This is a genomic window from Mesorhizobium sp. B2-3-12 (assembly GCF_006442205.1).
In the GTDB taxonomy this organism is placed as follows: domain Bacteria; phylum Pseudomonadota; class Alphaproteobacteria; order Rhizobiales; family Rhizobiaceae; genus Mesorhizobium.
The window spans coordinates 111,546-224,428 of the sequence record NZ_VFVR01000002.1; the positions used below are offsets into that span (position 1 = coordinate 111,546).

Annotated in this window: 104 protein-coding genes and 1 tRNA gene (2 of these 105 cut by a window edge); 40 read left to right on the forward strand and 65 right to left on the reverse strand. The window is 64.3% G+C overall.

Annotated features, from left to right (window positions below):
• From FJ948_RS05800 to FJ948_RS05830, 7 genes are all read right to left on the reverse strand, one after another.
• Positions 1-304 carry the 5' portion of an ABC transporter ATP-binding protein gene (locus FJ948_RS05800; RefSeq protein WP_140702465.1) on the reverse strand. The gene continues 425 nt to the left of window position 1, outside the view, so only the first 304 of its 729 coding nucleotides appear in the window; the start codon lies at positions 302-304; its stop codon lies off the left edge, out of view.
• The gene (locus FJ948_RS05805) at positions 304-1,818 is read right to left on the reverse strand and encodes an ABC transporter ATP-binding protein (RefSeq protein ID WP_140702466.1); all 1,515 of its coding nucleotides are present in this window, start codon (positions 1,816-1,818) and stop codon (positions 304-306) included. The genes FJ948_RS05800 and FJ948_RS05805 overlap by 1 nt, the downstream gene beginning before the upstream one ends.
• Positions 1,818-3,413: a high-affinity branched-chain amino acid ABC transporter permease LivM gene (gene livM, locus FJ948_RS05810; RefSeq protein WP_140702468.1), complete on the reverse strand. Its 1,596-nt coding sequence runs from the start codon at positions 3,411-3,413 to the stop codon at positions 1,818-1,820. The genes FJ948_RS05805 and livM overlap by 1 nt, the downstream gene beginning before the upstream one ends.
• Before the next feature lie 4 nt (positions 3,414-3,417).
• The gene (locus FJ948_RS05815; protein ID WP_140702470.1) at positions 3,418-4,320 is read right to left on the reverse strand and encodes a branched-chain amino acid ABC transporter permease LivH; all 903 of its coding nucleotides are present in this window, start codon (positions 4,318-4,320) and stop codon (positions 3,418-3,420) included.
• A 336-nt stretch (positions 4,321-4,656) separates the two neighbouring features.
• Positions 4,657-5,658, reverse strand: coding sequence for a 4-hydroxyproline epimerase (locus FJ948_RS05820; protein ID WP_140702472.1), 1,002 nt, complete (start codon positions 5,656-5,658; stop codon positions 4,657-4,659).
• A gap of 31 nt (positions 5,659-5,689) precedes the next feature.
• Positions 5,690-6,997, reverse strand: coding sequence for an FAD-binding oxidoreductase (locus tag FJ948_RS05825; protein WP_246677461.1), 1,308 nt, complete (start codon positions 6,995-6,997; stop codon positions 5,690-5,692).
• Positions 6,998-7,087: 90 nt separating this feature from the next.
• Positions 7,088-7,981: a dihydrodipicolinate synthase family protein gene (locus tag FJ948_RS05830; protein ID WP_140702476.1), complete on the reverse strand. Its 894-nt coding sequence runs from the start codon at positions 7,979-7,981 to the stop codon at positions 7,088-7,090.
• A gap of 126 nt (positions 7,982-8,107) precedes the next feature.
• Between FJ948_RS05830 and FJ948_RS05835 the strand changes: the two genes are divergently transcribed.
• Positions 8,108-8,743: a GntR family transcriptional regulator gene (locus FJ948_RS05835; protein WP_181173620.1), complete on the forward strand. Its 636-nt coding sequence runs from the start codon at positions 8,108-8,110 to the stop codon at positions 8,741-8,743.
• A 431-nt stretch (positions 8,744-9,174) separates the two neighbouring features.
• On the opposite strand, the gene FJ948_RS05845 is transcribed toward FJ948_RS05835, so the two are convergent.
• On the reverse strand, positions 9,175-10,671 hold the full coding sequence (locus FJ948_RS05845; protein WP_140702480.1) for a CoA-acylating methylmalonate-semialdehyde dehydrogenase: 1,497 nt from the start codon (positions 10,669-10,671) through the stop codon (positions 9,175-9,177).
• Between the two features lie 153 nt (positions 10,672-10,824).
• Between FJ948_RS05845 and FJ948_RS05850 the strand changes: the two genes are divergently transcribed.
• A complete protein-coding gene (locus FJ948_RS05850) occupies positions 10,825-11,706 on the forward strand; it encodes a LysR family transcriptional regulator (RefSeq protein WP_140702482.1) in 882 nt (293 codons plus the stop codon).
• A gap of 30 nt (positions 11,707-11,736) precedes the next feature.
• Here FJ948_RS05850 and FJ948_RS05855 read toward each other — a convergent pair whose 3' ends face one another.
• Complete coding sequence (locus FJ948_RS05855) at positions 11,737-12,306, reverse strand: hypothetical protein (RefSeq protein WP_140702484.1); 570 nt, start codon at positions 12,304-12,306, stop codon at positions 11,737-11,739.
• A 185-nt stretch (positions 12,307-12,491) separates the two neighbouring features.
• On the opposite strand from FJ948_RS05855, the gene FJ948_RS05860 reads away from it, so the two are divergent.
• Both FJ948_RS05860 and FJ948_RS05865 read left to right on the forward strand, forming a co-directional pair.
• Positions 12,492-12,935: a hypothetical protein gene (locus FJ948_RS05860; RefSeq protein ID WP_140702486.1), complete on the forward strand. Its 444-nt coding sequence runs from the start codon at positions 12,492-12,494 to the stop codon at positions 12,933-12,935.
• 86 nt (positions 12,936-13,021) lie between these two features.
• Positions 13,022-15,088: a phosphatidylserine/phosphatidylglycerophosphate/cardiolipin synthase family protein gene (locus FJ948_RS05865; protein WP_140703869.1), complete on the forward strand. Its 2,067-nt coding sequence runs from the start codon at positions 13,022-13,024 to the stop codon at positions 15,086-15,088.
• Positions 15,089-15,121: 33 nt separating this feature from the next.
• Here FJ948_RS05865 and FJ948_RS05870 read toward each other — a convergent pair whose 3' ends face one another.
• The 10 genes from FJ948_RS05870 to rsfS form a co-directional block, all read right to left on the reverse strand.
• A complete protein-coding gene (locus FJ948_RS05870; RefSeq protein WP_140702488.1) occupies positions 15,122-16,378 on the reverse strand; it encodes a D-amino acid dehydrogenase in 1,257 nt (418 codons plus the stop codon).
• Positions 16,379-16,496: 118 nt separating this feature from the next.
• Entirely contained in the window at positions 16,497-17,015 is a 519-nt protein-coding gene (locus tag FJ948_RS05875) for a GreA/GreB family elongation factor (RefSeq protein ID WP_224537470.1), read from the reverse strand.
• A 26-nt stretch (positions 17,016-17,041) separates the two neighbouring features.
• Positions 17,042-17,473 (reverse strand): nucleoside diphosphate kinase regulator, encoded by a 432-nt coding sequence (gene rnk, locus FJ948_RS05880; protein ID WP_140702492.1) that lies wholly within the window; start codon positions 17,471-17,473, stop codon positions 17,042-17,044.
• A 274-nt stretch (positions 17,474-17,747) separates the two neighbouring features.
• Positions 17,748-18,887 (reverse strand): alanine racemase, encoded by a 1,140-nt coding sequence (gene alr / locus FJ948_RS05885; RefSeq protein ID WP_140702493.1) that lies wholly within the window; start codon positions 18,885-18,887, stop codon positions 17,748-17,750.
• Between the two features lie 68 nt (positions 18,888-18,955).
• On the reverse strand, positions 18,956-19,477 hold the full coding sequence (locus FJ948_RS05890; RefSeq protein ID WP_140703870.1) for an RNA pyrophosphohydrolase: 522 nt from the start codon (positions 19,475-19,477) through the stop codon (positions 18,956-18,958).
• A gap of 30 nt (positions 19,478-19,507) precedes the next feature.
• Positions 19,508-20,698, reverse strand: coding sequence for a divergent polysaccharide deacetylase family protein (locus FJ948_RS05895; protein WP_140702495.1), 1,191 nt, complete (start codon positions 20,696-20,698; stop codon positions 19,508-19,510).
• A 185-nt stretch (positions 20,699-20,883) separates the two neighbouring features.
• Entirely contained in the window at positions 20,884-22,215 is a 1,332-nt protein-coding gene (locus tag FJ948_RS05900; protein ID WP_181173571.1) for a S41 family peptidase, read from the reverse strand.
• 1 nt (position 22,216) lies between these two features.
• The gene (locus FJ948_RS05905; RefSeq protein ID WP_140702496.1) at positions 22,217-23,578 is read right to left on the reverse strand and encodes a murein hydrolase activator EnvC; all 1,362 of its coding nucleotides are present in this window, start codon (positions 23,576-23,578) and stop codon (positions 22,217-22,219) included.
• A gap of 153 nt (positions 23,579-23,731) precedes the next feature.
• Complete coding sequence (gene rlmH, locus FJ948_RS05910; RefSeq protein WP_140702497.1) at positions 23,732-24,214, reverse strand: 23S rRNA (pseudouridine(1915)-N(3))-methyltransferase RlmH; 483 nt, start codon at positions 24,212-24,214, stop codon at positions 23,732-23,734.
• A gap of 70 nt (positions 24,215-24,284) precedes the next feature.
• Positions 24,285-24,662: a ribosome silencing factor gene (rsfS, locus tag FJ948_RS05915; protein WP_140702499.1), complete on the reverse strand. Its 378-nt coding sequence runs from the start codon at positions 24,660-24,662 to the stop codon at positions 24,285-24,287.
• Positions 24,663-24,904: 242 nt separating this feature from the next.
• On the opposite strand from rsfS, the gene FJ948_RS05920 reads away from it, so the two are divergent.
• On the forward strand, positions 24,905-25,756 hold the full coding sequence (locus FJ948_RS05920; RefSeq protein ID WP_140702501.1) for a mechanosensitive ion channel domain-containing protein: 852 nt from the start codon (positions 24,905-24,907) through the stop codon (positions 25,754-25,756).
• Here FJ948_RS05920 and FJ948_RS05925 read toward each other — a convergent pair whose 3' ends face one another.
• From FJ948_RS05925 to FJ948_RS05935, 3 genes are all read right to left on the reverse strand, one after another.
• The gene (locus tag FJ948_RS05925; protein WP_140702503.1) at positions 25,757-27,055 is read right to left on the reverse strand and encodes an MFS transporter; all 1,299 of its coding nucleotides are present in this window, start codon (positions 27,053-27,055) and stop codon (positions 25,757-25,759) included. It lies immediately after the preceding gene.
• Between the two features lie 94 nt (positions 27,056-27,149).
• On the reverse strand, positions 27,150-27,782 hold the full coding sequence (locus tag FJ948_RS05930; protein WP_224537454.1) for a nicotinate-nucleotide adenylyltransferase: 633 nt from the start codon (positions 27,780-27,782) through the stop codon (positions 27,150-27,152).
• A 27-nt stretch (positions 27,783-27,809) separates the two neighbouring features.
• Positions 27,810-29,090, reverse strand: coding sequence for a glutamate-5-semialdehyde dehydrogenase (locus tag FJ948_RS05935; protein ID WP_140702505.1), 1,281 nt, complete (start codon positions 29,088-29,090; stop codon positions 27,810-27,812).
• Between the two features lie 77 nt (positions 29,091-29,167).
• Between FJ948_RS05935 and FJ948_RS05940 the strand changes: the two genes are divergently transcribed.
• On the forward strand, positions 29,168-29,653 hold the full coding sequence (locus FJ948_RS05940; RefSeq protein ID WP_140702507.1) for a hypothetical protein: 486 nt from the start codon (positions 29,168-29,170) through the stop codon (positions 29,651-29,653).
• A gap of 18 nt (positions 29,654-29,671) precedes the next feature.
• Here the strand turns inward: FJ948_RS05940 and proB are convergent, their stop codons facing one another.
• On the reverse strand, positions 29,672-30,793 hold the full coding sequence (gene proB / locus FJ948_RS05945) for a glutamate 5-kinase (RefSeq protein ID WP_140702509.1): 1,122 nt from the start codon (positions 30,791-30,793) through the stop codon (positions 29,672-29,674).
• A gap of 3 nt (positions 30,794-30,796) precedes the next feature.
• Positions 30,797-31,828, reverse strand: coding sequence for a GTPase ObgE (obgE, locus tag FJ948_RS05950; protein WP_140702511.1), 1,032 nt, complete (start codon positions 31,826-31,828; stop codon positions 30,797-30,799).
• A 131-nt stretch (positions 31,829-31,959) separates the two neighbouring features.
• Here obgE and FJ948_RS05955 point away from each other — a divergent pair, with 131 nt between their 5' ends.
• The gene (locus tag FJ948_RS05955) at positions 31,960-32,829 is read left to right on the forward strand and encodes an endonuclease/exonuclease/phosphatase family protein (protein ID WP_140702513.1); all 870 of its coding nucleotides are present in this window, start codon (positions 31,960-31,962) and stop codon (positions 32,827-32,829) included.
• Positions 32,830-33,015: 186 nt separating this feature from the next.
• On the opposite strand, the gene FJ948_RS05960 is transcribed toward FJ948_RS05955, so the two are convergent.
• From FJ948_RS05960 to FJ948_RS05970, 3 genes are all read right to left on the reverse strand, one after another.
• Positions 33,016-33,603: a GNAT family protein gene (locus tag FJ948_RS05960; protein WP_181173572.1), complete on the reverse strand. Its 588-nt coding sequence runs from the start codon at positions 33,601-33,603 to the stop codon at positions 33,016-33,018.
• Between the two features lie 135 nt (positions 33,604-33,738).
• Positions 33,739-34,008 (reverse strand): 50S ribosomal protein L27, encoded by a 270-nt coding sequence (gene rpmA / locus FJ948_RS05965; protein WP_095771984.1) that lies wholly within the window; start codon positions 34,006-34,008, stop codon positions 33,739-33,741.
• A 98-nt stretch (positions 34,009-34,106) separates the two neighbouring features.
• Positions 34,107-34,775 carry a 50S ribosomal protein L21 gene (locus FJ948_RS05970; protein WP_140702517.1) on the reverse strand — a complete coding sequence of 223 codons (669 nt, stop codon included), beginning with the start codon at positions 34,773-34,775 and terminating at the stop codon, positions 34,107-34,109.
• Positions 34,776-35,108: 333 nt separating this feature from the next.
• Between FJ948_RS05970 and FJ948_RS05975 the strand changes: the two genes are divergently transcribed.
• Positions 35,109-35,198 (forward strand) — tRNA-Ser (locus FJ948_RS05975).
• A 140-nt stretch (positions 35,199-35,338) separates the two neighbouring features.
• On the opposite strand, the gene FJ948_RS05985 is transcribed toward FJ948_RS05975, so the two are convergent.
• A complete protein-coding gene (locus tag FJ948_RS05985; protein WP_140702519.1) occupies positions 35,339-36,244 on the reverse strand; it encodes a LysR family transcriptional regulator in 906 nt (301 codons plus the stop codon).
• A gap of 109 nt (positions 36,245-36,353) precedes the next feature.
• Here FJ948_RS05985 and FJ948_RS05990 point away from each other — a divergent pair, with 109 nt between their 5' ends.
• The 6 genes from FJ948_RS05990 (at position 36,354) to FJ948_RS06015 (ending at position 40,489) form a co-directional block, all read left to right on the forward strand.
• Positions 36,354-37,082, forward strand: coding sequence for an SDR family oxidoreductase (locus FJ948_RS05990; protein WP_140702521.1), 729 nt, complete (start codon positions 36,354-36,356; stop codon positions 37,080-37,082).
• Positions 37,082-37,399: an Atu4866 domain-containing protein gene (locus tag FJ948_RS05995; RefSeq protein WP_140702523.1), complete on the forward strand. Its 318-nt coding sequence runs from the start codon at positions 37,082-37,084 to the stop codon at positions 37,397-37,399. The genes FJ948_RS05990 and FJ948_RS05995 overlap by 1 nt, the downstream gene beginning before the upstream one ends.
• 249 nt (positions 37,400-37,648) lie before the next feature.
• Positions 37,649-38,176 (forward strand): J domain-containing protein, encoded by a 528-nt coding sequence (locus tag FJ948_RS06000; RefSeq protein ID WP_140702525.1) that lies wholly within the window; start codon positions 37,649-37,651, stop codon positions 38,174-38,176.
• 83 nt (positions 38,177-38,259) lie between these two features.
• The gene (locus FJ948_RS06005; RefSeq protein WP_140702527.1) at positions 38,260-38,652 is read left to right on the forward strand and encodes a hypothetical protein; all 393 of its coding nucleotides are present in this window, start codon (positions 38,260-38,262) and stop codon (positions 38,650-38,652) included.
• Positions 38,653-38,817: 165 nt separating this feature from the next.
• Positions 38,818-39,144 (forward strand): low affinity iron permease family protein, encoded by a 327-nt coding sequence (locus tag FJ948_RS06010; protein ID WP_140702529.1) that lies wholly within the window; start codon positions 38,818-38,820, stop codon positions 39,142-39,144.
• A gap of 1 nt (position 39,145) precedes the next feature.
• Positions 39,146-40,489, forward strand: coding sequence for a phospholipase D-like domain-containing protein (locus tag FJ948_RS06015; RefSeq protein WP_210242265.1), 1,344 nt, complete (start codon positions 39,146-39,148; stop codon positions 40,487-40,489).
• Between the two features lie 74 nt (positions 40,490-40,563).
• On the opposite strand, the gene recQ is transcribed toward FJ948_RS06015, so the two are convergent.
• Entirely contained in the window at positions 40,564-42,399 is a 1,836-nt protein-coding gene (gene recQ / locus FJ948_RS06020; protein ID WP_140702531.1) for a DNA helicase RecQ, read from the reverse strand.
• A gap of 143 nt (positions 42,400-42,542) precedes the next feature.
• Entirely contained in the window at positions 42,543-42,986 is a 444-nt protein-coding gene (locus FJ948_RS06025) for a hypothetical protein (protein ID WP_140702533.1), read from the reverse strand.
• A 208-nt stretch (positions 42,987-43,194) separates the two neighbouring features.
• Between FJ948_RS06025 and FJ948_RS06030 the strand changes: the two genes are divergently transcribed.
• Entirely contained in the window at positions 43,195-44,616 is a 1,422-nt protein-coding gene (locus FJ948_RS06030; RefSeq protein WP_140702535.1) for a coniferyl aldehyde dehydrogenase, read from the forward strand.
• 184 nt (positions 44,617-44,800) lie between these two features.
• Complete coding sequence (locus tag FJ948_RS06035) at positions 44,801-45,823, forward strand: glycosyltransferase family 9 protein (protein ID WP_181173573.1); 1,023 nt, start codon at positions 44,801-44,803, stop codon at positions 45,821-45,823.
• Positions 45,824-45,996: 173 nt separating this feature from the next.
• On the opposite strand, the gene FJ948_RS06040 is transcribed toward FJ948_RS06035, so the two are convergent.
• From FJ948_RS06040 to uxaC, 8 genes are all read right to left on the reverse strand, one after another.
• The gene (locus FJ948_RS06040) at positions 45,997-46,335 is read right to left on the reverse strand and encodes a cupin domain-containing protein (protein WP_140702539.1); all 339 of its coding nucleotides are present in this window, start codon (positions 46,333-46,335) and stop codon (positions 45,997-45,999) included.
• Positions 46,336-46,345: 10 nt separating this feature from the next.
• Positions 46,346-47,110 (reverse strand): 2-dehydro-3-deoxy-D-gluconate 5-dehydrogenase KduD, encoded by a 765-nt coding sequence (gene kduD / locus FJ948_RS06045; RefSeq protein ID WP_140702541.1) that lies wholly within the window; start codon positions 47,108-47,110, stop codon positions 46,346-46,348.
• The gene (kduI, locus tag FJ948_RS06050; protein WP_140702543.1) at positions 47,107-47,958 is read right to left on the reverse strand and encodes a 5-dehydro-4-deoxy-D-glucuronate isomerase; all 852 of its coding nucleotides are present in this window, start codon (positions 47,956-47,958) and stop codon (positions 47,107-47,109) included. The genes kduD and kduI overlap by 4 nt, the downstream gene beginning before the upstream one ends.
• Before the next feature lie 23 nt (positions 47,959-47,981).
• On the reverse strand, positions 47,982-48,755 hold the full coding sequence (locus FJ948_RS06055; RefSeq protein ID WP_140702545.1) for a FadR/GntR family transcriptional regulator: 774 nt from the start codon (positions 48,753-48,755) through the stop codon (positions 47,982-47,984).
• 11 nt (positions 48,756-48,766) lie between these two features.
• Complete coding sequence (locus tag FJ948_RS06060; protein WP_140702547.1) at positions 48,767-50,047, reverse strand: TRAP transporter large permease; 1,281 nt, start codon at positions 50,045-50,047, stop codon at positions 48,767-48,769.
• Positions 50,048-50,050: 3 nt separating this feature from the next.
• A complete protein-coding gene (locus tag FJ948_RS06065; protein WP_140703877.1) occupies positions 50,051-50,575 on the reverse strand; it encodes a TRAP transporter small permease in 525 nt (174 codons plus the stop codon).
• A 62-nt stretch (positions 50,576-50,637) separates the two neighbouring features.
• A complete protein-coding gene (locus FJ948_RS06070; RefSeq protein WP_140702549.1) occupies positions 50,638-51,615 on the reverse strand; it encodes a TRAP transporter substrate-binding protein in 978 nt (325 codons plus the stop codon).
• Positions 51,616-51,648: 33 nt separating this feature from the next.
• The gene (gene uxaC / locus FJ948_RS06075; RefSeq protein WP_181173575.1) at positions 51,649-53,109 is read right to left on the reverse strand and encodes a glucuronate isomerase; all 1,461 of its coding nucleotides are present in this window, start codon (positions 53,107-53,109) and stop codon (positions 51,649-51,651) included.
• A gap of 131 nt (positions 53,110-53,240) precedes the next feature.
• Between uxaC and FJ948_RS06080 the strand changes: the two genes are divergently transcribed.
• Complete coding sequence (locus tag FJ948_RS06080; RefSeq protein WP_140702553.1) at positions 53,241-54,749, forward strand: mannitol dehydrogenase family protein; 1,509 nt, start codon at positions 53,241-53,243, stop codon at positions 54,747-54,749.
• Between the two features lie 100 nt (positions 54,750-54,849).
• Here FJ948_RS06080 and FJ948_RS06085 read toward each other — a convergent pair whose 3' ends face one another.
• The 7 genes from FJ948_RS06085 to FJ948_RS06115 form a co-directional block, all read right to left on the reverse strand.
• Positions 54,850-55,257: a F0F1 ATP synthase subunit epsilon gene (locus FJ948_RS06085; RefSeq protein ID WP_135883279.1), complete on the reverse strand. Its 408-nt coding sequence runs from the start codon at positions 55,255-55,257 to the stop codon at positions 54,850-54,852.
• A 111-nt stretch (positions 55,258-55,368) separates the two neighbouring features.
• Positions 55,369-56,964 (reverse strand): F0F1 ATP synthase subunit beta, encoded by a 1,596-nt coding sequence (gene atpD, locus FJ948_RS06090; RefSeq protein WP_181173576.1) that lies wholly within the window; start codon positions 56,962-56,964, stop codon positions 55,369-55,371.
• Positions 56,965-57,034: 70 nt separating this feature from the next.
• Positions 57,035-57,922: a F0F1 ATP synthase subunit gamma gene (locus FJ948_RS06095; RefSeq protein ID WP_140702555.1), complete on the reverse strand. Its 888-nt coding sequence runs from the start codon at positions 57,920-57,922 to the stop codon at positions 57,035-57,037.
• Positions 57,923-57,968: 46 nt separating this feature from the next.
• Entirely contained in the window at positions 57,969-59,498 is a 1,530-nt protein-coding gene (atpA, locus tag FJ948_RS06100) for a F0F1 ATP synthase subunit alpha (RefSeq protein WP_140702557.1), read from the reverse strand.
• Entirely contained in the window at positions 59,498-60,058 is a 561-nt protein-coding gene (locus tag FJ948_RS06105) for a F0F1 ATP synthase subunit delta (protein WP_140702559.1), read from the reverse strand. The genes atpA and FJ948_RS06105 overlap by 1 nt, the downstream gene beginning before the upstream one ends.
• A gap of 246 nt (positions 60,059-60,304) precedes the next feature.
• Positions 60,305-60,700 (reverse strand): DUF4345 family protein, encoded by a 396-nt coding sequence (locus FJ948_RS06110; protein ID WP_140702561.1) that lies wholly within the window; start codon positions 60,698-60,700, stop codon positions 60,305-60,307.
• 95 nt (positions 60,701-60,795) lie between these two features.
• A complete protein-coding gene (locus FJ948_RS06115) occupies positions 60,796-61,491 on the reverse strand; it encodes an aspartate/glutamate racemase family protein (protein WP_140702563.1) in 696 nt (231 codons plus the stop codon).
• Positions 61,492-61,559: 68 nt separating this feature from the next.
• Between FJ948_RS06115 and FJ948_RS06120 the strand changes: the two genes are divergently transcribed.
• Entirely contained in the window at positions 61,560-61,805 is a 246-nt protein-coding gene (locus FJ948_RS06120) for a type II toxin-antitoxin system Phd/YefM family antitoxin (protein ID WP_140702565.1), read from the forward strand.
• Positions 61,802-62,248: a type II toxin-antitoxin system VapC family toxin gene (locus FJ948_RS06125; RefSeq protein WP_140702567.1), complete on the forward strand. Its 447-nt coding sequence runs from the start codon at positions 61,802-61,804 to the stop codon at positions 62,246-62,248. Before FJ948_RS06120 ends, FJ948_RS06125 begins: the two co-directional genes overlap by 4 nt.
• Before the next feature lie 10 nt (positions 62,249-62,258).
• Here FJ948_RS06125 and FJ948_RS06130 read toward each other — a convergent pair whose 3' ends face one another.
• Positions 62,259-64,442, reverse strand: coding sequence for a primosomal protein N' (locus FJ948_RS06130; RefSeq protein ID WP_140702569.1), 2,184 nt, complete (start codon positions 64,440-64,442; stop codon positions 62,259-62,261).
• 91 nt (positions 64,443-64,533) lie between these two features.
• Between FJ948_RS06130 and fsa the strand changes: the two genes are divergently transcribed.
• Positions 64,534-65,190, forward strand: a complete 657-nt coding sequence (fsa, locus tag FJ948_RS06135; RefSeq protein ID WP_140702571.1) for a fructose-6-phosphate aldolase — start codon at positions 64,534-64,536, stop codon at positions 65,188-65,190.
• A gap of 69 nt (positions 65,191-65,259) precedes the next feature.
• Here the strand turns inward: fsa and FJ948_RS06140 are convergent, their stop codons facing one another.
• From FJ948_RS06140 to leuS, 3 genes are all read right to left on the reverse strand, one after another.
• Positions 65,260-67,722 carry a DNA translocase FtsK gene (locus FJ948_RS06140; protein WP_140702573.1) on the reverse strand — a complete coding sequence of 821 codons (2,463 nt, stop codon included), beginning with the start codon at positions 67,720-67,722 and terminating at the stop codon, positions 65,260-65,262.
• Between the two features lie 219 nt (positions 67,723-67,941).
• The gene (gene lptE / locus FJ948_RS06145) at positions 67,942-68,520 is read right to left on the reverse strand and encodes an LPS assembly lipoprotein LptE (RefSeq protein WP_140702575.1); all 579 of its coding nucleotides are present in this window, start codon (positions 68,518-68,520) and stop codon (positions 67,942-67,944) included.
• Positions 68,507-71,131 (reverse strand): leucine--tRNA ligase, encoded by a 2,625-nt coding sequence (leuS, locus tag FJ948_RS06150; RefSeq protein ID WP_140702577.1) that lies wholly within the window; start codon positions 71,129-71,131, stop codon positions 68,507-68,509. The genes lptE and leuS overlap by 14 nt, the downstream gene beginning before the upstream one ends.
• A gap of 156 nt (positions 71,132-71,287) precedes the next feature.
• On the opposite strand from leuS, the gene FJ948_RS06155 reads away from it, so the two are divergent.
• The 4 genes from FJ948_RS06155 (at position 71,288) to FJ948_RS06170 (ending at position 73,866) form a co-directional block, all read left to right on the forward strand.
• Positions 71,288-71,950, forward strand: a complete 663-nt coding sequence (locus FJ948_RS06155) for a YggS family pyridoxal phosphate-dependent enzyme (RefSeq protein ID WP_140702579.1) — start codon at positions 71,288-71,290, stop codon at positions 71,948-71,950.
• A gap of 83 nt (positions 71,951-72,033) precedes the next feature.
• Positions 72,034-72,288: a type II toxin-antitoxin system Phd/YefM family antitoxin gene (locus FJ948_RS06160; RefSeq protein WP_140702581.1), complete on the forward strand. Its 255-nt coding sequence runs from the start codon at positions 72,034-72,036 to the stop codon at positions 72,286-72,288.
• The gene (locus FJ948_RS06165; protein WP_140702583.1) at positions 72,288-72,689 is read left to right on the forward strand and encodes a type II toxin-antitoxin system VapC family toxin; all 402 of its coding nucleotides are present in this window, start codon (positions 72,288-72,290) and stop codon (positions 72,687-72,689) included. Before FJ948_RS06160 ends, FJ948_RS06165 begins: the two co-directional genes overlap by 1 nt.
• Before the next feature lie 127 nt (positions 72,690-72,816).
• Positions 72,817-73,866 carry an aldo/keto reductase gene (locus FJ948_RS06170; RefSeq protein WP_140702585.1) on the forward strand — a complete coding sequence of 350 codons (1,050 nt, stop codon included), beginning with the start codon at positions 72,817-72,819 and terminating at the stop codon, positions 73,864-73,866.
• Positions 73,867-73,927: 61 nt separating this feature from the next.
• Here FJ948_RS06170 and FJ948_RS06175 read toward each other — a convergent pair whose 3' ends face one another.
• Positions 73,928-74,833 (reverse strand): LysR family transcriptional regulator, encoded by a 906-nt coding sequence (locus FJ948_RS06175; RefSeq protein ID WP_140702586.1) that lies wholly within the window; start codon positions 74,831-74,833, stop codon positions 73,928-73,930.
• A 138-nt stretch (positions 74,834-74,971) separates the two neighbouring features.
• Here FJ948_RS06175 and FJ948_RS06180 point away from each other — a divergent pair, with 138 nt between their 5' ends.
• Together FJ948_RS06180 and FJ948_RS06185 are read left to right on the forward strand one after the other, a co-directional pair.
• Positions 74,972-76,153, forward strand: coding sequence for an MFS transporter (locus FJ948_RS06180; protein WP_140702588.1), 1,182 nt, complete (start codon positions 74,972-74,974; stop codon positions 76,151-76,153).
• 42 nt (positions 76,154-76,195) lie between these two features.
• Positions 76,196-77,230 carry an aldo/keto reductase gene (locus FJ948_RS06185; RefSeq protein ID WP_140702590.1) on the forward strand — a complete coding sequence of 345 codons (1,035 nt, stop codon included), beginning with the start codon at positions 76,196-76,198 and terminating at the stop codon, positions 77,228-77,230.
• A 245-nt stretch (positions 77,231-77,475) separates the two neighbouring features.
• On the opposite strand, the gene FJ948_RS06195 is transcribed toward FJ948_RS06185, so the two are convergent.
• On the reverse strand, positions 77,476-77,748 hold the full coding sequence (locus FJ948_RS06195; RefSeq protein ID WP_023784217.1) for an usg protein: 273 nt from the start codon (positions 77,746-77,748) through the stop codon (positions 77,476-77,478).
• 303 nt (positions 77,749-78,051) lie between these two features.
• Here FJ948_RS06195 and acs point away from each other — a divergent pair, with 303 nt between their 5' ends.
• The 3 genes from acs to FJ948_RS06210 all read left to right on the forward strand — a co-directional run bounded on the left by acs (position 78,052) and on the right by FJ948_RS06210 (position 81,680).
• Positions 78,052-80,007, forward strand: coding sequence for an acetate--CoA ligase (gene acs, locus FJ948_RS06200; protein WP_140702594.1), 1,956 nt, complete (start codon positions 78,052-78,054; stop codon positions 80,005-80,007).
• A complete protein-coding gene (locus FJ948_RS06205) occupies positions 80,007-80,756 on the forward strand; it encodes an MOSC domain-containing protein (protein WP_140702596.1) in 750 nt (249 codons plus the stop codon). The genes acs and FJ948_RS06205 overlap by 1 nt, the downstream gene beginning before the upstream one ends.
• Before the next feature lie 105 nt (positions 80,757-80,861).
• Positions 80,862-81,680 carry a sugar phosphate isomerase/epimerase family protein gene (locus FJ948_RS06210; RefSeq protein ID WP_140702598.1) on the forward strand — a complete coding sequence of 273 codons (819 nt, stop codon included), beginning with the start codon at positions 80,862-80,864 and terminating at the stop codon, positions 81,678-81,680.
• A 17-nt stretch (positions 81,681-81,697) separates the two neighbouring features.
• Here the strand turns inward: FJ948_RS06210 and FJ948_RS06215 are convergent, their stop codons facing one another.
• The 3 genes from FJ948_RS06215 to FJ948_RS06225 all read right to left on the reverse strand — a co-directional run bounded on the left by FJ948_RS06215 (position 81,698) and on the right by FJ948_RS06225 (position 85,974).
• Positions 81,698-82,960: a cyclopropane-fatty-acyl-phospholipid synthase family protein gene (locus FJ948_RS06215; RefSeq protein WP_140702600.1), complete on the reverse strand. Its 1,263-nt coding sequence runs from the start codon at positions 82,958-82,960 to the stop codon at positions 81,698-81,700.
• Positions 82,961-83,376: 416 nt separating this feature from the next.
• Positions 83,377-84,738, reverse strand: coding sequence for a pilus assembly protein (locus FJ948_RS06220; protein WP_140702602.1), 1,362 nt, complete (start codon positions 84,736-84,738; stop codon positions 83,377-83,379).
• A gap of 366 nt (positions 84,739-85,104) precedes the next feature.
• Positions 85,105-85,974 carry a transglutaminase family protein gene (locus FJ948_RS06225; RefSeq protein ID WP_140702604.1) on the reverse strand — a complete coding sequence of 290 codons (870 nt, stop codon included), beginning with the start codon at positions 85,972-85,974 and terminating at the stop codon, positions 85,105-85,107.
• 168 nt (positions 85,975-86,142) lie between these two features.
• On the opposite strand from FJ948_RS06225, the gene FJ948_RS06230 reads away from it, so the two are divergent.
• Positions 86,143-86,808: an HAD-IA family hydrolase gene (locus FJ948_RS06230; RefSeq protein ID WP_140702606.1), complete on the forward strand. Its 666-nt coding sequence runs from the start codon at positions 86,143-86,145 to the stop codon at positions 86,806-86,808.
• Positions 86,809-86,863: 55 nt separating this feature from the next.
• Here FJ948_RS06230 and FJ948_RS06235 read toward each other — a convergent pair whose 3' ends face one another.
• The gene (locus FJ948_RS06235; RefSeq protein WP_140702608.1) at positions 86,864-87,085 is read right to left on the reverse strand and encodes a DUF1674 domain-containing protein; all 222 of its coding nucleotides are present in this window, start codon (positions 87,083-87,085) and stop codon (positions 86,864-86,866) included.
• 105 nt (positions 87,086-87,190) lie between these two features.
• Between FJ948_RS06235 and htpX the strand changes: the two genes are divergently transcribed.
• From htpX to purH, 4 genes are all read left to right on the forward strand, one after another.
• Positions 87,191-88,228: a zinc metalloprotease HtpX gene (htpX, locus tag FJ948_RS06240; RefSeq protein ID WP_140702610.1), complete on the forward strand. Its 1,038-nt coding sequence runs from the start codon at positions 87,191-87,193 to the stop codon at positions 88,226-88,228.
• Positions 88,219-89,607 carry an RsmB/NOP family class I SAM-dependent RNA methyltransferase gene (locus FJ948_RS06245; protein WP_181173577.1) on the forward strand — a complete coding sequence of 463 codons (1,389 nt, stop codon included), beginning with the start codon at positions 88,219-88,221 and terminating at the stop codon, positions 89,605-89,607. The genes htpX and FJ948_RS06245 overlap by 10 nt, the downstream gene beginning before the upstream one ends.
• Before the next feature lie 146 nt (positions 89,608-89,753).
• The gene (locus FJ948_RS06250) at positions 89,754-91,478 is read left to right on the forward strand and encodes a heparinase II/III family protein (RefSeq protein WP_140702614.1); all 1,725 of its coding nucleotides are present in this window, start codon (positions 89,754-89,756) and stop codon (positions 91,476-91,478) included.
• Between the two features lie 104 nt (positions 91,479-91,582).
• Entirely contained in the window at positions 91,583-93,199 is a 1,617-nt protein-coding gene (gene purH / locus FJ948_RS06255; RefSeq protein WP_140702616.1) for a bifunctional phosphoribosylaminoimidazolecarboxamide formyltransferase/IMP cyclohydrolase, read from the forward strand.
• 172 nt (positions 93,200-93,371) lie between these two features.
• On the opposite strand, the gene FJ948_RS06260 is transcribed toward purH, so the two are convergent.
• Together FJ948_RS06260 and FJ948_RS06265 are read right to left on the reverse strand one after the other, a co-directional pair.
• Positions 93,372-94,748 (reverse strand): MFS transporter, encoded by a 1,377-nt coding sequence (locus FJ948_RS06260; protein WP_140702618.1) that lies wholly within the window; start codon positions 94,746-94,748, stop codon positions 93,372-93,374.
• Positions 94,749-94,833: 85 nt separating this feature from the next.
• A complete protein-coding gene (locus FJ948_RS06265) occupies positions 94,834-99,621 on the reverse strand; it encodes an NAD-glutamate dehydrogenase (RefSeq protein WP_140702620.1) in 4,788 nt (1,595 codons plus the stop codon).
• Between the two features lie 137 nt (positions 99,622-99,758).
• On the opposite strand from FJ948_RS06265, the gene FJ948_RS06270 reads away from it, so the two are divergent.
• A complete protein-coding gene (locus FJ948_RS06270) occupies positions 99,759-100,322 on the forward strand; it encodes a peroxidase-related enzyme (RefSeq protein WP_140702622.1) in 564 nt (187 codons plus the stop codon).
• 139 nt (positions 100,323-100,461) lie between these two features.
• Complete coding sequence (locus FJ948_RS06275) at positions 100,462-102,282, forward strand: aromatic amino acid ammonia-lyase (protein ID WP_140702624.1); 1,821 nt, start codon at positions 100,462-100,464, stop codon at positions 102,280-102,282.
• A 3-nt stretch (positions 102,283-102,285) separates the two neighbouring features.
• Here the strand turns inward: FJ948_RS06275 and FJ948_RS06280 are convergent, their stop codons facing one another.
• Positions 102,286-102,897, reverse strand: coding sequence for a LysE family translocator (locus FJ948_RS06280; RefSeq protein WP_140702625.1), 612 nt, complete (start codon positions 102,895-102,897; stop codon positions 102,286-102,288).
• Positions 102,898-103,295: 398 nt separating this feature from the next.
• Between FJ948_RS06280 and FJ948_RS06285 the strand changes: the two genes are divergently transcribed.
• Entirely contained in the window at positions 103,296-103,868 is a 573-nt protein-coding gene (locus FJ948_RS06285) for a DUF1062 domain-containing protein (RefSeq protein ID WP_140702626.1), read from the forward strand.
• A gap of 10 nt (positions 103,869-103,878) precedes the next feature.
• On the opposite strand, the gene typA is transcribed toward FJ948_RS06285, so the two are convergent.
• Positions 103,879-105,708 carry a translational GTPase TypA gene (gene typA, locus FJ948_RS06290; protein ID WP_027145159.1) on the reverse strand — a complete coding sequence of 610 codons (1,830 nt, stop codon included), beginning with the start codon at positions 105,706-105,708 and terminating at the stop codon, positions 103,879-103,881.
• Between the two features lie 197 nt (positions 105,709-105,905).
• On the opposite strand from typA, the gene FJ948_RS06295 reads away from it, so the two are divergent.
• A complete protein-coding gene (locus FJ948_RS06295; RefSeq protein ID WP_246677462.1) occupies positions 105,906-106,187 on the forward strand; it encodes a hypothetical protein in 282 nt (93 codons plus the stop codon).
• A 70-nt stretch (positions 106,188-106,257) separates the two neighbouring features.
• Here FJ948_RS06295 and FJ948_RS06300 read toward each other — a convergent pair whose 3' ends face one another.
• Positions 106,258-107,541: an MFS transporter gene (locus FJ948_RS06300; RefSeq protein WP_181173578.1), complete on the reverse strand. Its 1,284-nt coding sequence runs from the start codon at positions 107,539-107,541 to the stop codon at positions 106,258-106,260.
• 74 nt (positions 107,542-107,615) lie between these two features.
• On the opposite strand from FJ948_RS06300, the gene FJ948_RS06305 reads away from it, so the two are divergent.
• Positions 107,616-108,233, forward strand: coding sequence for a TetR/AcrR family transcriptional regulator (locus tag FJ948_RS06305; protein WP_140702631.1), 618 nt, complete (start codon positions 107,616-107,618; stop codon positions 108,231-108,233).
• A gap of 44 nt (positions 108,234-108,277) precedes the next feature.
• Positions 108,278-108,868: a hypothetical protein gene (locus FJ948_RS06310; protein ID WP_140702633.1), complete on the forward strand. Its 591-nt coding sequence runs from the start codon at positions 108,278-108,280 to the stop codon at positions 108,866-108,868.
• A gap of 212 nt (positions 108,869-109,080) precedes the next feature.
• Here FJ948_RS06310 and ppa read toward each other — a convergent pair whose 3' ends face one another.
• The 5 genes from ppa to FJ948_RS06335 all read right to left on the reverse strand — a co-directional run.
• A complete protein-coding gene (ppa, locus tag FJ948_RS06315) occupies positions 109,081-109,614 on the reverse strand; it encodes an inorganic diphosphatase (protein ID WP_140702635.1) in 534 nt (177 codons plus the stop codon).
• Between the two features lie 188 nt (positions 109,615-109,802).
• Entirely contained in the window at positions 109,803-110,309 is a 507-nt protein-coding gene (locus FJ948_RS06320; RefSeq protein ID WP_140702637.1) for a GNAT family N-acetyltransferase, read from the reverse strand.
• 267 nt (positions 110,310-110,576) lie between these two features.
• Complete coding sequence (locus tag FJ948_RS06325) at positions 110,577-111,215, reverse strand: TPM domain-containing protein (protein ID WP_140702638.1); 639 nt, start codon at positions 111,213-111,215, stop codon at positions 110,577-110,579.
• A gap of 9 nt (positions 111,216-111,224) precedes the next feature.
• On the reverse strand, positions 111,225-112,112 hold the full coding sequence (locus FJ948_RS06330) for a YgcG family protein (RefSeq protein WP_140702639.1): 888 nt from the start codon (positions 112,110-112,112) through the stop codon (positions 111,225-111,227).
• Positions 112,113-112,114: 2 nt separating this feature from the next.
• A protein-coding gene (locus FJ948_RS06335; RefSeq protein ID WP_140702641.1) for a YgcG family protein crosses the window boundary here: on the reverse strand, positions 112,115-112,883 show its 3' portion. The gene runs 80 nt beyond the window's last position; 769 of the gene's 849 nt are visible here — the last part of the coding sequence; its start codon lies off the right edge, out of view; the stop codon is at positions 112,115-112,117.

Below are 112,883 nucleotides of genomic sequence, written 5' to 3' on the forward strand. Positions count from 1 at the left end.
GGTTTTCCATCACCGTCATGCGCGGAAAGATGCGCCGGCCCTCGGGCGATTGCGCGATGCGAAGGCGCGCGATCTCGTGCGTCGGCAACTGGGTGATGTCGGTGCCGGCGAAGGTGATGGTACCCGTTCGGGCGCGTGGCGCTCCGAATATGGTCATCATCAGCGTCGATTTGCCGGCGCCGTTGGCGCCGATCAGCGCGACGATCTCACCCTCGTTGACGGAGACATCGACGCCGTTGAGCGCACGGATGTTGCCGTAATAGGTCTGCACGCCCTTGATATCGAGCAGCGTTTTCCCGGCCATCACTTGCCCCCTCCGCGCTTGCCCGTCGCAGGCTTGGCCGCGGCTTTCTCCGCTGCCGCGCCCGCAGTCTTTCCGGACGTATGGCTGGTCGCCACCTTGCCGGCGTCGACGCGGCGCGAGAACTCCGTATCCTTGCCCCGGTCGAGCAGCTTGGCTTGCTTGACCCATTCCTCGCGGCTGATGCGTCCGTCGAAGGCGAGATAGGCTTCGACCGCCTCGACGTCGGCTTTCTTCCAGGCGCCGATCTGGTCGAAGTGGAAAATGCCGTGTTCGTTGAGCTTCTTCTCGTTGACCGTGCCGATGCCCTTGATGCGGGTCAGATTGTCGGCCTTGCCCCCACGCGGGGCAGGGAGACGGTTCGAAACGCCTTCGGCCTTCGCCGCAGGCGCCTTGGCAGCCATTTTCCTTGGTGCCGCCTTCTTCGCGGCGGGCTTGGCCGGGGCCGGCGTTGTCGCAACAGGCCTGCTTGCCACGCTGACCGCACGGGCATCGACCTGCGCTGCCTTGGAGGCGCCTTTCGACACGGTTACGCGTTCACCTTGCCTATGGCCGACCGTGTCGCTCACGGGACCGGCCAGATACGACGACGATGTTCCCGGGCCATGCGCGGAGTCAGGACCGATGTCGAGCTGTTCGATGACGTCCTCGTCGCCGACTTCGGTGAGCACGGTCTCGACCTCCTCGTCGTCGACGCCGAGATAGGCGGCGATGACGCGCGGATCGGTGCGCACCGACTGCGGATTGCCGTCGGAGATCTTACGGCCATATTCCAGCACCACGACATGGTCGGAGATCTGCATGACCACCGACATGTCGTGCTCGATCAGGAGGATCGAGGTGCCTGTCGTGTGCTTGATCCCCATCAACAGTTCGTTGAGAGCCGCCGATTCCTTCGGGTTGAGACCGGCCGCCGGTTCGTCGAGGCACAGAAGCTCCGGGCCGGTGCACATGGCGCGCGCGATCTCGAGCCGCCGCTGCGCGCCGTAAGGCAGGTCGCCGGCCGGATCGTCGGCGCGATCGACGAGATCGGCCTTCTCCAGCCAGTGCTTGGCAAGCTCCACCGATTCGGCCGAGGCCTTTCGATAGCCGCTGAAGCCAAACAGCCCTAGGATCGTGTAGCCCGAAGCTTTCATCAGCTTGTTGTGCTGGGCGACCAGCAGGTTCTCCAGCAGCGTCATGCCCGAGAACAGGCGGATGTTCTGGAAGGTGCGCGCCACCTTGGCGCGCGCCGGGATCTCATGGTTGGGCAGTCGTTCCAGCAGGTAGCTGGAGCCATCGGCGCGGTTGAGCGTGATCATGCCTTCCGAAGGCTTGTAGAAGCCGGTGATGCAGTTGAACACGGTGGTCTTGCCGGCACCGTTGGGCCCGATCAGCGCCGTGATCTCGCCGCGCCGGGCTTCGAACGACAGGTCGCCGATGGCGACCAGGCCGCCGAACTTCATCGACAGGTGCTCGACCTGCAGAATGGCGTCTTTCATGCCCGGATTGGTCCTCTGAATTGCGCTTGCGTTCATCAGCCGTGTCCTTCCTTGGTGAAGGAACTCGAGACAGCCCTTCGCTCCTTGAGGAAGGCGGTCGGCTCACGACTGCCCACGAAGCCGCGCGGCTTCCACAGCATGACGATGACCATGGCCATGCCGAACAGCAGCATGCGGTAGAGTTCCGGCGTGAAATCGGGCCCAAAGACCTGCTTGAGGAAGTCGAGTTCGCGCAGCGCCTCGGTGCCGCCGATCATGACCAGCGCCGCGACGGCGATGCCGACCAGCGAGCCCATGCCGCCAAGCACGACGATGGCCAGGATGATGGCCGATTCCAGGAAGACGAAGGATTCCGGGCTGACGAAGCCTTGCCGCGCGGCGAAGAATGCGCCGGCGAAACCGCCGAACATGGCGCCGGTGGCAAAGGCGGTCAGCTTGGTCGTCGTCGTGTTGATGCCGAGCGAACGGCAGGCGATCTCGTCCTCGCGCAAGGCTTCCCAGGCGCGGCCGACAGGCATGCGCCTCAGCCTGATGGTGACGAAGGCGGTGAGCATGCAAAGCGCCAGGATCAGGTAGTAGAGGAAGATCTTGTAGTAGGCACTCGAGGTCGCGAGGTGCAGGACCTTGGCGATATAGTTGGGGTCCGAGACATTGAAGGTCATCAGGCCGAAGAAGGTGACTTTCGGGATGCCGGAGATACCGGCCGATCCGTTGGTCACGTCGCGCCAGTTGATCAGCACCAGGCGGATGATCTCGCCGAAGGCAAGGGTGACGATCGCCAGATAGTCGCCGCGCAGGCGTAGCACCGGAAAGCCGAGCAGCACGCCCCAGAAGGCGGCCATGGCACCGGCCGCCGGAAGCAGTATCCAGAACGACAGGCCATAGGTCGTGCCAAGCAGCGCATAGGCGTAGGCGCCGACCGCATAGAAGGCGACGTAGCCGAGATCGAGCAGTCCGGCGAGGCCGACGACGATGTTGAGGCCCCAGGCCAGCATCACATAGATCAGGATCTGGATGCCGAAATTGTCGACCCATTTCAGCGAGCCCTGCAGCCCGGTGGCGATAGACCACGACATCAACGACAGCACGACGACGACAAGGATCGGATAGAGCACCAACGCGGCAATGCCGAGTTTGGTGAAGTTGGCGTGGATGAACCCACGGAAGTAATAGATCACGCAGGCCAGCACGTAGATGACCGCCAGCGCGCGCAGGAACTGCAGATAGCCTGCCGGTTCCGCTCCGACCCATCCGGCGAGCGAGCTGTTGAACACGAACAACAGCACCGCAGCGACGATTGCCGCTATGAACCAGGGCAGTTGGAAGAAGCGCGATGCGACGCTGGCTGGCAACAGGCCGGTGGCGACATTGGTGATTTTCTGGTTGGCCATGAAAGGCTGGCCATAGGCGACGTAGAGGAAACGGCCGACGGCCGTGGCAATGACCACGGCGGCCAGCAGGCCCCAGCGCTGCACCAAGACCAGTTCGTTGGAGATGTTCTGGTCGGTCTTGAGGCCGATGAACAGCACGAACAGGCCAAGCGCGATGGCGCCGGCATAGAAGCCCTCGCGCAGCGCGCGCTGCATGGGACTGGCGACGGTGTCGCGCTCAGGAGATACGGTCACGGCCATGGTCTCAGACCTTTTCGACTTCTGGCCGGCCCAATATGCCGGAAGGCAGGAAGATCAGCACGATCGCCAGGATCGAAAACGCCGCGACGTCCTTGTAGTCGATGGAGAAGTAAGCCGACCACATGCTTTCGATGAAGCCGATCAGCAAGCCGCCCAGCACGGCACCAGGCAATGAGCCGATACCGCCAAGCACCGCCGCCGTGAATGCCTTCACACCCGGCGTAAAGCCGTCGGAGAAGGCGATGACGCCGTAGTACATCAGGAACAACGTGCCGGCGACGGCCGCGAGTGCTGCACCCATGATGAAGGTGATCGAGATGGTGCGGTCGACGTCGATGCCCAGCAGTGCCGCCATCTTGCGGTCCTGCTCGCAGGCGCGTTGCGCCCGGCCAAGCGAGGTCTTGTTGACCAGGTACCAGAACAGCGCCAGCAGCAAGGCCGTGACGATGACGATGATGATCTGCTTCAGCGACACGCTGACGCCGTTGATGTTGTAGACTTGGCTGACCATCGGCGGGATCGGCTTGTTGCGCGGCCCTTGCGTCACCTGGACGAAGTTCGACAGCGCGATCGACATCCCGATGGCGGTGATCAGCGGCGCCAGCCGGAACGAACCGCGCAGCGGCCGGTAGGCCACCTTCTCGATCGTCCAGTTGTAGAGGCTGGTGAGCAGCATCGCCACGACCATCATGATCAGCAGCGCGATGACCACGGGCACCGAATAAAACAGCGAAGTCAGGATCAGGAAAACGATCAGCGCCGCGAAGGCGCCCACCATGAAGATATCGCCATGGGCGAAATTGATCATGCCGATGATGCCGTAGACCATCGTGTAGCCGATCGCGATCAGCCCATAGATCGATCCCAGCGTCAGCCCATTGATAAGCTGCTGGACAAAGTACTGCATGTGTACATGGCTCCCCTGGAATGTCGCCCATGCAGACGCATTCCTTTTCGTATTTCCCCTAGTCGTAAAGTTTCGAGCCCGGATTGCAACGTGATTTTTCTGATCGCTCCGCGTGCTTCCACATCACGCCTTTCCGATCGCCCCTTTTTTGCACCCGACCCCTGGACTATCGCGGACCCTATCATTGGCATAACGCAATGTCTTTGACGATTGAGGCGCATCATGCGCCGCGTTTCGAAGAAATCACCGTCAAAATTAGGTGATGAGAGGAATCCTTGCGTTCCTGACACGGTTCGCTTTTTCGTCACACTCATTTCCGTTGGGTCAGGATTCTCCTTACCTGACCACAAAACCGTGCGCGAACGGATCGCGGTCGTCGATGAAGATGGTGTTCAGTCCAGTCATCCTCGCCCAGCCGCCGATCGATGGGATGATCGCCGATTTACCAGCCACGGTGACCTCCTTTTCGACCTTGCCCTTGAACAGCGAACCGATGATCGATTCATGGACGAAGGCGTCGCCGGCCTTGAGCTTGCCCTTGGCATGGAGCTGCGCCATGCGCGCCGAGGTGCCCGTGCCGCAGGGGGAGCGGTCGATCGCCTTGTCGCCGTAGAAGACGGCATTGCGCGCGTCCGCGCCCTCGACCGTCGGCTTCCCGGTCCACAGCATGTGCGACAGTCCGGCGATGCCGGGATTTTCCGGATGGACGAAGGTGTACTTCTCATTGAGCCGCTGCCGCACCACCGGGCTCCAGGCGATGAAGTCCCCGGCGGAATGATCGGCCATGTCACGGTAGTTCGCCTGCGGCTCGACGATGGCGTAGAAATTGCCGCCATAGGCGACGTCGACTGAGATCTCGCCGAGCCCCGGACATTCGACCGTCAGCCCTTCGGCATGGAGGAAGGACGGCACGTTGGTGATGCGCACCTCCTCGACATACTCGCCGACCTGTTTGTATTCGGCGATGACAAGGCCGGCCGGCGTGTCGAGCCTGAGCACGCCGGGCGTCTTTGGCTTGATCAAGCCGTGCTCGATGGCCATCGTCACCGTGCCGATGGTGCCGTGGCCGCACATGGGCAGGCAGCCGGAGGTCTCGATGAACAGGATGGCGATGTCGCAATCCTCGCGCGTCGGTGGGTAGAGGATCGAGCCGGACATCACGTCGTGCCCGCGCGGCTCGAACATCAGGCCGGTGCGGATCCAGTCATATTCGGCGAGGAAATGCGCGCGCCGCTCCATCATCGTCGAGCCCTGCAGCAGCGGGCCGCCGCCGGCGACCAGCCGCACCGGGTTGCCGCAGGTGTGGCCGTCGATGCAGAAGAAGGATTTCTTGGCCATGTCGCTCCTCGAAAATCAAAACTCGAAAAAATCAAAATCGTTGTGGGCTGAAGGGGGCCGGATCAACGGACGAAGTCTGCCCCAGAACGAATTCCAGGATCAACCGTCCGGTTGCCGCGGCCTGGGTCAGGCCGAGATGGCCGTGGCCGAAGGCATAGATAACCTGACGGCTTCGCGTCGCCCTGCCAATGACGGGTACCGAATCCGGCAGCGAGGGCCGGAACCCCATCCATTCGCGCCCGCCGGAGGGATCGAGCCCCGGCAGGAATTTCCGCGCCTTTTGCAGGAGCGCTTTCGACCTATCGAAATTGGGCGGCCGATCGATGCCGCCGAGCTCCACGGCACCGCCGACACGTAGGCCGGTTTCGAGCGGGGTGATGACGAAGCCATGGCCGGAGAAGATCAGCTGCCGCTTCACGTCGAAGGCGCTCTTCGGCAAGGTCGTGTTGTAGCCGCGTTCGGTCTCCAGCGGAATGCGATCGCCGAGTTGTCGCGCCAGCAGGTGCGACCACGCGCCCGCGGCTATGACGAGTTGCCTGGCTTGCCTCGTCGAGCCGTCGGCCAGCGTCAACACGGCGCCTTCCTGGTTTGCGGCGACCCGCTCGACGCGGGCTATCTCGAAGCGGGCACCCCTGGACTGCGCGTAAGCCCACACCGCCTTGCCGAGCAGTTTTGGGTCGGCGACCGTCTTCCATCCCGGCACGAAGGTGCCCTTGACGAAACGCGGCGACAGCCCCGGCTGCAAGCCCGCCAGTGCCTCGCCCTCGACATGCCGGAAGCCGATGCCGAAACGCTCGCGCGCCGCCCAGCCCGACAGCGAGGCGCGGAATTCCGCCTCGCTTTCGTAGAGTTCGAGCGAACCGTCCTCGCGCAGCATCGGCCGCGTTCCGGAACGATCCAGCAGATCCATCCATTCGGCCTCGGCAAGCTTCATCATGCCGGCCTGAGCCGTCAGGCTCGCCTCGTATTTCCCTGGCGCGCCGGCGCGCCAGAACCGGATCAACCAGGGCAGAAGCTTCGGCAGGTAGGCAGGCGGAATGCTGAGCGGGCCGAGTGGATCGGCGAGCCATTTCGGCAGCTGCCGGATCATGCCCTTGTGGGCCAGCGGCAGCACGTCGGAGAAGGCAAAGGCGGCGGCGTTGCCGGAGCTCGTCTCCTCGCAGATGCCGGTGCGGTCGAAAACCGTGACATCCAGCCCCGCCTCGGCCAGGAAGGCCGCCGCGCAGATGCCGATGATGCCGCCGCCGATGATGGCGATGTCTGCCCGAAGGGCGGATGAGGGGCTGTGCCCCTCGTTTGCCAATTTGGAATCATCCTGCACGTGGGCGCTGCCCCTCATCTGACTGCCCGTCCTTCGCGGCAGCTGCGCTGCGGCTACGGAGGGTGAACCGCCGTCTTCTCCCCGTGAACGGGGAGAAGAAACTTCTCCTCAGAACCGCGGCAGCGTCGGCCGCACCGCGAGCGCGTCCTTGACGATCTTCTCGACCGCCTTGCGGCGCTCGCCCGACAGCGGCTGGCGCGGCATGCGCACGCGGTCATTGGTGTTGATGGCGAACACTTCGGCGAGCTTGATGTTCTGCACCAGATAGGTCGAGACGTCGAGATCGAGCAGCGGCCGGAACCAACGGTAGATGGCGAGCGCTTCCTCGCGGCGGCCCTGCTTCATCAACTGGTAGATGGCGACGGTCTCGCGCGGGAAAGCGGTGACCAGGCCGGCCACCCAGCCGATGGCGCCGACCGACAGCGCCTCGAAGGCGAGGTTGTCGACACCGGTGAACAGGTCGTAGCGGCTGCCCAGGCGATTGATGATCTCGGTCGAACGCCTGATATCGTCGGAGGACTCCTTGATGGCGACGAAGCGCTTGTCCGACGCCAGTTCCTCCATCTGGTCGACGCTGACGTCGACGCGATAGGCGAGCCTGTTGGAGTAGATCATCACCGGCAGGTCACCGGCTTCGGCGACGGCGCGGAGAGCCGCGACGGTCTCTTCAGCATTGGTATGGTAGATCGGGCTCGGCACCACCATCAGGCCGTTGGCGCCTTCCTTGGCGGCACGCCTGGCGATGCTGGCCGCCTCGCGGGTGCCAGCCTCGTTGACCGTCAGCAGCACCGGCTTCTTGCCGGCGACCTTCTGCGCGGTCTTCAGCACCTCGATCTTCTCGTCCGCCGACAACATCGGCCCTTCGCCGAGCGAGCCGCAGACGATGATGCCGTCACAGCCGGCATCCATCTGCAGGCCGAAGCAGCGCTCCATCTCGGCATGGTCAAGCCGGTCGTCGGCGGTGAATTTGGTCGTGACGGCGGGGAAAACTCCGGTCCACATGGCTATCTCTCCATCTGATATATCAGCCGTATATCTGTTAGGAAAGCCGCTGTCAATGCGGATTCCGTTATGATATATTCTAGATATATCAGGAGACCGCCTTTGATATCCATCGAAGCAAGCACCATGCCCGAGCCCGCGGCGGCCAGGGCCTACCGTGTCCTAGAACACATGATCGTCACGCTCGAACTGGCGCCGGCGAGCTTTGTCACCGAGGGCTCCCTGATCGATCGGCTGGCGCTTGGCCGCACGCCGGTGCGCGAGGCGATCCAGCGGCTGGCCTGGGAGGGACTGCTCGATGTCAGGCCACGTGCCGGCATCGCCATCGCACCGCTGCATCCCGGCGACTGGCTGCGCGTGCTCGACGCAAGGCGCGGCGTCGAGGTGGTGCTCGCACGATCGGCCGCCCGCTTCGTCACCCGCGAGGCCGCCGACCTGTTTCACGAGGCCGCACTTGCCATGCAGAAGGCGGTCATCTCGGGCAACGTGCTTGCCTTTATCCAGGCCGACAAGGCGCTCGACGACGCGCTGGCGCTGGCCGCCGACAACCCGTTCGCCGCGAGGCTGGCCGCCCCGTTGCAGACCCACAGCCGCCGCTTCTGGTTCCGCTACAAGGCCGACACCGGCCTGGCCGAATCCGCCGAGCACCATGTCGCGTTGATCCGGTCGATCCTGGACGGCGACGAGGAAGGCGCCGCCAAGGACGCCAAGAAGCTGATGGCGCTGCTGCGCGGCCATGCCGAGGTGGCTGCGACCCGATAGCTGCGAGAGCGAGAAGGCTAATAGCTCAGGCGCCCGGCAAGGCCGCCTTGATCGTTGGGCTGTCCCAGCCCTCGCCGACCGACAGGATGCAACTCTGGCCCTTCGTGTCGGAAGCCAGAACCGTCCAGTGCCGTGATCGGAAACGAACACTTCGAGGACCACATTGGGATTGATCAGGCCGCGCCCGGCTTCGCTTTCGTGGAAGTTCTCCCGAGCGCTTTCACGATATCGGCGCGTGCCGCGCCGGTTCCATCACATTAGCGTTTGCAAAAACAAAAGGCCTAAGTCGGGGACTTAGGCCTTGAGCAAAATCGCGTCTTCTCGTTCGGCTTTAGTTCATCGTCGGGATGACGAACTAGGCACCGTCCTTGATGCCAGCCCGCGCGCCCGCGGCCGAAGGCGAGGACGCGCAGACCAAGAAAACGTCCGGCTTAGTTCATCGTTGGGATGACGAACTCGGCACCGTCCTTAATGCCGGACGGCCAGCGCGACGTCACCGTCTTGGTCTTGGTGTAGAAGCGGAAGGCGTCCGGGCCATGCTGGTTGAGGTCGCCGAAGGAAGATGCTTTCCAGCCGCCGAACGTGTAGTAGGCAATCGGCACCGGGATCGGCACGTTGACGCCGACCATGCCGACCTGGACCCTGGAAGCAAAGTCACGCGCGGCATCGCCGTCGCGGGTGAAGATGGCGACGCCATTGCCCATTTCGTGGTCGTTGGCGAGCTTGATCGCATCCTCGTAACGCGGCGCCCGCACCACCGAGAGCACCGGTCCGAAGATTTCTTCCTTGTATATGCGCATGTCCGCGGTCACGTTGTCGAACAGGCAGCCGCCCATATAGTAGCCGTCCTCATAGCCCTGCATCTTGAAGCCGCGGCCGTCGACGACGAGCTTGGCGCCTTCCTTGACGCCGGTGTCGACGTAACCCTTGACGCGCTCCAGCGCCTGCGCCGTCACCAGCGGGCCGAAATCGGCGGCCGAATCCGTCGAGGGACCGACCTTCAGGCTCTCGACGCGCGGGATCAGCTTTTCCATCAGCCGGTCGGCGGTATCGTTGCCGACCGGGACGGCGACCGAGATCGCCATGCAGCGCTCGCCAGCCGAACCGTAGCCGGCGCCGATCAGTGCGTCGACGGTCTGGTCCATGTCGGCGTCGGGCATGATGATCATGTGGTTCTTGGCGCCGCCGAAGCACTGCACGCGCTTGCCCGCCGCAGTACCGCGCGAATAGATGTAATGGGCGATCGGCGTCGAGCCGACAAAGCCGACGGCCTTGATATCGGGATCGTCGAGGATGGCGTCGACCACTTCCTTGTCGCCGTTGACGACATTGAGGATGCCGGCGGGCAGCCCGGCTTCGAGGAACAGTTCGGCGATGCGCATCGGCACGCCCGGATCACGCTCGGACGGCTTGAGGATGAAGGCGTTGCCGCAGGCGATGGCCGGTGCGATCTTCCACAGCGGGATCATGGCCGGAAAATTGAACGGCGTGATGCCGGCGACGACGCCGAGCGGCTGGCGCATCGAATAGACGTCGATGCCGGGGCCGGCGCCGTCGGTGAACTCGCCCTTCATCATGTGCGGCGCGCCGATGCAGACCTCGACCACTTCGAGGCCGCGCTGGATGTCGCCCTTGGCGTCGGCGATGGTCTTGCCATGTTCGCGCGCCAGGATGTCGGCCAGTTCGTCATAGTCGCGGGCGACCAGTTCGAGAAACTTCATCAGCACGCGCACGCGGCGCTGCGGGTTGGTGGCCGCCCATTTCGGCTGCGCCGCCTTGGCGTTCTCGACCGCCGCGCGCAGTTCCGCCTGCGAGGCCAGCGCCACCGTGCCGCGCACCGTGCCGTCCATCGGCTGCATCACGTCCTGCTTGCGGCCGCTGGTGCCGGCGACATGCTTGCCGCCGATGTAATGACCGTACTCGATCATGATTTCTCTCCCTGGGTTTGATGATGATGCATTGTCCGCCTTTGCGCGGGCGATGGCAACGCGAGGGAGATCGCAACCGTTGTGCGAAAAATAGACAGCGGCAGTTGATTGTGCATTAATTGCCGCAAATGACGCTTATCGTCGGGAGGGTAGATGAACTGGGATGACGTCCGCATCTTTCTCGCCGTGGCGCGTGCCGGCCAGATCCTGGGTGCGGCCAAACGCCTGGAGCTCAACCACGCCACCGTCTCGCGCCGCATCGCGGCCCTTGAAGAGGCGCTCAGGACAAAACTCTTCCGCCGGCTGACCACCGGCAGCGAACTGACGCCGGCCGGCGAGCGCTTCCTGGACATCGCCGAGCGCATGGAAGGCGACATGATCGCCGCGCGCTCGACCATATCGGGCGAGGGCGACGATGTTTCAGGAACCGTGCGCATCGGCGCGCCCGACGGCTTCGGCGTCGCCTTCCTGGCCAAGCGCCTGGGCGAGCTCACCGCCCTTCACCGCGAACTCACCATCCAGCTCGTGCCGGTGCCGCGCTCCTTCTCGCTGTCGCGGCGCGAGGCCGATATCGCGATCACCGTCGAGCGGCCGACCGAAGGGCGGCTGGTCGCGAGCAAGCTGGTCGACTATACCCTCGGGCTGTTCGCCGCGCGCGCCTATGCCGAAGCCAATGGCTTGCCCAAAACCGCCGCCGATCTTGGCCAGCACACTCTCATCGGTTATGTGCCGGACCTCATCGTCAGCCCCTCGCTCGATTATGCCGCCGAGTTCAGCGCCGACTGGCATACCAGCTTTGCCATATCCTCGGCGCTCGGCCAGGCCGAGGCCGTGCGTTCGGGCGCCGGCATCGGCATCCTGCACACCTTCGTCGCCCGCTCGATGCCGGAACTGGTGCCGGTCGACATCGTCGCGCCTATCCGCCGCGCCTACTGGCTGGTCTATCACGAATCGGTGAGGCCGCTGCGCCGCGTCCAGATCGTCGCCAGCTTCATCACCAAGGCGGTGGAGCGGGAACGGGGCCTGTTCCTGTGAACCCAAAAATCTGGAAGCACTGCGCGCAGGTCAGGGCGGGTCCAGGATGAACGAATTGACCACACGCTCTGCTTTGTCCGCGAGCGGCGTCCACATCTGCGCCACTTGCTCGGCACTTTGGCCCATCACGGAGCAGTTCACATAGCCGTAACTCGCGCCCCGAACCGAAAACGCGAATCTGGAATGGCCATGGATGGTCGTGTCCTGGCTGAGAACCGTGAACTTCGCGTCCGCAAGGCGCACAGGGTAGCCATCGGGGAACGTCGAGAGCCTGTCATTGCTGAAATCGGCCGTGTTGAATGAGGGCCCGAATGTCTTCTTCCAATTGTCCATCGACCAGCCTTCGATGTATTCGCGCGTACTGGATTGCGAGTTCGCTGCCGAACGATCGTAAATTGAGGCCGATACCATGCAGGTCAGATCGGCGGACACCACGCTCAGCTTTATCTCTTCATCGGAAGGCGATTGGATGGTCCAGTCCGAGGGAAAGGTCAGCGAGAACCCGTTCTTCTGATCATGAAAGGTCTTGTCTTCCGCATTGGCTGCAAAAGTACAGGACAGAGTTGCAAGAGTGGTAATCGCAAAGCTTAAACGTATCATCGGTGCTTTCGAATGCCTGGCCGGAATGTCCGTATGGGAGATGTCACCTTAGCATATCACGATCAGGCGACATCCGCCGCCTTTTCCTTGCCACAAAACCGGCCTGTGTGGCATCAGGCGTGCGGTCGTCAGCCATCGGCAGGGCCACCGGGTGGGAATCTTTCAGAAAGCTGGCGCGGATAGACATGCGAGCCCATCTTGCCATCCTGCCGCTGCTTCTCGTCTCCGCATGCGCCAATCCATGGACGAAAGTACCGGAAGCCGAATTGCCCAAGCCGATCCGCTACGCCATGGCCCGTCCCTCGCCTTTCGTCATCGGCAATTATTGCGGTCCCGGCACCCGCACCGGCGATCTGTCGGCCCGACCCGTCGATCGCCTCGACGCGGTCTGCCGAACCCATGACGCCTGCTACATCGCCCAACACGACCATTGCGCCTGTGACGGCGCCCTCGTCGCCTCGGCGCGGGCCATCCGCGACGACAAGACGGCATCCCGCAAGATGCGCGACGAGGCAGAATTACTGATCGCCACTTTTGCCATTCCGGTGTGCAAAGTCTTCCCACATGGTTTCATGCCGCCGCGCGACCCGGCGCAGCTGAGTGCCATGAAGGCCGGAGCCGCCGGGTGAACAGCCGCCCGTCGATCCTCCCCGCTTTGTTGGCGCTCGCGGTCCTCGCCGGCTGTGCCGGCGCGGGCCGCAATGGCTGCGCCCTAATGCCGGGACAGGAGGGCTGCGCGCGGCCCTCGCTGTCGGCCGGCACATCCGGCCCCCAGGTGGCGGCCGCGCAGTTTTTTGGGGATGCCGCTACCAGCGATTACGAGAAGCGGTTCCTGGCGCTGCTCGCCAACAACGAGCTCGGCGCCATGGACCGTGCCAACGGCACCGGTCCGTTCGGGCGCAACCGGCGCGATGTCCAGAACCGCGACTTCCAGGCAACATATTCGACGCTGCGGCAACTGGCCGGACCGGTTGCCAAGGCGCATCTGCCGCCGGCCAGTGAAGGCAGCGGCGACGGCCGGTTCGATGCCCGCTGGCGGGCGTCGCGGCAGACGCTCTACATCGACGCGGCGGCGCGGCCCTCGGCCCCCAAGACGTTCGATTTTTCCGGCCTGCAGGCACGCAGCACCGAGATCGTTGTGCGCCAGGCGGGCAAGCAGCCGGCCGACATCGAGGGCACCTGCGACGGCGCCTTGGCGATCCGTGCCGCCGGAGCCTCGCGCACCATTACCGCTGGCGCGGCATTCCGCTTTCGCCTGTCCGGCGAGGATGACACGGTCAGCCTGTTCCCAAGCGACAGCCTGAACCGGTGCACGGCAAAGGTCCGCTCCAGCCTTGCACCCACGGGCGCGCCGCTCACCATCCGCCGCGAAGAGACCGCCGATCCGGCGCTCGCCGCCCTGGACAGCCGCTACCAGCGCTGCCCGATTCCCAGCGGTGCCGGCCTCGACGCGCTCGAGCGCGCCTTCTATGCCAGCCGCTGGCTGTCGCAGACCTGCGCGCTACCGTTGGGGGACCCCAAACTGCTGCGCAAGTCGCGCGACGGCTTCAACGCCAAGGTCGAGGCGCTGATGGGCGCGCCGTTATCCGACGCAGCCATAGACAAGGGCGATCCGGAACTGCCGCTCGATTTCTCGCACGCGCCAAGGCTGAAGCTGATCTATCTGTCCTCGCTCGAATTCAAGGCCGACTTTACCGGGCGCATCATCGAGCGGCTGATCCGCCACCACGCCGCGCTCGGCACCAAGGTGCGCATCATGGTCACCGATGTGCTGGAGCGCGACAAGGATGACGCCATGCTGCACCGGCTGGCGGCGGAATTCCCCAATGTCGAGCTGCAGGAATATCGCTGGCGGGCCGATCATGGCGCGCCGATCGACGAGCAGATTTCACAATTGCACAAGGTCCTTCATATCAAGATGCTGGCGACGCTGGCGCGGGATCCCGCGCGTTCGCGCGTCATCATCGGCGGCCGCAACATCCATGACGGTTTTCTGTTCCACCAACCGATCGACCTGTCCCGCTATCCGGACCTCGAGCAATACGGCAAGACCGACGGCCTTTCGCTGAACTACTATTCGAACTGGAGCGACTTCGACATCGAGTTCGCCAACCAGGCGACGGTCGAGACGCTCGCCGCGCATCTGTCGACCATGTGGTTGCGCGATGCCGACACCAACCTGGCGCGCCCCTTCTCCATCCCGGTCCGCGCCGATGGCCGCCGCCCGTCAGGTACCGCCCGGCATTTCATTTCCGTGCCCTACGAGGACGGCCATGCGCTCGAAGCCTATTTCGTCGAGTTGGTCGACGCCGCCCAGCGCCATATCCAGATCGTCAACCCTTACCTCAATCTGACCCCGAGCCTCGCCCAGGCCTTTGACCGGGCCCTCGCCCGCGGCGTCAGGATCGACATTGTCGGCCGCATCGACCTCAAGGGCGATATCGGCGGCAAGTTCCTCACCGCGCTCAACAAGCTGTTCGTCGAGAAATATGGCGACCGCATCAACATTCGCGAATTCAAGGCGCCTGACGTGGTGCTGCATTCCAAGATCATGATGATCGACGAGAGGCTGGTCGCCATCTCGTCGGTCAACCTCAACAACCGCAGCTTCTTCCACGATTCGGAGAACGGCATGATGGTGCTCGACCCGGCCTTTTACGCCAGGATGAAGCCGGTCTATGACGACTACCTCGCCCATTCCAACCCGGTCGCCACCAATGTGACGATCCCATGGGCCTACCGGCTGCTGTTCGACGAGGCCTGGGTCAGGCAGGCGTTCTGATCATTGCCCAAAGTCGGCGAGACGCGCGGATGACTATTTGAGATACCGCTCCTGCGCCAGGGCACGCACGTCGATGTCGGGCACCCGGTTGGAGATGATGTCGGACAACACCTTGGCCGAGCCGCAGGCCATGGTCCAGCCGAGCGTGCCATGGCCGGTGTTGAGATAGAGGTTGGACAGCTCGGTGCGGCCGATCAGCGGTGGTCCGTCCGGCGTCATCGGCCTCAGCCCGCACCAGAACGTCGCCTCGCGCATGGCGCCTGCGCCCGGAAAGAGATCGCCGACCGAGTGTTCGAGCGTGCGCCGCCGCGATTCGTGCAGCCTGAGATCGAAGCCGGAAATCTCGGCCGTGCCGCCGACGCGGATGCGGTCGCCGAGCCGGGTTATGGCGACCTTGTACGTTTCGTCCATCACTGTCGACACGGGTGCGGCGGCGGCGTCCTTGATCGGCACGGTGATCGAATAACCCTTGACCGGATAGACCGGGATCGATCGCTTCATCCGGCGCATGAAACCCGCCGAATAGCTGCCCAGCGCCATGACATAGGCGTCCGCCGCCTTCCAGCCCGCGCTGGTGCTCAGATTGGCGACGCGATTGCGGCTGCGGATGACGCGCCAGATCGTCACGTCGTACTCGAACTTGACACCGCGCGCCACGCAGAGCTCGGTCAGCCGGTCGGTGAACATCTTGCAGTCGCCGGTCTCGTCATGCGGCAGCCTCAGGCCGCCGACGAATTTCTCACGTACCCCTGCCAGGCCCGGCTCGGCCGCGATGCAACCGTCCTGGTCGAGGACTTCATAAGGCACGCCATATTTCTTCAGCACCTCGACATCGCCACCGGTGCCGTCGAGCTGCTTTTGCGTACGGAAGAGCTGCAGCGTGCCCTGGGTCCGCTCGTCATAGGCAATGCCCGTCGCTTCGCGCAGCGCCTTCAACGTGTCGCGGCTGTATTCGGCCAACGGCACCATGCGCGATTTGTTGATGGCGTAGCGCTCGGCCGTGCAGTTGCGCAGCATCTTGACCAGCCATGTCCACATATGCGGATCGAAGGCCGGCCGCACCACCAGCGGGCCGTGCTTCATTAGCAGCCACTTGATCGCCTTGAGCGGAATGCCCGGGCCGGCCCAGGGCGAGGCATAGCCGGGGGAAATCTCGCCGGCATTGGCGAAGCTCGTTTCCAGCGCCGGACCTTTCTGGCGGTCGATCACCGTCACCTCATGGCCGGCCTCGGCGAGATAATAGGCCGTGGTCACCCCGATGACGCCACTGCCCAGCACCATGATCTTCATCGTTCACTCCTTACGCCGTGTCCCTCGGCAACGCCGTTGGACACGGCCGCATCCGCGATTTGCGCACGATCGCCGGCGAAAATCGATCCCGATCTTCGCCATCATGCGCCATGGCTCTTCACGCCGCCGACGGACCGGGATCGTCATCTCCCTCTGTCTGCCGCATTCGGGCCGTCTCGCCAAGAGGCCGCATGGAAGCGCCGGCGCTATGGACGAGGGTCAGCCCGTGCGGCCGCGGTTTGCCGGCCGAAGCCCTTTCCCGGGCCGCCCGCCGCGCGGCTTCCGGTTGATAGAGCACCGCCTCGATCCGGACCTGCTCGCGCCTGCCCTCGGGGAACTCGATCGAGACCGTCTGGCCTTGCGCCATGCCAAGCATGCACAGCCCGCGCCTGGTTGCCACCGACAGGCTGGAGCCGACCGGCCCGCGCATGTCGTTCTGCACCAGGGTGCGCGTCTCGGCCGCACCGGCATCGACGCGAAACACCACGCGGCTGTTCAGCGTCACGATATCGGGTCCGACGGACTCGGTCGGCACGGTACTGGCATTGGAAAGCTTCTCTTCGAGCATCGCGACCATCGGATCCGCGAATGCGCGTCGGCGCTCGAGCATCACTTCCAGGACGGCGAAATCCTTCATTGTCAGGCGGCAGCTCCTGTCTTTCATCACTGCCTCCATGATCGACGCTCGCCGCCGGCGGCCGTACCGACGGCTTCCACGGTCACCGACAATTTGCGTCCGCCACGACCGCTCCAGCACACCGCCTGTCCGGTGCTGGCGCCGATCAGCGCCGTTCCCATCGGCGTCAGCACCGAGATCCGGTTGTCGGCAATGTCGGCTTCGCCTGGATAGACCAGCACGATGCGCTTGATGTCGCCGCCTTCATCGCGGATCGTCACTGTCGAGCCCATTCGCACCACACTGGCGGGCATTGCCGCCGCTTTCACGATCACGGCCCGGTCCAGCTCCGAGAGCAGCTCCTCGGCCGTCTCGGGTGCGCGGTCCAGCACCGTCCTCGCCAGGCCGGTCAACCTGTCGTGGTCGGTGTCGCTGATCAGAATCTGGCTCGATGGACGCTGTCCTGTTGCATGTTGCATGGCAAAACCTCTTGGATCGGCGCATCGAACCGATGCGCGCTTGCCGCCGCGCTGACGGCGGCCTGATGAAAGCCGGCAGCCGACGGGAGCTGACGACTTGATGACGATGGTGGATGTATGGATGCCCCGGTACGGACGGACGCCGGAAGGCGGCCGCGCCGGGGCTACGATCCCGCGATCGGGCAGACCCTGAACAAGGTTCTGGTATAAGCGAGGTTGCTCATGCCCCAAACCTTGCCGACAGGCGCCCGCTTGTCAAGCGCGGCCAAACCGCTCAGCCGCCGAGATAGTGCCGGTGGAAGCGCGTTCCGAGGCTGGCCAGGATTTCGTAGCCGATCGTGCCGGCATGGCCGGCGGCGTCATCGACGCTTTGCGAGGGGCCGAGCAGTTCGACGAGATCCCCTTCGCCAAGCTTGCCGGGCGGGAGCGCCGATATGTCGAGAATGATCGAATCCATCGACACCCGCCCGAGGAAGGGCAGGCGCACTCCCTCGAACCAGGCGGCCGAGGCGGACCGGCGCAGCCAGCCATCCGCATAGCCGAACGAGATCGTCGCCAGGCTGAGCGGGCCATCCGCGTGATAGGTGTGGCCATAGCCGATGCCGGTGCCTTTTTCGACATCGCGCGTCTGCGCCACCTTCGCCTGCAGCCGCACGACAGGCAGCATCGGGTTGGGTTCGGCGGGCGTCGGATTGATGCCGTAGAGCGCGGCGCCGGGACGGGCGAGATCATAATGGTAAGACTGCCCGAGAAAGATGCCGGAGGAATTGGCGAGCGAGGCGGGCGCCTCGGGCAGCAGGGCGCGCAGCCGCTCGAAAGCCAACCGCTGCTGTTCGTTGGCCGGATGGCGCGGCTCGTCCGCGCAGGCCAGGTGGCTCATCACGTATCTGACGCCGATACCGTCGAACGCGGCGGCATCGCCGGCGACCGCCTCTATTTCGGCCGGCGCCATGCCAAGCCGGGACATGCCGCTGTCGACCTGGATGGCGGCCGGAAGTGTTCTGCCGACGCGGCGGGCCGCGGCGCGCCAGGCTTCGAGTTGCGCGCCGCTGTTGATCACCGCGCACAGGCCAGCCGCCACCGCCTCAGGCTCGGAACCGGGCGGCAGCCCGTTCAGCACGTAGATTTCGGGTCCGGCCCCGATCGCCTTGCGCAAGGCGATGCCTTCGGCCAGCAGCGCGACGAAGAAGATGCCGCAGCCTTCCTCCGCCAGCGCCGATGCCACCTGGCGTGCGCCGAGGCCGTAGCCGTCGGCCTTGACCACGCCGGCACAACGCGCGCCGCCCAGCAATGCCTTGAGCCGCCGGTAATTTTCGCGAATCGCACCGAGATCGATGGTGAGAATGGCCCCCGCGGCCTCCTGGCTTACGGCGGCGACGTCATCGGGCAGAGACTTTTTGGGGGCGTCGTTCATGGCGACCCTGCTTGCAGCGGATAAACATCAATAGAGCCGCCCGGCCGGCGCGGCAACCATCCGGCCAGCTATGGCACCAGATGCCGGAACGCCGCCACCACGTCCTCATAGACCTTGCGCTTGAACGGCACGATAAGCTCCGGAAGATCCTGCATCGGCCGCCATGACCATTTGTCGAATTCAGCGGTATGGCCGCCCGGCGGCGGATTGATCTGGATTTCGCTGGTGTCGCCGTCGAAGCGGAAGGCGAACCATTTCTGCGTCTGGCCGCGATACCGCCCCTTGAAGGCAATGCCGACGAGATGGTCCGGCAGATCGTAATTGATCCAGTCCGGCGCCTCGGCGAGCAGCGAGACGCTGCGCATGCCGGTCTCCTCGTAGAGCTCCCGCTCCGCCGCCTGCAGCGGCTCCTCGCCCTTGTCGATGCCGCCTTGCGGCATCTGCCAGAGCTGTGTCGTGCCCGAAAATTCGCTGTCGGGTTCGGCAATGCGGTGCCCGACCCAGACAAGGCCTTGCGCATTGAGGATCATCAACCCGACACAGGGGCGATAGGGCAGTGTTTCGCGGTCGACCTTGCCAGTCCTTGCCATCATTCAATCTTCCCAGCCGTTTTCCGATGGCTATCTTTTTTGCGGATCGATGGCCACAGCCGAAATCGGCACGATCTCGATGCCGCGTTTCTTGGCCTCGCCCACCCATGACGACACAGTGTCGACTGTCAGGTCGAAAGCCGAGCCGATACCGACGGCGCTGCCCTTGGCCCGCGCTGTCGCTTCGAGACTGTCCAGTTTCTTGAGAATGGCGCCACGATCCTGCACCGCATCGATCGCCGTGTCGCCGGCGACGAAAGGCACGCCATCCCTGAGCGCCATGTCGGGCGCCAGGCTGCGCGCCGACGAGCCGTCGTCGATATAGGCGAGGCCCCTTTTGCCGAGTTCGGCCATGAACGGTTCCATCGCCGCGGCGTCGGCGGAAAACCGCGCCCCCATATAGTTCATGACCCCGGTATAGTTCGTCGTCCGCGACAGCGCCCAGTGCAGGTTCTTCAGATTCTCGTCGGGGGTCGCCGCGACCGTCAGCGTGTTGCGGCCAGGATTGACGTTCGGGTAGTCGAACGGCTCGAGCGGCACCTGCATGACGACCTCGTGGCCGCTCTGCCGCGCGGCTTGCATCCAGCGGCCGATGCTGTTGCCCTGCGGCGCGAAGGCGAGCGTCACTTCCGCCGGCAGCTTGGCGATGGCAGCCTGGGTGCCCGTCTGCGAAACCGCGAGCCCGCCGATGACGATCGCCACGCGCGCGCCACGCGAGCCCGACCATGGCCGCGCATAGACGTCGAAAGGCCGCCTTCCGTCGGCGGAGCGCGTCGGCAAGGGTCCGGTTTCACTGGTTTCGATCAGCGCCTTGTCGGGAATATGCGCGATCTTGAGATTCTGGCCGACGGTCGATGGATCGCGAATGACGATTGCCGCCTTGGGCGGGCCATCGCCCTCTTCCGTCTGCACATGAATGATCTGCGGACCGCCGCTCTTCGTCGACAAATCCTTCGTCTCCGCCTTTGGCGTCGCCGCCGGAGCCAGGGCGGGAGGCGACGTCGCGGACTCGGCCGAAGCGGTCACTTTCGGCGTCGAAACGGCGACTTCCTGCGGTTTTCGAAACGGCTTTTCCCTGAGCGCGATCGCGGCGGAGACGCCGACCACCGCCAGCACGACCGCGCTCGCCGCGATCACGCCCACGCTGACCTTGCCGGCGGCGCGCGGCGCCCGGACGCTCTGTCCAAGCGGGCGTTCGATGTCCTTGCCGATATCAGCCAAGCCCTGTCCCCGGTGCGCACGGTTCCGAAGGCGACCGCCTTCGGCAAGACATGCACGAATTCATCAATCCTGGCGCGGCGCCGTATCTGGAGGCCTGGTCCTGGCCTCCGAATCAAACTGCCGGAACCTTTCGGTCCCGGCAGCATCGCATTGCTTCGTTCAACCGGCCAGACCGGTTGCCGGCCTTACTGGTTGAGCACGGCCTTTTCCGGATTGGGCGGGAAGGAGGGATCGGTCTTCTGGCCGCGCAGCAGCTGCTCGGCATAGATGAGCTGCAGGTCGTCCTTCGGATCCGGCGGCACATAAGCGGCCGAACCGGAACCGGTCGAGCTCTCGTCGGCGCCCTTGATATGGCCCTTGAGATCGGATTCGCCGCGGGTCAGGTCCCTGCCCTGCAGTTCCGGCGGCAGCGGCTGATCGACCTTGATGTCGGGCGTAATGCCCTTGCCCTGGATCGACTTGCCCGACGGCGTGTAATAGAGCGCCGTCGTCAGCCTGAGCGCGCCATTTTCGCCGAGCGGAATGATGGTCTGCACCGAACCCTTGCCGAAGGACTGCGTGCCGACCACCGTGACGCGGCGCAGGTCCTGCAGCGCGCCGGCGACGATTTCCGAAGCGCTGGCCGAGCCGCCATTGACGAGCACGATCATCGGCTTGCCGTTGATGTCGTCGGTCTTCTTGGGCTTGGCGTCGAAGCGGGTGACGTCCTTCGGATCGCGGCCGCGCGTCGAGACGATCTCGCCGCGCTTGAGGAAGGCATCCGAGACGCTCACGGCCTGGTCGAGCAGGCCGCCCGGGTTGAGGCGCAGGTCGAGCACATAGCCCTTCAGCTTGTCGTCCGGCACCTGCTTCTTGATGGTGTCGATGGCGTTCTCGAGATCGTCATAGGTCTTTTCGGTGAAGGAGGTGATCTTCATGTAGCCGATGTCGTTCTCGACCCGGAACTTGACCGCCTTGACCTTGATGATGTCGCGCACGACGGTCAGTTCGATCGGCTTGTCGGCGCCCTGGCGCAGGATGGTCAGCTTGATCGGCGTGTTGACCAGGCCGCGCATCTTGTCGACCGCGTCGTTGAGCGTCAGGCCGCGAACCTCCTCGCCGTCGATCTTGGCGATATAGTCGCCGGCCAGCACGCCAGCCTTGGCGGCCGGCGTGTCGTCGATCGGCGTGATCACCTTGACCAGGTCGTTCTCCATGGTGACCTCGATGCCGAGGCCGCCGAACTCGCCCTTGGTCTGCACGCGCATGTCCTGCGCCTGTTCGGCGTTCATGTAGGAGGAATGCGGGTCGAGCGAGGAAAGCATGCCGTTGATGGCGTTCTCGACCAGCGACTTGTCGTCGGGCGGGGTCACATACTGCGCCCGCACCCGCTCGAAGATGTCGCCGAAGATCGCCAGTTGCTTGTAGGTCTCCGATCCCGCAGCGTTCGCCGCCGAGCCGGGAGCGCCATAGACAAGGCTCATGGCGGACGCGCCCATCAGCGCACCGGCAAACAGAAGCGACAGTTTCCGCATCATTTCACGTCCTTCCAGAAAAACGGTCCGCCCACCATGGGGCCGGATCGACGGGTTTTCCATCCTTGCGGAACTCGACATAGAGTTCCGGCGTGGCATTTCCATTCTTCGAAACCGAGGTGCTTGCCACCCGGGCTTCTCCCATCGCGCCGACCGGCTCTCCTGCGAGCACCGACTGGCCAGTCACGACGCTGATTCTGCTCATCCCAGCCAAGACGACATGATAACCGTCGCCGGCATTGAGGATCAAGAGTTGACCATAGGAGCGAAACGGCCCCGCATAAAGCACATTCCCATCCGCCGGCGCGGTGACGATGGCTCCCGATTGTGTCGCAACCATGTCCCCAAGCATCAAGGCGCCGTTACCGTCGTCGGCGCCAAACCGGCGTTTGATGCGGCCTGTGACCGGCAGGGCGATCTGTCCCTGCAGCGCCGAGAAAGGTGCTGCCGCGGTCAATCTGTTGCCCTCGGGAACCTGTAGCGACGCCGTCTGGTCGCCACTCGGCGCCGTGCCATCGGACTCGGCGCTACCCGCCTGACCGGCAGCGGCCGCCTTGGCGGCATCGGCGGTCTTGCGGGTCTTGTCGGCCTGCGCTTCGAGCGACGCGATGAGGTCCTTCAGGCTGCTGGCCTTGGCCGCCAATTGCTCGGAACGCTGCTGTTCGGCCGCCATTTGCGCCTTCGTGTCGGCCTCGAGCTTCTGCTTGGCTTCGAGCAGCATGCCGAGCCGTTTCTTCTCCGCCGCCTGCTCGCCGACCGCCGCCGTCAGCCGCGCCCGTTCGGCTTCGATCGAGGCCGTCACCCGAGTCTGTTCCTTGAGGTCGGTCAGCAGCGCGTCGGTCTGCTGGCGCAATTCCGGCACCACGGCGCCGAGCAGAATGGCGCTGCGCACCGACGACAGCGCGTCCTCCGGCTTGACCAGGATCGCCGGCGGCGGGTTGAGTCCCATGCGCTGCAGGGCGCCCAGCACTTCGGCCAGCACGTCGCGCCGCGCCATCAGCGAAGCGCGGATCTTCTGCTGCTGGCCCTTCAGCCCTTCCAGCTTGGCGCCAATGTCCTCGATGTCCTGGCCAAGCTTCTGCTCGGTCATCGCCGACTGGATCAGGGCGGCGGTGATCGAGGCGTGGTCCTTCTTGACGGCGGCAATGTCGGCGGCGAGCTGTGCCAGCCTTTCAGACGACAGCGTGATTTCCTTGGAAACCTGCTCGTATTCGGCGCGGCTCTGGTCCGGATCGGGCGCCATGTCGAGGGTGTTTTCGGCCCGCGCCGCATGAAACGACAGGACGATCGCAGCCGCGATACCGCAGCGCGCGCGCCATGAGCCCCCTATCAATGAGCCCCTCGTCGATTTCCAGCCATCAGCCATGCACGGTGGACTCTATCCGCGGCTTCGTTAACGAATCATCAACCATGTTAACGCGCGTCGCCCCAACCGCGCGAATAACGACATGCAAAGGAAAACCAACCCACGGTAATCTTGCGCGGCATTGGGGCTAAATTCTGCGCGACCAGGCCGCTTTCACGACCTGTGGTAGGGATGGCCGGACAGGATCGTCGCGACCCTGTAGAGCTGCTCCCCCAGCATGACGCGCACCAGTTGATGCGGCCAGGTGAGCGCCCCGAACGACATCACCAGCTCCGCCTGGTCACGCAGCGATGGATCATGGCCGTCGGCGCCGCCTATGGCGAGCACCAGCGCTTTGCGTCCGCCATCGCGCAACTGGCCGATACGGCCGGCGAAATCCGCTGAGGACAGGCTCTTGCCGCGCTCGTCGAGCAGGATGAGGGCCGTGCCTGGCTGCAACTGAGCCTGCAGCCGCGAACCTTCGTCGCGCTGGCGCTCGCTGGCGCTCTGCGCGCGGCCCTCGGCGATCTCGGTGATCCCGGCGAATTCGAGCCCCACGCCGGGTCCGCTCTTGGCGAAGCGCTCGAAATAGCGGTCGGCCAACTCCCGCTCGGGGCCGGCTTTCATTCGGCCCACGGCATGAACTGAAATCTTCATCCCGCCTCTATAAGCCGTTCGTGCCTGTCACCCAAAGGTGAAATCCGATTTGGGCGACGACCCGGGCGGCTTAGTGGAGGGTCTCTTCCTCGAGATCCGGCGCCTGCCACATCTTTTCGAGATTGTAGAATTCGCGGACTTCGGGGCGGAAGACGTGGACGATGATATCGCCAGAATCGATCAGGACCCAGTCGGCGCCGGACAATCCCTCGACGCGCGCTGTGCCGAGGCCGGCATCCTTGAGCGCCTTGAGGAGATGATCGGCGACAGCCGCGACATGACGGTGCGATCGGCCCGACGCGACGACCATGTAGTCGCCGAGGCTCGATTTCCCCTGAATGTCGATTGAGACAATATTTTCGGCCTTGGAGTCTTCCAGACTGACAAGGACTGTCTTGATGGCGCGGGACACGGCGTCGTCTACGCTGATCCTGGCCGGCGAAGGCACGATATCGGCCTTCTTCCGCAGTGCTGTTCTCAGTGTATTTCCTTTCGCAGCAAGAACAACCAAATCACCCCTGAAAGCGGGTGACACCCCTTAGATAGGCAGAGTTCCGTTGCAGTTTCAAGACGGAGCCCCTACTCACGCGAACTCGCCGACTGGGATATCGTTCCACGCGACACGCAAAAACATCGGAACCCAGGCGTGCTGGAGGGGTTGTCGGCTGACCGACCAACCGGAATCCCGCCATGCCGATCGACCCGCAAAACACCCTTCTCACCGTCCAGGCCGGCCTCGCGCAGCTCAGTACGCTGATCGTCTCCTATTCCTTCTCCGCCATCGGTGCCGTCATCCTCCTGGTGGTCGGCTATATCGTCGCCAACCTTGCCGAGCGCTCGATCTCGGCTGGCCTCGGCCACATCCACGGCTTCGACGCGACGCTGCGGCATTTCTTTTCCAAGATCGTTCGCTATGCGATCCTGATCCTTGTCGTCATCATGGTGCTCGGCCAGTTCGGCGTGCAGACCGCATCGATCATCGCCGCGATCGGCGCCATCGGCCTCGCCATCGGTCTGGCGCTGCAGGGCACATTGCAGAACATCGCGGCCGGCATCATGCTTCTGGCGCTGCGGCCATTCCGCATCGGCGAATCCGTCGAGGTCGGCTCCATATCAGGTTCGATCGAGGAAATCGGCCTCTTCGCCACCAGGCTCAGGACCGCCGACGGCGTTTACATACTGGCGCCCAATTCGACGCTGTGGAACCAGCCGGTGCGCAATTTCACCCGCAACGGCGTGCGCCGCACCGACATCACGCTGAGCATCGGCTCCTGGAACGACATAGACCGGGCGCAGAAGACATTGCTTGCCATTGCCGGCGCCGAGAAGCGCATCCGCCGCGAACCGGCGCCGATCGCCTTCGTGGCCGGGCTCGGCGACACCACCGTTTCGCTCACCTTGCGCTACTGGACGGCGGCGGCGGACTATTTCGCCACCCAGATCGACATGACGAAACGCGCCAAGCAGGCCTTCGACAGCGAAGGGATTTCGATCCCGCTGCCGCCTCCGCAAGCGGCGCCGCCCGAGGCGCGCAAGCAATAATCAGTCGCCCCTGCGGCGGACCTCTTCCTCCGGCGCGAAAGCGAGTTCCACCGGCAAGGGTGCTTGCGCCGACATCGGCGCGAAACTGCCCGTGGCGGCCGCCGGAACGGGTCGCACCGCGATCACCCGCCACAGCACGAACAGGCAGAACGCCGAGGCGATGACGATGCCGACATAGATGAAGGTTGCCGTGCCGAAGACGGCGGAAAGCGCCGTGACGATGCCCGGCACCACGAAGCCGGCCAGCGACCAAGCAAACAGCATCGAGCTCGACAGGGCAAGCAGTTCGTCCTTCCTGGCGCGGTCGGCGGCATGCGCGCTGGACAGCGCGTAAATCGATTCCGCCGCCCCGTCCCAGATCAGGTAGATCACCACCAGGGCCATCAGCGCGCCGCCGTCGAAGGTGATGGCGAGCACGCTGGCGACGACCGCCAGCGCCGCCGCGCCGGCAAGCACGTAGCGCCGGTCGGTGCGGTCGGAAAGCCAGCCGAGCGGTATCTGCAGGATCAACGTGCCGACCGGCATCGCCGACAGCAGCAGCGCGACATCGCCCTGGCTGTAGCCCTTGGCCGTGGCGTGGATGGGCGCGAAGCCGGAAATGATCATCGACAGCCCGCCGACCGCCAGCATGCCGGCGACGCCGACCGGCGAAATCCGCCAGGCCTGGCGCAGCGCCACCGAAGCCGCCTGCGGCGCCGGCGGCTGTGCAAGGCGCGTCATACCGACGGGCAGGATCGACAGGGCGGTAAAGGTGATGCCGATCAGCGACGCGGCGGCCGTGTGGATGTCGATGACGGCCAGCGTCGCATAGCCCACACCCAGGCCCGCGATGTAGGCGACATAGAACACCGCCATCACCCGGCCGCGTATGGCGTTCGGCAGCGCGTCGTTGAGCCAGCTCTGCGCGACGATGAACAGGCCGCATATGGCAAAGCCGTAAAGCGCGCGCGCCGCGATCCACAGCAGCGGGTGCGGCCCGGCGCCGATGGCGGCATTGGACAGCGCGATCAGCGCCGACAGCACCATGAAGGCGCGGGCATGGCCGACCCTGCGCACCAGCGGCCCGGTCAGGATGCAGCCGGCAAGGCCGCCGGCCGACAGCCCGGTGACGATCAGCCCTGCCCAGGTCGGATCGAAGCCCTCGACGCCGAGCCGGACGGGGATGTAGGCGAACATCAACCCGTTGCCGATGGCGATCAGCGCCATCGACACGATGACGCTGGCAATGGCGATCAGCGGCGCGGGAGCACTGCCCTGTTCCGGATCGATTGCGGGTTGGGTCTTGGTTTGAATTGCCATGTCCGCGAGCATCGCTGATTGGCGGGGCGAACACCGCTGTAAAAACGACATGTCGCGCGCCCGAAATACTGGCTCCTCCTGCCGCGAAGAGCCCTTATTCCCTCGCCATCTTGCGGATCGCGCTCGACGACAGGGACGAACGTGGACCGTGAATGAAGGTCCAGGCCGGCGCCTTCATACGGGCGAGAAGCGGCGCGTCGCCCTCGTCGATGCGGGCATAGTCGAAGGTCTTGGCGACGACCGACGACAGGAAGGACAGCGTGGCGCCCGGACGATCGATGACCGCGATCGGAAAGGTCAGCACGATCTCGCGCCAGCGCTGCCAGCGATGGAAGTCCCGCAAACTATCCGCGCCCATGATCCAGACGAACTCGACGCCGGGATTGCGCGCCTTGACCAGCGCCAGCGTGTCGGCGGTGTAGCGCACATGATGCGCCGCCTCGAAGGCGGTGACCTTGATCTTCGGGTTCTTGGCGATCTTCTCGGAAAGCATGATGCGCTCGGCGAGCGGCGCCAGCTCGCGCGTGCTCTTCAGGGGATTGCCCGGCGTCACCATCCACCACAGCTGGTCGAGCGCCAGGCGCCTGAGCGCGATCTCGGCGACCAGCGCGTGACCGGCATGCGGTGGGTTGAACGAACCGCCGAACAGGCCGACCGCCAGCCCCTTCTCGGCATGCGGCATCTTCAGATAGCTGGAGGGCACCGCCGGTTCGGAAGAAGCCAGCATCGCTTCAGGCTCTGGCGGCGAAAAGCGTCAAGGCCTCACCTGTCCCGACCCGCGCACACGGTATTTGAACGAGGTCAGTTGCTCGACGCCGACCGGCCCGCGTGCATGCATCTTGCCGGTGGCGATGCCGATTTCGGCGCCCATGCCGAACTCGCCGCCATCGGCGAACTGCGTCGAGGCATTGTGCAGCAGGATCGCCGAATCGATCTCGTTGAAGAATCTTTCGACGGCCTTCGGATCCTCCGCGATGATCGCCTCGGTGTGATGCGAGGAGAAGGTTTCGATGTGCTCGATCGCGCCACTGATGCCGTCGACCAGCTTCACCGCGATGATGGCGTCGAGATATTCCGTCACCCAGTCGGCATCATCAGCCGGTTTGGCGTCGAAGAACAGCTTCAGTACCTCGGCATCGGCATGGATTTCACAGCCGGCGGCGCGCAAGGCATCGAGGATCGGCACCAGATGGCTTGATGCCACGGCGCGGTCGACCAGCAGCGTTTCGGCCGCGCCGCAGACGCCGGTGCGCCGCATCTTGGCGTTGACAGCGATCCTGACCGCCATGTCGAGGTCGGCGGATCGGTCGATGTAGAGGTGGCAGATGCCTTCGAGGTGGGCGAAGACCGGCACGCGCGCCTCGCTCTGCACCCGCCCGACGAGGCTTTTGCCGCCACGCGGAATGATCACGTCGAGATTGCCGCCGAGCCCCTTGAGCATTTCGCCGACCGCGGCGCGGTCGGTGGTCGGCACCAGCTGGATGGCATCCTCGGGCAGACCGGCCGCCTTCAGCCCCTCGACCAGGCAGGCATGGATAGCGGCGGACGAATTGAGCGAATCCGAGCCGCCGCGCAGGATCACCGGATTGCCGGCCTTGAGGCAGAGCGCGCCGGCATCCGCCGTCACATTGGGGCGACTCTCATAGATGACGCCGACAACGCCGAGCGGCGTACGCACGCGCTCGATCTGCAGGCCGTTCGGCCGCTGCCACGCGGCGGTCACGTCGCCGACCGGATCCTTGAGTTCGGCGATCTCGCGAATGCCGTCCGCCATGGCACGAATGCGCGCCGGATCGAGCTTCAGCCGGTCCATGAAGGAGCCGGACAAGCCGGATTCGTGGCCATTCGAGACATCGATGGCGTTGGCGTCGAGAATCTCCTGCTCACGTGAAATGATCGCGTCGGCCATGGCAACGAGCGCGGCATTCTTGGCGGCGGTGGTGGCGATGGCCAGCGGTCGAGCGGCAGCGCGGGCCTTGCGACCTGCCCGTGCCATCAAACTGACTACATCTTCGCCTTGGTGTTTGTTCAACATCTGACCGCTCCGGTGAAGCTTGGTGGATTTACACGCGGCTGGCCCTCGCGGCAATGGCTGCGAATTTGGGAGGCAGCATGAAGAGCGCCGTAGTCCTCTTTACATTGGCCACTATGCTGGCGCCCACCGGCCTCCGTGCCGCCGATTACTGTGATGACAAGATCGAACCCGGCGAGAGCCCGGACGGCAAGGCTATGGTTATGTACAGCTTGATGGTGCAACTGGCTTTTGCTGATCGCTATTGCGGCGCGCCGGCGACACCGCCCTCTCGGATCGCGGTGGTTGTCGAGGAGTTTCATGGATGCGGGCCGCGCGCGCGGCTTGAGGCGGAAATAGAAAAGAGGGCGAAGGACGGTACAACTGCAAAAATAGCGACAACCGACGAGCTTATTCGCGATGTCGTCGCCGGCGACGACAACATTTCTCAAATCGAGGTCGACCGACGAGCCAAGGCGGGTATCGAAGCCGAGATGGGAGGCTGCAGCGAGTTGCTGAAAACTCAACTCGACGTTGAGGAAAGGTACCGCAATCCGCCCAAATGGCCGCCCAGCCCTGACAAGTAACGCGTCTGGAGCCTTGCCTCAGCCGGCCGCGCCGCTCACCACAAGATCGTCGCGGTGGATCATCGCCGAACGCGCCTCGTAACCGAGCACCGTTTCGATCTCGGTCGTCTTCAGGCCTGCGATCCTTACGGCATCGGCGGCATCATAGGCAACCAGCCCGCGCGCGATCTCGCGGCCCTCGGGCGACAGGATCGCCACCGTGTCACCGCGCGAGAAATTGCCGCTGACCAGTTTGACGCCGGCCGGCAGCAGCGATTTGCCCGACAAGAGCGCGCCGATGGCACCGACATCGACGGTCAGCCGCCCGGCCGGTTCGAGCTGGCCGGCGATCCAGGTCTTGTAGCCCTTTACCGGATTGGCGCTGGGCTTGAAGAACGTCGCGCGCTCGCCGCGCTCGATCGCCATCAGCGGCGACAGCCTAGTGCCCGACGTGATGATCATAGCGGTGCCCGCTGCATTGGCGATCTTGCCGGCATCGAGTTTTGTCCGCATCCCGCCGCGCGACAGCTCGGAAGCAGCCGCACCCGCCATCGCCTCGATGTCAGGCGTGATGCGGTCGACCACCGGAATGAATTTCGCCTGCGGATCGCGCGCCGGCGGCGCGGTGTAGAGCCCGTCAATGTCGGACAGCAGCACCAGGAGGTCGGCGCCCATCATCGTCGCCACCCGCGCGGCCAGCCGGTCGTTGTCGCCATAGCGGATTTCGGAGGTCGCTACCGTGTCGTTCTCGTTGATGACCGGCACCGCCTTCATCTTGAGCAGCGTCGAGATCGTCGCGCGCGCGTTAAGGTAGCGGCGGCGCTCCTCGGTGTCGCCGAGCGTCAAAAGGATCTGGCCCGACTTCAGGGCACCCTTGCCGAGTGCGTCCGACCAGGCGCCGGCCAGCGCAATCTGGCCGACGGCGGCCGCAGCCTGGCTTTCCTCGAGCTTCAACGCCCTCTTGCCGAGGCCAAGAACGGTCCGGCCAAGCGCGATGGCGCCCGACGACACGACGAGGATCTCGGCACCGCCATTGGCAAGCACGGCGATATCGTCGGCGAGCGAGGCCAGCCAGTCGCGCTTCAGGCCGCTCGCGCGGTCGACGAGCAGCGCCGAGCCGATCTTGACGGTGATGCGCCGGTATTTCCTGAGCGACTGCATGGCCTACTTTTCCCAGCGCGTCTCGACCGGGGCGGCAATTTGCGCGCGGGCTTCGGCGATCACCGCCATCAGCGCGCGCTGCACCGCCTCGACGCCCTCGCCGGTGACGGCCGACAGCAGCATCGGCGCACGCCCCGCGGCGCGTTTGAGCGAAGCGACCTTTTTCTTGCGTGCGTCGGCGTCGAGCGTATCGACCTGGGAAAGCGCCAGGATCTCGGCCTTGTCGGTCAGGCCGTGGCCATAGGCTTCGAGTTCGCCGCGCACGGTCTTGTAGGCCTTGCCGGGATTTTCCTCCTGCGCCGAAACCAGATGCAGCAGCACACGCGTGCGCTCGACATGGCCGAGGAAGCGGTCGCCGATGCCGACGCCTTCATGCGCGCCTTCGATAAGGCCGGGAATGTCGGCGATGACGAACTCGCGCGCATCGATGCGCGCGACTCCCAAGCCTGGATGCAGCGTGGTGAAGGGATAGTCGGCGATCTTCGGCTTGGCGGCGGTGACGGCGGCGAGAAAGGTCGATTTGCCGGCATTGGGCAGCCCGACCAGCCCGGCATCGGCGATCAGCTTCAGCCTGAGCCAGATGTTGAGCTCCTCGCCGGGTTGACCCGGATTGGCGCGGCGCGGCGCCTGGTTGGTCGAGGTCTTGAAATGCTGGTTGCCGAAGCCGCCATTGCCGCCCTTGGCCAGCAGAAACCGCTGGCCGACCACGGTCATGTCGCAGATCATCGTTTCATTGTCTTCCTCGAAGACCTGCGTTCCGGCCGGCACTTTCAGCGTGACGTCGGCACCCTTGGCGCCGGTCATGTTGCGGCCCATGCCGTGGACGCCGGTCTTGGCCTTGAAGTGCTGCTGGTAGCGATAGTCGATCAGCGTGTTCAGCCCGTTGACCGCTTCCAGCCAGACATCGCCGCCACGGCCGCCATCGCCGCCATCCGGCCCGCCGAACTCGATGAATTTTTCGCGCCGGAACGACACCGAACCGGCGCCGCCGTCGCCGGAGCGGACATAGACCTTGGCTTGATCGAGAAATTTCATTGGATCGCAGTTTCTTTTATTGGCCTTGCGGCATTGCTCTAAACCTTGGGCCTTGCTCTAAACCAAGGCGCGGCCAAGGGCGAGGCCGTTTTATGACGATGGCCGCGTGGGTTGATCGGAAAGACTGCTGCATGAAGCTTGTAACCTACAACATTCAATACGGCATCGGCCTCGATGGACGCTACGATGTCGGGCGTATTGCCGACGCCGTGCGCGGCGCCGATGTGATCGCCCTGCAGGAGGTCACCCGCAACAATCCCAGGAATGGCAGCCGCGACATGGTCGCCGAGATCGGCGAGGCACTGCCCGATTATTTCGCCGTCTATGGCAGCAATTTCGAGGCCAATATCGGCTCGCGCATCGAGGACGGCCGCGCCATCACCACGACCTTCCAGCTCGGCAACATGGTCTTGTCGAAGACGCCCATTCATCTGTCGCGCAACCTGCTTCTGCCGCGCAGCCGCAGCTTCGAGATGATGAACTTCCAGCGCGGCGCGCTGGAAGCGCTTATCGAGACGCCGCTTGGTTTCATCCGCTTCTATTCCATCCATCTCGATCACCGCAGCCCGGTCGAGCGCGCCAGCCAGATCCAGTTCCTGCGCCAGCGCCTGTTGAATTACGCGCTCGAAGGCGGTGCGCTCTCCGGCGTCGCCGAGATCGGCCTGCCGGAACTGCCGCATCCGGAAGCCTTTGTCGGCATGGGCGATTTCAACATGCTGGCCGGCTCGCCCGAATATGTCGAACTTGCCGGCCGGCCGGACCATGAATTCGGCATGCCGCTGACCGCCGACTTCGCCGTCGACGCCGCCGTGCGCCTCAATATCGCCGGCGACGATCTCGTCAGCTTGGTCGACCCCAAGGACCCAACCAACGCCAGCCGCCACAAGCGCATCGACTACGTCTTCACCAGCGCCTCGCTTGCCCTCTCGCTGAAGCGCCTGTGGGTCGACCGGAAGGCAACCGGCTCGGACCACCTGCCCGTGTGGGTCGAACTGGGCTGACCATAGATCCAGCCCGAATCTGATTACCCTTTCACGCCCAGCGCCTAGGTGGGCCGAGATTCAGGTCAGGCCGAGCCGAGAATGGTGGCTTCCGAGAACCGGAGCGGAGCGGACATCAAGTCCGTGAGCACCGGAAGCGCAGGAAGCCGCCATTCGCAGGCCGGCATCACCTGAATATCGACGCACCTAGAAGTGGACCCAGTTCCGCAGGCTGGTCCAGGTCTTCCTGTCCAGCCGGTAGCGCTCGACCGGCACCTGGCCTGCGACGATGGAATTCAGCATGCCCTGGCCGGCATACTGGAAGCCGCACTTGTGGATCACCCGGCGCGAGGCCGGATTGATGACCCGGGTCGAGGCATGCAGCACCTGGATCGACGTCTTCTGGAAGGCGAGGTCGACCAGTGCGTGGGCGGCTTCGGTCGCATAGCCGCGCTTCCAATGGGGCTCGCCGATCCAGTAGCCGAGTTCCAGCCCGCGATCGGTGGTGTTCAAGCCCGCGCAGCCGACAAAGGTGTCGGTGCCGGCCAGCGTCAGCGCGTAGGCGATGCCGGCGCGGCGCGACTTGGTCATGGCCAGGAAGGCACGCCCCTCGGCCTCGCCATAGGGGTGCGGCATGCGCGCCAGCATTTCGGCGACGTGGCGGTTGTCGGCAAGCTCGACCAGTTGCGTGATATCCCGCTCATCGGGAGCGCGCATCACCAGCCGCTCGGTGACCAGCACCGGGCAGTCTATCGCGTAACTTTCGTCGTCACTGTCTTCCGCTTCGGCAACCATTTCAAAGTCCTCCAGGCACAAGAAAAAGGGGAGATGGAAACCCATCTCCCCTGATCCTTTTCCTGGCTTTGCCAAACCTTATGGCTTCCAGACACCGGTTCCCGAGATGGGCGCCGGTGTCTAGTGCGGAACCGGCTACTCCGCGGCTTTGGCAATCGGGTTGACCGATACGTAGGTTCGGCCGTTGGCTTTTTTGTTGAACGTCACGGCGCCGGATTCGAGCGCGAAAAGGGTATGGTCCGTGCCCATGCCGACATTGACGCCGGGATGCCAGGTCGTGCCGCGTTGACGAATGATGATGTTGCCCGGGATGACGGCTTCGCCGCCGAACTTCTTCACGCCCAGACGCTTGGAATGCGAGTCGCGACCGTTGCGCGACGAGCCGCCAGCTTTCTTGTGTGCCATCTAACTAACTCCGTTGCGCCGCAAGGCGCCTAAAAGGCCTTATGAACGCGTTCGCGTTCCGTTTCAAGTCCGATCCGGCTGATGTTTCGCCGGAAAAATTACTTCTTCGCCAGTTCCTTGGCCTGTTCGCGCCAGTCCTTGATCTGGTCGGCGCTGAACGGCATGTGCTCGTCGATCTTGACGACATCCTTGTCGCTGAGCTTGGCGAGCTGCGCGAAGGTGATGATGCCCTGCTCGGCGAGATCCTTGGCGGCGGCCGGGCCGATGCCCTTGATCACGGTCAAATCGTCCGGCTCGCCCTTCGGCGCCTTGAACAGCGGCGCGGCGACGGCCTCGGCCTTCGCTTCTTCCTTGGGGGCGTCCTTCTTGGCCTTGGCTTCCTTCGGCGCCGCCTCGGGAGCGACCTCTGCCTTGGCTTCCGCCTTCACGGCGGCCTTCTTGGCGGGCTTGGCGCCACCCAGCAGGATCTCGGAGATCCGCACGGTGGTCAGCAACTGGCGATGGCCGATCTTGCGGCGCGAATTCTGGCGGCGGCGCTTCTTGAAAGCGATGACCGTGCGGTTCTTGCCCTGCTCGACGACTTCAGCGGTGACCAGAGCACCATCGACGAACGGCGCGCCGAACGTGACATTCTCGCCCTCGCCATGCGCGAGCACGTGGCCGATTTCGACGATATCGCCGACATTGGCTTCGACTTTTTCGATCTTCAGGAGATCGTTGGCGGCAACGCGATACTGCTTACCGCCCGTTTTAATGACTGCGAACATTTTTTGCCTTTCGCTGTTCGGTCGGCCTTGATGAACCGCCTCTGGCGGTTCGGCCGTCTTTTTGTCAGTCTGCGGGTTCAAAAAACAAGCGGCGCGGAAGAACCCTCCACGCCGATTGCGCGCTGTCCCTAACCGAAGGTTGAGTGGGAGTCAAGGCAAACGGGCCGATTCCTTGCCTTGGTGGACCAGTTGTCGTTGCCTGCCGGGAATGGGCGACCTCGATCCAGGCAAGGCCCGGGACAGCAAGCTGAATTTCCGGCGGATTTGGCCTTGTAACCTGCCCGATCAGCCGTTATCTAGTGCGCCGCGCCGGCAACGGCGGACCATGACCGCGGAGAGGTGGCAGAGTGGTCGAATGCACCGCACTCGAAATGCGGCATGGGTGCAAGCCCATCGGGGGTTCGAATCCCTCCCTCTCCGCCACCCTGCGCCCTGCGGGCTTCGGGTGGCAGGCCACCCGGAACCGCAATCGGGTGTAGACCAATGCGCGGCAGCTTGAGCGATATTTCGAAACCGGATCAGTCAAGGCCTTCGCGAACAAGCGTTTGGCCAACGGAGCCGAACTAACGGCGATCTTGCCACTTATACTGCTTCACGTACTCGACCAGCGCGCGCAGCTTTGGCGCGGCGTTCCTTCGGCTTGGATAATAGAGATAGAATCCGGCGAAGCGTGGGCTGTAGTCCTCCAGAAGCACGACCAGCTCCCCGCGCTCGACGAAGGGACGAAAACTCTCTTCCATGCCGAAGGTGATGCCGGCGCCGGCGACCGCCAGCTTGATCATCAGTGCCATGTCGTTGGTGGTGATTTCCGGCGCGACCGTGACGCGAAATTCCTTGCCATCCTCGGCGAATTCCCAGCGGTAGGGAGCCGCCCTGGGTGAAGGTCGCCAGCCGATGCAGCGATGTCCGGCAAGATCGGCGGGATGCAAGGGAATGCCGGAACGGTCCCTATAGGCAGGGGAACAGACCGTCAGTTGCCGCTCGTCACCCGCGACAGGCACCGCGATCATGTCCTGTTCGATGACCTCTCCCAGCCGGACGCCGGCATCATAGCCCTCGGCGACGATGTCGAACTCCTCGTCGGTCACCGTGATGTCGAGCTGGATTTCCGGATTGGCCTGGGCGAAGCCGGCGAGAAACGGCCCGGACAGGAACCGTTCGGCGATCGAGGACACCGCCAGCCGCAACAGCCCGCGCGGCCGGTCGCGCCACTGCTCGGTCTGGCTGAGCGCCGAGCGCAAGCCGGCAATGGCCGGCGCCACGTCCTCATACAGTTGCTCGCCGGCCTCGGTCAGGCTGACGCTGCGCGTCGTTCGCCGCACCAGTGCGATGCCGAGGCTCTCCTCCAGCCGCCGGATCGTCTGGCTGACGGCGGACCGGCTAACGCCCAGCCGTTCGCCCGCCGCGCGGAAGCTCCGCTCCTCGGCGACCAGCGCGAACACCGAAAGCATGTTGAGGTCGTGCGACATTGGTTAGCTGAACTTTCCATCTTGGCAAGAATTAGACGCCTTATCGCGACAACGGCCGGAACATACATTCCTGACAATCTTGATCACATGGAAGACGAAAGGATTAGCGATGTCCCTCGATAAGGTCGTTCTCATCACCGGAGCCTCCAGCGGCATCGGCGCCGGCATTGCCCGCGAACTTGGCGCCGCCGGCGCCAGATTGATGCTGGGTGCACGCCGCACCGACAGGCTGGAAATTCTGGCGCACGAGATCCGGGAGAAAGGCGGCGAGGCGATGGCGCACAGGCTCGACGTGACCGACCGGGCCGATGTCGCCGCCTTCGCGGAAGCCGCGCGCCAGGCCTGGGGTCGGATCGACGTGATGGTCAACAATGCCGGCATCATGCCGCTGTCGCTGATGGCATCGATGAAGGTCGACGAATGGGACCGCATGGTCGATGTCAACATCAAGGGGGTCCTGCATGGCATCGCCGCCGTGCTACCGCAAATGACGGCGCGGGGAACGGGTCACATCATCAACATCGCCTCGATCGGCGCCCTCTCCGTCTCGCCGACGGCCGCCGTCTATTGCGCCACCAAACATGCAGTGCGGGCGATCTCCGACGGTCTCCGGCAGGAGCGGGACGATATTCGGGTCACTTGCATTCATCCCGGCGTGGTCGAAAGCGAGCTGGCCAGCACGATTACCGATCCCGCCGCCATCGATGCAATGAGGACATATCGCGCCATAGCACTTCAGCCGGATGCCATCGGCCGGGCGGTACGCTTCGCCATCGAGCAGCCCGACGACGTCGATGTCAACGAGATCGTCGTGCGTCCGACACGGGCGGCGCACTGATGCGCGGGCTGGCCGTGGCCGCATCGCTCGTTGCGATATCAGCCGGATTTGCCATTGCAAAGGACATGACAATGAATAGCCAGACTCACGAATATACCGGCCTCTGGGTGACCGGAGACGGCCACATACGCCACCAGCTCCTGCCGAACGGCCGTTATGTCGAGGCCAGGGGAACGCGCGAAAAGGCCTATCAGGGGCGCTACCTCGTCACGGGCCATCACATCGACTATTGGGACGACACTGGCTTCACCGCAGATGGAGAGTTCATCGAAGACGTGCTGCATCATGCCGGAATGGTTCTGCGCCGGCGAAAATGAAGCACTGGCGACCGGCCGAGCATGCCTATCCGAGAGGAGGCGCATATGCTCGAAAAATGCAGGGACCAAAGTCCGTGGCGCAAGTGGCAAAGGTCCGACGTTTTCACTTACGTTCCGTGCTTGTCCTTAAGGCGTTCTTAGATTAGCAAAACATGATGTATGGCTTATTGTCGGTGGCGGGTTCATAGCCGAGAATGGCAGCGGCACCGCCTGAAATCATTGCCCGGCATGTCGTGGGGAAGCACGATTATGTTCATTGACTACTACGAAGTGCTGGAAGTCAGCCCGAACGCCAATTCCGAAACGATAGAACGGATATTTCGTCATCTTGCCATGCGCTACCACCCCGACAATCGGGACAGTGGCGACGAGTCACGCTTCAGCGAAGTCGTGGAGGCCCATAATACGCTCAAGGACCCGGTCAAACGCGCGCAATACGATATCCAGTATAAAGACCATTCGGCGCTTCGCCTCGAACTGACCGGGGAAGCCAGTGATACCAAAGGCTTTGCGCGGGACGCCGGTGTCCAGGCCAAACTGCTCTCGCTTCTCTACGTAAAACGCCGACAAGACGTCAACAACGCGGGCATTGGCGATGTGGAGCTCGAACGATTGTCGGGCTGCCCGCGTGAACACCTGGAGTTTCATCTCTGGTATCTAAAGGCAAAGGGCTGGATAGGAAGAATCGAAAACGGGACGCTCGCCATCACCGTCGAGGGGATCGATCGCGCCAACTCGGAACATCGGCGTGAAGGCACGACCAGACTGCTGGAATGAGGCTCGCCGGTGGTTTGGTCGACCGCTCCTCAGATTTACAAAGGCCGCCCATTGGCCCGGCGTCATCGCCGAAGGGCGATGACATGCGCGCGGCGGAATCCGACCCGCTTTTCGCGGCTCGGAAATTTGACGGCGATGCCGAGGAACCAAAGCATGGTCGCTCAAGTTCGATATCCGTTTCCACGGAGATCGAGTTCAGCATGCAAGGTCGAGGGCCAATCAAAGCAGCACTTCGAGCACAGGCCGATGAGGTCCGCATCCACATTGGCGTCCTCCAGCAGGAGCTGACCACCAACCGCAAAAGCATAGTTGGCACATTGCGGCTGGGGTACGAGATAAAGTCGAGGAAAGTTCTGCTGGGGCGTCTGGAAAGGGTATTGGCGCAGTACGCGCCGGGCTGCCTGCGTGACGAGGTCGCAGCGCTGGGGCGCTCCGAGAAAGGCCCCCGATCGCAAGGCTCTCAGTGCAGCTTCTGACTTCAGCCATTCGACGCCCAACCCAGACGGTGGTCAGGGCCTGACGGCGCTCCCCGCAGTCAACTGTGCTGCACGGGCGACCTTCGCCGACAAGCCGCTGTTGCGCGGGCAGCCTTCGCCGACAGGCCGCGCGGGAACCTGCGTTACGGTCGAAAGTTCCTGCTCATGGCAAATCACCCCATTACCGGCGCGCTCACCTCGATCGGCACGTGGACGTCCCGTCCAGCAGCATTCCTGGTGCTGCTGGCCTATGCGATCTTCTGGATAATTTTCGATCGGCAAAGCTTGAACTGGCATGGTGCGGCCACACTCCTCACCTGGGCCATGACGCTGTTCATTCAGCGCGCGGAGCATCGCGATACCCAGGCCATTCATGCCAAGTTGGACGAAATGTTGAGATCGAACAGTTCGGCTTCGACCATCACCCGTATCGATGATGAAGAGCCCGAGGACATCGAAGAACAACGCAACCGCAAGCAGCAGGGCGACTGAGATGCGCGCTGCCGGTTTCGTGGCGTTGCTGACAGGCGCGAAGCAGATCGGGCGGCGTCGAAAATTCAGCCCGCTGCTCAGGGGACTGAGCTATCTGGCCGTTGCGGTCGTCGCGGGGCTGGCGACGTTGGCAGCCATAAACCTGACCCCTGAACCGCGGGTTTTGCGGACGATCGTCCCGCATCGTTTCGATGCATCGGACCCCCAGTTCGCCAGGTCGATGAGCAGCTACTCGCTGGGACAGATGTCCGACGCGAACGCGGTGCAAACCCTCGTGAACGGCGACGAGATTTTTCCTTCGATGCTCCAGGCGATCGGAGCGGCCCGGTCCTCGATCGATTTTGAGACTTATATCTATTGGTCCGGGGCAGTCGGATATGAGTTCGCACAAGCCTTGGCGGGCAAGGCGCGTCAAGGGGTCGAGGTCCGGGTGCTCGTCGACTGGGTCGGCAGCCTGCCTTTCGATGAAGACCTGATCCACATCATGACAAGCGCCGGCGTGAGATTCCAGCGCTACCGGCCCATCCATTGGTATACGTTGGACCGCGTGAACAACCGGACCCATCGCAAGCTGCTCGTTGTTGACGGACGGGTGGCTTTCACGGGTGGCGTGGGCATCGCGGACAATTGGCGTGGAAACGCTCGCAACCCGGATGAATGGCGCGATACGCATTACCGGATCGAAGGGCCCGCCGTGCCTGCTTTCCAGGCAGCGTTTGCCGAAAACTGGCTGGAAACGACCGGTGAGACCTTGCAAGGCCAGAAGTTCTATCCTCCGCCCGAATCCGCGGGAGCGCTCGGCGCCCAACTGATACTTTCTTCGCAGCCAAATGGCTCGGAAACCATGGAATTGATGATGCTGGCCGCGATAGCCGCCGCCAAGGATCACCTACGAATCGGAATGGCGTATTTCGTGCCCGACGACATCGCGCTCCAGCAGATCCTGGATGCCAGGAAGCGAGGCGTGTCGGTTGATGTGATCGTTCCCAATGCGCTGACTGACGTGCCTCTGGTTCGAAAAGGCTCGCGCTATTTCTGGGGCGACTTGCTTAGGGCGGGTGTGCGCATCTACGAGTTTCAGCCCACGATGTATCATCCCAAGCTGCTGATCGTCGACGACGTCTGGGCGAGCTTTGGTTCCACCAATCTGGACGAACGCTCCTTGCGGTTGAACGACGAAGCCAGTCTGAACGTCTACGGCAGGGATTTCGCAAACACGCAGATCGATTTGTTCAACCAGGATCTTGGGCGGTCGCGGCAGATCACTCTGGCCGAATGGGAAGCGCGTCCCCTGCGCGAAAAGATTTCTGACTGGCTGGCCAGCAGGCTGCGCTCCCAGCTTTGATGTCTCGGCTCTCCTCGCTCGTTCGGAGCAGTCAGATCAACACTACGGCTTGAGCCCGGGCTCGCATCGGGTCTTCAAGCAGCCTCATGCGCCGTGATCGCGGCGAGAAAAACCGCACCGAATTCCTTGAGCTTCGCCGCACCCACGCCATTCACTTCGGCGAAGGCATCGAGGTCGAGCGGGCGGCGGTCGGCCATGTCGATCAGCGTGCGGTCGGAAAACACCACATAGGCCGGCACCTGGCGCTCCTTGGCCAGCCGCAGCCGCAGCGTCTTGAGCGCCGCCAGCAGCGAGGCATCCACACCCTCGGCGCCGGCGGCGGAGCCTTCCCCGGAACGCTTCCTGCCGCGCGCCAGAGGGTCGCGGTTCTCGACGCGATACCGGAATTCACCCTCGCCACGGCCGAGCGCGCGGCCGCTCTCCGAGATGGCGAGGCCGCCATGGCCCTCGGGATCCGGAATCAGGAACCCGCCGGCGACCAGTTGCCGGATCAGTGACAACCACACGGTCTTCCGGTGCGCGGCACCGGTGCCAAAACTGCTCAGCGTCTGATGGCCCCGCGCCAGCACCTTCTCGGTCTCGTGGCCAAGCAGGATATCGATGACATGGGCGGCGCCAAAGCGTTCGCCGCTCTGCGCGACCGCCGCGAGGATTTTCCGCGCCTCGGCACTGCCATCGGCGCGCGGCGCCTGATCGAGGCAATTGTCGCAATTGCCGCAAGGTTCGGCCTCTTCGCCGAAATAGCCGAGCAGCACCTGGCGCCGGCATTGCGCCGTCTCGCAATAGCCGATCAGCGTGTCGAGCCGGCGATGCGACCGTCTCTTGTGCTCGGGCGCGGCGTCCTCGTCGTCGATGAACAGCCGCCGCATGCGGATGTCGCCAAGGCCGTAAAGCATATGCGCCTCGGCCTCGCGCCCGTCGCGGCCGGCACGACCGATTTCCTGATAATAGGCTTCCAGGCTGCCCGGCATATCAGTGTGGAAGACATAGGCGACGTCGGGCTTGTCGATGCCCATGCCGAAGGCGATGGTCGCCACCATGACGACGCCGGACAAGGTCATGAAGGCGTTTTGATTGGCCTCGCGCGCGTCCTTGCTCATGCCGGCATGATAGGCGAGCGCTCTGACGCCGTTCTTCTCGAGGAAGGCCGCCATCTCCTCGGTCTTCTTGCGCGACAGGCAATAGACGATGCCGCTTTTGCCCGCATGACGCTCGATGAACCGCAGCAATTGCCGCTTGCTGTCCTGTTTGGACTCGATCGCCAGCTTGATGTTGGGGCGGTCGAAACCCAGCACCAGCGTTTCGACACGCTCGGCGAACAGCCGGGCGGCGATGTCGGTGCGCGTGCTCTCATCGGCCGTCGCCGTCACCGCGATGATCGGCACGTTGGCGAAGATGCCGCGCAACCGCGACAGGTCCTCATATTCGGGCCGGAACGCCGGACCCCATTGCGAGATGCAATGCGCCTCGTCGATGGCGATCAGGCTGACGTCGAGCCTGGAGAGCGCCTCCAGCATGCGCTCGGCCATCAGTCGCTCCGGCGCCAGGTAGAGCAGCCGCGTCTGGCCAGATGCCACACGGCGCCAGGCCGCGACATTGGCCTCGCGGTCGAGCGCGGAATTGATCGTATCGGCCGCCACGCCGGCAAGCCGCAGCGCCGCGACCTGGTCCTGCATCAACGCCACGAGCGGCGAGACGACGAGGGTGAGCCCGCCCAAGACCAGCGCCGGAACCTGGTAGCAGAGCGATTTTCCGGCCCCCGTCGGCATGACAGCCAGCACATGGCGCCCATTGAGCAGCGCGTCCATGACGTCGGCCTGGCCAGGGCGGAAATCGTCGAAGCCGAACACATCCTTCAGGACGCGCCGCTTGGGATCCTCCGCCCTCATGCCCGCCGCCTGCACCGGCATCAGGCGGCCACCTGGCGGCAAGCGATTTTTCGCGTGCGGGAGAGATCGGGCAAGACGGTCAAGGGCGACTCCTTGTGGGGCCTTGGAGTAGCCCACCGCTCATTCCATCACAACAGCCCTTTCAATGCCGTCGGCCGTTGCTGTCACTCGCCGCTGTTGCCTTGCTCCAACTCGTCATAATAGCGCTGGGCAGCCTTGCCCTTCTCCAATCGGTAGGTCTCCGACCGGCGATCGAATTCGGCGTTGAGAACCTTCGACAGTTGCAACCCATAAAAGCAATAGCCGGTAAGGCCCGCCAATAGCAGGACAAACAGGCCCATCGGTGACAGACCATCCGTTAGCATCAGGATGCCAATGATAGCTTCGAGCAGCATGGCGAGAGCTGCCATGACCGTCAGGAAAATCTTCGCCGGCCTCGACCCTTTCAGGAAGTAGTAGGCGCCCACCACATAGGCCACACCCGAGGCGGAACTTACAATATTCGGCGAATGTCCAAAGGCCAGCAGGACGGTCGCGGACAGGATGCCCAGCGCGCCGGTTGCGAAGAAAAAGCCGGCCACCGCCAGCATGTGGTGTTTTCCGCTCATTCCAACCCCCTTGTTGTCGAGACCTTGCCCGTCCACATTGCAACATACAACCAAGGATTGCACAAGGCCCTACCGACAGACGCCCACAAATCGCGGAAGCGACTTTCTGGAACACCCCGGCGCCTTCCGCTGCGGCACACGCACCCCTGATGGATTCCTCCGCGCCGCGATGTAAGCTTGTCCCCGCCGACACGCCAGGGAGGGCACGATGCTGCAGGCTAGACAGGATGTGCTTGGCGAGCGTTTCCGGCTGCAGCGCGCCGCCTTCGAGAAGCAGCCCTTTCCCGACCTCGGCCTGAGGAAGGACCGCCTCAAGCGCCTGCTGGCGCTGACCGAGCGGCACGAGACTGAAATCTGCGCCGCGATCGACGCCGACTTCGGCGGCCGCTCGGCGCATGAGACGCGGCTCGCGGAACTGTTCGTCGTGCGCGCCGGCATTCGCCATGCCCTCGCTCATGTCGGCGGCTGGATGCGGGAGCGTCGCGTCGCCACCACCTTGCCGTTCCTGCCGGGCAGGAACCGCCTCTTGCCGCAGCCGCTTGGGGTCGTCGGCATCGTGTCGCCCTGGAATTACCCCTTTCAGCTCGCCGTCGCGCCGGTCACGGCAGCGCTCGCCGCCGGCAATCGCGTGCTCGTCAAGCCTTCCGAACTGACGCCGGCTTTCTCCGAGCTGCTGGCCAGACTGGCCGGCGAGCATTTCGCTCCGGATGAGTTGAGCGTCATCACCGGCGATGCCGAAATGGGCAAGGCCTTCGTGTCGATCCCGTTCGATCATCTGCTGTTCACCGGTTCGACCGCGGTCGGCCGCCAGGTCGCGATCGCCGCCGCCGCCAACCTGACCCCGGTCACGCTCGAACTCGGCGGCAAGTCGCCGGCAATCCTCGATCCCTCCTGCGATCTCGACGCGGCAACAGCCAGCGTCGCCTATGGCAAGCTGTTGAATGCCGGGCAGACCTGCATCGCGCCGGACTATCTGCTGGTGCCCAAGGGACAGGCAGGCACGGTCGCAACCAAGCTCGCAACCGCGATGGCGCGGCTCTACCCCACCTTGCGCGATAACCCCGACTACACCGCCATCATCAGCGACAGGCACTTTCAGCGACTGCGCGCCATGATCGCGGAAGCCCGCGACGCCGGCGCCGATGTCACCGAAATCAATCCGGCCGGCGAGGATTTCGGCACCGCGGGCCGGAAGCTTGCGCCGACCCTGGTCGCGAACGCCGGCGCGGACCTGCGGCTGATGCGCGAAGAGATCTTCGGCCCGGTGCTGCCGATCGTCGAATACGCCACGCTGGACGACGCCATCGACCATGTAAACCGGGCCGACCGGCCGCTGGCGCTCTACTGGTTCGGGCGCGACAGTGCCAACCGCCAGCGCATCCTGCGCGAGACCGCCGCCGGCGGCGTCACCATCAATGACTGCATGCTGCATCTGGTGCAGGAGAACCAGCCCTTCGGCGGCGTCGGCGCCTCAGGCATGGGTGCCTATCACGGCGAATGGGGATTCCGCACCTTCAGCAAGGAGAAACCGGTTTTCCTGCAGTCGCGCTTGAGCGCCGGAGCCCTTCTTCGCCCGCCCTATGGCAAGACGTTCGAAAGGCTTTTCGGCCTGCTCAGGCGCATCACCTGACCATTGTCGCGGCTTCGATGCCGGACCGACGAGGCGTGCCACGGCGATATCTGTTGGTGCCGCCCGTTTTATTACGTTCGGCGCATATTCGCTCTGGATTAAGCCGGGATTTGCTGTCTTCTTGCACAAACCTCTCGAAGCTTGTTGTCCTCTTGAAATCAGACCGAACGGATCCGCCCTGGCCATGAATTTGCCCGCGCCGCTGCTGATTTTCTACGTCCGCAACGACGCCCTCGGCGACGGGTTGCTGAGGATACCGGCGTTGCGGGCGGCAAGAACGGCCTTTCCGCAAAGCCGGATCGTCTATGGCAGCATGCACAGATCATCGCTCACCGGCGTGCTGCGCAGGCATGCGGCACCCCTGGTTGATGATTTCAGGACGATTGTGCCGCTTTCCACCATCCTGGCCGAGTTTGCACGGCCCGGCAGGCCAATGACCGTCGTCGATTTCCGCACCGGCGTGCCTGCCCTGATCGTGGCCAAACTACAGCTCCTCGCGCGTGGTGTTCGTTACGAACCCAACTTTGCCGGTCACCTTCTGTCGTCGCACTGGCGCGCCAGATGGACCTTGCGGCCGGAGCACAATGCCTGGCGCTACCACAGGCTGATCGAACGCCTGGCCGGCCGGCACCTGCCGTTCGACCACAGGCTGGAGGTTTCGCAGGCTGCCCGCGTTCTGGCAGGCCAGATCCGCGGTGCGGACCGACGCCCACTCATCCTGCTGGGCGGCAATTCCAAGGGCAGCAACAAGATGATGAGCGACGCCCAGGTCGCCGCCATGGCCACCAACCTCATCGAGGCCGGCTACCAGGTGCTGTATCTGGTCACCCCAGGCAATGGACCGACGCCGCAAAGCCTGGCCGCAAGGGAAAGCCGGCTGGTGACGATCGGTCCGGACCTTGGGCTCGATGTCGAGGCATTCGGCGACCTGCTGCTGGCGCTGGGTGAGATCGCCGACGCCTATGTCGGCATGGAAGGCGGTCTGGGCCACCTCTTCGCCACGGTGATGACGCCGACGGTCATCATCAACCACGGAGCCAACATCGAACGGTGGCGGCCGCTGTCGAACAGGGTCGAGGTGGTGACCGCTCCAAGGCGCGGACGATCGGCCAATATTTCCGACACGCCGGTCGAGGCCATCCTCGAGGCCACGCATCGCTTGCTGGCCACCAGCCGCCGCGACCACCCGGAGCCGGCGGCGCATTAAGTTTATATTCACCATGATCCGGCAGGTTTCCGGTCCTGCGGTGATGTTTTGAGTACCGCGGCGCCATTGGCGCCCAGGCAACAAACCCGCGCTTCTTGCGAGGCGCGGGTTTTCATTTTCGGAAATGGGCGCGACCGGACCTATCTCTTTGCTCTCACACTTTCCCTGATTGCTCAGGCAAGAAAATCGGCGCGGTGCGGCGTAAAACTGTCGACCAGCCTTCCCGCCTCCAGCGCCTTGACGCCGTGCACCAGGCCGGACGGCACGATGAAACTGCCGCCGGTCTCCAGGATTTCGGTCCGGCCGTCGATGGTCACCTCGAAGCGGCCTTCGGCGACGTAGCTTGCCTGGACATGCGGGTGCGAATGCAGCGCGCCGACCCCTCCCTTGTCGAAGCCGAACTCGACCATCATCAGTTCGTCGGTGGACAGCAGCACGCGCCGGCGATTGCCGTCCGCGGTCGGCGTCCAGGCACCCTCGCCGGCTTGCGCGAAAATCTTCGGCTCGCTCATTGTCGTCTCCTCACCGCGCCAGCCAGCCGCCGTCCACCGGCACCACCGCGCCATGCATGTAGTTCGAGGCCGGCGCCAACAGGAAGACGGCGGCATCGCCAATATCTCCCGGCTCGCCCCAGCGTCCGGCGGGAATGCGCCCCAGGATAGCAGCACTGCGGTCGGGGTCGGCGCGCAGCGCCTGTGTGTTGTTGGTCTCGATATAGCCCGGCGCGATGCCGTTGACGTTGATGCCTTTGGCCGCCCACTCGCAGGCGAGCAACCGGGTGATACCGAGCACACCGTGCTTTGAGGCAGTATAGGACGCGACGCGGATGCCGCCCTGGAAACTCAGCACCGAGGCGATGTTGACGATCTTGCCCTGGCGTCCCCCGGCAAGGACGTGCCGGGCAAAGGACTGGCTGAGCAGGAAGACCGTCTTCAGATTGACATCGATCACCTCGTCCCAATCGGCCTCGCCGAGATCGACGGCATCGGCGCGCCGGATGATGCCGGCATTGTTGACCAGCCCGTCAAGCGGCCCGCTATCTTGCCAGACCCGGTCCAGCATCGGCCCCGCGGCGCCCGTGTCCGCGAGGTCGGCGGCCACGGCCTCGAACCGTCCACCGGTCTCGGAAACCTTTTCCGCCGTCTCAGCCATCGATGAACGGCCGACACCGATCACCGCGCCCCCGGCACGCGCGATCGACACCGCGATGCCCTGGCCGATGCCGGTGTTGGCGCCGGTGACCAGGATGCGCTTGCCGGCCAGGCTGAACGCTGTGAGGTCGCTCACCGCAGGTCCTCCATCGGCACCGGATCGACATCGGTATAGTCGACATTGTCGCCGGCCATCGCCCAGACGAAGGCGTAGTTGGAAGTGCCGGCGCCCGAATGGATCGACCAGCCCGGCGACAGCACCGCCTCCTCGTTGCGCATGACGATATGGCGCGTCTCGTCCGGCTCGCCCATGAAATGGAAGACGCGCGCCGCCTCCGGCAGGTCGAAATAGAGATAGGCCTCCATGCGCCGGTCGTGCACATGGCACGGCATGGTGTTCCAGATCGAGCCCGGCGCAAGTTGCGTCATGCCGACGACGAGTTGGCAGGTCCTGGCCCCGTCGGCATGGATGAACTGGAAGATCGAGCGTTCGTTGCAGGCCTCCTTGCTGCCGAGATCGAGGCGCTTGGCGTCATCGAGGCGGATCAGCCGGCTGGGATGGGCCTGATGCGCCGGCGCGCTGAGCAGGTAGAACTTGGCCGGGTCGCCTTTATCGGCCGAAGCGAATGACACATCGCTGGCGCCCATGCCGAGATAGAGCATGTCGCGCGCCCGCAGGTCGAAAGACTGGCCGCCGGCTTCGATCGTGCCGGTGCCGCCGATATTGACGGCGATGAGTTCGCGCCGGTCGAGAAACCCTTTGGTACCGGTCGGCTTGATCGCTTCCAACGGCAATGCCGTGGCCACCGGCACGGCACCGCCGACGATCATGCGATCATAGTGCGTGTAGGTCAGGCTGATGCGGCCGGATCGAAAGAGATCCTCGATATGAAAATTATGGCGCAGTTCGTCCGTCCCCATGGCGGCGGCCGCGGCCGGATCGATGGCGAAGCGCGATGTGTAGTCGGTGTGGTTCTGGCTCATCTCTAATCCTGGCTTCCGGTGGATCATTCGCCGGCGGCGACCGTGCTCGAACTGGCGTAATAGGCCTGCCGCGCCTGCAGGCGCTCGCGGTAGCGCCGTTGGCTGGCGCCCAGATGGGCGCGCATCGCTTCGCGCGCGGCCTCGGGATCGCCCGCCGAGATCGCGTTCAGGATCACCAGATGCTCGCGTTGCAGCCCGCGCTGATAATCGTCGGATTGCACCAGTTCCGTCGACCAGGGCGAGGTCACGTCGCACGGAATGGCGCGCCGGCCGAGCACGTCGAGCATCTCGACATAGAACGGATTGTTGGTGGCGCTGGCGATGGCGCGATGGAAGGCAAGGTCGGCCGGTCCGGTCGGCTGGCTGTCGAGCAGCAGCCGCTCGAACTCGAAGAAGGCTTCCTGGATGGCCGCCTCCTGCGCGGCGTTGCGGCGGATGGCGGCGAGTCCGGCCGATTCGATCTCGATCGCCAGCCGCACCTCGAGCACGTTGAGCGCGACGGAATCCTTGGCTCCCATGTCGGCGGCCAGCGTCCCGAACATGGTCGAGACGTGCTCGGTGACGAAGACGCCGGCACCCTGCCGCGGCTCGACAAGGCCGTCGGCGGCAAGCTTGACCAGCGCTTCGCGGATGACGGTACGGCTGACGCCGAAGGTTTCGGTCAACTGGCCTTCGGTCGGCAATTTGTGGCCGGGCGGGATCTCGCCAGCCTGCAACTGCCTGCGGATCGCCGCCACGACGGTTTCCGACAGTTTCGGTTTTCTCTCGACCCTGAGATCGGTTGCGGTATCGGACATGTGGCGATCTCCTAATGGAACAGGCTCGGCAGCCACAATGAGATTTCCGGAATGTAGGTGACAAGCATCAGCACCGCGAAGGCGGCGCCATAGAATGGCCAGATCGAGCGCATCGCCGTCCAGATCGGAATGCGGCCGATGGCGCAGCTGACGAACAGCACCGCGCCAACCGGTGGCGTGCAAAGGCCGATGCCGAGATTGAGGATGAGGATCACGCCGAAATGCACGGGGTCGACGCCATAGGCCATGACGACAGGCAGGAAGATCGGCGTCGTGATGATGATCAGCGGCGACATGTCCATGAATGTGCCGAGGATGAGCAGGATGAGATTGAGCAGCAGCAGGATGACAAGCTTGTTGTCGGACACCGAGTGCAGGAAGGCGACCAGCGCCGCCGGCACCCTGAGATAGGCGAGCAGCCAGCCGAAGGCCGCCGCGCAGCCGATGATCATCAGCACCATGGCGGTGGTGCGCACCGAGGCCGTCGTCGCCGCGACGAAGTCGCCCCAGCTCATCGAGCGGTAGATGATCAGCGTCACCAGGAAAGCATAGACGATGGCGATGCAGGAGCTCTCGGTCGCGGTGAAGATGCCGGACCTGACGCCACCGAAGATGATGGCGATCAGGATGAGGCCGGGAATGGCGGCGACAAGCAGCTGCAGGGCCCGGCCGAAGCCGGCGAAAGGTTCCGTCGGGTAGCCGCGGCGGCTCGCGACCCAATAGGCCGTTATCATCAGCGACAGCGCCAGCAGCAGACCCGGCAGCACGCCAGCCGTGAACAGGTCCGCGATCGAAATACGGCCGCCGGCCGAAATCGAGTAGATGATCATGTTGTGGGACGGTGGAATGAGAAGGGCGATGATGGCGCCGACCGAGGTGATGTTGACGGCATAGTCGACGCCGTAGCCGCGCGCCTTCATCTGCGGGATCATCAGCCCGCCGACCGCCGACGCATCCGCCACCGCCGAGCCCGAGATGCCGCCGAACATGGTCGACGCCGCGATGTTGACCTGCCCCAGACCGCCGCGCAAATGGCCGACCAGCGAGCCCGCCAGCGCGACCAGCCGCGCGGCGATGCCGCCGCGCACCATCAGGTCGCCGGCGAAGATGAAGAAGGGGATGGCCATCAGCGAAAAAACGCTGACGCCGGAATTGAGCCGCTGGAACACCACGACGGGCGGCAGGCCGAGCGTGAGGATCGTCGCGAAGCTGGCGACGCCGAGGCAGAACGCGATCGGCGTGCCGATGAGCAAAAGGAACACGAAAGTGCCGAAGAGGACCATCAGCGCCATGGTTCAGGGCTCCTCGCCGGTTGCATGGATGTCGGCGTCGACGGGCAGGCCGGCAAAGCGCCCGGCCAGCCGTTCCAGCGAAAACAGGCAGACCAGCGCGCCGCCGAGGATGACCGGCAGGAAGCTGACGCCGCCCGGCAAAGCCAGCGAAGGCATCACCGTGTTCCAGGTCAGCCTGGCCAGCTGCACGCCATAGACGATCATGCCGGCGCCGAAGGCCAGCACGACGAGATCGGAGATGCTGCGCAGCACCGCCTTGGCTGAAACAGGCAGGACATAGAGCAGCACGTCGAAGCCCAGATGCGTGCGCTCGCGCACGCCGACGGCGGCCCCCAGGAAGATGAACCAGCCCATCAGCAGCACCGAGAAGGATTCGGTCCAGCTCGGCGAGCGGTTCAGCACATAGCGCGAGAAGACCTGCCAGAAGATGATGATCGTCATCAGCGTCAGTCCCGCGCCGCTGACCCAAAGAGCCAGCCGGGCAAGCCCTGACAGAATGCGCTCCGCATCCAGCCAGAACCCTCGCATGGCCGGCTCGCGCGAGGGCAGCGCGGAGTTCTCCGCACTGCCTGGTCCGTTGCCCCTGGCGTTCATTTCTCGGCCTGTATCCGCGCGGCAAGGTCCTTCAGCTCGGGCGTCGACAGGTATTTGTCATAGACCGGCTTCATCGCGTCGATCAGCGGCTGCTTGTCGATCTCGCTGACCTTGACGCCCGCGGCCTCGACGATGCCGCGCGACTTCTTCTCCTGCGCGTCCCAGAGTTCGCGCATCTTGACGACGCTGTCCTTGGCCGCCTGGCGCACGATCGCCTGGTCCTCCGGCGAAAGCTTGTCCCAGCTTGCCTTCGACATGACCAGCACTTCCGGCACGATCTGGTGTTCGTCCATCGTGTAATGCTTGGCGACTTCGTAGTGCTTGGCGGATTCGAAACTCGGCCAGTTGTTTTCGGCGCCGTCGATAACGCCGGTCTGCAGCGCCGAATAGACTTCACCATAGGCCATCGGCGTGGCGTTGGCGCCAAGCGCATTGACCATGTCGACGAACACGTCGGACTGGATGACGCGGAACTTCATGCCTTTCATGTCCGCCATCGAGGTGATGTCCTTCTTGGTGTTGTAGAAGGACCGGGCGCCGGAATCGTAGAAGGCGAGACCGACGAGGTCATGCGCCTCGAACGCCTTCAGGATCTGATCGCCGACTGGCCCGTCCATGACGTGGCGCATGTGCTCGACCGAACGGAACATGTAGGGTAGCGACGGTACGGCGGTCTCCGGCACGATGCCATTGAACGGTCCCATCGAGACACGGTCGAGGTCGATGACGCCGGCCTGGGTCTGCTCGATCGTGTCCTTTTCCTCGCCGAGCTGTGCCGAGTGATAGACCTCGATCGAATAGCGGCCGGCGGTGCGCTGCTTGATCAGGTCGCCCATGTACTTCACCGCCTCCACGGTCGGGTAGCCGTCCGGATGGGTATCCGAGGATCGCAGCACGGTCTCGGCATTGGCGATGCCGATCAGCAGCGAGCCGAAGGCGAATGTGGCTGCCGTCAATTTCGAAAAATGCAACATGACTTCCTCCCTTTGAAAATCGGAGCGTCCGGCTCAGAGCCGGTACGCCGTCTTGGCAAGCGTGTAGGCAAGCTCCTTCGCGAGTTCATGCGCCTCGTCCTCGCGCAGCCTGTGCTCGGCGACGAGGCGCGCCAGGAACGCGCAGTCGACCCGCCGCGCCAAATCGTGACGGGCGGGGATCGAGGGAAAGGCGCGGGTGTCATCGTTGAAGCCGACCGTGTTGTAGAAGCCGGCGGTCTCGGTCGTCATCTCGCGGAAACGGCGCATCCCTTCCGGGCTGTCGTGGAACCACCAGGCCGGCCCGAGCTTCAGCGCCGGGTAGACGCCGGCCAGCGGCGCCAACTCGCGCGCGTAACTGGTCTCGTCGAGCGTGAAGAGAATGACGGTCAGATCGCGCTCCAGCCCGACGCAGTCGAGCAGCGGTTTCAGCGCCGTCACATAGTCGGTGCGGGTCGGGATATCGAAGCCCTTGTCCCTGCCGAATTTCTGGAAAATTCCAGGCGAATGATTGCGCCAGGAGCCGGGGTGGATTTGCAGCACCAGCCCGTCGTCCCGGCTCATCTTGGCCATTTCGGTCAGCATCTGGGCGCGAAACAGCTTTCGTTCGCGCTCGTCCTGCGAGCCGGCACGGATCCGGTTGAACAGCTCCTGCGCCGCCGCGTCCGAAAGATTGGCGGTCTCGGCTGTCGGATGGCCATGGTCGGAGGACGTCGCGCCGAAGCTCTTGAAGACGGCGCGGCGCTGGCGATGCGCGTCGAGATAGCCGGCCCAGTTCCCGGTGTCGCAGCCAGTGATCTCGCCGAGCCGATCGAGATTGGCAAAAAACCCTTCGAAATCGGGATCGACGATGGCGTCCGGCCGGTAGGCGGTGACGACGCGGCCTTGCCAGCCGCTGTCGCGGATCATCTTGTGCCATTTGAGGTCGTCGAGCGCGCCTTCGGTCGTCGCGATGACCTCGATGTTGAAGCGCTCAAACAGCGCGCGGGGGCGGAAGTTGTCCCACTGCAGCAGCGTCGCGATCGTGTCGTAGTGACGGTCGGCGGTTGCGGCCGTCAGGGGCTCTTCGATGTTGAACAGATGCGCAAGCACATGGTCGAACCACAGCCGGGTCGGCGTGCCCCGGAAGAGATGATAGTGTCCGGCGAACAGCCGCCAGATCGCCCTCCCATCGGTCGCGACGGGCGCACCATCGAGGGTCGGCACGCCGAGATCCTCAAGCCGCACGCCCTGACTGAACAGCATGCGGAAAATATAGTGGTCCGGCACGATGAGCAGTTGCGCCGGATCGGGGAACGGCTCGTTCAGCGCATACCAGCGCGGGTCGGTATGGCCGTGCGGGCTGACGATGGGCAGGTCCTTGATGCCGGCGTAGAGATCGCGGGCGATCGAGAGCGGACGCGCCTCGGCTGGAAACAGCAAATCCGCATTGGTCAGTGCCACGGCCGTCCTCCCAGGGTCCCTATCGGTATGGCCGGCCAGAAATAATGTCAACATACAACAATCAGATTGTTGTATGATGACTTTTGAGCAAAGCTGAGCATTGTGACCAAACGCCGCCAATGTTACGCCGCTAGCGGTCCGCCCAGAGACCATCAGCCCGTTCACGAGATGAGTGCCGCAATCCAATGACAGACGGTCGCCTTTCCAACCGCACGGCGCAGGCATTGCCGGCCGGGGTCGCAGCACCTCGATACGATCGTGGCGCCGTCACGCCGGGGATTGTGCATCTGGGCGTCGGCGCCTTTCATCGCGCCCACCAGGCTGCTTACATCGATGAATGCCTGGCCGCCGGCGAGATGGGCTGGGGCATAACAGGCGTGTCGCTGCGCAGCGCCGATACGCGAGACGCGCTGGCGCCGCAGGATGGGCTCTACACCCTGGCGGTACGCGGCAGCGACGGCGAGACGCTGCATGTCATCGGCTCGATCGGCGCGATGCTGGTGGCGCCGGAAGACCCGGCCGCGGTGCTGGCGGTGCTGACCGATCCGCGCACCAGCATCGTGACGCTGACGATCACCGAGAAGGCCTATCTGCGGGCTGCCGGCGGCGGGCTGGACGCGGCGCATCCCGACATCGTCCACGACCTCGCCAATCCGCAAACACCGAAGACGGCCCATGGCTTTCTGACCGAAGCGCTCGCCCGCAGGCTGGCCGCCGGCACCCCGCCCTTTACCGTGCTGTGTTGCGACAACCTGCCGGCTAACGGCGCCACCTTGCACAGGCTGCTGATCGAATTCGCCACACTGCGCGACGCCAACCCTGGTTCGGCGGGCAAGGCCGGAATCGCCGGCCACATTGCCGGCCAGGTCGCATTTCCCTCGAGCATGGTCGACCGCATCGTGCCGGCCACGACCGACGCCGACCGGGCGCGGATATCAGGCGAACTTGGCGTCGAGGACGCTTGGCCCGTGATGACGGAACCCTTCCGCCAATGGGTGATCGAGGACGATTTCCCGGCCGGCCGGCCGGCCTGGGAAAAATTCGGCGTCACCATGGTCGGCGATGTCGCGCCCTTCGAGGACATGAAGCTGAGGCTCCTCAACGGCGCGCATTCGGGCATCGCCTATCTCGGCCTGCTCAGCGGCCACGCCACCGTCGACCGCGCCTTCGCCGATCCAGCGATAAGGCAGTTCGTCGATGCGCTCTGGAGAGAGGCCATACCGACGCTGCCCGAGGATGCCGGGCTCGACACATCGGCATACACGGCCGAACTTGCCGAGCGTTTTTCGAACACGGCACTTGCCCATCGCACGGCGCAGATCGCCAATGACGGCAGCCAGAAACTGCCGCAGCGTATCATCGCCTCCGCCATCGAATGCCTCGAGGCCGGTACCGAGTTCGTGCACCTGACGCTGGTGGTGGCCGCCTGGATCGCCGCCTGCGCGGCGCGGGGAAAGACATTGCCGGAAGGCCACTTCACCGATCCGCTCGATACGGAACTGACGGCACTTCTGAGCCAGCAGCTGCCGGCGAACGAAACCGTGACGGCTGTGTTCGACCTGACCGGCTTCGCCGGGGATCACGCCGAACGCCAGACGCTGATCGAACTCGTGGCCGTGCATCTCGTCCACCTCAGGCGGGACGGTACGACCTTGGCCTTCGCCGCGCTCGGCATCGAAGCCCAAGGCGCGTAGGACGGATCTGGCACATCGCCGCTGCCTGAACTCTCTCGCCACCCGACAAACAAAAAGCGGGGCAATGCCCCACTTTTCATCAAGTCATCCAATGCAAGTCTCAGGCCGGCAGGATCGCGCCTTCCAGCGTGGTGAGCTGGCTAAGGAACTGTTCCGCCTTGCTGCGCGACTGATCGTCCTTGGCATCGGCGGCATCTTCCTTGGCTTCCTGGATGCGGCGCGCGAGATCGGCACGGTCGACATCCTTCACCGCGACAGCCGATTCCGCCAGCAGCGTGCAGCCGGCCGGGACGATGTCGGCGAAGCCGCCGAACACGACATAGCGTTCTTCGCTGCCCGAGGCGTTCTTCACCGTGACGACGCCCGGCTTGATCGTGGTCATGACCGGCGCGTGATGCGCCATGACGGTCATCTCGCCTTCGGCGCCCGGAATGACGACGGATTCGACCTCGGCGGAAACCAGCAGGCGCTCCGGCGAGACCAGTTCGAACTTGAAAGCTTCAGCCATATCAACTTAGCAGGTAGGGAATAGTGAGTAGTCAGTAGCGAAGGGGTGCAAAGGACCCCGATCACATCTGCTATTCTCTACTCACCACTCACTACTCCCTATTCGCTTGAATTACGCCGCTTCGGCCGCCAGGCGCTGTGCCTTCTCGACCGCCTCGTCGATGCCGCCGACCATGTAGAAGGCGGCTTCAGGCAGGTGATCATAGTCGCCGTTGCAGAGGCCCTTGAAGCCCTTGATGGTGTCGGCGAGGTCGACCAGCTTGCCCGGCGCGCCGGTGAACACTTCGGCGACGAAGAACGGCTGCGACAGGAAGCGCTCGATCTTGCGGGCGCGGGCCACGGTCTGCTTGTCCTCTTCCGAGAGCTCGTCCATGCCCAGGATGGCGATGATGTCCTGCAGCGACTTGTAGCGCTGGAGGATCGACTGCACCTGGCGGGCAACGCCATAGTGCTCGTCGCCGACGACCAGCGGGTCGAGCATGCGCGAGGTCGAGTCCAGCGGATCGACGGCCGGGTAGATGCCTTTTTCGGCGATCGAACGGTTCAGCGTCGTCGTCGCGTCAAGGTGCGCGAACGAGGTCGCGGGCGCCGGGTCGGTCAAATCGTCGGCCGGCACGTAGATCGCCTGCACCGAGGTGATCGAGCCCTTGGTGGTGGTGGTGATGCGTTCCTGCAGCGCGCCCATGTCGGTGGCGAGCGTCGGCTGATAGCCCACGGCCGAAGGGATACGGCCGAGCAGAGCCGACACTTCCGAACCCGCCTGCGTGAAGCGGAAGATGTTGTCGACGAAGAACAGCACGTCCTGGCCCTGGTCGCGGAAATATTCGGCGACCGTCAGGCCCGTCAGGCCGACGCGGGCGCGCGCGCCCGGCGGCTCGTTCATCTGGCCGTACACCAGCGCCGCCTTGGAGCCTTCGCCGCCGCCCTTCTTGTTGACGCCGGATTCGATGAACTCGTGATAGAGGTCGTTGCCTTCGCGGGTGCGCTCGCCGACGCCGGCGAACACCGAATAGCCGCCGTGCGCCTTGGCGATGTTGTTGATCAGCTCCTGGATCAGCACGGTCTTGCCGACGCCCGCGCCGCCGAACAGGCCGATCTTGCCACCCTTGGCGTAGGGGGCCAAGAGGTCGAGCACCTTGATGCCGGTGATCAGGATCTGCGCTTCCGTCGACTGTTCGATATAGGCCGGAGCCGGCTGGTGGATCGAGCGCAGTTCGACCGCGTCGACCGGGCCTGCCTCATCGACCGGCTCGCCGATGACGTTGATGATGCGGCCAAGCATGCCCGGACCGACCGGAACGGCGATCGGGCCGCCGGTGTCGCGCACTTCCTGGCCACGCACCAGACCTTCGGTGGAGTCCATGGCGATGCAGCGCACGGTGTTTTCACCCAGATGCTGGGCAACTTCAAGCACCAGGCGGTTGCCGACATTGTTGGTCTCGAGCGCGTTCAGGATCGGCGGCAGATGCTCGCCGAACTGCACGTCGACAACGGCGCCGATGACCTGGCGAACCTTGCCGACAACGCCGGTGGCCTTGGTGGCCACGGCCTGGGTCTTGGCAGCGGCGGCCTTGGCCGGCACTGCTGCTGCCTTGGCCGGAGCCGCCTTTGCTGCCGCTGCCGGAGCCTTGGCCGCCTTCGCGGGGGCTGCGGCCTTGGGGGCTGCCGTCTTCGGGGTTGCCTTCTGGGGGGTCGCTGCTTTCGCCATCGTCTTTACCCTTTTCGTCCTTTGTTTCTCACGCGGTCCGGTTCGCGGGCCAATGACCCGCGGACCGCGCCTAGAGCGCCTCGGCGCCCGAAATGATTTCGATCAGTTCCTTGGTGATCTGCGCCTGCCGCTGGCGGTTGTAGGTGATCGACAGCTTGTTGATCATCTCGCCGGCGTTGCGCGTCGCATTGTCCATGGCGCTCATCTTGGCGCCCATTTCGCCCGCCGCGTTTTCGAGCAGCGCGCGGAAAATCTGCACCGCGATGTTGCGCGGGATGAGGTCGGACAGGATTTCGCCCGGCTCCGGCTCATACTCGTAGACGGCGCTGGCGCCATCCGCCGTTTCGGGCTGGGCCGAAGCGGCGGTCGCCGCCGGGATGATCTGCTGCGCGGTCGGAATCTGGCTGATCACCGATCTGAACTGCGAGTAGAACAGCGTGCAGACGTCGAAGGCGCCTTCGTTGAAAAGGTGGATGACCTTGCGGGCGATCGCATCGGCATTGACGAAGCCGAGCGTCTTGACCTCGCGCAGATCGACGCGCTCGATGATCATCGAGGCATAGTCGCGGCGCAGGATGTCGAAACCCTTCTTGCCGACGCAGATGATCTTGACCTGCTTGCCATCGGCCAGGAGCCGGCGGATGTGGTCGCGGGCATGACGGGCGATCTGCGAATTGAAGCCGCCGCACAGGCCGCGCTCGGCGGTACAGACGACGAGCAGATGCACGTCATCCTTGCCGGTTCCGGTCATCAGCGCCGGGGCATCGCCACCGCCGCCGACCGCCTGGGTGATGTTGGCCAGGACGGAACCCATGCGCTCCGAATAGGGACGCGCCGCTTCCGCCGCCTCTTGTGCGCGGCGCAGCTTCGCCGCAGCGACCATCTGCATCGCCTTGGTGATCTTCTGCGTCGCCTTGACCGAGGCGATACGGTTACGAAGGTCTTTTAATGAAGGCATGCTTCAAACCTGATCCCGTCTTGTCTCATCCGGACTGGCGCTTCGCTCAGGCGAAGGTCTTGGCGAAGGCGTCGATTTCGGCCTTCAGCTTGGCGCGCAGATCGTCCGACAGCGCCTTTTCCTTGCGGATGGCCTCGAGGACGGCCTTGCCGGCCGAACGCATGTGGCTGAGCAGGCCGTGCTCGAACTTGCCGACCTGGTTGACCGGCAGCTTGTCGAGATAGCCGTTGACGCCGGCGAAGATCACCGCGACCTGCTCTTCGGTCTTGAGCGGCGAGAACTGCGGCTGCTTCAGGAGTTCGGTCAGGCGCGAGCCGCGGTTGAGCAGGCGCTGCGTGGCGGCGTCGAGATCCGAGCCGAACTGCGCGAAGGCAGCCATTTCACGGTACTGCGCGAGCTCGCCCTTGATCGAGCCGGCAACCTGCTTCATCGCCTTGATCTGCGCCGACGAACCGACGCGCGACACCGACAGGCCGACGTTGACGGCCGGACGGATGCCTTGGAAGAACAGGTTGGTTTCAAGGAAGATCTGGCCGTCGGTGATCGAGATCACGTTGGTCGGGATGTAGGCCGACACGTCGTTGGCCTGCGTTTCGATGACCGGCAGCGCGGTCAGCGAGCCACCGCCCAGATCGTCGTTGAGCTTGGCGGCGCGCTCGAGCAGGCGCGAGTGCAAGTAGAAGACGTCGCCCGGATAGGCTTCGCGGCCCGGCGGGCGGCGCAGCAACAGCGACATCTGGCGGTAGGCGACGGCCTGCTTCGACAGATCGTCGTAAGAGATCAGCGCGTGCATGCCGTTGTCGCGGAAATACTCGCCCATGGTGCAAGCCGTGAACGGCGCCAGAAACTGCATCGGCGCCGGATCGGAAGCGGTGGCGGCGACGATGATCGAATATTCGAGCGCGCCGCGCTCTTCCAGCACCTTGACGAACTGCGCGACGGTCGAGCGCTTCTGGCCGACGGCGACGTAGACGCAGTAGAGCTTTTCCTTCTCGGGGCCGTTGTCGTGCACCGACTTCTGGTTGAGCATCGTGTCGAGGATGATGGCGGTCTTGCCGGTCTGGCGATCGCCGATGACCAGCTCGCGCTGGCCGCGACCGACCGGGATCAGCGCATCGATGGCCTTGAGGCCCGTCGACATCGGCTCGTTCACCGACTTGCGCGGAATGATGCCGGGCGCCTTGACGTCGACGCGCTTGCGCTCGACCGCCTTGATCGGACCTTTGCCGTCGATCGGATTGCCGAGCGCGTCGACGACGCGGCCGAGCAGGCCGGGGCCGACAGGCGCGTCGACGATGGCGCCGGTGCGCTTGACGGTGTCGCCTTCCTTGATGTCGCGGTCGGCGCCGAAGATGACGACGCCGACATTGTCGGCTTCGAGGTTGAGCGCCATGCCGCGGATGCCGCCGGGGAATTCGACCATTTCGCCGGCCTGGACATTGTCGAGGCCGTAGACGCGGGCGATACCGTCACCGACGGACAACACCTGTCCGACTTCGGAGACCTCGGCCTCCTTGCCGAAATTCTTGATCTGGTCTTTCAGAATTGCGGAAATTTCCGCGGCGCGGATGTCCATCAGCCGACCTCTTTCAGTGCAAGCTTGAGCGAATTGAGTTTGGTTTTGAGCGACGTATCGATCTGGCGCGAGCCCATCTTGACCACCAGCCCGCCGAGCAGCGACGGGTCGACGGTGACGACGATGGTCACGTCCTTGCCGGCAACGCTCTTCAGCGCTGCCTTGAGTTCGGTCTGCTGCGCCGCCGTCAGCTCATGAGCCGACGTCACTTCGGCGGAGGCCTCGCCACGGGCTTCGGCCGCGATCTGGCGGAACGCCTTGATCATGCCGGGCACCGCGAACAGGCGGCGGTTCTTGGCGACGACGCGCAGGAAATTGCCGGTCAGGCCGGTGATCCCCGCCTTGTCGGCGATCGCCGCGATGGCCTTGGCCTGGTCCTCGCTGGAAAACACCGGGCTGTTGATCAGCCGGGTGAGGTCCGCGCTGCCCGCGAGCAGTGCCTCGAAACCGTTGAGGTCGGCCTCGACCTTAGCCACCGAATTGGACTGCGATGCCAGTTCGAACAACGAACCGGCATAGCGTTCTGCGACACCTGAGATTGGCGATGACGATTGGGCCACGGACCGTCTTTTCTCTTGTCTGACAGGCCGCAGATTGTTGGCGCGAGCAAAAACTCTGGCTAAATCTTTGACCTTACTGCATTTTTCCAAGCACGGAGGCGCGGCTTCCGCTATCCCCGGCCGAAAGTCGATTGCCGTCTAGCACAGGCATTTTAAGACCGCAATGCGTCGTTCCGCATGGTTTTCAGGCACTATTGTCGCATCCGGCGAATGATCAGGGCCCTGGGGGCCGCAATACCCTTGGATTCATGGCACAAAGCCGAAGGCAAAGGCGAGCGGCAAGGCCGCGAGTGCCAATTCCACCACAATGGAAACCCAATTGAAAGGCGTGTTGGCGCCATCCGACATCATCGACAGCAGCCGGCCGAAGGCGGTGAACAGCCAGGAGAAGCCGAGCGCCATGTAGACCAGCGGCTGCGCGAGCAGGATGCAGCACAGGCCGACACCGAGATAGAAGCCCGACATGCGGCCTCGCCCCTCGGCGATCGCCGCCGCCTTCTCAGGCTTTGCCTGCAGGCGCAGGATGCGGAACGCCAGCCCAGGCGCCAGGAAAAACAGCAGGCCGAGCAGCACGGTGAAGACCGCGCTAGACCAGGCCAGCCATTCGCCTTGGCTCATAGGCCATGGAAGCGCAAAATCCATCGTGTCCCCTCGAAATGCCTGTTTTGAAATCGCGAGCATTCTAGCGGAGGAAAAATGCCGCGCCAGATGGCGCCAGGCACTTTAGGAGACGCGCATCAATCGAGCGCGAATTCCACCGCCGCCTCGGCGTGGATGCGCGTCGTGTCGAAAACCGGAATGTCGAAATCGCCCGGGCCGATCAGCATGGTGATCTCGGTGCAGCCCATGATCAGGCTGTCGGCGGCCTCTTCGCGGCGCAAGCGGTTTGCCTCCGCGACATAGGCGGCCTTCGAGGCTTCGGAGACAATGCCCTGGCAAAGCTCGTCATAGATGACGCCATGCACCATGGCGCGGCCGGCCGCATCGGGTACGACTGGCGACAGGCCGTATTTGCCGGCGAGCCGGCCCTTGTAAAAGTCCTGCTCCATGGTGAACCGCGTTGCCAGCAGCGCCGGCCGCTGCATGCCCGCGCGCTTGATCGCTAGCGCCGTGGCATCCGCGATGTGAATCAGCGGGATCGACACGGCCGCCTGCACCTGATCGGCCAGCTTGTGCATGGTGTTGGTGCACAAAAGCAAGCCTTGCGCGCCACCCGCCTCGAGCTTGCGCGCGGCATCGGCCAGCAGTGCGCCGGCGCCGTCCCAATCACCATGATGCTGCCGCTCGGCGATCTCGGCGAAATCGAACGACCACAGCAGCAGCTTCGCCGAATGCAGCCCACCCAGCCGCTCGCGCACGATCTCGTTGAGCAGGCGGTAGTAGATGGCGGTCGATTCCCAGCTCATGCCGCCGATGAGGCCAAGGGTTTTCATGACGGGCTGTTCCTATTCCTGTGCAATTCCTATATTGTGACCACATGGGACCACAAGGAGACCCTGCCATGAAATCGATGCAACTTCGGGAGGCCAAGGCAGGACTGTCGGCTCTCGTCGAGGCTGCCGGGAACGGTGAGCCTACAATCATCACCAGGCACGGCAAACCGACTGCAATGGTCGTTCCAATCGAAGAGGGGCGAAAGCTTTATCCGCAGGATACCCAAAGGAACTTTGTGGACTTTCTGTTGCAGTATCCCGGCGGCATTGAGCTTGAGCGCAACGAATCGCCGTCCCGGGACGTCGAACTTTGAACGGCTACCTGCTCGACAGATCCTTTGTCTCAGCCTTCGCACCCGATCGTCCCGCACTCCCGCATCCTATTCAAAAGTGGGTTGCCGAACAGCGCGAACAGGGAACCTGGTACATGTCTTCAATTGTCGTTCTGGAGGTGGAAAGAGGGATTGCGAGATTGATGCGATCCGGCGGAACGGCAAAAGCGGACCGGTTGTCGCTTTGGTTCGGACGGCTTGTCCAGGAGTTCGATCAACGCATCATTCCGGTCGACTCAGCCGTTGGCCGGGAGGCCGGACAGCTAGAGGATGCGACCATCGCATGCGGCTCCAATCCGGGTTTGGCGGATGTCCTGATCGCCGCGACTGCTCGTTTGAACGATCTTTCCGTGCTGACAGCCAATGTCCAGCACTTTGCCACCCTTGGTGTGGCTTATCTCAATCCGTTCAATGGGGACATCTGAGGAGTTCCCGCTACAAAAAGCTTTGCGGGTCGATGTCGACCTGCACCCTGACCGAGCCTCTGACCTTCGGCCCTTCGGCCAGCATGGCCCTGATAAACCCCTGCATGTCGGCGCGCCGTTCGCCCTGGATCAGCAGGCGGAAGCGATGGCGGCCGCCGAGCAGGGACAGCGGCGCTTCGGCCGGTCCCAGTACAAAGAGATCCGACGCCTCCGGTGCCGCGCGGCGCAGGCCGCGTGCGTGGCCTTCCGCCTCCGCCCGGGTCACGGCGCTGACGATGACGCCGGCCAACCGGCCGAAGGGCGGCAAGGCAGCGCGTTCGCGCTCCGAAATCTCGCGCTGATAGAAGGATTCGGCGTCGCCGGAGACGATCGCCCGCATCACCGGATGATCGGGCTGGAAGGTCTGCAGCAGGCCAAGGCTCTTCTTGCCGGTGCGGCCGGCGCGGCCGGTCACCTGGCTGAGCAGCTGGAAGGTCCGCTCGGCGGCGCGCGGATCGCCATTGGCAAGGCCGAGATCGGCGTCGACGACGCCGACCAGCGTCATGTTCGGGAAATTGTGGCCCTTGGCGACCAGTTGCGTGCCGATGACGATATCGGCCTCGCCATTGGCGATTGCCTCCAGTTCCAGCCGCAACCGCCGTACACCCCCCATGATGTCCGACGACAGCACGATGGTGCGCGCGTCAGGGAAATGCGTCACCACCTCCTCGGCGATGCGTTCGACCCCCGGCCCGCACGCCACCAGATGGTCGAGCGTGCCGCATTCCGGACAGGCCTCGGGACGGCGCTCATTGTGGCCGCAATGGTGGCAGACCAACTGGCCGCGAAAGCGGTGTTCGACCAGCCAGGCCGAGCACACCGGGCAGCCGAAGCGGTGGCCGCAGACCCGGCACAGCGTCAGCGGTGCATAGCCGCGCCGGTTGAGGAACAGCAGCGACTGCTCCTTCTTCTCCAGCGTCCGGCGCATATGCTCGATCAGCACCGGCGACAGGAAGCCGCCACGGGCCGGCGGCGCGCGCCGCATGTCGATCGATTTGAGATCGGGAAGTGCTGCCTCGGCGAAGCGGGCGGACAGAACGGCCCGGTTGTATTTGCCCTGGCTGGCATTGACCCGGCTTTCGACCGACGGCGTCGCCGATGCCAGCACGACGGGGAAGCCGCCTATATGGCCGCGCACGACAGCCATGTCGCGCGCATTGTAGAAGACGCGGTCTTCCTGCTTGTAGGCGGGGTCGTGCTCCTCGTCGACGACGATCAGGCCAAGCTCCTTGAACGGCAGGAACAGCGCCGAGCGCGCGCCGGCGACGACGCGCACGCCGCCTTCCGCCACTTGCCGCCAGACTTTTTCGCGCATTCGCGGCGGCAGGTCGGAATGCCACTCGGCCGGCTTGGCGCCAAAACGCTGCTGGAAGCGTTCGAGGAAAGCGTGCGTCAGCGCGATCTCCGGCAGCAGGATGAGCACCTGGCCGCCCCGGTCGAGAGCTGCCGCCACCGCCTCGAAATAGACCTCCGTCTTGCCCGATCCGGTGACGCCATCGAGCAGCGCGACATTGAACTCGCCGGCCGCGACATTGGCGCGCAGCATCGACGCGGCCTCGCTCTGGTCCGGCATCAGTTCGGGAACGGCATAGCTTGGGTCGGGCGCGGCCACCACCGGGCGCGGCGGGATCATCACCGTCTCGAACACGCCTTGCGCCTTCAGCCCCTCGATCACCGTCGACGACACGCCCGCGGCATGCGCGAGCCCGGAGCGCGTCCAGGCCAGCCCGCCTTCGGCCGTTTCCAGCACGCGCGCCCGCGCATCCGTCATCCGGTCGGGCATGACGAGCGTCCGCTGCAGCCCTTCGATCCAGGGTTCGGGATCAAAGGCCTCCGGCGCGCGCAGCAGCATGCGCGCCACCATGCCCGGCGCCGACAGCGTGTATTGCGCCACCCAGTCGACGAAGCGGCGCGTCGCGCGGTCGATGGGCGGACAGTCGAAAACCTGTTCGATCGGGCGCAGCTTTTTTGCGTCGACCTTCTCGACCACGCCGTCCCAGACGATGCCGGCGACCTGGCGCGGCCCGAGCGGCACGCGCACGATCGAGCCCGGCACCACGCGCATGCCGGCCGGCACGGCATAGGTGTAGGGGCGTTCGGCAGGCATTGGCACCAGCACCGGTGCGGCCGCGACAAAGGGCGAATCTTCGATCATGAGGCGTGACCTTGCCCCGACTTTGGTCTAGATCAAAGAGCAACGCTGAACGTGCCTTCCCAAGCACGACGAAATCGTCAGGAGACCCGCCATGAAATTTTTTGTCGACACCGCCGACGTCAAGGATATCCGTGAGCTGAACGATCTGGGACTGCTCGACGGCGTCACCACCAATCCGTCGCTGATTCTCAAATCCGGCGGCAAGATCGCCGATGTCACCAAGCAGATCTGCGACATCGTCAAAGGCCCGGTCTCGGCGGAAGTCGTGGCGAGCGAGTACAAGGATATGATGGCCGAGGCCGAGGTGCTGGCCAAGATAGCGCCCAATGTCTGCATCAAGGTGCCGCTGACGCTGGACGGCCTGAGGGCCTGCAAGACGATCCGCACCGAAATGAACCGCATGGTCAATGTGACGCTGTGCTTCTCGGCCAACCAGGCGCTGCTCGCCGCCAAGGCCGGCGCTTCGTTCATTTCGCCCTTCGTCGGACGCGTCGACGACACCGGCGCGGACGGCATGGAGCTGATCCAGGAAATCCGTCAGATCTACGACAATTACGATTTCCAGACCGAAATCCTCGTCGCCTCCGTGCGTACGGTGAACCATATCAAGCAGGCGGCGCTCATCGGCGCCGACGTCGTCACCGCGCCGCCGGCCACACTGAAGGCATTGGTGAAACACCCGCTGACCGACAAGGGTCTGGAGCAGTTCACCGCCGACTGGGCCAAGACCGGCCAGAAGATCGGCTGAGACCATTCAGCTTCCAACAAAAAAGGCCGGGCAACCGGCCTTTTTTGTTGGTCTGGTGGCACCTGCAGCTCAATCCGCGTCGTCATCGCCGGGCGCGGCCGGCGGCTGGCGCTTGCCCGCCATGATCTCGCGCTTGCCGACATGGTTCGGCGCGCCGACCAGACCTTCCTTCTCCATGCGCTCGACCAGCGAAGCGGCGCGGTTATAACCGATGCCGAGACGGCGCTGGATGTAGGACGTCGAACATTTCTTGTCGCGCAACACCACCTTGACCGCCTCGTCATAGCTGGAATCGCCGTCCTCGGCCGCGACCGACCCCTTGTCGAACACCGCGCCCTGGTCGGCTTCCTCTTCCTCTTCATCCTCGTCGGCCGTCACGGTCTCCAGATATTCGGGACGGCCCTGCGCCTTCAGATGAGCCACGACATGCTCGACCTCGGCATCGGAAACGAAGGGGCCGTGCACGCGGGCAATGCGCCCGCCACCCATCATGTGCAGCATGTCGCCCTGGCCGAGCAGCTGCTCGGCGCCCTGCTCGCCTAAAATGGTACGGCTGTCGATCTTGGAAGTGACCTGGAAGGAAATCCGTGTCGGGAAGTTGGCCTTGATGGTGCCGGTGATGACGTCGACGGAAGGGCGCTGCGTCGCCATGATCAGGTGGATGCCGGCCGCGCGCGCCATTTGCGCCAGACGCTGGATGGCGCCTTCGATCTCCTTGCCGGCGACCATCATCAGGTCGGCCATCTCGTCGACGATGACGACGATGTAGGGCATCGGCGCGAGGTCGATTTCCTGCTGCTCGAACAGCGGCTCGCCGGTGCCCTTCTCGAAGCCGGCCTGCACGGTCATGACGACCGTCTCGCCCTTGTCGCGGGCTTGAGCGGCGCGCTCGTTGTAGCCATCGATGTTGCGCACGCCGAGCCGCGCCATCTTGCGATAGCGGTCCTCCATCTCGCGCACCGCCCATTTGAGCGCGGTGACGGCCTTCTTGGGATCGGTGACGACGGGGGTCAGGAGGTGCGGGATGCCGTCATAGACGGAGAGTTCGAGCATCTTCGGGTCGACCATGATCAGCCGGCACTCTTCCGGCTTCAGCCGGTAGAGCAGCGACAGGATCATGGTGTTGATGGCGACCGACTTACCCGAGCCGGTGGTGCCGGCGACGAGCAGATGCGGCATCTTCGCCAGCTCGGCGATGACAGGTTCGCCGCCGATCGTCTTGCCCAGGCAAAGCGCCAGTTTGCAGCTGGTCTTGCGAAAACCCTGCGATTCGATCAGCTCGCGGAAATAGACGGTCTCGCGGGTCTCGTTGGGCAGCTCGATGCCGATGACGTTGCGGCCGGGCACCACCGCGACGCGCGCCGATACCGCCGACATGGAGCGGGCGATATCGTCGGCAAGACCGATGACCCGGGAGGATTTGACGCCCGGCGCCGGCTCGAACTCATAGAGGGTGACGACCGGACCGGGACGAACGTGGATGATTTCGCCGCGCACGCCGAAATCCTCGAGCACGCTTTCCAGGAGGTCGGCATTCTGCTCGAGCCGCTCCTGCGACATATAGAAGCCCTGGCCCTCGGGTGGCTGCTGCAGCAGTTCCTCCGAGGGAAGCTCGTAGCTTTCGCCTGTTATCGGCTGCGCAAGCTTGCCGGCCATGGGCAGCGACGGTGCGCGCGCTGGGGGAACGGTTTCCCCGACGCGTTGCACAGTCGGCGCCGGGGCCGCGCTGCTTGCGGCGGGTGCGATGGCGGCGGCCGCCCGAGCCTGCCGGGCGGCCCTGCCAGCCGGAACGGACGGCTCGATCGCTGCCTTGTTGGAGTTGGCCGGAAGGACGTCCGGCAAGGTGGGCGGGGCCTGGCCCGGAAGGCATTCGATGACACGGAACAAGGCGGTGACATCGGCCACGGCGGACGCGGAGATGGCGGTCCGCCCGGCAAGCGGCCGAGCCGCGACCGGTGCGGGCGCGACCCGGCTGATCGGCCGGACCGGCGAGGTCACGTCGACCAGAAGCGGCGCCAGACCCTCGAAGAAGGCGTGATCCGAAAGATAAGGCCGCCGGGCTTTTTCGGCGGCGGCGGGTGCCGCTGCGGGCATCATCTGAACCGTGGCCGCAACGCCTTGCGCCCTCTCGACGGCGCGCGCCGCCTGAGCTGGCGCGGATGCTGGCGGTCCGCGATGGGCGACGGTGGCAGGCCCGGCCTGCCGCGTTGGAAGTGGTTGTGCCGCGGTCTGCTCGACCACCTCGTCGTGCGGCTGGCGCTGCTTTGGCTCATAGTCTGGCGTGCGTGTAAACCGCACATTGGGCGCGAGGAAGAAATACTCTTGCCAGGCAGGGCTTTCGGTGTCGCCGTGCTGCGGGGCAGTATTGTCCGTCGCGGGCTTGGCGTTCGCCCGCGCCAAATGGCTCGCCTGGGAAGCACCAGACCGGGCGACGTCCACCTTGCCGCCCGGACCGCCGGAACGCTCCCCTTCGGGGTCGTCGGGCGCGCTTGCGTGCAACGAATTGACCCGAGAAAAACGCCTGGCTTCCATTCTGAGGACTCACTGTGAACCGACCGCTGACCAATAGGGAGCGAGTGGTTAACAGTTACTTCCCGCCGCGGGTCCCGGAGCAGTCGAATTTTTTTCGAGGCCCTATCGACAAATTGGAATTTCCGGGGATGTCGGGCAGGACCAGAAAGGGGCAAGCCCTCTGCCATGACGGATCTGCCCGGCGAGAGCCAGGGTCGGGTGCGTACGAGGCCGGAATGCTTAGCTGGCCGTCTTGCCGTGCCGGACGAGATCCTGGGCGATGGACAGTTGCAGAGCCTGCGCCAGTTCGCGCGCGGCTCGGTTCTCGGCGTCGATCTGCGCCCGGTAGGAGGCGAACTCCTGACGCGGCCTGTCGAAGGACGAGGTGATCGCCCGCTTGCCAACGGCGATCACGGCGCCGGTTTTCGCGTCGGTCAGCGTGTAGCCGGCGGTCAGCGTCACCGAACCGGCGGTCGGCTCGTCTTCATCGGTTCCATTCTGGACCAGCGCCGCCGAATCGACGCCCTCGCTCACGCCGAGATCGAGCGAATAGAGCGGCGAGGCCGGCTCGCCGGCGCCACGCCCGAACCCGAAGATCAGATTGTTGCGCACTTGCTGGGCATAGCGCGTCTTGACCGGCTTGATTGCGATCGACGCCAGTTCGGCATTGGCGGCGGAGCCTGTCGACAGCGGCGCGCTCGAATAGAGCGGTCGCACCTGGCAGGCCGAGACGAGCGCAAGCGAGCCGACAAGGCCGGCAAGCGCGATGTGGCGCAGCAGAGGGCCCAGCTCCGTCTTTTTCCGATCAGGCAACGACATTGACGATCCTCTGCGGCACGATGATCACCTTGCGCGGAGCCTTACCTTCAAGTGCTTTCTGCACGAAGTCGAGAGCCAAGACCGCTTTTTCGACCGCACCTTGGTCCGCGTCGCGGGCAATTGTCAAATCCCCCCGCTTCTTGCCGTTGACCTGAACCGGATAGGTGACTTCGTTGTCGACGACCAGCGCCGGATCGAAGACCGGCCACGGCCGCTCGGCGACCAGATCGGTGCCGCCCAGCGCCTCCCAGCACTCCTCGGCCAGATGCGGCATCACGGGCGCGATCAGATGCACCATGATCTCCACCGCCTGGCGGCACGCGCTTTTCAACACTGCGTCGGCCTTGCCTTCGACCACCTCGTTGAGCGGCGTGGTCAACACATTGGCCAGTTCATAGATGCGGGCGATGGCGCGGTTGAAGGCGAGCTTCTCGATGTCCTCGCCGACCGCCTTCAGTATCTTGTGCGTGGCCTTCGAGACCGCTCCGGCCTCACCGGCGGTGGCCGCGGCAGGATTGACGCCCGCCAACGTCTCGGCCGCCATCGACACCAGGCGCCAGACGCGCTGCATGAAGCGATGCGCGCCGGCGGCGCCGTCGTCGGTCCACTCGACATCGCGCTCGGGTGGCGAATCCGACAGCATGAACCAGCGCGCGGTATCGGCGCCGTAGCCATCCGTAATGTCTTCCGGGCTCACCGTGTTCTTCTTCGACTTCGACATCTTCTCGAGCGGGCCGATGGTGACCGTCTCGCCCGTAGCGATGTCGATGGCGCTGCGCTTGCCGTCGACGTCTTCCAGCCGTACTTCGGTCGGCGCCAGCCAGCGGCCATTCGATGCCGAGCCGACACGATAGGTCTCGTGCACCACCATGCCTTGCGTGAACAAGCCCTTGAACGGCTCGGCCAAATCGACATGGCCGGTCTCGCGCATGGCGCGGGTGAAGAAACGTGAATAGAGCAGATGCAGGATCGCATGCTCGATGCCGCCAATATACTGGTCGACGGCGAGCCATTCATTGGCCGCTTTAGGGTCGGTCGGCTCATGCGCCCACGGCGCCGTGAAGCGGGCGAAATACCAGGACGAATCGACGAACGTGTCCATCGTGTCCGTTTCGCGCCGCGCGTCCTTGCCGCATTGCGGGCACTTCACATGCCGCCAGGTCGGATGGCGGTCGAGCGGATTGCCCGGCCTGTCGAAATCGACATCGTCCGGCAGTTTGACCGGCAGGTCGGCCTTCGGCACCGGCACCACGCCGCAATCCTCGCAGTGGATCATCGGGATCGGGCAGCCCCAGTAGCGTTGCCGCGAAATGCCCCAGTCGCGCAGGCGGAAGTTCACCTTGCGCTCGGCCATAGGCCGATTGCCGATCGTCTTCTGTTCCAGCAGCCTGGCGACTTCGTCGAAGGCCAGATCCGGCTTCATCCCGTCGAGGAAGCGCGAATTGATCATCGCGCCGTCGTCGGCATAGGCCACGTCGATCACCTGGAAAGTCGACGGATTCTCACCTTCCGGCATCACCACCGGCACCACCGGCAGGCCGTATTTGTTGGCGAAGTCGAGGTCGCGCTGGTCATGCGCCGGGCAGCCGAAGATGGCGCCGGTGCCGTATTCCATCAGCACGAAATTGGCGACATAGACAGGCAGCGTCCAGGTCTCGTCGAAGGGGTGGACGACACGGATGCCGGTATCGAAGCCCTTCTTCTCCGCCGTCTCCAGCGCCGCCACCGAAGTGCCCATATGGCGCACTTCCTCGATGAATTTCGCCAGCGCCGGATTGGTCGCTGCGGCCTTTTTGGCCAGCGGATGATCGGCGGCGATCGCCATGAAGGAGGCGCCGAAAATAGTGTCGGGCCGCGTCGTGTAGACTTCCAGCTCATGCTCGCCGGCAATGTCCGAAGCCAGCGGCCAGCGGATCAGCAGGCCTTCCGAACGGCCGATCCAGTTCTGCTGCATCAGCTTCACTTTTTCGGGCCACTCGCCGAGGCCGTCGAGCGAATCGAGCAGGTCCTGCGCGAAATCGGTGATTTTGAAGAACCACTGCGTCAGCTCGCGCTGTTCGACCAGCGCGCCCGAACGCCAGCCGCGCCCGTCGATGACCTGTTCGTTGGCGAGCACGGTCATGTCCTCGGGGTCCCAATTGACCTTGGAGGATTTGCGCGTCACCAGCCCCTTCTCGACAAAGTCGAGGAACAGCATCTGCTGGCGGTGGTAGTAGTCGACGTCGCAGGTGGCGAATTCGCGCGCCCAGTCCAGCGACAGGCCCATCACCTTGAGCTGCTCGCGCATGGTGGCGATGTTCTGGTAGGTCCACTCCTTGGGATGGACCTTGTTCTGCATCGCCGCGTTTTCGGCCGGCATGCCGAAGGCGTCCCAGCCCATCGGATGCAGCACGTTGAAACCCTTGGCCCGCTTGTAGCGCGCCACCACGTCGCCCATCGTGTAATTGCGGGTATGGCCGATATGGATGCGCCCCGACGGATAGGGGAACATCTCCAGCACATAGTATTTCGGGCGCGGATCGTCATTGTGCGCCTCGAAAAGCTTCTTTTCGGCCCACGCCTTCTGCCATTTGGGTTCTGACGCGCGCGGATTGTATCGTTCGGTTGCCATGAGACGTTTTTCACTTAAAAGCATGCGAGAACCGCTGGCGACTGGCTCGGCGGTTCAGGGAATGTGGTCCGGGTGTTCACCATGGTTTGGCAAACCCGTCAACCATATGGGCATCGCGGCGGCCAAAAACGCCGGTCAAAACAGCGGGAATTGCATATGGGTGACGCGGTTCAGCAGTTTTTCGCGGTCAAGGCGAAGATCGCCGCCGCCGAGCGGGAGGCAGGCCGTGAAGCCGGCGCGGTGACGTTGGTGGCGGTCTCCAAGACCTTCGACGCCGTCGATATCCAACCGGTGATCGAGGCCGGCCAGCGCGTCTTCGGCGAGAACCGCGTCCAGGAAGCGCAGGGCAAATGGCCTGGCCTGAAGGCAACTTTCCCCGATATCGAACTGCACCTGATCGGCCCGCTGCAGTCGAACAAGGCGAAGGAGGCGGTGGCGCTGTTCGACGTCATCGAAACGGTCGACCGCGACAAGATCGCCGCCGAACTCGCCAAGGAAATCGCCCGCCAAGGCCAGGCGCCAAAGCTCTATGTCCAGGTCAACACCGGCTCCGAACCACAAAAAGCCGGCATCGAGCCCCGCGACGCCGTCGCTTTCGTCCAGCGCTGCCGGGACGTCCACGGCCTCGCCATCGAAGGCCTGATGTGCATCCCGCCGGCCGACGAGAACCCCGGCCCCCACTTCGCCTTGCTGGAGAAGCTCGGCAGGGAAGCCGGCGTCGCCAAACTGTCGATGGGCATGTCCGGTGACTACGAGACGGCTATCGCCTTCGGCGCCACCAGCGTGCGAGTGGGCTCGGCGATCTTCGGCAGCCGGTGACATTTCCCCGTATCTTCCGCTGGAGTTGATTGATAATCCAAGACTATCGCGCTATATCTAGCCAAGCTAGCTAGGAGCTGCGAATGAACTGGCATCTTCAGGACGCAAAGAACAATTTTTCGAAGGTGGTTCAACAGGCGAGGACCGAAGGCCCTCAGACCGTGACGCTTCGTGGCGAACGGGCCGTGGTCGTGCTGTCCGTGGAGGACTACGACCGCCTGGCCGGGAAGAAGAAATCGCTCGGCGAATATCTGCTGACTGGTCCCGGCTGGGACGATGAGTTCGACAAGGAAATTACCCGTCGCCCGGACACCATGGTCCGGGATGTCGACCTCTGATGTACCTGTTCGACACGAACGTAGTTTCGGATGTGCAGAGGCGCCTGCCGAAGCCGACCGCCTGGGTGGCTTCGGTTGATCCGGCATCAATCAGCCTTAGCGTAATTACTCTTGGCGAGATCGAGCGGGGAATCGTCAAGCAGCGCAAGGTCGACCCTGTTCGGGCAGCGAGGCTCGACATCTGGCTGCGAGAATTGCGAAGAGACAATGCGGACCGAATTCTTCCAGTCACGGAAGAGGTTGCCTTGGCATGGAGCCGCATCACCGCAGGTCGGACTCAAGGCAGCGCGGACATGCTCATTGCGGCGACCGCTCTCGTCCATGACCTTGTCGTGGTCACCCGCAATGTCGCCGACTTCGAAGACATGGGCGTCACCGTGCTTAACCCTTGGGATGCCTGACCTTGCGCGAGTCGACACATCTTTCTTAGGCCAATCGGCGGGCGCACTTGCGCCAGAGCTTGAAACGAAACGGGCCGTTCCTATTTCCGTGGTGTCGTTCATTCCTTTTTCTCCTGGAGCCTTCACCATGCGTTACAATCAGCTTGGAAATACGGGGCTATTCGTCTCCGAACTTTGCCTGGGCACCATGACCTTCGGCGCCGCCGGCCAGAACGCCCAATGGGGCCTGATCGCCAGCCTCGACCAGAAGGGCGTCAACGAGATCGTCGGCCGCTCGATCGCCGCCGGCGTCAACTTCTTCGACACGGCCGACGTCTATTCGTTCGGCGAGTCCGAACGCCTGCTCGGCCAGTCGCTCAGGGATCTCGGCGTTGCCCGGTCGAGCGTGGTCATCGCCACCAAGGTCCATGGCGCCATGGGCGAAGGCGCTAACCAGCGCGGCTCCTCGCGCGGCCACATCATGGATTCGGTCGATGCCAGCCTCGAACGGCTGCAGCTCGACCATATCGATCTCTATCAGTTGCACGGCGCCGACGCGGTGACGCCGATCGACGAGACCCTGCGGGCGCTCGATGATCTCGTCTCCAGCGGCAAGGTCCGCTATGTCGGTGTGTCCAACTGGCAGGCCTGGCGCATCGCCAAGGCTCTCGGCATTGCCGACCGCAAGGGCTTTGCCCACTTCGAAACCATCCAGTCCTATTATTCGATCGCCGGCCGCGACCTCGAGCGCGAGATCGTGCCGCTGATCAACGAGGAGAAGCTCGGCCTGATGGTGTGGTCGCCGATGGCCGGCGGGCTGCTCTCCGGCAAATACGGCCCCGGCGCGCCTGGCAATGGCGAGGGTCGCCGCGCATCCTTCAACTTCCCGCCGGTCAACGAGGACCGCGCCTGGGCAGCGGTCGCCGTCATGCGCGAGGTCGCCAGGAAGCATGGTGTCAGCGTCGCCACCGTGGCGCTGGGCTATGTCCTGGCCAAGCCCTTCGTCATGAGCGTCATCATCGGCGCCAGCCGCATGGAGCAGCTCGAACAGAACCTCGCCGCCACCAGCCTCAAGCTCGACGCCGACGACCTCGCCAGACTGGACGAAGTCAGCGCTCTGCCGGCCGAATATCCCGGCTGGATGGTCGAACGCCAGGCCGCGGGCCGTCGTCCGGCGCCCTTCGTGCCGAAGGCGTAACCGCCGCGACGGCAAAGCCCACCTTTCGAAGCCGCGTGCCCAATGGACGCGCGGCTTTCGACTACAGCCGAACGGTCTCGGCGAGAAAATCGAGAAAGGCGCGCACCCGCGCGGGCAGATGCTTGCCCTGACCGACATAGACGGCATGCGTCGGCTCTTCGTCGCCGGGGTTGAAGTCCTCCAGCAGCGGCACCAGCCGGCCGGCGGCAATGTCGGGCTCGACATGCCAGCGCGCCAGCCGCGCAATGCCCGCGCCCGAAAGCGCGGACAGCCGCATCGCCTCGCCGTCACTCATCGTGGCATTGCCGTTGATCGGGACCATGACCGGGGCCCCGCCCACGTCGATGAACGGCCAGCCGTCGACATAGCGCGCAAAGCCGAAGGCGGCCATGTTGTGGCGGGCGAGATCGCCAGGCATCGACGGCGTACCGCGTGCGTCGAGATAGGCGGGCGCGGCGACCACCACCATCCGGCTCTGGCCGAGCTTGCGCGCCACCAGCCGTGATTCGCGCAGCGGCCCGGCGCGGATCGCGACATCGGCGCGCTCTTCCATCAGATCGATGACGCTGTCGGTCAGCACGGCCTCGACGAAAATCTCCGGATACCGTTCCAGGAAACGTGGCAGCAGCGGCATCAGCCGATGCTGCCCGAACGGCACATAGGCGTTGACCCTCAGCCGCCCGCGCGGCGCCGCACCCGCCGCGGCTTCGCGCTCGGCGGCATCGAGGTCGGCCAGGATACGTATGCCGTTGTCGTAGAACGCCGTCCCTTCCGGCGTCAGTTGCAGCTTGCGCGTCGAGCGGCTGACCAACCGCGCCCCGAGCCGCATCTCCAGCCGCGCGATCAGCTTGCTGACCGCCGACGGCGTCATGCGCAGCCGGCGCGCGGCGGCCGAGAAGCTGCCCGCCTCGACGACGCGCGCGAAGACTTCGATCTCGCCGGAGCGGTTGATGTCGGGTCTGGCCATCTGTGAATCTATTTCACAAGTAATATGCCCTGGGCAAGTCTGGTTCACAGGCTGGCGGATCACGATCTTCCGGGCCGAGGCGCGGGACTGGACAGGCGCCCGGTTGCCGCAACCGCCGCCGACGAAGGGAAAAACGTCATGCCTCTCGCTCTTTACGCCCTCGCCGCCGGTGCTTTCGGCATCGGCGTCACCGAATTCGTCATCATGGGTCTGCTCATCGATGTCAGCAAGGATTTCGGCGTCTCGATCTCGGCCGCCGGCCAGCTCATTTCAGGCTATGCGCTGGGCGTCGTCATCGGCGCGCCCTTGCTGACCATCGCCACGAGCAATTGGCCGCGCAAGACCGTGCTTCTGGTGCTGATGGCGATCTTCACGCTTGGCAATCTCGCCTGTGCGCTGGCGCCCGATTACTGGACGCTGATGGGCGCCCGCATCATCACCGCTTTTGCTCATGGCACCTTCTTCGGGGTCGGCTCGGTCGTGGCCACCGGCCTGGTCGCGCCCAGCAAGAAGGCCTCGGCGATCGCGCTGATGTTCACCGGCCTGACCATCGCCAATATCCTCGGCGTGCCCTTCGGCACCTGGCTCGGCCAGGCCTTCGGCTGGCGCGCCACCTTCTGGGCGGTGACCATCGTTGGTGTGTTGGCCTTCGCCGTCATCCAGGCCCTGGTCCCGCGCGGCGAGGCGGCGGCCGAAAAGAGCGACTTGCGCGCCGACCTCGCCGTGCTGCGCCGAACGCCCGTCCTGCTTGGCCTCGCCACCACCGTGCTCGGCTATGCCGGCGTCTTCGTCGTCTTCACCTACATCGCCCCGTTGCTGACCGAGATCAGCGGCTTCAAGGAAGCGGCCGTATCGCCGATCCTGCTCGTCTTCGGTGGCGGCCTCATCGCTGGCAACCTCGCCGGCGGCAGGGCCGCCGACCGCCGGTTGGTGCCGGCCGTGCTGGGCAGCCTCGTGCTGCTGGCGCTGGTGCTGGCAACCATGAGCTTCGCCATCCACAGCCAGGTCCTGGCCGTCCTCTATGTCGGCCTGCTCGGCGCGGCCGCCTTCGCCACCGTGGCTCCGCTGCAGATGTGGGTGCTGGAGAAAGCGCAAGGGGCGGGTCAAAGCCTGGCCTCATCCTTCAACATCGCCGCCTTCAATCTCGGCAATGCCGCCGGCGCCTGGCTCGGCGGCGCGGTTATCGCCCATGGCTTCGGGCTGGGTTCGCTGACCTGGGTTGCCGCCTTGCTGCCGGTCGCGGGCCTCGCAGTGGCCGCGCTGGCGCTGCGTCTCGATCGCCGTGCCGCGCTCGGCGCTCCCGTCTGCGTTCAGTCGTAACCCCTCCGGCACATCCGTTTCCAAACATCAAGGAGCAAGAAAATGGACTATCGACCTCTCGGCGCATCGGGCCTGAAAGTCCCGGCGCTTTCCTTCGGTGCGGGAACTTTCGGCGGCTCCGGCCCTCTGTTCGGCGCCTGGGGCAACAGCGACGCGCAAGAGGCGCGGCGGCTGATCGACATCTGCCTCGAGGCCGGCGTCAACCTCTTCGACACCGCCGATGTCTATTCGAACGGCGCATCGGAGAAGGTGCTCGGCGAGGCGATCAAGGGCCGGCGCGATGCCGTGCTGATCTCGACCAAGACCGCGCTGCCGATGGGCGACGGACCGGCCGACTACGGCTCGTCGCGTTCGCGGCTGATCAAATCCGTCGATGCCGCGCTCAAGCGCCTCGGCACCGACTATATCGACCTCTTGCAGCTTCACGCCTTCGATGCCGGCACGCCGATCGAGGAAATCCTGTCGACGCTGGACGGCCTGGTGCGCGCCGGCAAGCTGCGTTATGTCGGCGTCTCCAATTTCTCCGGCTGGCAGGTGATGAAGTCGCTCGGCCTGGCGGAGAAGCAGGGCTACCCACGTTATGTCGCGCATCAGGTCTACTATTCGTTGCTCGGCCGCGACTATGAATGGGAGCTGATGCCGCTCGGCCTCGACCAGGGCGTCGGCGCGCTGGTGTGGAGCCCGCTCGGCTGGGGCCGCCTGACCGGCAAGATTCGCCGTGGCCAGCCCCTGCCGGAACAGAGCCGGCTGCACGACACGGCGAGTTTTGGACCACCGGTCGAGGACGAGCATCTGTACCGGGTCATGGATGCACTCGACGCCGTGGCTGGGGAGACCGGCAAGACCGTGCCGCAAATCGCCATCAACTGGCTGCTCAGGCGCCCGACCGTGTCGTCCGTCATCATCGGCGCCCGCAACGAGGAGCAGTTGCGCCAGAACCTCGGCGCTATCGGCTGGACGCTGACGCCGGAACAGGTGAAAAAACTCGACGCGGCAAGCGAGGTCACCGCGCCCTACCCGTATTTCCCTTATCGCCGCCAGGAAGGTTTTGCCCGGTTGAACCCGCCGGCGGTGTAAGGGCGAGGCCCGTCAACTTCGTCGAAGCAGCCGCGAAGCGGCGTCGCGAAGACCCGAGGATCCATTCCGTGACCTCGGTCGAAGATCGCAGCGGAGTAAAATTCGGCACCGCTGCAACGCTTTGAAGGCGCGGCATGGATCCTATGGTCTGCGCCGCGTCGCTTCGCTCCTTGCTTCGCCATAGGATGACGAAAGCGATGGGCGGTTTCGCTAATCGTTGGTCGATAGATCTCGAAACTACCCCCTCAATGCAGCACAAATTCTCCATCCACCTTGCGCCACTCGTTCGGCGCGATCAGCTTCTGGTGCGTATAGACCACCGAATGCAGCGGACCATCCAGCTTGGCCTTCCAGAATTCGATGAACCGGATCAGCACCGGAAACTTCGGAGCGATGTCGTAGTCCTGCCAGACGAAGCTCTGCAGGAGATGCGGATGGTCGGGGAAATGATAAAGAATCTTGGCCGTCGTCAGGCCATAGCCTTTGAGCATCAGGTCCATTTCAAGATGGTCGCGCATTGCGGTCCCCAAGGTTGATTCTCCGTTCCTCCCAGGCACCAATTGTGCGCGTCGTTACTTAACTGTCTATTGATTTTTCTTGATCGCAAAACGAACTTTTCCCGCAAAAACATGCGGTTAGCAGCGAACCGTGCCGAGTGCTGACAGGCTCGACAGGCCCGCCTGCGGCATCCCGCCACGCGAATCCAACGTCTAATGTTGCCGTCGCGGCGGAACTGGTAATAATGCCGCCGAATTCGCGGCCGCTTCGCCGCGATCCCGCCGGCGTTCAAGCCGGCGGATTGGTTCGGGAGGAAGGCAAAAATGTCCGAGGTTCATGTCCATCGCGTCCAGCCGGCGTGGAAGAAGAACGCCCTGATCGACAATGACACCTACCTCAAATGGTATGCCGACAGCGTGAAGAACCCGGACAAGTTCTGGGGCAAGCACGGCAAGCGCATCGACTGGTTCAAGCCCTTCTCCAAGGTCAAGAACACCTCCTTCGAAGGCAAGGTCTCGATCAAGTGGTTCGAGGATGGCCAGACCAATGTCTCGTACAATTGCATCGACCGCCATTTGAAGAAGCGTGGCGACCAGACCGCCATCATCTGGGAAGGCGACAATCCCTACGACGACAAGAAGATCACCTACAACGAGCTTCACGAGCATGTCTGCCGGCTCGCCAATGTGATGAAGAAGCACGGCGTCAAGAAAGGCGACCGCATCACCATCTACATGCCGATGATCCCGGAGGCGGCCTACGCGATGCTGGCCTGCACGCGCATCGGCGCCATCCATTCGGTCGTCTTCGGCGGCTTTTCGCCCGATGCGCTGGCTGGCCGCATCGTCGACTGCGAATCGACCTTCGTCATCACTTCGGACGAGGGCCTGCGCGGCGGCAAGCCCATCCCGCTGAAGGAGAACACCGACAAGGCGATCGACATCGCCGCCAAGCACCACGTCATGGTCAAGAACGTCGTGGTCGTGCGCCGCACCGGCGGCAAGATCGGCTGGGCGCCGGGCCGCGACCTCTGGTATCACGACGAAGTCGCGACGGTGAAGGCCGAGTGCAAGCCCGAGAAGATGAAAGCGGAGGATCCGCTGTTCATCCTCTACACGTCGGGCTCGACCGGCAAGCCGAAAGGGGTGCTGCACACCACGGCCGGCTATCTCGTCTATGTGTCGATGACGCACCAGTATGTCTTCGACTACCATGACGGCGACATCTACTGGTGCACCGCCGATGTCGGCTGGGTGACCGGCCACAGCTACATCGTCTACGGGCCGCTCGCCAACGGCGCCACCACGCTGATGTTCGAAGGCGTGCCGAACTACCCCTCGCAGTCGCGCTTCTGGGAAGTCATCGACAAGCACAAGGTCAACATCTTCTACACCGCGCCGACGGCGCTGCGCGCGCTGATGGGCGCCGGCAACGACCCGGTGAAGAAGACGTCGCGCAAATCGCTGCGCGTACTGGGCTCGGTCGGCGAGCCGATCAACCCGGAAGCCTGGGAGTGGTATTTCAACGTCGTCGGCGAAGCCAAGGTGCCGATCGTCGACACATGGTGGCAGACCGAGACCGGCGGCATCCTGATCACGCCGCTGCCCGGCGCCACCGACCTCAAGGCGGGCTCGGCGACGCGGCCCTTCTTCGGCGTCAAGCCGCAGCTGGTCGACGGCGAGGGCAAGGTGCTCGAAGGAGCGGCCGACGGCAATCTCTGCATCACCGATTCCTGGCCAGGCCAGATGCGCACCGTCTATGGCGATCACGACCGTTTCGTGCAGACCTATTTTTCCACCTACAAGGGCAAGTACTTCACCGGTGACGGCTGCCGCCGCGACGCCGATGGCTATTACTGGATCACCGGCCGCGTCGACGACGTCATCAACGTCTCGGGCCACCGCATGGGCACGGCCGAGGTCGAATCGGCGCTGGTCAGCCACGACAAGGTTTCCGAGGCCGCCGTCGTCGGCTATCCCCACGACATCAAGGGCCAGGGCATCTACAGCTACGTCACCTTGATGAAGGGCGTCGAAGCGACCGAGGATCTGCGCAAGGAACTCGTCGCCCATGTCCGCAAGGAGATCGGCGCCATCGCCACGCCCGACAAGATCCAGTTCGCGCCGGGCCTGCCCAAGACGCGTTCGGGCAAGATCATGCGCCGCATCCTTCGCAAGATCGCCGAGGACGATTTTTCCGCGCTTGGCGACACATCGACGCTCGCCGATCCGGCAGTCGTCGATGATCTCGTCGCCAACCGGCAGAACAAGAAGGGCTGATGGCTGGCGAGGCTGCACTGGGTACCGTCACGGAGCTTTGGCGCTACCCGGCGAGTTCGCTCGCCGGTGAGCGCCGTGGCGCCATCTCGGTTGGACAGGCGGGCATCGACGGCGACCGCCTGTTCGGCCTCGTCGATACCTCGGACAATGAAATCGCCCGGCCAGATCGTGACGCCAAGTGGCACAAGGTGCCGCGCATCCGCACCCGGCTGAACAATGACCGCGAATTGCAGATCGCGGTTCCCGACGGCGACTGGCTGGCCGCGCCCGGCGCTGAATGCGACCGCGTGGTGTCGGCCTATCTTGGCTTTGCCGCCTCTATCAGGCCGTTCGGCCAGGAGAATGCACCGCCCGCCTACAGCGGCCCGCTGACGCAGGCGCGCTACGGCAAGGCGCCGATCCATCTCCTGACCACGGCCTCGCTGGCGCGGCTGAAGGCGCTGCATCCGGAAGGGGCCGCCGATCCGCGCCGCTTCCGCCCCAACATCGTCGTCGACATGACGGCGGTCGAGGGTTCGTTTCCCGAAACGGAATGGATCGGCAAGAAACTCGCGATCGGCGATCTGCTCTTGACCATCTCCGAGCCGTGCCGTCGCTGCGGCTTCACCATCATTTCGCAAGATGGTTTCGACCACGATCCCGGCATCCTGCGCAACCTGGTCCGACACAACGCCCACAATCTCGGCGTCTACTGCACCGTCGACCGGCCCGGCCATGTCGAGATCGGCGCGCCGATGCGGTTCGTCTAGGGAAGACCTTCGCATCATCTGTAATACGAATGACAGAAAACCGGGCCATACACCTCCGGCGCGGCCCGACTTGTCGCTCTCATTTTCGAATCCATCGGAGTGCCTATGACTTCCCTGCCCATTCTTGGCGCCGCCATGACGCTGGACGACGTCGAAACCCATCGCGACTGGCTGTTCGAAAAGCCGCGCGACCTCGAATTGCAGGACTTTGCCGAGGCCCGTGTTCTCAACGGCGACTGGGCACCGCTCGCCGCCCGCGCCAGAAAGCTTCTCGACGGCCATGGGGGCCGGCTCGGCATTCATGGGCCTTTCTGGGGCTTCACCATCGCCTCGCAGGACCCCGACATTCGCGACGTCGTCAGCAGACGTCTGCTGCAAGGTCTCGATGTCTGCGCCGCCATCGGCGCCAGCCACATGGTCGTCCACAGCCCCTACACGACCTGGTCCTACAACAACCTCGACAACAATCCCGGCGAGCGCGAAAAAATCATCGAATACTCCCGGCTGACGCTGCGCGATGCCGTCAAGCGGGCCGAGGATATCGGCTGCACCATGGTGCTCGAGAACATCGAGGACAAGGACCCGCATATCCGCGTGGTCTTGGCCGACAGCTTCAACTCGCCCGCGGTCGCCGTATCGATCGATACCGGCCACGCCTACTATGCCCATGGCTCCACCGGCGCGCCACCGGTCGACTATTATGTGCACGCCGCCGGCAACCGCCTGCAACATGTCCATCTGCAGGACGCCGACGGTTACGCGGATCGCCACTGGAGCCTCGGCGAAGGCACGATCCAATGGCGCTCGGTCTTTGCCGCGCTGGCGAAACTCGAAAGCAATCCGCGTCTCATCATCGAGATCAGGGACAAGTCCAGGATACCGGCGTCGGCGGCTTATCTCGCCTCGCTCGGTATCGCCGAATAAGGCCCCGGCGCACCGCGCTACCGGTACAGATCCGCCCGCGTCGGCGGCAGGCCACTTGGGCCCCGCGCGCGCTTGGTGACGACGGTCTGGAAAATCTGCGCCGAGGCGCGTTCGAAGGCGATCGAACAGCCGGTCAGGTAGAGCACCCAGAGCCGCGCCCGGGGCTCGCCCACCTCCGCGATCGCCTCGTCGAACCGCGCCCGCAGTCGCTCGGCCCACAGCCTGCAGGTGCGGGCATAGTGTTCGCGCAGGTTCTCGACGTCATGGACGAGAAAACCGTGTGCCTCCAGATTGCCCAGCGTCATGCCGATCGTGTCGACCTCGCCGCCGGGAAAGATGTATTTGATCAGCGCCTTGTACTCCCCGCCCTTGCGCAGCGTCTTCCTGGCGCTGCCCTTGCCGCGCCTTGTGATGGCATGGTGCAGGTAGATGCCGCCGGGCTTGAGCAGGCGATGGACGGTGGAGAAATAGGTGGCGTGGTTGGCGATGCCGACCGCCTCGAACATGCCGATCGAGGAGATCTTGTCGTAGCCGCCGTCGAGCTCGGTGTAGGACTTGATGTCGATGGTGATCCTGTCTTCCAGCCCTTCGGCGCGGATGCGCTCGCGTGCCAGCCTGGTCTGCTCCTCGGACAACGAGACGCCATGGCCGATGGCGCCATAATGCTTGGCCGCATGGATCAGCATGGCGCCCCAGCCGCAGCCGATGTCGAGCAGCCTGTCGCCCGGCTTCAGCCTGAGCTTGCGGCAGATATGGTCGAGCTTGTCCTTCTGCGCCTGGTCGATGCCGTTGGCGAAATCGGTGAAATAGGCGCAGGTATAGACCATGCGCTCATCGAGGAAGAGCCGGTAGAACGCGTTCGAGATGTCATAGTGATGCTCGATCGCCTTCTTGTTCGAACCGCTGACGAAGGGATTTTGCCCGGCAAGATCGGCCCGCTTCGTCATCTCTCTTCGCGAGAACAGCACGGCGGGCAGGTCGCGCAGGATGGCAAGCTTCGGCAGGGATTTGAGCCGGAGCTTGCCCTTCGACGGCAGCGCGTAGAGGTCGAAAATCGACCCGCCCTCGATATCGATCGTCTTGGCGATCCACATTTCCACCAGCGTCGAGAAATTCGGCCTGCGCGCCAGCTGCCAGACGATGTCCTGGTCGTTGATCGCAAGCACCGGCCCGCCTGGCGGACCGATGCGCTCGCCGGTCCACAGCCTGACGGCGAACCCTGGCTTCAGCGCCTCGACGACGCTCCGAACGATGCGTGCTGCCTTGTCGGCTGCATCCATGCCCCTCTCCTCTGGGCCTGGTGCCGACGGCCCGATGTGATTGTGGCCGCTCGGCCGTTCGGGTGCAACCCGCGGGCGCGGCGCGGCTATGAAGTGTCTCAATTGGGACACATCGGCGCGCCCTGAACATACCTCGCGTGACAGCGTCGCATCGCGGCACTTGCCAAATCAGCCGAAACACCCCACCTTGGGATCGTGTTCAACGAACTGAAAGGAGGTGATCCGATGTCGAGTGATTTCGTTTTCCAGAACGTGGCCTCAGCGGATTGCACTTTCGGGAAGCAGTCTTCCCGTTAAGGCGCGAGATGCGCGGCGGGTGATGTAAACGTCACCGCCATTGAGCCGCGCCATGGACGGAAACACGGAAGGCCGCCGGCTTCGAAAGAAGCGGCGGCCTTTTCCTTTTAGACCGGGCGCTACTTGGTCAGCGCCAGAGTTTCGATGTTGCGGGCAATGGTCTGGAAGGCCGCATCCAGTTCGGTGCCGTCGGCAGCCTGGTAGAAATGCTTGACCGAACCGGTATCGGGGCTGGCGCAACTCTGCAGCGTTGTGACGGCATTCGCCTCATCGAGTTTGAAGCCGATCGTGAAGATTTCTATGCCCTTGCCGCGCATGGCCGCGCAGAGTTTCGTCGCGGCCGTGCGTGTCGGCTCCTTGCCGGCGTCGTTGTAAACCTGATTGACGGTGGTGGCGTCGAAATACGACAGGTTGAACTCGCCGTCCGTCATCAGAATCGCGTATTTGCCGACTTTCTTCGGATCCATCTTGGCCGGCCGCTGCGAAGCATTCATCACGCTGCCCCAGCTCTCGGAGAGCATGTACCAGGTCCACTGGACGCCGATATGGCCGGCGGTGCCGCCCGAGGCGACGAGATCCTTGATCACATTCTTCAGCGAGGCGACGTCGGCCGTCAGCGGCACCAGCGTGGCGGCAGGGCATGCAGCGGTCCCTGTATTCCCAGCAAAGCCCGAGAGGAGATAGTCGCGATTGACCATGCTGGAGGCAGGACCGACGTCCGAATATTGATCCGTGCCCTTCCGCTCGGTGGCGCAATTGTCGGGGCGCGGCGAAACCGAAACAAGCCGCGGGCTGGCGTTGCCGGGCGCCTGCTTGCGCTCGCTGGCATTGGCTTCGACATAGACGCTGCCAGCCGCGAGCTGGCCCGCGTTGACCGAATTGGCATAGGGCACGATCGAAACACGCACCCGCGGCTTGCTCGGATCCTGACCGCCGAGGAAACTGTCCACCGCATTGGCCGCTGCGGCTTTCAGATCCTTGATTTTCTGACCAGCCATCGATCCGGTCACGTCGAGCATCATCGCCACTTCTATGGTCTTGTCCGAATAAAGCGATGTCGTCGACGCGGTGACGCGCTTCGACGTCTCCATGCCGAAAATCGGGAAGAACAGCGCGACGTCGACATGGGCGTCGACCTGCACCGTGTTGGCGATCCTGTCGACGATCAAATTGTCGAGCACGATCTGGCCCGGCTGCAGAATGCCGGCGGAGCTGTTGGCGTCGAGAAAGGTCTGCACGGATTTGTTGGCGTCGACTTCCTTGATGGCGCCGGTTGTCAGGTCGCGTGCCGTCGACGTCACTGCCGCGTCGACCACGCCCTGCAAGCTCGATTTGGCATTGTAGAGCTGCGTGACGTTCACAGAGAAGCCCGCGACCAGCGCCAAGACCGAGGCAGCAAAGCCGAACAGGACCGCGAAATTTCCACGGCGATCCCTGGCGAATGCGCCGACCGCGTGAACAAGACCCCCGTAATTCCGCATCCAACAGCCTCCGCTTGCCTCGGCCTCGTCGCCGCATTGAAGGCAATGCAGGATTCCGGCCGGACCATGCGGAGATCCGTCTTAAGACAGAAGGTCGGCAGCAAACCGTTGTTTTTGTTGGATTTTCTCCTGGCGAGAAGGTGAACGACTGGTAAACGCCGCGCTATATCGGCGCCGACGTTTACCGGATGCTTACCATGCCCGGCCGAAGAGCTCGTACGGTATCAGGCGACGTCTTGTTGCGGCACAGCATCGCTGTGCCGAAGCGGGCCAACTGTCTCACGCTTGCCAGGCATGTCGAGACGCGAACCAACTGGATGTGGCGAGATTCAGGTCAGACAATTGCAGGCCCGGGTCTCATTTCGGCTAGGCCAGCATCTGTGCGCTGGCCGTCCTGTCGACGCCGTGATGAGGCGGATTGAACAGCCTGCCTTCCTGCTCGTAGGTCCATACCTTGAACAAGGTAAGCCGGTGTGGGCCAAAACTGTGCAGCAAGGGGACGTCGGTGGCATCGCGGCCGCGCGCGACGACGACGCGACCAATTCTGGGCCGGTTGTGGCGCGGATCGAACGTGTACCACTTGCCGTCGAGGAACACTTCCATCCAGGCCGAGAAATCCATCGGTGCCGGATCGGCCGGCACGCCGATATCGCCGAGATAGCCGTTCACGTAGCGCGCCGGAATGTTCATGCAGCGGCAGAGCGTGATCGCCAGATGGGCGAAGTCGCGGCACACGCCGACGCGCTCCTCATGCGCCTGCGCGGCGGTGCGGGTCGAACGCGCATAGCCGTAGCCGAAGGACAGGCGGTTGTGGACATAGTCGACGATCGCCTGCACGCGCGCCCAGCCGGACGGAAGATGGCCGAAAAGCTGCCAGGCGAGATTGCTCAGGTGATCGGTCTCGCAATAGCGGCTGCCGAGGAGATAGCCGAGCACCTCATCGGGCAGTTCGGCGACTGGCATTTCCCGGGCCAGCGTATTGACCTCGTCCGTCTCGCCACTGTCCTCGATCACCGCATCGTAGAGGATGCGAATGCCCCCGGCGGGCGCCGTGAAACGGCGGCAGGCATTGCCGTGCAGGTCGTGGTAGAGCCGGGTTGGCACCGAAGGCGACGTCAGCACGCGCGTCTGCCGCTTGATGTCGGCCTGCCTGTCGTTGTGGATTTCGAGCAACGAAATCACCGGAGTGGCCTCGGCGCATTCGATGGCGATCTCGTAGCCGAGGCGGATAAGCATGAGCGTCGTCCCCTTCGCATGACTGGAATGGTCCGGTTTCAAACGCCGCAAGGTGATCGTGGTTCCCTGGACGCTGCCAAAATGCGCGCTCGCGGGTTTCCATATCCGCGCCTTCACGTTACGGTCGCGCCCTCCCTCGCCACCCTCCCCCCGACTTCAAGGAAAATCATGTTTGCTGGCAGAAAATTCGCCGCCTTCCTCTTCGACATGGACGGCACGCTGATCAATTCCATCGCCTCGGCGGAGCGGGTGTGGAGCGATTGGGCGCGGCGCCACGGCCTCGACGTCGCGGCCTTCCTGCCGACCATTCACGGCGTGCGGGCGATCGAGACCATCACCGCGCTGGCGCTCCCGGGCGTCGATCCGACACACGAAGCAGACCTGCTGCTGAAGGCGGAAGCGGCCGATCTGGACGGTATCGTTCAGATCGCCGGTGCCGTTTCCTTTCTGAACGCGCTGCCGCCCGAGCGCTGGGCGATCGTGACCTCGGCGCCGCGCTCGTTGGCCCTTGCCCGCATGAAGGTTGCCGGCATCCCCGTGCCTGGCGTCCTGATCGCGGCCGAGGATGTGTCGCGCGGCAAGCCGGCGCCCGATTGCTTCCAGCTTGGCGCCAGCCGGCTCGGCTTCGACGCGCGCGACTGCCTGGTGTTCGAGGATGCCCCGGCCGGCATAGCGGCGGCCGAGGCGGCGGGAGCTTCGATCATGGTGATCAACGCCACGCACCAGCATGTGCTGCAGACACCGCATGCCGCGATATCGGCCTATGACACGGTCGGCATCACCGTCGACGAGCAAGGCTGGCTGGCACTCGAACCGCAACGCGACGCCGCCTAGTCTTGGCGCGCGGTATGGGGGAGATTCGGGGCAGCCGACCTGACCCGAATCGTCTCTAGAAGTCGCTGGTCAGGCCTTTGACCTCCCAGTCACCGTAGCGGCCGGGCTCCTTGCCGCCACGGCCGCCGATCTCCTTGGGCAGTTGGGCTTCCCGCGCGCGATAGTCGGTGCGCCGTGCCTCGGCTTCCGCCAGTGCGCGGCGGGCGGCGGGCGTCAGCTCTTTTGGCGGAGCGTCGCCATCCGTGCCGGCCGGCGTTTTACTGGTCTCGTCGTTCATGCGATATTTCCAGTGGATTGAAACGGGAACGGGCGTTTCCCATCATATAGCCATGACCTCACGAGGATCGACCCTTTTTCACCACCATCCCGACAGGAGCAGACGATGAACACCATTCGCACCGCCATGCTTCTCGCCGCCATGACGGCGCTGTTCATGGGCGTCGGCTTCCTGATCGGCGGTTCGGGCGGCATGATGATCGCGCTGGTGGTCGCCGCCGGCACCAATCTGTTCAGCTACTGGAACGCCGACAAGATGGTGCTGTCGATGAACCGCGCCGTCGAGGTCGACGAGAAGAACGCACCGGAATACTACGCCATCGTCCAGGCACTGGCCAAACAGGCCGGGCTGCCTATGCCGAAGACCTATCTGATCGACAGCCCGCAGCCGAACGCCTTCGCCACCGGCCGCAATCCACAGAACGCGGCGGTTGCCGCCTCCACCGGCCTGCTGCAGCGGCTGACCCATGAAGAGGTCGCCGCGGTGATGGCGCATGAGCTCGCCCACGTCCAGCACCGCGACACGCTGACCATGACCATCGTCGCCACCTTTGCCGGCGCCATATCGATGCTCGGCAATTTCGCCTTTTTCCTCGGCGGCAACCGCGACAACAACAACCCGTTCGGCTTCGTCGGCGTGCTGGCGGCGATGATCGTGGCGCCCTTTGCCGCCATGATCGTGCAGATGGCGGTGAGCCGCACCCGCGAATACGAGGCCGACCGGCGCGGCGCCGAAATCTGTGGACACCCGCTGTGGCTGGCCTCCGCGCTTGACAAGATCGCCCGCGGAGCCGAACGCATTCCCAACCCCGACGCCGAGCGCAACCCCGCTATGGCGCATCTCTTCATCATCAACCCCCTGCATGGCGAGCGCATGGACAGTCTGTTCTCCACCCATCCGAGCACCGACAACCGCATCGCTGCCTTGCAGGCAATGGCGCTCGAAATGGGCGATGGTGCGTCCCAGGCCACGCGGCGCCAGGCGCCGACGCCGCCGCGGGTTGACGAGCCGCAAGCGGCCGGTCCGTGGGGCAAGCCGCCCCAACCGGAACAAGCCGAACCGGAACAACAGGCTGAACCGGCCAGCCCGAAATCCAATCCGTGGGGCCGCAACCCGACCGGGCCCAAGGGCCGATGGTCGTGAGCGTGACGGGTCGGGCACCTCGACGCACAGGCGATCAGGAACAGGGTGACGGCGGCGAATTCGTTGCCGGCCTTGCCGCGCGCAAGGCGGCGGCGCGGCTGCTGGCCGCCGTCATCGACGCCCGCACGCCGCTTGACGGCCTGACCGACCACGAGAACGGCCACCCGCAATACAAGGCGCTCGATTTGCGCGACCGTGGCCTGGTGCGGGCCATTCTGGTGACCGCGCTGCGCTTCCGCATGACCATATCGGGGCTGCTGGCGCGGCGCCTGGAGAAGCCGCTGCCGCCCAACGCCACCGCGCTGTCGCACATGCTGCATGTGGCGGCCGCGCAGATCCTGTTCCTCGACATTCCCGACAGCGCCGCCGTCGACCTCGCGGTGACGCACGCCAAGTCCGACCCGCGCACGCAGCGCTTTTCGGGCCTGGTCAACGGCGTGTTGCGCACGCTCGCGCGGGCCAAGGAAACGGAGTTGCCGGCGGCACTTGCCGCCACCGACGAAGCGCCGAAATGGTTTTCCGACCGGCTGCAGGCCACCTATGGTCAGGACAAGGCCCGTCTCATTCTGGCAGCCCACCGCCATGAGGCGCCCGTCGATTTCTCGGTCAAGGCCGATCCCGAACTCTGGGCCGAAAAGCTCGGCGGCATTGTCCTGCCCACGGGAACGGTTCGGGTGGAGAAGCTTGCCGCGGCCGTCACCGAATTGCCGGGTTTCACCGAAGGCGCATGGTGGGTCCAGGACGCCGCCGCCAGCCTCCCCGCCCGGCTGTTTGGCGATGTCAGCGGATTGCGCGTCGCCGATCTCTGCGCCGCGCCCGGCGGCAAGACCGCCCAGTTGATCCTGGCCGGCGCCAGGGTCACCGCCGTCGACACCTCGAAGAACCGGCTGGCTCGGCTGGCGCAGAATCTGGACCGCCTTGGCCTGTCGGCCGAAATCGTCCAGGCCGACCTGCTCAAGTTTGAGCCGACGGAGCTGTTCGACGCCGTGCTGCTGGATGCGCCCTGCTCGTCGACCGGCACGGTGCGCCGGCACCCCGACGTGCCATGGACCAAGACGGCGGCGGACGTCGAAAAGCTCGCCGACCTGCAACGCAGGCTGCTCGCCCGCGCCGTCACGCTGGTCAGGCCCGGCGGCCGGATCGTCTTTTCCAATTGTTCGCTCGACCCGCTCGAAGGTGAGGATCTCCACGGCGCTTTCCTCAGAGCGACGCCTGATATCGCCGACGATCCGCTGCATCAGGGCGAGATCGCCGGCATCGATTCGTTCCTGACGCCGCAAGGCACGCTGCGCACCACGCCCGCCGATCTCAACCTCGGCGCGCCGGAGCGCTCCGGTCTGGACGGCTTCTTCGCCGCACGCATGCGTCGCGCCGGCTAAGGGACTAAGAGCAGGGATTTGCTGATTTTTTGGGGAGTTTATGACCCGACGCCAGGCCAGACGGCATCGTTTGAAGGAATTCGCCTTCGCACGAGTCGCGCAATCATGTAGACTCGACGCCGGGGTTAGGACGATCAGGAGGGGTCTTGGCACTGGCTGCCAGCAGCACGACGCGTCTGTGGACGCTGGTCGCGAAGGAGTTCTGGCGCAAAACACGCCGGCGCCTGCGCGCCGGGCCGGTGTATCGCTGGCGCTATTCCGGCCGCACGCCCGAACGCGTCCTGATCGCGCCGCCGGACCTGCGCCTGGCCGACCCGCAGATCGCACTCGAGATCTATTACGGCCGTTATCCTCTGTCTGGCCATCTGGTCGAGACCGGTGGCAAATCCCCATTCCAGATCAATGTCCCCAATCACGGTTGGCAAAAGACGCTGCATGGCTTCCGCTGGCTGCGCCATATGCGTGCCGCCGGCACGGACCTTGCCGCCGCCAATGCGCGTGCGCTGGTGTCCGACTGGATCACCATGCATGGCAACAACATCGCCGGCGTCGCCTGGGAGCCCGGCACGACGGCCAAGCGCATCATCGCCTGGCTGCAGCATTCTTCCGTCGTGCTGCAGGGCGCTGAATTTCCCTTCTACCGCGCCTTCCTGAAATCGCTGGCGGTGCAAATCCGCTATCTCAGGTCGATGGCGCGCGAAATGCCCGACGGCAAGGACCGGCTGCGCGCCCGCATCGCGCTGGCCTTCGCCGCACTGTCCCTGCCGGCGCCGGCCTCGGCGCTGCGCGGCGCCACCCGCAACCTCGCCGACGAACTCAATCGCCAGATCCTTGCCGACGGCGGCCACATCTCGCGCAACCCGATGGCGGTGCTGGAAATCCTCGCCGACCTGCTGCCGCTGCGCCAGACCTATGCCAACCAGGCCGAAGCGCCGCCACAGGCGCTGATCGGCGCCATCGACCGCATGCTGCCGGCGCTGCGCTTCTTCCGCCACCAGGATGGCAGCCTCGCCCGCTTCAACGGCATGGGCGCCACCATCCATGACCGCATCGCCACCATCCTGCGCCATGACGACACGGCCGGCTCGCCGCTGCTGCATGCACCGCATTCGGGCTACGAGCGGCTGGCGATGGGCGGCACCACCGTCATCGCCGATACCGGCCTGCCGCCGCCGGTCGACGTGTCCAACGCGGCGCATGCCGGCTGCCTCGCCTTCGAACTGTCGTCGGGCCGCCAGCATTACATCGTTAACGCCGGCATCGACACTTACGGCGCCGCCGAGTTCCGGCCGCTGGCCCGTGCCACCGCAGCGCACTCGACAGCGACCATCAACGACACGTCCTCGGCGCGTTTCAGCCATGCGCTGCGGGTCAACGACCAGCTCGGTTCACCGTTGATCGGGGGGCCGCAGCAGGTGCAATGCAAGCGCATCGACCAGAAGGGCGTCCACGGTTTCATTGCCCGTCATGACGGCTATCTCCAGCGTTTCGGCTTCCTGCATGAGCGCGAGCTGAAACTCTCCTCGGACGGCAATGTGCTGGCGGGCCGGGACCGGTTCCAGCAGCCTGGCAACGCAGCGATCCGCAACAATGGCCGCGATTTCGTCACCGTGCGCTTTCACGTCCACCCCGACATCAATCTGCTGCAGGACGAACAGGAGCGGCTGGTGCTGACCGCCGACCAGGCCGACAACTGGGTGTTCACCTCTGGCGAAGTGGTGCCCGAAGTCGAGGAATCGATCTACTTCGCCGGCCTTGGCGGCCCGCGCCGCAGTCGCCAGATCGTGCTTGCCTTCAAGGCGTCCGACATTGCCGAGGTCCACTGGCAACTGACGCGGACAAAGATCGCCGGTTATCCCCAAAACAACTAAGCTTGCGGCGGCAATCGGGTGTGCGAAGCAGCGAACGCTTGATTTCCGGGCCTCATGTGCTACGGCGCGGGCCTGCTCCTCCAGACTTGAAAGGCCGCCAGCCCATGGCCGTTCCAGCCAAGAACATTCCAGCCCCCGATCTCGTTCCGGTCCGCCGCGCGCTGCTCTCCGTCTTCGACAAGACCGGCCTGATCGACTTTGCCCGGGCGTTGGCCGCGGCCGGCGTCGAACTGGTCTCCACCGGCGGCACGGCAAAGGCGATCGCCGAAGCCGGCATGGCGGTGCGCGACGTCTCGGAACTCACCGACTTCCCCGAGATCATGGACGGCCGCGTCAAAACGCTGCATCCGTCCGTGCATGGCGCACTGCTTGGCGTGCGCGACGATCCCGAGCACGCATTGGCGATGCGCAAATACGGCATCGAGCCGATCGATCTCCTCGTCTCCAATCTCTACCCGTTCGAGGAAGTCCGCCGGTCCGGCGCCGATTACGCGTCGATCGTCGAGAACATCGACATTGGCGGCCCGGCGATGATCCGCGCCTCGGCCAAGAACCACGCCTATGTCGCCATCGTCACCGATCCCGGCGACTACGCCGCCGTGCTCAACGCGCTGGAGATGAACATCGGCTCGCTGTCGCTGGATTTCCGCAAAAAACTCGCGGCCAAGGCCTTCGCCCGGACCGCGACCTATGACGCGGCAATCTCGGGGTGGTTCGCCGAGGTGCTCGAGATCGAGCATCCGACCTGGCGCGCCTTCGGCGGCCGGCTGGCCGAAGTGATGCGCTACGGCGAAAACCCGCACCAGGCCGCCGGCTTCTACGTCAATGGCGACAAACGCCCGGGTGTCGCCACGGCGCGACAGCTGCAGGGCAAGCAGCTATCCTACAACAACATCAACGACACCGACGCCGCCTTCGAACTGGCCGGCGAATTCGATCCGGCGCGCTCGGCGGCCGTCGCCATCATCAAGCACGCCAACCCGTGTGGCGTGGCCGAAGGCACGTCGCTGAAGGCGGCCTACGCCAAGGCGCTCGCCTGCGACCCGGTCTCGGCTTTCGGCGGCATTGTCGCTGTCAACCGCATTCTCGACGCCGAGGCGGCGCAGGAAATCGTCAAGACCTTCACCGAGGTGATCATCGCGCCCGACGCGACCGACGAAGCCGCGGCAATCATAGCCGCCAAGAAGAATTTGCGCCTGCTGGTCACCGGCGGCCTGCCGGATCCGCGCGCGCCCGGCACCACGGTCAAGTCCGTTTCCGGCGGCCTGCTGGTCCAGGGCCGCGACAATGCCGTGGTCGACGACCTCGACCTGAGGGTGGTGACGAAGCGGGCACCGACTCCGGCCGAGATGGCGGACCTGAAATTCGCCTTCCGCGTCGCCAAGCACGTCAAGTCGAACGCCATCGTCTATGCCAAGGACGGCGCCACCGTCGGCATCGGCGCCGGCCAGATGAGCCGGGTCGACTCTTCGCGCATCGCCGCCCGCAAGGCGCTCGACGCCGCTGAAACCGCCGGCCATCCGGAGCCGCTGACCAAGGGGTCGGTGGTCGCCTCCGACGCCTTCTTCCCCTTCGCCGACGGGCTGATATCGGCCATCGAAGCCGGCGCCACCGCCGTCATCCAACCGGGCGGCTCGATGCGCGACGACGACGTCATCGCCGCCGCCGACGAACACGGCATCGCCATGGTGTTCACCGGCGTAAGGCACTTCCGGCACTAAGCACCGCTTCCCTTCTCCCCTTGTGGGAGAAGGTGGATCGGCGCGACAGCGCGCCGAGACGGATGAGGGGTGTTCCAGCGGAGTGAGGCGTTGGCGTTCCCTGGAACACCCCTCATCCGACCGAGCTTCGCTCGGCCACCTTCTCCCACAAGGGGAGAAGGAAAAGGCGCTGCTACTCAACCGGCCGATCCGCCGGATAGGGCGTCCTGACCAGGATCGCCATGCCAATCGCCAGGAACAAAATAATCGCTGCCATGCCGAGCCGCGCCGAGCCGCTGGTCGCGGTGATCGTCGCCACCATGAACGGCGCCAGGAAACTGGTCGCCCGTCCAGCCAGCGCATAGATGCCGAAATAGCGGCCGGACTCCGCCGCCGTGACGCTGCGCGCCATGTAGGAGCGCGACGAGGCCTGCACCGGGCCGAACGCCAGGCCGATCAGCAGGCCGTACATGATGTAGGCCTTTTCGGCCGCCGTTCCGAACAACCCACCCGAGTCAGCGGTCGAAAGCTGGATCAGGCCAAGCAGCGTGAAGCCCGGCCCCGTCGAGACGACGCCGATCGTGGCGATGGACAGCATGACCAGCGAAATCATCACCACCACCTTGGAGCCCAGCGCCGTGTCGAGGCGCGCCGCGATCCAGCAGCCGAAGATGGCGACGACGTTGAGGATGATGCCGAACATGCCGATCTCGGTGATCGACCAATGGAACATACCGGCCGCGAAGGTGCCGCCCAGCGCCAGAAGCGCATTGACGCCATCCTGGTAGATCATGCGGGCGACAAGAAAGCGGAAGATGCCGCCGCGCTTGCGCACTTCGGCCAGTGTCGATTTCAGCTCCGACAGACCCTCGCGCACCGCCGGTCCGATCGGAATGCCCTTGATGGCGTCGGGCGTGAAGAAGAACATCGGCAGGATGAACAGGAAATACCAGCCGGCCGACAAAGGCCCGGTCGCGCGGGCATCCTCGCCCAGATGCGGATCGAGACCGAACAGCGGGGTGATGCCGATGATGGTCTTGCCGGTTTCCGGTGAACCGGCGAGGCAAGTGACGACGAAGATTAGCGCGATCATGCCGCCGAGATAGCCGAGACCCCAGGCCATGTTGGAGATGCGCCCGATCTCGCTCTTCGGCACCAGCCGCGGCATCATGGAATCGTTGAACACGGTGGAGAATTCGGCCGCCACCGAGGCCAGCGAAAACAGCGCCACGATCAGGAACAGGTTCGAGCCGGGCGCTGCAAACCAGAGCAAGGTGAGGCTGGTGATCTTGATCGCCGCGAAGAAGGCGATCCACGGCTTGCGCGGTCCGGTCTGGTCGGCGATCGAGCCGAGGATCGGCGACAGCACCGCGATGACCAGCCCGGCCGCCGCTATGCCGTAGCCCCAGACGGCCTGGCCGGTGGTGGGATCGCCCGCCATGCGCGAAACGAAATAGGGGCCGAAGATGAAAGTGGTGACGACCGTGAAGAACGGCTGCGCCGCCCAGTCGAAGAACATCCACCCCCAGATGCCGCGCCCGGACGCCCGCTGCACTGTCTCTACCGCCATAGTGATTCCCCCGGCGTCCGCTCCGCCCATTTCGGGCGCCATGTCTGCATGTTTCGAATGTTCATGCAAATGGGCAACCGCTGGCTCACATCCCGGTCAGGTCGCTCATCAGTCCTGAGGCGACCGACAGTCGGGACACGGTGATGTCGCCGCCTTCGGTCAGCGCCTGCAGTCGCTCGCGGATGCGCGCCACCCGCTCGCCGCCGGCTTCGAGCCACGCCGCCACCGGATCGGCCGTTTTGGCATGGCCGGTGAGAGCGGCGACCGCGATGCCGCGCCGTGCCGCGCCGATCGTGTCGGTGGCCCGGGACAGAGCGAGTTGATCATAATAGTCCGAAGGCGTGATCGAGCGCGCCGCGTCCTCGACACGCGGGATGCGGAAGGCGTCGCTGACGGCGAAGAACGCCTTTGCGGCCGCGACGATATCGGCACCGGCGGTGCGCGCCGTCAGCGCGATGTCGGGAATGAGTTCCGCCACCTCGCTCAGCGCCAGCTGCCCGGCCAGCTTTTCCGGGGCGCCGGCCTTGAACAGGCCGTGCCGCTTCTCCTCGATCCGCTCGCGCGAGAAGGCGGGCAGCAGCGAAACGAGCTTCGGCTCCAACGCCTTGCGCGCGTCCTGCAGTTCGGCGATGCGCTGGCCGAGGGTCGCGGTGCCGGCGTCGTTCTTCAGATACCAGCCGCTGGTCACATAGATAAGCCGGCTCACCATCTGATAGAGATCGAGCTGCACCTGGCCGTCGATCTGGTTGTCGAGCGCGTCGATCTCGCGATAGAGCGCCGGCAGCCCAAAGCCGTCGCGCACCACGGCGAAGGTGCGCACCACGTCGGCGGCGGTGCGGCCCGTGGCCTCCTGCAGCCGGTTGACGAAGGACGGGCCGCCACGATTGACCAGATCGTTGGCCACGACACGGGCAATGATCTCGCGGCGCAGCCGGTGGCCATGGATTTCGGTGACGTATTTCTTCGCCATCCGGTCCGGGAAATAGCCCATGAGATCGCGGTCGAAATGCGCATCGTCCGGCACGTCGCTGGCGACGATGTCGGAGAACAGCACGATCTTGGCATAGGCGAGCAGCACGCCGAGTTCGGCCCGGGTCAGCGGCTCGCCGCGCGCCTCGCGCTCGGCAAGGGCCGCCGGTGACGGCAGCGTCTCGACCACGCGGTCGAGCAGGCCGCGCGCTTCGAGCGCCGACATGAAACGGCTTTGATGCGCGATGTCGGCCAGGCCGCGCTTGCGAGCGATCGAAAGCGCCAGCGTCTGCTGATAATTGTTGGACAGCACCAGGCCGCCAACCTCGTCGGTCATCTCGGCCAGCAGCTTGTTGCGTGCCGGGCGCGTCAGCGAACCCTTGCGCATGGCGGACGCCAGCGCGATCTTGATGTTGACCTCGACGTCGGAGCAGTTGACGCCGCCCGAATTGTCGATGGCGTCGGAATTGCAACGGCCGCCATTCATGCCGAACTCGATGCGTGCCCGCTGCGTGACGCCGAGATTGGCGCCCTCGCCGATCACCTTTGCGCGCGCGTCGAGCGCGGTGATGCGGATGGCATCGTTGGCGCGGTCGCCGACCTCGGCATTGGTCTCCGTCGATGCCCTGAGATAGGTGCCGATGCCGCCGAACCACAAAAGGTCGACCGGCGCCTTGAGGATGGCCGTCATGATCTCGACCGGCGTGGCGGTCGTCTTGGCGAGGCCGATCGCGGCAGCCGCGGCAGCCGGCAAGGTGATCGACTTCTGGCTGCGCGAGACGATGACGCCGCCTTCCGACAGCTTGGTCTTGTCATAGTCCTGCCAGCTCGAACGCGGCAGCGCGAACATGCGTTCGCGCTCGGCCATCGAGGCAGCCATGTCAGGATCGGGATCGATGAAGATGTCACGATGGTCGAAGGCGGCGATCAGCCGCGTCTTCGGCGACAACAGCATGCCGTTGCCGAACACGTCGCCCGACATGTCGCCGACGCCGACGACGGTGAAGGACGACGTCTGGATGTCGCGGTTCATCTCGCGGAAATGCCGCTTGACCGCTTCCCAGGCGCCCTTGGCGGTGATGCCCATCTTCTTGTGGTCATAGCCGGCCGAGCCGCCGCTGGCGAAGGCATCGTCGAGCCAGAAGCCGTGCTTCTCCGAGATGGCGTTGGCGGTGTCGGAGAAGGTCGCCGTGCCCTTGTCGGCGGCGACGACGAAATAAGGATCGTCCTGGTCGCGGCGCACGACGCCGGCGGGCGGGATGACACCGTCCAGGCCGATATTGTCGGTGATCGACAAAAGGCTGGAAACGAAGTTCTTGTAGGCCGAGGTGCCGGCCTCGAAGATCGCGTCGCGCCCTGCGCTCATCGGCAGCTTCTTGGGATAGAAGCCGCCCTTGGCGCCGACCGGCACGATGACGGCATTCTTGACCTGCTGCGCCTTGACCAGACCGAGCACCTCGGTGCGGTAGTCCTGGGCGCGGTCCGACCAGCGCAGGCCGCCGCGCGCCACCGGGCCGAAGCGCAGATGCAGGCCTTCGACCTCGGAACCGTAGACGAAAATCTCCCGCCATGGCCGCGGCGCCGGCAATCCCTCGACCGCCTGCGACTCGAGCTTGATTGCCAGCGACTGGCCTTTCGCTTTCGTATCGGCAACGAAATGATTGGTGCGCAGCGAGGCTTCGATGAGGTTCAGGTAGCGCCGGATGATCGTGTCATCGTCGATGTTGGGGACATCTTCCAGCGCATCCTTGATCTTGGCCTTGAGGTGCTTTGCCGCTACCACGCCTTCGCCTTCAGCCGTCGGGCCAAGCCGGGCGATGAACAGCGCATGCAAGCCGCGCGCGATGTCAGGATAGCGGTTGAGCGCCGCGGCAATAAAATCCTGACTTTGCGGAATGCCGACCTGCTGCAGATAGCGGCCATAGGCGCGCAGGATGGTGATTTCGCCGGACCACAGGCCGGCTGTCTGGGCAAGACCATTATAGCCGTCATTGTCGACGTCGCCGCGCCAGACAGACAGGAAAGCATCCTCGAACAATGCACCGCCATCGGCGAGGTCGATCGGCTTGCCGTAGCTGTTTTCCAGCTCCATGTCGTGGATGAAGACCATGCCGGACTGCTCGTCGCCGACCTCGAAAGTCCGCTCGCTGATGACGCGGAAGCCGATATTCTCCAGCACCGGCACGCGCCGTGACAGCGCCACCGGGCTGCCATGGTGATAGATCTTCAGCGCCGCCTGGTGCGGCTTCTGCTCGGCATGGCGGTAATAGTCGATGGCGATCGGATTGCCGGCGCTGATCTTGGCGATGCGTCCGGCATCGGCGAGCGCCACACCAGCGCTGAACGAATCCCGGTAGCTTTCCGGCAGCCGCGCGGCGACCGCCTTCAACGCCGGGTCGCTGCCGCTGGCTTCCGCCGCATCGGCAAGGGCATCTTCCCAGGTGCGGACGATGTCGCGGATCGCCGCCTCGATCGTCGCCTGCTCGACCTTTGGCGTCTTGCCGCCGGAGCGGCCGATGATGAAGTGCACGCGCGCCAGCCCGCCTTCGGGGAAGGCCGGGTAATAGGCCGACAGCCGGCCTTCGAACACGGTTTTCAGATAGGTGCCGATCTTCTCGCGCACGACGCTGTCATAGCGGTCGCGCGGCACGAAGACGAGGATCGAGACGAAGCGGTCGAACTGGTCGGCGCGCACCAGCGCCCGCACGCGCGGCCGTTCGATCAGGCCGAGAATGGCCGCGGCGTGCTTCCTCAGGATCGGCACCGGCACCTGGAACAATTCGTCGCGCGGATAGCTTTCCAGCACGTTGATCAGCGCCTTGCCGGAATGGTCGTGCCGGTCGAAGCCCGACTTGGCGATGATGGTTTCGGCCTTGGACCTGAGATACGGGATCTTCATCACCGAGCGCGTGTAGGCGGTCGAGGTGAACAGGCCGACGATGCGCAATTCCCCCGCCAGCGCGCCCTTGGCGGTGTAGGTCTTGACGCCGATGTAATCGAGATAGATGCGCCGGTGCACCAGCGACTTGGCATTGGCCTTGGTGACGATCAGCGGCTCCGGTCCATGCAGGAAAGCACGGATTTCGGGCGTCGTCGTTACAGCTTCGGTGCCGCGCCTCAGCACCAGCACGTCGGGATCGGACAGGATGCCCAGGCCGGGTTTTTCGGCGCGCTCCAGATTGCCGCTTTCCTCGCCGCCCGTATATTTGAACTCGCGCATGCCGAGGAAGGTGAAATTATCGTCGCGCAGCCACTCCAGGAAGGCGATGGCCTCGGCGACGCTCTTCTTGTCGAGCGGCACCGCGGAATAGCGGAATTCGGAGATCGCCTGATCGAGCCGCGCCAGCATCGGCCGCCAGTCGTTGACCGCGGCGTGGACCTGGCCGAGCATCTTGCGCAGCCGCTCGGCCAAGCCGGTTGCCTGCTCGGGCGTCAGCCGGGGAATGTGGACGTGGATGACGCTCAGCCGGTCGTGGCTGCCGTCGTCCTTGGCGAAATTGCCGTCGCCGAGAATCTCGTCCACACCTGTTTTACCGTGGCGAACCGTGATCACCGGATGGGTAACCAGGGTCGGCTCACCGGATGTCTCCGTAACTTCGCCCAGGATGGAATCGAACAGGAACGGCATATTGTCGTTGACGACCGTGATGACCGTCACCGGGCGGCCTTCGCGAACGACGCCCGAATCGGCCTCGACGGCGACGACGCGCTCCCCCTTTTTGTGGGCCGCGACCGCCTGGCCGGCGAGATCGGCGGCGCGTTCGAGGTCGGCGGCGTCGTAGGCGGCGATATCCTCCGCCGGTGCGCGGGCGAGCAGGTAGTCGGCAAGCCTGGCCGGCCTGTCCTCCGTCTTCGCCGCGACGGCCTTCTTCTTCGACTTAGCTGCGGACTTCACGCTGGCCATGACGCTTCTTCCCTCCCGTCGCATGCTTTTGCGACTATGGTAGCAGATGACCGCTGTTTGGCGACAAAGGTTTGACGGCTTGCCTAGAATTATCGGAATTCGGCGGCAAGGCATCACGTGACGAGGAGGAATGATCCATGACCGGCAAAATCACCGCGCTTGACCTGGGTTCGGGAGAGTTGAGCGAGGCGACAAAAGCCTATTTCGCCAAATGCGAGGAAAAGCTCGGCCTCGTCCCCAATGTGCTCAAGGCCTATGCCTTCGACGACAAGAAACTGCGCGCCTTCACCGACATGTACAATGATCTGATGCTGGGCGAATCCGGATTGTCGAAGCTGGAACGCGAGATGATCGCGGTCGCCGTCTCCTCGATCAACCATTGCTACTATTGCCTGACCGCTCATGGCGCGGCGGTGCGCCAGCTCTCGGGCGACCCCCTGCTTGGCGAGATGATGGTGATGAACTTCCGCGCCGCCGACCTCTCACCCAAGCAAACGGCGATGCTCGAATTCGCCGTCAAGCTGACGCAAGAGCCGGCCAGGATCGTCGAGGCCGACCGCGCGGCGCTGCGCCAGGCCGGCTTCAGCGACCGCGACATCTGGGACATCGCCTCGACGGCGGCCTTCTTCAACATGTCGAACCGCGTCGCGGCGGCAATCGACATGCGCCCGAACGACGAATACCACGCCATGGCGCGATAGGGCCACGCGCGCTCCACCATCGGGCCTGTTTCTCATCAAGCGTTGACAGGCGAATGCAGCCAGCTAGTTTTCTGGGAAACAAAATTTCCGAGGGGTGAAACTTCGTGCCGAGGCTGACGCTTCGAGAATGGGAGCCCTTATGCCTGAGCGAATTGCCAAACCCCGGATTTTTCTCTGCGCCCTGACCGTGACGTTGGCGCTCGCGGCGCCAGCCGCCCACGCCTTCGAGGCGGCGACCACCTACCAGCCCATTTTCGAGACGGCGGCGGCCAAGACAGTCACGCTGACCGGCCGTGACCTGACCGTCGACCAGGTCATCGACATCGCCCGCAACGGCGCCAAGGTCGAGCTAAGCCCCGAGGCCCTGCAGCGTTCGGCTGATGCCTATGGTCTGCTGCTCGAAGGGGCCGCCGAAGGCGTCACGATCTACTGGTTCAACCGTGGAGCCGGCGATCAGCGCGAAACGGTGATCTTTTCGGGCGACCCGACGACGCCGGAAAACACCAAGCTGCTCAAGGAACAGCAGCTCGCCCGCTTCAAGGGCGGCGTCAACCGGGGCTACGGGCCGGAGCTGCAGGAAGAAGCGCTGGTGCGCGCGATCATGGCGATCCGCGCCAACACCATGTCCTACGAAGCGGCCAGCCCGCAGCTGACGCATATGCTTGTCGACATGCTGAACAAGCGGGTAACGCCGGTGGTGCAATCGCGCGGCACGCTCGGCGAAGGTGACCTCGCGACACTCGGCAACATCGGCGCGGCCATGGTCGGCGAAGGCGAAGCCTATCTCGACGGCACACGAATGCCCGCCTCCCAGGCCCTCTCCCAGGCCGGCCTGAAACCGCTCGAACCGTTCGCCGCCGACCAGGCCGCGCTGATCAGCACCAACGCCTATGCACAGGCGCAGGCGGTGCTCTTGCTGGAGGACGCGCGAAAGCTGCTGGAATGGACGGACCTCAGCTACGCCATGGGGCTGAACGGCATGAATTCCAGCGTGACGCCGATTTCGGTGCCGGTGCAATCCATGCGGCCTTACCCATGGCTGACATGGGATGCGGCGAGGATCATGGACATGATCAAGGGCAGCTATCTCTTCGACGACGATCCGGCCCGCATCATCCAGGACCCGGAAAGCATGCGCGCCTCCAGCCAGCGCCAGGGCTCGGCCTGGCAGGCCTGGGCGGATCTGCGTCAATCCGTGCTGCTTTCCATCAATTCGTCGGATCACAATCCGGCCATCCTGCCCGGCCTGACGCCGCAGAGTTCGCCGGAGCTGAGCACGCCGCAATTCATGAAATATTACATCAAGGGCGGGCCACTGAGTAACGGCAAGTCAGGCTATATCTTCTCCAACGCCAACTGGGATCCCTATCCCATGGCCAATCAGGTCGAGGCTTTCACCATCTCGCTCACCAATCTCGGCGTCGCGGTGGCGCAGCGCATCGAGCGCTTCCGCAATCCCTTCTTCACCGTGGTCAAGCCGGCCGATGTGCTGAAGCCCGAAGAGCGCAAGGACATCCCGACCTTCGACGGTTATCTGCCGACCGATCTCTGGCAGGAACTGGCGGACCTCGGCACGCCGGTGACACCGAACGGCCAGGCAATCGTCGCCACCGTGGAGGACCTCGAAGCGCAAACCCGCATCAAGACGCAGCGCGCCCGCGAGGCGGTCGACGTCTCCTTTCACCTCGTGGCGCAGGACCTGCTGACGGCAAGCTACTGGATGGAAATCCGCAAGGAGCAGAACCCGCAGCGGAAATTCGGCGACGCGCCAACCGCCGCGCTTGAGGCGCTGCGCCAGGTGATCCCCTGGCGTCAGGCGGCATCGGAACGGCAAAAGCGGCCGCTCGGCATGGTCGCTTACGATTTCATGCAGGAGAATCCGGCCTCGAAATTCTATTCCGGCGGACCGCCAGCGCCGCAGCCCGCCGCCATGCCGGCGGCTGGGGTCTTGCCGAGATAGACCTTAGCGCGCGGCGATGGCCGCCGCGGCTCCGGCCATCGTCGTGGCGCTGACGCGGTTGGCGATCTTCATGGCGCGCTTGCTCTTCAACAGTTTGCGCGCCTGCGAGGCGGCGAGCACCCAGGCGAGATCGATGGCGATCAGCACCACCGCCATCGTCGCCGTCAGTTCGACCCAGCCGACGAGACTGACCGAAGCGAGGTCGATGATGGTCGGCAGCAGCGCCAGATAGAACATCATGATCTTGGGATTGCCGAGCGTGACGGCCATGCCGGCGAAGAACAGCTTGCCGGCCGAATCTTCACGCGGCATCTCGCCCTCCTTGGCGTCGACAGGCGCCGTCCACATCTTCCAGGCAAGGTAGGCGAGATAGGCGACGCCAGCCCATTTCACGATGACGAAAGCAAGATGAAAGGTCTGCGCCACCACGGCGAGCCCGAACACCGCCAGCGACAGCCAGATGCCTTCGCCGATCCACATGGCGAGCAGGAACGGGAACACATCGCGGAAGCCCTTGGAGATGACCAGCGCGACGAGCGCCGCGATCGATGGACCGGGCGAGCCGGCGGCCACGAACAAGGCGGCGGCGAAGATCAGCAGCGAGGTCAGGTGCATGGCGGTGGGCCTATGGCTGGACAGACTTTGAAGTCCGACATTAGCGCAAGCGATCGAGCCGTGGTAGCGCCGACAAAAAGACGCTTGCCGGTCCGGCGTCACGCCGCTAGAACGGCCACCGCGAAACAATTCCGAGCTTCACTTTGCCTCAGTAACCGCCGGTCTCGTCAACTCCCCCGACACCTGCATGGCGCCGCGTCAGCGGTGCCTGTTTCGTTTCATGTGTTCCTCTGGGCGGCGGTTCGAGACCGGTTTGGCATTGCTGGACCGCTGTCGCTCGGCTTTGCGCCAACGGCACCTGACCTCACGATCTCCGCAGCCACCCGCCACGCCGCGCCCGCAAGGGCATCTCGACATCGCCGACCTGATGAACTTCCCGACGGGAAGGGCTTACCGGCATGTCTTCCATCCTGCGCGTCCACTGGACGATCGCGCCTGAAATCCCACCACGCCCGCAGATCAACTGCAATCGATGCGGCGGCTTGAAAGCCTATCGCTGCAGCGGGAAATTCCGCGTCAACGCCAACGGCAAGCGCATCGACGTCTGGCTGATCTATCGTTGCGTCGACTGCGACAATTCCTGGAATTTCGGCATTTTCGAGCGCTGCAACCGCCGCGACATCGAGCCGGCGCTGCTCGCGGCGCTCGAAAGCAACGATCCAGGTCTGGCACGTCGCCATGCCTTCGACATCGTCGCCCTGCGCAACCAGGTTGGACGCGTCGAGGAATTCGCCGATGCCGCCGTGCGCAAACAGGTGATCGGCGAGACGAAGCAAGGCGCGACGGCGCTGGAACTCCGGCTCGGTCTGGAAGTGCCGGTATCGCTAAGGCTCGACCGCTTGCTGGCCAGCGAACTCGGCATCTCGCGGTCGCGACTCCAGGCGCTGGAGGGACGACAACTGCTGCTCGTTGATCCCGAGGGGAGCAAAGCCCTTCGCACCGATGTGCCCGCCCCTCTGTCAGTTCCGTAAAATGAAAAAATTACGCCGCGCCGACCGCCTTGGACGACTTCTCGAAGCGCTTGCGCTCGTTGGGGTCGAGATAGAGTTTGCGCAGGCGAATGGTCTTCGGCGTCACCTCGACCAGCTCGTCGTCCTGGATCCAGGCCAGCGCGCGTTCCAGCGTCATGCGGATCGGCGGGGTGAGCTTGACCGCCTCGTCCTTGCCGGCGGCGCGGATGTTGGTCAGCTTCTTGCCCTTCAGCACGTTGACTTCGAGGTCGTTGTCCCTGGAGTGAATGCCGATGATCATGCCCTGATAGACCTTGACGCCCGGATCGATGACCATCGGGCCACGGTCTTCCAGGTTCCACATGGCGTAGGCGACGGATTCGCCCTGCTCGTTGGAGATCAGCACGCCGTTGGTGCGGCCGGGCAGCTCGCCCTTGTAGGGCTCGTAGGCATGGAACAGCCGGTTCATCACGGCGGTGCCGCGCGTGTCGGTCAAAAGTTCCGACTGGTAGCCGATCAGGCCGCGCGTCGGCGCGTGGAAGACGATGCGCTGGCGGTTGCCACCCGAGGGCCGCAGTTCGACCATCTCGGCCTTGCGCTCCGACATCTTCTGCACGACGACGCCTGCATGCTCCTCGTCGACGTCGATGACGACTTCCTCGACCGGCTCCAGCAATTCGCCGTTCTCGCCCTTCTGCATGACGACGCGCGGACGCGAGACGGCGATCTCGAAGCCTTCGCGGCGCATGGTCTCGATCAGCACGGCGAGCTGCAATTCGCCACGGCCCGAAACGAAGAACGAATCCTTGTCCGGCGATTCCTCGATCTTGAGCGCGACATTGCCTTCGGCCTCGCGCAGCAGGCGGTCACGAATGACGCGGCTGGTCACCTTGTCGCCTTCTGTGCCGGCGAGCGGGCTGTCGTTGACCAGGAAGGACATCGTCACCGTCGGCGGATCGATCGGCTGCGCATGCAGCGCCTCGGTCACCGCAAGGTCGCAGAACGTGTCGGCGACAGTGCCTTTCGACAGGCCGGCAATGGCAACGATGTCGCCCGCCTGCGCTTCTTCGATCGGCTGGCGCTCGAGGCCACGGAAAGCGAGGATCTTCGAAATGCGGCCGGTTTCAATCTGGGTGCCGTCATTGTGCAACACCTTGACCGCCTGGTTGGACTTCAGCGTGCCGCTCTCGATGCGGCCGGTGATGATGCGGCCGAGGAACGGGTTAGCCTCCAGGATGGTGCCGATCATGCGGAACGGGCCGGGATGCACGGTCGGCGCCGGGACATGCTTGATGACGAGATCGAACAGCGGCGCGAGCTGCTGGTCCTTGGGGCCCTCGGGGTTTTCAGACACCCAGCCGTCGCGGCCAGAACCGTAAAGGATCGGGAAGTCGAGCTGCTCGTCGGTGGCGTCGAGCGCGGCGAACAGGTCGAACACCTCGTTGACCACTTCGACATGGCGCGCGTCGGGCCGGTCGATCTTGTTGATGACGACGATCGGCTTCAGGCCGACCTTGAGGGCCTTGCCGACGACGAACTTGGTCTGCGGCATCGGCCCTTCGGCCGCGTCGACCAGCACGATCGCCGAATCCACCATCGACAGGATGCGCTCGACCTCACCGCCGAAATCGGCGTGGCCGGGGGTGTCGACGATGTTGATGCGGGTGTCCTTCCAGTCGACCGAGGTCGCCTTGGCAAGAATGGTGATGCCGCGTTCTTTTTCGAGGTCGTTGGAATCCATGGCGCGCTCGGCGACGCGCTGGTTGTCGCGGAAGGAGCCGGACTGCTTCAAAAGCTGGTCGACCAGGGTGGTCTTTCCATGGTCGACGTGCGCGATGATCGCGATATTACGGAGGTTCATGATTCTGGTCTCGGAAGCGTTGCAGGCAGCAGGCCAAGGGCGCTGCCTCTTTCGGTTGCGCGGCTCATACAGGGTTTTTCGCAGTTGCGAAAGGGGACGCGCGACACCAAATACTCATCAAATCTTAACGGTCTCGGTGTGAAATGATTTTGTTAACCAAGGCGGGAACCTTTCGAGGCCCGGACAGTTCGAACGTCATGACCGATAAACTCAACCGTTTTTGGCCGCTTATCGCGTCCGCCGCTTTCGCCATGCTGCTGGCGGCCAACGCCGCGCAGTCGGCGGCGACGCTGAAGGAAGCGCGCTCTCTCCTGCCGCCTGAGGCGCCTTCCGCGCAACAAGCCTTCGCCGACGCGCCCGATGGCGTCGACCCGGTGGTGACCGGCCCGGTCAGCACCGCCTTCAAGCAGAAACAGGCCAGCGCCAATTGCGATGCGGCGGTTTGGCCCAACATCCCGATGGTCTGCTACCCGGATTGATGGCTCGGGCAGCCGGCAAAGCTGCCAATCTCACCCCTCGTGGGGGAGATCGCTAAATTCGCCTGCCGCCTCAGGCCGCCTGCGGTTCCGGATCAAAGGCCGGCCGGCTTGTGTTGATCAGCAGCGAAATACAGGCGGCGGCGATCGCGGTCATGCCGGCAATGAGGAACGCCAGTTCGTAATTGCCCTGCAGTTCGCGCATCGTGCCGCCGAAGGCCGCGGCGGTGGCGGCACCCACCTGGTGGCCGGCGACGATCCAGCCGAACACGATCGGCCCGCTGCGGTCGCCGAAGGCTTCGTTGGCGAGCCTGAGCGTCGGCGGTACGGTGGCGATCCAGTCGAGCCCGTAGAGCACGGCGAAGATGATCAGGCTGGTTGCCGAGAAGCCGGAATAGGGCAGGTAGATCAGCGACAGGCCACGGATGGCATAATAGACGCCGAGCAGCTTGCGCGGGTCGAAGCGGTCGGTGAGCCAGCCCGACAGCGTCGTGCCGATCAGGTCGAAAATGCCCATCATCGACAGCAGGCCGGCCGCCTGTACCTCGCCGATGCCCATGTCGCCGCAGAACGCGATCAGATGCGTGCCGACAAGGCCATTGGTGGTGAAGCCGCAGACGAAGAAGGTGGCGAACAGGTACCAGAACACCCTTGTCCCGGCGGCGCGGCGCAGCGTGTTGAGCGTATGCGCCAGGAAGTTGCCTTGTGACGCGGGCGAAGTCGGCGGCACATCATCCGCCTCCGCGCCATAACGCACCATGCCGATGGAGGCCGGGCGCTCCGGCACCAGCAGCCAGACAAAAGGGATCAACGCCGCGGTGGCGATCGCGACGGCGATGACGACAGGCTGCCAGCCGCCGGCCTGGGCAAGCGAGGCGATCAGCGGCAGGAAAATCAGCATGCCGGTGGCGCTGGAGGCCGACATCAGCCCCATGACAAGGCCGCGATTGGTCTTGAACCAGCGGTTGACGATGGTGGCGCCCAGCACGCTGGCGACGGCGCCGGATCCGATGCCGGAAAAAACGCCCCAGGTGATGAACAGATGCCAGGGCTTGGTCATGAGCAGGCTGAGCGCGGTTGAAGCCGACATCACCACCAGCGACGCTAGCAGCGTGCGGCGCAGCCCGATGCGTTCCATGAGCGCGGCGGCGAACGGACCGGTCAGCCCGTAGAGCAGGATACCGACGCCCGCGGCCAGCGAAATGACGTCGCGCCGCCAGCCGAAGCTGTTTTCCAACGGCAGCATCATGACCGACGGCGCGGAGCGCAGGCCGGCCGCGATCAGCAGGCAGAGGAAGATGACGCCCACCACGACGAAAGCGTAGCGCTGGCCAAAGGGACGGGATTGAGCTATCATGTTACTGACCGGTACGTTGCAAGGTGGGAGTATGTATACGTACCGATCGGTAACATTGTCAATCGAGTCCCATGATGCCAGCCGACAAAAATATTGAACTGACCATCAGCGACCGTCATGCATCGGCGCCACCCAAGGCCGCCAAGAAGATCCTCGACGTGGCCTATGACCTGTTCTACCGGCGAGGCATCAGGGCGATCGGCGTCGACGAGATCGTGAAGCGCGCCGGCGTCACCAAGCCGAGCCTCTATCGCAGCTTTCCTTCCAAGGACGAACTGGCCGCTTCCTACCTCAGGCAATACGACCGCGAGTACTGGGAGCGGTTCGACGAGGCCGTTGCCGCCCATCCCGGCGATCCCCGCGCACAGATCATCGCGCTCCTGACTCGCGTCGGCAAGCGGACGCAGAAACCGGACTATCGCGGCTGCGGCATGACCAATGCGGCCGTTGAATATCCCGAGCGTGGCCATCCGGCTCGCGTGGTGAGCGAGGACAACAAACAGGAACTGCGCCGCCGGCTGCGTGCCATGGCGGCCGCGATGGGCGCGCAGGACCCCGACACGCTGGGCGACGGGCTGCTGCTCCTCATCGAGGGCGCCTATATCAGCGGCCAGCTGTTCGGCCTCGGTGGCCCCGCGCAGTCGGTCGCCCGCAACGCCGACCTGCTGATCGAAGCCAGCTTGAAGAAATAGCGATTGGCGGTACGCTGTTCCGGCCCGAACCGGAGGTGTCCGTCATGCGTGCCGTTCTGATCCCGCTTGCCCTCGCCGGCCTCTGCCAGGCAGCCCATGCCGGCGACATTTCCAGCGCCTACACCGACCTCGACTGGACGAAGGACTGCGTGACCTACGCGCAGGCCGAAGGCGACGGCGAGTGGGCCGATCTCGCTTGCTCAGGCTATCGCGGCTATCCCGTGCTGATCGCCTATGATGATGCCCGTGAATCGCTGTTTTACGGTTTTCCACCCGGCGGCGACATGACATCCGTCTGGGAGAGCTTCTCAGACTTCAGTTCTTCGGGCGCCAGGATCGAATGGCGCATCGAAACGACCCGCGACAGGGCCGTTCCGTTCGCTGTCATCCATCGCCGCACGGTCAGCAATCCGGAGGATGACAAAAAGTCGACGGATGTGCTGCTTGTCGCCAAGGTCGGCCAGATGGATGCGCGGGAAAGCTGCACGGTCGGCCTTGTCCTGGCCACCGGCAACCCGCAAGCCAACGATCAAGCGCGAAAACTCGCCGACGAAAAGGCGCGCACCTTTGCCTGCGGCAAGGACCGGCACACAGCCATCGGCAATGTGCCTGCCTTTGGGAGGGTGGATAACTGAGCGCCAGTAACTTCATCATCCACGGGCGGAGCAAGGAGCGACGCGGCGCAGAATTCTGCGCCGCCCCGCACTGCACCTGGGCGTCACGGCATGGATACCAGGGTCTACGCGACGCCGCTTCGCGGCTGCTCCGCCCTGGTATGACGAAGCTGAGAGGCTTCTCCAACCTACCGGCCGTGCAAGGTAAAGGGTCCGTAGGGTCCCAGCGTCGCCTACTTGCTCGCCTTCGCCCGTTCAACCGCGTCGATGATCATCTTCTTGGCGTATTTGGAATCGTGCCAGCCTTCGATCTTGACCCATTTGCCGGGTTCGAGATCCTTGTAGTGCTCGAAAAAGTGCTGCACCTGCTGGCGCGTGATGTCGGGCAGCTGCGTGTATTCGGTGACGTTCTCGTAGCGCAGCGTCAGCTTCGGCGACGGCACGGCGATGATCTTTTCATCCTGGCCGGCATTGTCTTCCATGATCAGCACGCCGATCGGCCGCACATTGATGACGCAGCCCGGCACCAGCGCGCGCGTGTTGCAGACCAGCACGTCGATCGGGTCGCCGTCCCCCGACAGCGTGTGCGGCACGAAGCCGTAATTGCCGGGGTAGCGCATCGAGGTGTGCAGGAAGCGGTCGACGAACAGCGTGCCGGCCTCCTTGTCCATCTCGTACTTGATCGGCTCGCCGCCGATCGGCACCTCGATGATGACGTTGACGTCCTCAGGCGGATTCTTTCCAGTGGCTATGGCTTCGATGCGCATGGCTTTTGTCCCTCTCGCGATTGGCAGGAGATAGCGGGCGGCGCAAAATGGTGCAATGCGGCGAATGGCGCTCACATGCATCGGGGGCGACGCGAATGCGTCCGGCGCGTTCAATCATCGGCACAAGATATTTCAGCGGCGTGATTTGCGTGAGCCCGGGACTGCGCCTTCCGCGATCGCCCCGGCAGTCATTCCCAGATGAAGGCGACCTTCTTCAGCGCCTTCTGCTCGAAGATCTCGACACCCTCGGCGATATCGCGGCCGCCGGCCCCTGCATAGAAGGCGAGCGCGTTCTGGTTGTCTTCCAGCGCCCACACCACCATGCCTTTCAGCCCATGATCGGCAAGCCGCGCCCTGGCCGCCGAAAACAGCCGCCTGCCGAGACCGATGCCCTGATATTCCGGGCGCAGGTACAGTTCGTAGATCTCGCCCTGCTGCTTGAGCTCCTTGGCGCGGTTCTTGCCGATCGTCGCATAGCCGGCGATCGTGCCGCCGATCTCGACGACCAGCACGGTGGCCGCGCGGCGGATGGCATTCGCCCACCAGTCGGTTCCCCGGCGGTTGATCATCGACGTCAGCGTGCGGTGCGGAATGATACCGGAATAGGCGCCGCGCCAAGCTTCCAGGTGCACTTCGGCGATGGCGCCGGCATCGCGCGGGTCTGCCTTCCGAATGTCGATCGTCAGCGTATTCATGATTTGTTAACCATAAACCCGCATCGGGCGATTGCAAGAGTCCGGGCGCCCCGCCAACCGCTTTCTCACAGCCGATCCTGACATTGCAGACATTGCCCAAAGCCTGCCTGAAAACGCGCTAAGCCGAGGCGGATGGCGTGGCTTTCGAGAACCGAAGCGCAGCGGACTTCTAGGTCCGTGAGCTCAGTTCTACTGCGACGCAGTAGAACGGGGAAACACAGAAAGCCGCGTCAGGCGGCCGGCTGAGTAGCGTTTGCAGGCAGGCTTTCAGATTTCGACCAGATGGTCGTCCAGCTCGTTGGTATCACCCGAGGTGACCGGGAAATGCTCGGCCAGCACCGCCCCGACCTGTCCGATCGCCTTGACGAAGCCGTCGGCGAGCCGGTCGTCGCCGGCATGGGCGGTGAGATCGCGCACGACGCCGTCCCAGACATGTTGGCCGACCTTGGCGTCGATGCCCGAATCGGCGACCACCTCGGCATAGCGCTCGGCGATAGAGACGAAGATCAGCACGCCGGTCCGCGCCGTGGTGCGGTGGACGTTGCGGGCGAGGAACTGCTTGACCGCATTGGCGTGCGCCGCCTGATAGCGCAGCCGGCGCGGCACCATGTGGATGCGCAGGCCGGGCAGCGCCCACAGCAGGGCCAGCACGCAGGCCAGCGCCAGAAGCTCGGCGATGACGAAATGCGGCAGCCGGATGGTGAGCCACCAGGCCTCCAGCCCATAGGCGACGGCGAGGCTGACGATCAGCATGCCGAGCGTCGCCATCAGCGCGGCGGGAGCGAAATAGCCATCGCTGGCATGCGCCACGACGCAATAGATCTCACCATCGGTTTGCGCTTCGGCGGCGCGGATCGCAGCGGCGATGCGCTCATGATCCTGCGGGCTGATCGGTCGTGTTGCCATGATCTTGTCTCACCAGCTTCCTGAAGAACCGCCACCGCCGGACGAGCCGCCGCCGCCCGAAAACCCGCCGCCGCCGCTGCTCGACCCCGAGGACCACCCGCCGCCGCCAGACGACCAGCCGCCGCCAGACGATCCCGTCGTCCAGCCGCCGGTTCCGGATGATCCGCTCGGCCCCTGCCCGTAACGAAACGTCATGCCCAGCCATCTATACACGCCCGGCGACAGCTTCGTGCCGAACATCGGCGGCAGGAAGGCCATGGCCAGGCCACCGAAGAACATCGTCGCCCACAGGATCAGGAACACGGCGACGATCGGGTCCATGGGAGTGCTGTTGTCGGCGGGATTGCGGCGGCCGCGCGCCTCAAGTTCCTCCGGATTGCCTTCCAGCACCATGACCATGTCATCGACGGCCTTGGAGATACCACCGGAGAAATCGCCGGCACGGAACGCCGGCACCATGTCGTTCTCGATGATCAGCTTGGTATGCAGGTCGGTCAGAGTGCCTTCCAGACCATAGCCGACCTCGATACGCATCTTGCGGTCGTTGGGCGCGACGAGCAGCAGAACGCCGTTGTTCTCCTTAGCCTGGCCGAGCTTCCAGAAGCGGAACAGCCGGTTGGCGTAGGGCTCGATCTCCTCGCCGCCGAGGCTCGGGATGGTGGCGACGACGATCTGGTCGGAGCCCTTTGCCTCGAAATCCGCCAGCTTCTGCGTCAATGCCGCTTTCGTTCCGGCATCGATGATGCCGGCATTGTCGACCACCCGGCCGGTCAGCGCCGGGAGATCGGCGGCCAGGGCGGCGATCGTGGCAAGCAGCAGGGCCGCCAGGGTGATAAAGGCCAGGCGCAGTCGCGAAGCGAGTTGGCTGGGTATCGAAGGAACGGCAGCTATCACCATGCCTACCAGCTTCCCGAGGAGCCGCCGCCGCCGGACGAACCGCCGCCGCCCGAAAATCCGCCGCCGCCACCACCCGAAGACCAGCCGCCGCCCGAACTTCCGGACGACCAGCCGCCACCGGATGAGGACCGCCGATGGGGCTCGAAGGTCATGCCGAGCCAGCGATAGCGCCCGGGCCCCAGTTTCTGGCCGAAGATCGGCGGCAGGACCGAGGCCGCGATGCTGCCGAAGAAAATGATCGCCCAGATGCCGATGAAAATGGCGAAGAACAGGTCGTCGGAATTGAAGGGCGCCTGCTCGTTGCGCTTGCCGCGCGCCTCCAGCTCCTCCGGATTGCCCTCCAGCACCATGATCATGTCGTCGACGGCCTTGGAGATGCCGCCCGGGAAATCACCGGCGCGGAACGCCGGCACCATGTCGTTTTCGATGATCAGCTTGGTGTGCAGGTCGGTCAGCGTGCCTTCCAGCCCATAGCCGACCTCGATGCGCATCTTGCGGTCGTTGGGCGCGACGAGCAGCAGAACGCCATTGTTTTCCTTGGCCTGGCCGAGCTTCCAGAAGCGAAACAGACGGTTGGCGTAGGGTTCGATTTCCTCGCCATCGAGGCTGGGAATGGTGGCGACAACGATCTGGTCGGAGCCTTTTGCCTCGAAGTCGGCGAGTTTCTGGGTCAGCGCGGCACGGGTGCCGGCGTCGATGATGCCGGCATAGTCAACCACGCGGCCAGTCAGCGCGGGGAGATCGGCGGCGAAGGCGGTTAGGGGGAAAAGG

Bases quoted from the DNA above. Each gene is read 5' to 3' on its own strand.
- FJ948_RS05805 (WP_140702466.1), bottom strand. From the start codon at position 1,818: ATGAACGCAAGCGCAATTCAGAGGACCAATCCGGGCATGAAAGACGCC.
- livM (WP_140702468.1), bottom strand. From the start codon at position 3,413: ATGGCCGTGACCGTATCTCCTGAGCGCGACACCGTCGCCAGTCCCATG.
- FJ948_RS05815 (WP_140702470.1), bottom strand. From the start codon at position 4,320: ATGCAGTACTTTGTCCAGCAGCTTATCAATGGGCTGACGCTGGGATCG.
- FJ948_RS05820 (WP_140702472.1), bottom strand. From the start codon at position 5,658: ATGGCCAAGAAATCCTTCTTCTGCATCGACGGCCACACCTGCGGCAAC.
- FJ948_RS05825 (WP_246677461.1), bottom strand. From the start codon at position 6,997: ATGAGGGGCAGCGCCCACGTGCAGGATGATTCCAAATTGGCAAACGAG.
- FJ948_RS05830 (WP_140702476.1), bottom strand. From the start codon at position 7,981: ATGTGGACCGGAGTTTTCCCCGCCGTCACGACCAAATTCACCGCCGAC.
- FJ948_RS05835 (WP_181173620.1), top strand. From the start codon at position 8,108: ATGCCCGAGCCCGCGGCGGCCAGGGCCTACCGTGTCCTAGAACACATG.
- FJ948_RS05845 (WP_140702480.1), bottom strand. From the start codon at position 10,671: ATGATCGAGTACGGTCATTACATCGGCGGCAAGCATGTCGCCGGCACC.
- FJ948_RS05850 (WP_140702482.1), top strand. From the start codon at position 10,825: ATGAACTGGGATGACGTCCGCATCTTTCTCGCCGTGGCGCGTGCCGGC.
- FJ948_RS05855 (WP_140702484.1), bottom strand. From the start codon at position 12,306: ATGATACGTTTAAGCTTTGCGATTACCACTCTTGCAACTCTGTCCTGT.
- FJ948_RS05860 (WP_140702486.1), top strand. From the start codon at position 12,492: ATGCGAGCCCATCTTGCCATCCTGCCGCTGCTTCTCGTCTCCGCATGC.
- FJ948_RS05865 (WP_140703869.1), top strand. From the start codon at position 13,022: ATGCCGGGACAGGAGGGCTGCGCGCGGCCCTCGCTGTCGGCCGGCACA.
- FJ948_RS05870 (WP_140702488.1), bottom strand. From the start codon at position 16,378: ATGAAGATCATGGTGCTGGGCAGTGGCGTCATCGGGGTGACCACGGCC.
- FJ948_RS05875 (WP_224537470.1), bottom strand. From the start codon at position 17,015: ATGAAGGATTTCGCCGTCCTGGAAGTGATGCTCGAGCGCCGACGCGCA.
- rnk (WP_140702492.1), bottom strand. From the start codon at position 17,473: ATGCAACATGCAACAGGACAGCGTCCATCGAGCCAGATTCTGATCAGC.
- alr (WP_140702493.1), bottom strand. From the start codon at position 18,887: ATGAACGACGCCCCCAAAAAGTCTCTGCCCGATGACGTCGCCGCCGTA.
- FJ948_RS05890 (WP_140703870.1), bottom strand. From the start codon at position 19,477: ATGGCAAGGACTGGCAAGGTCGACCGCGAAACACTGCCCTATCGCCCC.
- FJ948_RS05900 (WP_181173571.1), bottom strand. From the start codon at position 22,215: ATGATGCGGAAACTGTCGCTTCTGTTTGCCGGTGCGCTGATGGGCGCG.
- FJ948_RS05905 (WP_140702496.1), bottom strand. From the start codon at position 23,578: ATGGCTGATGGCTGGAAATCGACGAGGGGCTCATTGATAGGGGGCTCA.
- rlmH (WP_140702497.1), bottom strand. From the start codon at position 24,214: ATGAAGATTTCAGTTCATGCCGTGGGCCGAATGAAAGCCGGCCCCGAG.
- FJ948_RS05920 (WP_140702501.1), top strand. From the start codon at position 24,905: ATGCCGATCGACCCGCAAAACACCCTTCTCACCGTCCAGGCCGGCCTC.
- FJ948_RS05925 (WP_140702503.1), bottom strand. From the start codon at position 27,055: ATGGCAATTCAAACCAAGACCCAACCCGCAATCGATCCGGAACAGGGC.
- FJ948_RS05930 (WP_224537454.1), bottom strand. From the start codon at position 27,782: ATGCTGGCTTCTTCCGAACCGGCGGTGCCCTCCAGCTATCTGAAGATG.
- FJ948_RS05935 (WP_140702505.1), bottom strand. From the start codon at position 29,090: ATGTTGAACAAACACCAAGGCGAAGATGTAGTCAGTTTGATGGCACGG.
- FJ948_RS05940 (WP_140702507.1), top strand. From the start codon at position 29,168: ATGAAGAGCGCCGTAGTCCTCTTTACATTGGCCACTATGCTGGCGCCC.
- proB (WP_140702509.1), bottom strand. From the start codon at position 30,793: ATGCAGTCGCTCAGGAAATACCGGCGCATCACCGTCAAGATCGGCTCG.
- obgE (WP_140702511.1), bottom strand. From the start codon at position 31,828: ATGAAATTTCTCGATCAAGCCAAGGTCTATGTCCGCTCCGGCGACGGC.
- FJ948_RS05955 (WP_140702513.1), top strand. From the start codon at position 31,960: ATGAAGCTTGTAACCTACAACATTCAATACGGCATCGGCCTCGATGGA.
- FJ948_RS05960 (WP_181173572.1), bottom strand. From the start codon at position 33,603: ATGGTTGCCGAAGCGGAAGACAGTGACGACGAAAGTTACGCGATAGAC.
- rpmA (WP_095771984.1), bottom strand. From the start codon at position 34,008: ATGGCACACAAGAAAGCTGGCGGCTCGTCGCGCAACGGTCGCGACTCG.
- FJ948_RS05970 (WP_140702517.1), bottom strand. From the start codon at position 34,775: ATGTTCGCAGTCATTAAAACGGGCGGTAAGCAGTATCGCGTTGCCGCC.
- FJ948_RS05985 (WP_140702519.1), bottom strand. From the start codon at position 36,244: ATGTCGCACGACCTCAACATGCTTTCGGTGTTCGCGCTGGTCGCCGAG.
- FJ948_RS05990 (WP_140702521.1), top strand. From the start codon at position 36,354: ATGTCCCTCGATAAGGTCGTTCTCATCACCGGAGCCTCCAGCGGCATC.
- FJ948_RS05995 (WP_140702523.1), top strand. From the start codon at position 37,082: ATGCGCGGGCTGGCCGTGGCCGCATCGCTCGTTGCGATATCAGCCGGA.
- FJ948_RS06000 (WP_140702525.1), top strand. From the start codon at position 37,649: ATGTTCATTGACTACTACGAAGTGCTGGAAGTCAGCCCGAACGCCAAT.
- FJ948_RS06005 (WP_140702527.1), top strand. From the start codon at position 38,260: ATGCGCGCGGCGGAATCCGACCCGCTTTTCGCGGCTCGGAAATTTGAC.
- FJ948_RS06010 (WP_140702529.1), top strand. From the start codon at position 38,818: ATGGCAAATCACCCCATTACCGGCGCGCTCACCTCGATCGGCACGTGG.
- FJ948_RS06015 (WP_210242265.1), top strand. From the start codon at position 39,146: ATGCGCGCTGCCGGTTTCGTGGCGTTGCTGACAGGCGCGAAGCAGATC.
- recQ (WP_140702531.1), bottom strand. From the start codon at position 42,399: ATGCCGGTGCAGGCGGCGGGCATGAGGGCGGAGGATCCCAAGCGGCGC.
- FJ948_RS06025 (WP_140702533.1), bottom strand. From the start codon at position 42,986: ATGAGCGGAAAACACCACATGCTGGCGGTGGCCGGCTTTTTCTTCGCA.
- FJ948_RS06030 (WP_140702535.1), top strand. From the start codon at position 43,195: ATGCTGCAGGCTAGACAGGATGTGCTTGGCGAGCGTTTCCGGCTGCAG.
- FJ948_RS06035 (WP_181173573.1), top strand. From the start codon at position 44,801: ATGAATTTGCCCGCGCCGCTGCTGATTTTCTACGTCCGCAACGACGCC.
- FJ948_RS06040 (WP_140702539.1), bottom strand. From the start codon at position 46,335: ATGAGCGAGCCGAAGATTTTCGCGCAAGCCGGCGAGGGTGCCTGGACG.
- kduI (WP_140702543.1), bottom strand. From the start codon at position 47,958: ATGAGCCAGAACCACACCGACTACACATCGCGCTTCGCCATCGATCCG.
- FJ948_RS06055 (WP_140702545.1), bottom strand. From the start codon at position 48,755: ATGTCCGATACCGCAACCGATCTCAGGGTCGAGAGAAAACCGAAACTG.
- FJ948_RS06060 (WP_140702547.1), bottom strand. From the start codon at position 50,047: ATGGCGCTGATGGTCCTCTTCGGCACTTTCGTGTTCCTTTTGCTCATC.
- FJ948_RS06065 (WP_140703877.1), bottom strand. From the start codon at position 50,575: ATGCGAGGGTTCTGGCTGGATGCGGAGCGCATTCTGTCAGGGCTTGCC.
- FJ948_RS06070 (WP_140702549.1), bottom strand. From the start codon at position 51,615: ATGTTGCATTTTTCGAAATTGACGGCAGCCACATTCGCCTTCGGCTCG.
- uxaC (WP_181173575.1), bottom strand. From the start codon at position 53,109: ATGTTGACATTATTTCTGGCCGGCCATACCGATAGGGACCCTGGGAGG.
- FJ948_RS06080 (WP_140702553.1), top strand. From the start codon at position 53,241: ATGACAGACGGTCGCCTTTCCAACCGCACGGCGCAGGCATTGCCGGCC.
- FJ948_RS06085 (WP_135883279.1), bottom strand. From the start codon at position 55,257: ATGGCTGAAGCTTTCAAGTTCGAACTGGTCTCGCCGGAGCGCCTGCTG.
- atpD (WP_181173576.1), bottom strand. From the start codon at position 56,964: ATGGCGAAAGCAGCGACCCCCCAGAAGGCAACCCCGAAGACGGCAGCC.
- FJ948_RS06095 (WP_140702555.1), bottom strand. From the start codon at position 57,922: ATGCCTTCATTAAAAGACCTTCGTAACCGTATCGCCTCGGTCAAGGCG.
- atpA (WP_140702557.1), bottom strand. From the start codon at position 59,498: ATGGACATCCGCGCCGCGGAAATTTCCGCAATTCTGAAAGACCAGATC.
- FJ948_RS06110 (WP_140702561.1), bottom strand. From the start codon at position 60,700: ATGGATTTTGCGCTTCCATGGCCTATGAGCCAAGGCGAATGGCTGGCC.
- FJ948_RS06115 (WP_140702563.1), bottom strand. From the start codon at position 61,491: ATGAAAACCCTTGGCCTCATCGGCGGCATGAGCTGGGAATCGACCGCC.
- FJ948_RS06120 (WP_140702565.1), top strand. From the start codon at position 61,560: ATGAAATCGATGCAACTTCGGGAGGCCAAGGCAGGACTGTCGGCTCTC.
- FJ948_RS06130 (WP_140702569.1), bottom strand. From the start codon at position 64,442: ATGATCGAAGATTCGCCCTTTGTCGCGGCCGCACCGGTGCTGGTGCCA.
- fsa (WP_140702571.1), top strand. From the start codon at position 64,534: ATGAAATTTTTTGTCGACACCGCCGACGTCAAGGATATCCGTGAGCTG.
- FJ948_RS06140 (WP_140702573.1), bottom strand. From the start codon at position 67,722: ATGGAAGCCAGGCGTTTTTCTCGGGTCAATTCGTTGCACGCAAGCGCG.
- lptE (WP_140702575.1), bottom strand. From the start codon at position 68,520: ATGTCGTTGCCTGATCGGAAAAAGACGGAGCTGGGCCCTCTGCTGCGC.
- leuS (WP_140702577.1), bottom strand. From the start codon at position 71,131: ATGGCAACCGAACGATACAATCCGCGCGCGTCAGAACCCAAATGGCAG.
- FJ948_RS06155 (WP_140702579.1), top strand. From the start codon at position 71,288: ATGGGTGACGCGGTTCAGCAGTTTTTCGCGGTCAAGGCGAAGATCGCC.
- FJ948_RS06160 (WP_140702581.1), top strand. From the start codon at position 72,034: ATGAACTGGCATCTTCAGGACGCAAAGAACAATTTTTCGAAGGTGGTT.
- FJ948_RS06165 (WP_140702583.1), top strand. From the start codon at position 72,288: ATGTACCTGTTCGACACGAACGTAGTTTCGGATGTGCAGAGGCGCCTG.
- FJ948_RS06170 (WP_140702585.1), top strand. From the start codon at position 72,817: ATGCGTTACAATCAGCTTGGAAATACGGGGCTATTCGTCTCCGAACTT.
- FJ948_RS06175 (WP_140702586.1), bottom strand. From the start codon at position 74,833: ATGGCCAGACCCGACATCAACCGCTCCGGCGAGATCGAAGTCTTCGCG.
- FJ948_RS06180 (WP_140702588.1), top strand. From the start codon at position 74,972: ATGCCTCTCGCTCTTTACGCCCTCGCCGCCGGTGCTTTCGGCATCGGC.
- FJ948_RS06185 (WP_140702590.1), top strand. From the start codon at position 76,196: ATGGACTATCGACCTCTCGGCGCATCGGGCCTGAAAGTCCCGGCGCTT.
- FJ948_RS06195 (WP_023784217.1), bottom strand. From the start codon at position 77,748: ATGCGCGACCATCTTGAAATGGACCTGATGCTCAAAGGCTATGGCCTG.
- acs (WP_140702594.1), top strand. From the start codon at position 78,052: ATGTCCGAGGTTCATGTCCATCGCGTCCAGCCGGCGTGGAAGAAGAAC.
- FJ948_RS06205 (WP_140702596.1), top strand. From the start codon at position 80,007: ATGGCTGGCGAGGCTGCACTGGGTACCGTCACGGAGCTTTGGCGCTAC.
- FJ948_RS06210 (WP_140702598.1), top strand. From the start codon at position 80,862: ATGACTTCCCTGCCCATTCTTGGCGCCGCCATGACGCTGGACGACGTC.
- FJ948_RS06215 (WP_140702600.1), bottom strand. From the start codon at position 82,960: ATGGATGCAGCCGACAAGGCAGCACGCATCGTTCGGAGCGTCGTCGAG.
- FJ948_RS06220 (WP_140702602.1), bottom strand. From the start codon at position 84,738: ATGCGGAATTACGGGGGTCTTGTTCACGCGGTCGGCGCATTCGCCAGG.
- FJ948_RS06225 (WP_140702604.1), bottom strand. From the start codon at position 85,974: ATGCTTATCCGCCTCGGCTACGAGATCGCCATCGAATGCGCCGAGGCC.
- FJ948_RS06230 (WP_140702606.1), top strand. From the start codon at position 86,143: ATGTTTGCTGGCAGAAAATTCGCCGCCTTCCTCTTCGACATGGACGGC.
- FJ948_RS06235 (WP_140702608.1), bottom strand. From the start codon at position 87,085: ATGAACGACGAGACCAGTAAAACGCCGGCCGGCACGGATGGCGACGCT.
- htpX (WP_140702610.1), top strand. From the start codon at position 87,191: ATGAACACCATTCGCACCGCCATGCTTCTCGCCGCCATGACGGCGCTG.
- FJ948_RS06245 (WP_181173577.1), top strand. From the start codon at position 88,219: ATGGTCGTGAGCGTGACGGGTCGGGCACCTCGACGCACAGGCGATCAG.
- purH (WP_140702616.1), top strand. From the start codon at position 91,583: ATGGCCGTTCCAGCCAAGAACATTCCAGCCCCCGATCTCGTTCCGGTC.
- FJ948_RS06260 (WP_140702618.1), bottom strand. From the start codon at position 94,748: ATGGCGGTAGAGACAGTGCAGCGGGCGTCCGGGCGCGGCATCTGGGGG.
- FJ948_RS06265 (WP_140702620.1), bottom strand. From the start codon at position 99,621: ATGGCCAGCGTGAAGTCCGCAGCTAAGTCGAAGAAGAAGGCCGTCGCG.
- FJ948_RS06270 (WP_140702622.1), top strand. From the start codon at position 99,759: ATGACCGGCAAAATCACCGCGCTTGACCTGGGTTCGGGAGAGTTGAGC.
- FJ948_RS06275 (WP_140702624.1), top strand. From the start codon at position 100,462: ATGCCTGAGCGAATTGCCAAACCCCGGATTTTTCTCTGCGCCCTGACC.
- FJ948_RS06280 (WP_140702625.1), bottom strand. From the start codon at position 102,897: ATGCACCTGACCTCGCTGCTGATCTTCGCCGCCGCCTTGTTCGTGGCC.
- FJ948_RS06285 (WP_140702626.1), top strand. From the start codon at position 103,296: ATGTCTTCCATCCTGCGCGTCCACTGGACGATCGCGCCTGAAATCCCA.
- typA (WP_027145159.1), bottom strand. From the start codon at position 105,708: ATGAACCTCCGTAATATCGCGATCATCGCGCACGTCGACCATGGAAAG.
- FJ948_RS06295 (WP_246677462.1), top strand. From the start codon at position 105,906: ATGACCGATAAACTCAACCGTTTTTGGCCGCTTATCGCGTCCGCCGCT.
- FJ948_RS06300 (WP_181173578.1), bottom strand. From the start codon at position 107,541: ATGATAGCTCAATCCCGTCCCTTTGGCCAGCGCTACGCTTTCGTCGTG.
- FJ948_RS06305 (WP_140702631.1), top strand. From the start codon at position 107,616: ATGCCAGCCGACAAAAATATTGAACTGACCATCAGCGACCGTCATGCA.
- FJ948_RS06310 (WP_140702633.1), top strand. From the start codon at position 108,278: ATGCGTGCCGTTCTGATCCCGCTTGCCCTCGCCGGCCTCTGCCAGGCA.
- ppa (WP_140702635.1), bottom strand. From the start codon at position 109,614: ATGCGCATCGAAGCCATAGCCACTGGAAAGAATCCGCCTGAGGACGTC.
- FJ948_RS06320 (WP_140702637.1), bottom strand. From the start codon at position 110,309: ATGAATACGCTGACGATCGACATTCGGAAGGCAGACCCGCGCGATGCC.
- FJ948_RS06325 (WP_140702638.1), bottom strand. From the start codon at position 111,215: ATGGCAACACGACCGATCAGCCCGCAGGATCATGAGCGCATCGCCGCT.
- FJ948_RS06330 (WP_140702639.1), bottom strand. From the start codon at position 112,112: ATGGTGATAGCTGCCGTTCCTTCGATACCCAGCCAACTCGCTTCGCGA.